Consider the following 111928-nt stretch of genomic DNA (forward strand, 5'->3'; position numbering starts at 1 on the left):
GCCGTCAACGAGTTCGACGGCGCGCCGGTGTACGAGGAGAACGACGTCCGCGACGCGCTCACGCTCAACCCGGCAGTGCCGCTGCTGCGTTGCGACGCCCGGTCCCGCTCCTCCTCGGCGCGGACGCTGGCGGCCCTCGTCCAGCACACCCTGGCGACCACCGCGTACTGACGGTCCGTCAGTCCGTCCGGTCGTCCTTCACCAGCACAACCAGCACAACAGGAGCTCATCTTGGCGAGAATCCTCGTCGTCGGCGCCGGCCAGGCCGGACTGCAGCTTGCGCTCGGCGCGCAGAGCGAGGGCCACGACGTCACCGTGATGACCGACCGCACCCCCGACGAGGTGCGCGGCGGCCGGGTGATGTCCACCCAGTGCATGTTCCGTACCTCGCTCGCCATCGAGCGTGAACTCGGCGTCAACCTCTGGGAGGCGGAGGCCCCGAAGGCCCAGGGTCTCGGCGTCTCGGTGAGCGGCCCCGAGTCCGCCCGCGTCATCGACTGGGTCGGCCGTCTCGACGACTACGCCCAGTCCGTGGACCAGCGCGTCAAGATGCCCGGCTGGCTGGAGCTCTTCGCCCAGCGCGGCGGCAAGGTCGTCATCAACGGCGTCACCGTCTCCGACCTGGACTACCTGGTCCGCGGCTACGACCTGACCGTGGTCGCCGCGGGCAAGGGCGAGCTGGTGTCGATGTTCGCCCGCAACCCCGAGCGCTCCCCGTACAGCGTGCCGCAGCGCGCGCTCGCCGTCTCCTACGTGCACGGCCTCGGCCCGCGCCCGGAGCACGACTTCCCTGCGGTCCGCTGCAACCTGGTGCCGGGCGTCGGCGAACTGTTCGTCATACCCGCGCTCACCCACTCCGGCCCGTGCGACATCCTCTTCTGGGAGGGCATCCCCGGCGGACCGCTCGACGTCTTCGAGCCGGGTCTGGAGCCCGAGGAGCACCTCAACCGCACCCTCGACCTGATGCGCACCTACACCCCGTGGGAGTACGAGCGCACCCGGGGCGGCGTCGAGCTGACCGACTCGCGCGCCACCCTCGCCGGCCGCTACGCGCCGACCGTTCGCCGGGCCGTCGGCGAACTGCCCGGCGGCGGCGTGGTCCTGGGTGTGGCGGACGTCGTCGTCGCCAACGACCCGATCACGGGCCAGGGCTCCAACACCGCGTCCAAGTGCGCCGCCTCGTACCTGGCGTCGATCCGTGCCAACGGTGACGGTCCGTTCGACCGCGCCTTCATGGAGCAGGCCTTCGAGACGTTCTGGGCGGATGCCGCGAGCGACGTCACCGCGTGGACCAACGCGATGCTGGCCCCGCCGCCGGAGCACGTGCTGAACTTGATCGGCGCGGCGGGCCAGATCCCGGCCGTCGCCGACCGCTTCGCCAACGGCTTCGACAACCCGTCGGACTTCCCGAACTGGTTCTTCACCCCGGACGCGGCCTCGGCGTACCTCGCCTCCTTCGGCGGCTGAGTCCGCTCGCTGCGCTGCGCTGTGCTGCCTTGCGGCAGGCCCGGCTCGCCCCTGCCACAGCTGGGGGAGGGCCGGGCCTGCAGCTGTGTGCGGGGCCGGTGGCGGCCGGTGGGCCACGGGTGGCGACCCGGTATCGCGTCGGCGAGGCTGGAGACACCGGGCTTCCGACGAGGTGAGGTCTCCGATGGCCGACGCAGGCGCACAGAGCACCCCACCTGCCCCGAAGCCCCGGCCCGGCCTGCTGACCTTCCTCGGCGCCGTGGGCACGGTCACCGGCAGCAAGTTCATGGTCGAGACCGACCACGCCCGGGTCCTGGTGGACTGCGGCCTCTTCCAGGGCCAGGCCGAACTGCGCCGCCGCAACTGGCGCCGGCTGCCGCTGGACCCGCGCGACGTCAGGTCCGTCGTCGTGACGCACGCCCATCTGGACCACACCGGCTATCTGCCCCGCCTCGTCCGCGAGGGCTTCCGGGGACCGATCTTCTGCACCCCCGACACCGCCCGCCTTGCGGAGATCGTGCTGCGCGACAGCGCCCACCTCCAGGAGGAGCAGGCCGAGCACGCCAACCAGAACGGCTGGTCCAAGCACCGCCCGGCCGAGCCCCTCTACACCGAGGAGGACGTCGAGGAGGTGCTCACCCTGTTCCGGCCGACCGAGCTCGGCGTCGACACCGAGATCGCACCGGGCACGGTGCTCGTCCGGCGAACGCGTCCTGATCCGTTGAATCATCCACGAAGAGCAGCAAGGGAGCCGGTCTTGACGAGCCATCAGAATCCCGAGGGTCGGACCGTGGCGGAGGTGATGACCCGCGACGTGGTGACCGCCTCCGCCCGGACGCCGTTCAAGGAGCTGGCCCGGATCATGGACGAGCGCCGGATCAGTGCGCTCCCGGTGCTCGACGGGTCCGGTCACGTGCTGGGCGTGGTCTCCGAGGCCGACCTGCTGCTCAAGCAGGCCGGCCGGCGCCGCACCCTGGGCATGCGCGCCGCCCTCCTCGACCCGGACCAGGCCGCCCGCCTCGCCGCCGATGTCGCCGAGGAGCTGATGTCCGCCCCGGCCATCACCACCGGCCCGGACGAATCCGTCGCCGCCGCGGGCCGCACCATGCTCCGCCGCCGCGTCAAACGCCTCCCGGTCGTGGACGAGGACGGCACCCTGCTCGGCATCGTCAGCCGTGCGGACGTGCTCTCGGTCTTCCTCCGCGACGACGTCGCCCTCGCCGAGGACATCGGCGCCGCCCTCGTCCGCGCCCTGGGCCCGGACATCGCCGCCGGTCTGACGCTCGACATCGATGGAGGCATGGTCACCGTCGGCGGCACACTGTCGGACTCGTCCCTGATTCCACAGGTCGCGCGCACGGTGAGCGGCGTCGACGGCGTCGTGGACGTCACCTTCACGCTGTCCCAGGCGACGGGTGGTTCCTGACGGTCGTCCGAGTGGTTGTTCACATCTGAACCTCGGAGTACGCTGACGTCGAGATTTGGTTCAGATTTGAACTACTGGCGACCGTCTCCTCAGGAGCAGCACGATGACCACCGCCGCCCCCACGCGGATGCCCGCCCTCTACCTCGGCCACGGCGCGCCGCCGCTCGCCGACGACGCGTTGTGGACCGGACAGCTCGCCGCATGGGCGGCGGATCTGCCGCGGCCCAAGGCGATCCTGATGATCTCCGCCCACTGGGAGGAGGCGCCGCTCGCCATCGGCGCGACCACGACGGTGCCGCTGGTGTACGACTTCTGGGGCTTCCCGCAGCACTACTACGAGGTCACCTACGCCGCGCCCGGCGCCCCCGAGCTGGCCGAGAGCGTGCGGAAGCTGTTGCGCGCCCCAGGGACGCCGGTGCAGGACATCCCGGACCGGGGCCTGGACCACGGCGCCTACGTGCCCCTGGTCGAGATGTACCCGGACGCCGACATCCCCGTGCTCCAGGTCTCCATGCCCACCCTCGACCCGCGGGCGCTGATGGAGATCGGCCGCAAGCTCGCACCGCTGCGTGACGAGGGCGTGCTGATCGTCGGCAGCGGCTTCTTCACCCACAACCTGCGGGCGCTGACCCAGGACGGGTCGGTGCACTCGATCATGGCCGAGTTCGACGACTGGGGACACCGCGCCCTCGACACGCAGGACATCGACGCGCTGCTCGACTTCGAGCGCAAGGCCCCCGCCGGGCGGCTCGCCCACCCGCGGACCGAGCACTTCGCGCCGCTCTTCGTCACTCTCGGCGCGTCCGAGTCCGAGCTGCGCAGCCGGCGCAGCGTGATCGACGGCTTCTGGATGGGCATGTCGAAGCGCTCCCTCCAGTTCGGCTGACAGCTACTTTTGTTCGCCGAGCGCGCACGCGGGTTCACCGCGCCCCCGCGGACGTGAAGACTCAGCGGCATGAGACTTCTGGTGATCGGTGGATCTGTCTTCGTCGGCCGGGCGTTCGCGGAGGACGCCGTGCGGCGCGGGTGGGAGGTGACGGTCTTCAACCGGGGCAGGACCCAGGACGACCCCCCGGGCGCCCGCTCCTTGCGCGGCGACCGCGAGAACGAGACGGACCTGGCAGCGCTGGCCGCCGCCGGGCCGTACGACGCGGTCGTGGACGTCTGCGGCTACGTCCCGCGCGAGGTCGCCAAGTCGGTGAAGGCGCTGGCCGGGCATGCGGACGCGTACGTGTTCGTCTCCACGATCAACGTCTATCCCGACTATCCCGCCGAGCCGACGGACGAGTCCTCGCCGCGTCACGGCGGCCTGGCCGACGCCGGGCCCGAGGGAGGCGAGGGCAACTACGGCTGGCTCAAGGACGGTTGTGAGAAGGCGGTCCGCGAGAACTTCCCCGGCCGCGTCGTCGTGCTCCAGCCAGGGCTGATCGTCGGCCCGCACGACCGTGCCCGGCGCACCACGGCCTGGCTGCGCCGCGCGGCCGACGGCGGCCCGATGGCGGTCCCCGGCGCTCCGGACCGGCCCGTGCGGGTGATCGACGTCCGCGACCTCGCCGCCTTCGGGCTCGACCTGCTGGCGGCGGCGCCGCGCGACGCGGTCGAGGACTACCTGGTCCCCGGCGCGCCCGACAACGGGACCTGGGGCGACTACCTCGACGCCTGCGTCGAGGCGACCGGCGGCAAGGCCGAACTGGTCTACGTCGACGACCAGCTCTTCGTCGACCACGGCGTCGAGCCGTGGACGGAGGCCCCGCTGTGGGTGCCACCGGTGCCGGAGGTGGCGGCCGTCTGGGACGCGTCGTGCGCGAAGGCGCTGGCCGCGGGCCTGCGCTGCCGTCCCGTCGTCGAGTCGGTGCGGGACACCGCGGCGTGGCTGCTCGCACCGGGCGGCGAGCTGGAGGCGTTCGAGGAGTACCGGACCTTCGGTGACCGCGCGGCCGGCCTCTCGACGGAGCACGAGCGGGCGGTGCTCGCCGCCCATGCGGCGGGTGCGGGGAGTGCGGCGCGTGCTGCGGAAGGGGACCGGGACGCCGGCTGAGCCGGGCTGACCGCTCGTCAGACGCGGGTGTACGCGTCGCTGCGGTTGAGCTGGTTCGCTATGGCCACGAAGGCCCGGCGCTCGGTGCGGCTCAGCGCGACCTGCTCGGCAGGATCGATGCCGACCGCGCTGCCGCCGACGGCCCAGGGACGGAAGGCGGCGAGCCAGACGGCGCGTACGCCCACGGCGGTCCAGAGCACGGCCAGGGTCAGCACGGTGTAGAGGGCGACAGCGTGGAGGGGTGACATCTGCTGATGCATGTGACCGTCCTTCACTGGTACAGCGCCCACGAACAAACGTGCGGGCCGCTCCGGCTTTGGCTCTAGTTAACACCGTGGTCAGGCCCCTGTGGCAATGGGGGCGAGAGCTTTGGTCCGCAGATGCGCGAAATGATCCCGCCGCACGGAGGGTCAGTCTGCCGCGCGGGCCTGCTCCTGTGCGGTGCCCCTGCCTGCGCCCGTGCCCCTGCTCGGCTCGGCCGCCCAGCTGGCCAGCAGCCGGAGCGACTCCGCCGACGCGGAGCCGGGCTCGGCCGCGTAGGTGATCAGCTGCTGGTCGGGGTCGGCGGGGAGCACCATCGCCTCGTAGGCGAGGCTGAGCCGTCCTACCACCGGGTGGTGCAGCTCCTTCTGGCACGGCCCCTTGCTCCGGACGTCGTGCGCCGCCCACCACTGCCGGAACTCAGGGCTCTTCACCGACAGTTCGCCGATGAGCGCCGCCAGCTTCGGGTCGTCCGGCGTGCGGCCCGCGGCCATCCGCAGGCACGACACCACGTCGCGGGCCTTGCCCTCCCAGTCGTCATAGAACTCGTGCGAGGCCGGATCCATGAAGATCATCCAGGCGAAGTTCCGCTGCTCCGGGGTCTTCGCGCCGAAGTCGCCGAGCAGCGCGCAGGCCATCCGGTTCCAGGCCAGGACGTCCGCGCGCGGGCCGATCACGTAGGCGGGGACGGCGTCCATCGAGTCCAGCAGGAACTGCAACTGCGGACGGACCCGCTGCGCCCGCGCCGGAACGGCCCGGGTGCGCTGCCGTGGCTTGACCAGGTGGTCGAGGTGCTCGCGCTCGGCGGCGTCCAGCCGCAGCGCGTCCGCGATCGCCTCCAGCACCGAGGCCGAGACGTTGTGGGCGTTCCCCTGCTCCAGCCGCGTGTAGTACGCGACGCTGACGCCCGCCAGCTGCGCCAGCTCCTCCCGCCGGAGGCCCGGGACCCGGCGGCGCGCGCCGAAGTACGGCAGGCCTACCTCCTCCGGCTGCAGCCGGGCACGGCGGGTCCGCAGGAACTCGCTGAGCTCGCTGCGCGGATCGAGGGGAGCAGGGTTGGACGTCATGACACCCAAGTATGAGGGTGACCCTGCCAGTGGTAGGAACCGCAGACGTATGTTCCAGAGGGCTCTGGCTGCCTGTTCCTATGCCTGGCAGCCTGGGAGTCATGACAACGAGCACCGTCCCCGCCTACGCCGCACCCGCCGCCAAGGCCCCGCTGGAGCGCACCACCGTGCCGCGCCGCGAGCTCGGCCCGCACGACATCCTGATCGACGTCGCCTTCGCCGGCATCTGCCACTCCGACATCCACCAGGTCAACGAGGACTGGGGCCCGGCCATCTTCCCGATGGTGCCCGGCCACGAGATCGCGGGCACCGTCGCCGCGGTCGGCTCCGCCGTCACCCGGCACCAGGTCGGCGACCGCGTCGGCGTCGGCTGCCTGGTGGACTCCTGCGGTGAGTGCGAGCAGTGCCGCGCCGGATTCGAGCAGTTCTGCTCCGGCCCCGGCGGAGCGACCGGCACGTACAACGACACCGGCCGCGACGGCCTGCCCACCTACGGCGGGTACGCCAAGCAGGTCGTGGTCACCGAGCGCTTCGCGCTGAAGATCCCCGAGGGCCTCCCGCTGGACGCCGCCGCGCCGCTGCTGTGCGCGGGCATCACCACCTACTCGCCGCTCACCCGCTGGGGCGCGGGCCCGGGCAAGAAGGTCGCCGTCGTCGGCCTGGGCGGCCTCGGGCACATGGGCGTCAAGATCGCCCACGCCAAGGGCGCCGAGGTGACCGTGCTGTCGCAGTCGCTGCGCAAGCGCGAGGAGGGCCTCAAGCTGGGGTCGGACCACTACTACGCCACCGGCGACCCGGAGACCTTCGAGAAGCTGGCCGGCAGCTTCGACCTGATCGTCAACACGGTCTCGGCGGAGCTCGACCTCAACGCCTACCTCGGCCTGCTCAAGCCGACGGGCGCCCTGGTCCAGGTCGGCGCGCCGGCGACACCGGTCCCGGTCGCGGTCTTCTCGCTGATCGGCGGCAACAAGACGCTGGCCGGTTCCATGATCGGCGGAATCCCGGAGACGCAGGAGATGTTGGACTTCTGCGCGGAGCACGGCATCGGAGCGGAGATCGAGGTGATCCGCGCGGACCAGGTCAACGAGGCCTACCAGCGGGTCCTCAACAGCGACGTCCGCTACCGCTTCGTGATCGACACCGCGACGATCTGATCCCAGGCACCGCGTCCCTCTGTCGCCCTCCCGAGCCACCGTCAGGAGCCCTGCCCCGATGACCCAGTTGTTCGAGCCCCTCGAACTGCGTGACGTCACCGTCCCCAACCGGGTCTGGATGGCGCCGATGTGCCAGTACTCGGCCCCGGCCGAGGGGCCGACTGCGAACAACGAGGACGTCGGCGTGCCGGGGGAGTGGCACTTCCAGCACCTCGCCTCGCGCGCGGCCGGCGGCGCCGGGCTGATCCTGACGGAGGCGACCTCCGTCGTGCCTGAGGGCCGGATCAGCCCGTGGGATCTGGGCATCTGGAACGACCGCCAGGCGGAGGCCTTCCGGCGGATCACCTCCTTCCTGCGCGAACTGGGCACGGTCCCCGGCATCCAGCTCGCGCACGCCGGCCGGAAGGCGTCCACGCACCGTCCGTGGGAGGGCGGAAGCGGCTCGCTGGCGGCAGACCATCCGCTGGCCTGGCGGTCGGTCGCGCCGTCGGCGGTGCCCTTCGGGTCGCTGACCGCTCCGGATGAGCTGACGGTCGATCAGATCGGGGTCGTCGTACGGCGGTTCGCGGAGGCGGCGGAGCGGGCGCTGGCGGCGGGCTTCCAGGTCGTCGAGGTCCACGGTGCGCACGGGTATCTCGTCCACGAGTTCCTCTCGCCGTTCTCCAACAAGCGGACCGATGCCTACGGCGGCCCCGTCGAGAACCGGATGCGGTTCGCGCTGGAGGTCGCCGAGGCGGTCCGCGCGGTCTGGCCGGAGCACCTGCCGGTGTTCTTCCGCGTCTCCGCCACGGACTGGCTGGACGAGGGCGGCTGGGCCGGTGACGACACGGTGCTGCTGGCCAAGGAGCTCCAGTCGCGTGGCATCGACCTGCTGGACGTCTCCACGGGCGGCAACGTCCCGGACGGCAGCCGGATCCCGGTCGAGCCGGGTTACCAGGTCCCCTTCGCGGCGCGGGTCCGCAACGAGACGGGCCTGGCCACGGCAGCGGTCGGCCTGATCACCGACCCGCACCAGGCCGAGCAGATCGTCGCCTCGGGCCAGGCGGACGCCGTCCTCCTCGGCCGCGAGCTGCTCCGTGACCCGTACTGGGCCCGCCACGCCGCCTCGGCCCTCGGCCACGAGCTCCCGAAGCTCAACCAGTACGCCCGCTCCTGACAATCGTGCGGAGGACCGCGTGTGGAGGGGCTGTGGCCCGTTGCGAGATCGACCCGCCACAGCCCCTGGCCCCGGTCCGCGCTCCTGGCGCGACGCGTAGTCGTGCAGCCAGTCGCTGCTTCACTGCGGCGGCTTCCGGCCCTGCTGGAAGCCGGTGCCATGCACGTGCCGCCGGTGGGGGTGCCTTGTAGCCTTGGACCGAGGGGGCCGAGGAGGTGCGCTATGGCCACGCCTGCTGCTGTTTCCGCGAAGGACATTTCCCGGACTTCCGGGGGTCGGGCGCGCACGGTCAACCAGGCGGAGATTCGAGCCTCGCTTGCGATGATGGACTCCTTGGGCGCCGAGGCGTGGTCGAGGCCGACCGTGTGCACCGGCTGGACCGTCCGGGACATGGTGGCCCACGAGGTCGGCCAGTTCGAGGAGTTGCCCAGGCCATGGCTCATGATCACGCGAATTCGGCGGGCCCGTCGTAGGCATCCCGAGTTGGGCGCGCTCGACGGCCACAACGAGAGTCAGATCGAAGATCGCGACGAGGCGTCGGGAGAGCGGCTGGTCGCGGAGTTCGCTCGCATCGCCCCCAGGGGAGCCCGGTCGTTGGGCCGTATGCCGGCCCCGGTACGGCGTCGGATCCGCACGAGCATGATCTTCCCGGAGGGGAAGACGCTGCCCGAGGACTCCATGGAGTACCTGAACAGCGTGCTCATCGCCCGCGACACCTGGATGCATCGCATCGACATCAGTGACGCCACCGGTACCGAGCCAGTCCTGGACGGGCACGACAGCGAGATCATGAACCAGGTACTGCTGGATCTGGCACTCGGCTGGACCGGCCCGTCCTGTCTGCTGGAGCTTTCGGGCCCGGCCGGTGGCCGGTACCAGCTCGGCAGCGGTCCACCGCTGGTCACGCTGCGGGCCGATGCCCTCGACTTCGCCCGCCACCTCGCGGGTCGGCCGTCGCAGGGTGAGCTGACGTTCGAGGGCGACGCGGACGCCGCGGAGGCCCTCGCCGCGGCCCGGGTCGTCTTCTGAGAAGAGGCTGTCGCAGCGCCGTGAGACCCGTGGGTCACGATCACCCGGTCAGTTGCCGGTTACTGGCCAACGTTCCCATCAACGGGGACACCGCAGCGATCGAGGGCACCGGCCGCTACAAGGAGCTGGGCACCTTCGCCAACCTCTGGACGGTGACCTTCGACAGGAACGGCAGGTGCACGGTCTTCCGCATGTGGAACAACCAGGTCTGACGGGGGTGGCGAGAGGGCCGGGGCTGAGGGCGTTGATGCGGATGCCGCGGTCGGCGAGTTCGGCGGCCCAGGTGCGGGCGAGGCTGCGGATCGCGGCCTTGGTGGCGGCGTAGACGCTCAGGCCCGGGACGGCGCGCAGGGCCGCGCTGGAGGAGAGTGGTCGTGCCGCGAGCCCGGTTGCCCGTGGCTGGTCCACGCTCCTAGCCCGCCAGCTGTTCCTCCGCCGGGCCCAGCCAGATCTGGGCTGCGGTGTGGATCGGGAGGTGCAGAGCCTCGCAGAGGCCGACGATGGTGCCGAAGCCGGGGCTCGGCATGCGGCCGGCCTCGATCTTGCGCAGTGTCTCCGGGGAGATGCCCGCGGTCCGGGCGATCAGCTCCGGATCGCGTCCGGCGCGGGCGTCGCGCAGCAGCGTGCCCAGGCGTCTGCCTGCCTCGACCTGTTCGGGTGTGAGGGGGATACGGACCATGGCGCCATCGTAGCCGGTATTCAAATACCGAGCTGTGTTAGGCTCCCGTCGACAGGGAAGGTATTTAAATACCGGCGTTGGTGACCGACGCCGGTGAGGGAGAGCTGTGATCGAACTGAAGACCGCCCAGGCTATCGACAAGATGGCGGTGACCGGCCGCTTCGTGGCCGAGACGCTGGCCGAGCTGTCGGAGCTGGCCCGCCCCGGGGTGAACCTGCTCGACCTGGAGCGTCGCGCCCGCCGCCGGGTCGAGGAGCGCGGTGCGGTCTCGTGCTACTGGGACTACGCCCCGTCGTTCGGCAGCGGGCCGTTCCGCAACGTCATCTGTCTGTCCGTCAACGATGCCGTGCTGCACGGCCGTCCGCGCGACCACGTGCTGCGCGACGGCGACGTGCTCAGCCTGGACTTCGCCGTCTCCATCGACGGTTGGGTCGCGGACTCCGCCGTCACGGTCCTCGTCGGCACGCCCCGCGCGGAGGACACCCGCCTCGTCGAGTCCACCCGGACGGCGCTGGACGCGGGGATCGCCGCGGCCGTCCCGGGTGCGCGCATCGGCGACATCTCCGCGGCGATCGGCGCGGTCGCGTCGGCGCACGGCTACCCGGTGAACGTCCAGTTCGGCGGCCACGGCCTCGGCCGCACCATGCACGAGGACCCGCACATTCCGAACAAGGGGCGCCCCGGGCGCGGCATGAAGCTCCGGCCGGGCATGACGCTCGCGATCGAACCCTGGTGGTCGGCCAGTTCCGACGAACTCCGCGTCGACGACGACGGTTGGACCCTCTGCCTCGCCGACGGCTCCAACGGCGCCCACTCCGAACACACCATCGCGATCACGGAGGACGGCCCCCGCGTCCTGACCCGGCTCGGCTGAGACGCAGGCCGGTTCTGGGCCGACGTTCACCAAGTGAGACGGTTCGTCCCGAACTGGGGAAAGAGTGCCATGCTGGGCGCGTGAGCCTGGCCCTCATTATCAGCTTCAGCGTGCCGCTGTCGGAGTGAGTCCCACCGGACCAGCCCGAACCAGCCGCACGCAGACCTCCCGCACCCTCCGGGAGGTCTTTTCTTTTGGCCCGCGCACCTACGGGCCCCGACAGGATCTGGAGCATCCCGTGCCGGTCGACACCCTGGACACCCTCGACACTCTCGACGCCCGCACCACCCCTGCCACCCCTGCCGCCCACCGGCCCCGACCTGCCGCCACGTCATCGCTGCTCGCCGCGACGGTCGTCCCCTCGCGGGGCGTGCTCGGGCGCCTGGCAGCGGTCCTGAGCGCGCATCATGTGCTCGCCCTCTCGTACGCGAACGCAGGCGAGGCGGTCCGCGCCCGCGTCGAGGTGCAGGTGCCGTGCGAGCATGCGGAGCGGGTGCGAGCCAAGCTCCTGCGGGTCGTGGACGTGACGGACGTGACGATCGTCGAGCGCGGGCGGCCGGACCAGCCCTGAGCCTCAGGGCCTGTCTCAGACGACGCAGAACTCGTTGCCCTCCGGGTCCTGGAGCAGAACGGCGTAGTGGTTCGCGTCCGGGTCGTCCGTGACGCGGACGACCCCCGCGCCGGCCGTGACCAGCCGCTCCACGGTCGCGGTGACGCGCTGCGCGCGCAGCTTCAGCGGGACGTCGCGTCCGCCGCCGACCTTCAGGTCGAGATGGATCCGGTTCTTGGTGGTCTTGGGTTCGGGGACCTGCTGGAACCACACCCGAGGGCCCTGCCCTGCCGGATCGACGATCGACTCCGGGGTGTCACCCGCACCGGGGGGCAGCTCGTCCTCGGGCACGCCTATGGCGACCCAGTACCCCCGCCAGCTGGCATGGCCGTCCGGCGGGGGCTCGGGGACGTACCCCAGCGCCTCGCTCCAGAACGTCACCAGGCGCTGTGGGTCGGCGCAGTCGATCGTCAGCTGCAGCGTCATCTCCATGACCGGAGCTTGGCAGACACCTCTGACAATCCCCGGCAATCCCGGGCCCGATCAGCTGCCGGTGCCGGCCGCGTCCCGGCAAGAGGGTCAAACCGGACCGGGCGCGTGCGTCGGCGAGGTGTCCGGCAGGTCGGGGGCAGGCGCAGAACTGTGAACGCGTGACAAAACTTGTGCTGCGCGACCTCTGGGCACGGGCTTTACCAGGAGGTAACTTACTCGGGCGTCAGGTCCATCTGTGATCCGTTTCACGCTTTTGGGGGACCCACCCATGTCCAGACACGCCGCTCGGCTCCTGGCCACCGCCGTTGCCGCCGTGATGACCGCCGCCGTCGCTCCGGCCGCCACCGCCGAAGCGGCTGTCGCGCCGACGGCGTCCGCGGCGTCCACCGCTGCCGCGCATGCCGCCCGTGCGGCCGTAGCTGACGACCCGTTCTACCGCTACGACGGCAGCGAGCCGCTCGGCGACTTCGCGCCGGGGACCGTGCTGAAGGAGCGGACGCTCCAGTACCACGTCTTCGGCATCCCCACGCCGCTGACGGTGATCCAGCTGCTCTACCGCACGGTCGACGCGCAGGGGCGTCCCGCGGCCAATGTGACCTCGGTGGTGCGGAGTCTGACGGGTGATCGGACCCGGGCGGTGTCGTACCAGTCGTTCTACGACTCGCTCGACCCGGCGGACAGCCCCTCCCGCGCCATCGCCGGTGACGTGACGCTGGGCGGCGTGATCCCGAACGCCGAGGCGGTCCTGCTGGTCCCGCTGCTGCTCCAGGGCTACAACCTGGTCATCCCGGACACGGAGGGCCAGACCGCCGACTTCGCGGCCGGTCCCGAGTACGGCGCGACCACGCTCGACTCGATCCGCGCCGCGACGCGGGCCGAGGGCACCGGACTGGACGCCGACACGAGGGTCGGGTTGATGGGCTACTCCGGCGGTGCGATCGCCACGGACTGGGCCGCTGCCATGGCGCCGAACTACGCGCCGGAGGTGAACCGGAAGCTGGTCGGCTTCGCCGAGGGCGGCCTGCTCGTCGACCCGGCGCACAACCTCAAGTACGTGAACGGGTCGCTGCTCTGGAGCGGCGTCATCCCGATGGCGCTGATCGGGGTCGCCCGGTCGTACGGGCTGGACCTCAAGCAGTACATGAACAGCTACGGCCAGCAGGTGTACGACCAGCTGCAGAACGCGTCGATCGTGGACGCGCTGGGCCACTTCCCGGGGCTGACGTGGCAGAAGATGGCCAAGCCGCAGTACAGCAACCCCGACTCGGTGCCGGCGTTCGTCAACGCGGTCAACCGGATCAACCTCGGCTCCACCGCCACCCCGACCGTCCCCGGCTACATCGGCCAGGGCGACGGCGGGGTCTTCGAGGGGACGTTCAGCAATCTGCCGGGCATCGGTACCGGTGACGGCGTGATGGTCGCGGGCGACGTGCGCGCACTCGCCCGGCAGTACTGCGCCACCGGTGACCACGCCATCCAGTTCCAGCAGTTCGACCTGCTGAGCCATGTCGGGACGGCCGTCGCCTGGGCACCCACCGCGATCGGCTGGCTGGCCGACCGGTTCGTGGGCCGGACGGCCCCGTCCGACTGCGGTGACATCCCGGCGGGCAACTCGCTCGCAGCGGAGGTGCCGACCTCCGGGTCGTGACGCCGACAGCGGGCCGAAACGACAGCACTGTGCCCACGGACCCGAGAGGTCCGTGGGCACAGTCCGTACCGCTTTACCGATTTACCGCTTTACCGGCTCGCTGCTTTACCGGCTCACGGGTTCACCGGCTCACTGCGAGGAGAAGACGCAGCCGTTGTCCGCGTTCGAGTAGAGCGGCTGCATCGCGAAGGTGCCGGTGGAGAAGTTGACCGTCTGGTCGTTGTCCCAGGCGCAGAGGTCGCCGATCTCCTCGCCGTTGGAGTCGACGTAGCCGCTCGACGGCTCCGGGTCCGTCGTGGCCTCGGCGTACTCGTGGCCACCGACGATGCTGAAGCCGTCCAGCTGGTTCTGCACCGAGCTGGCGCCGCAGCTCGAACCGGCGTCCAGGACGTACGGCATGTTGGTGTACGCGACGTTGCCGTCCCAGTCGTGCCAGGCGCAGAAGCCGGCGTTCGGGAAGCCGTCCGGCTGCGTGCCGCTCGGGCTCATCACGAAGATGTCCACGCCCGGGCCGGAGACGCCGAAGTGCGAGGCGGCGTTGTCGGCCTCGGCCGCGATCTGGGCCTGGGTCGGCGCGGCGGGCGCGGCCGAGCCGTCGTCGGTCCAGGTGCCGCCGAGGACCGAGCCGTTGAAGGTCGGCGCGTTCCCGCTGCCGTCGGTGTACTGGCTGGTGACGGTGGACCAGGTGTCACCGGAGGCGCCCAGGCCGTTGAAGAGGTTCTGCATGTAGGACTGGACACCGTTGGCGTCGCTGTCCCACTGGTTACCCCAGAAGTCGAGGTAGACCGTCGGCGAGGGGGTCTCGAGCGGGCCGCCGCCGTAGTTCAGGCCGCTGGTCGACGTGGTGGGCGGGTACACCGTGGCGTTGGTGTCCGTGGGGGACGCGTGGCCCGCGGTCTTGACGCCGTGGTGGTTCATCGGCATGACACCGGTCGGCTTGTTCAGTTGCACGTGGTACGTCTTGCCACCGAGGTGCACGGTGACGGTGCGTCCGTTCTGCGCCAGCTGCGCGATGTGCGCGGCCATGGCAGCGGCGGGGGCGGCGGCGCCGTTGTCCTGCTTGGGCGCGGCGTTGGCGGGGAGCGCCGAGAGGGACGCGGCGAGAACAACGGTCGCTCCGGCGGCGACGAGGCCGAAGGCGCGACGCGTCGCGGGACGGGTGGAGCGGGCGGTCGAGAACACGAGGGTTTCCTCCCTGTGACGACTGCTGCGATGGGGGACAGGGAGCATGCTGGGCTACCACTTCACGTGGTGACAACGACCTGAAGCCGGGCTGGGAGAACACTGTGAAGGTGCTGAGCATGCGGACCCACAGGAAGTGCATGTGGTCGTACAGGTGGGCGAGCAGAACGTGAACATTCGCAGTTTCACAGTTGTCTTGACGGATGTTCACGATCGGTTCCGGGCAGGGCGGAGTGGCAGACGTCAATGGCAAGGTGAACACGTTCGCGACAGCCGAACAGAGGTGGAGCAGCGCCCTCAGTCCCACTCCCAGCGGAAGCCCTCGATGCCGGGCTTGCCGTTGAGGCTCACCAGCTGGATCACGCCGTGCGCGTCGGGCTGGAGTTCCTGCACGTCGCGCAACCCGCTGTCGTCGTGGTAGCGGCGGCGGACGACCTGGTAGCAGCGGACCGGGAGCCGGTCCGGGGTGAAGTGGGCCCGCAGTACCAGTTCGCGGAGCGGCTGCCGGGATCCGTAGTCGTAGCGGGTCACCCCGGTGGAGCCGGGGCCGGCCTGGTACTCGTAGTCGAAGACGTGGACCTGACCGCTGCTCAGGCGGCGGTCGAAGAGCAGCTCGGCGGCGTGCAGGCCGGTCGCAGGGTCGGTGCGGACCCGCCCTAGGCGGCAGCCGTGCATGGCCCGGACGCTGGGCGGCTGCTCGCCGTCGATGTCGCGCAGACTGAGCGCGACGAAACGGTCCACGCCCTCGGTGCGGGCGATGACGATCCGTCGGATCCGCTCGGTGCTCCAGGAGCGGTCGGCGTGCATCCACCGGTCCCCGTGGACGCTCACGTGCTCGGAGCGGCTGTTGACGGAGACGTCGAGGTCGCTGAGCGTCATCGCCAGCAGCATGTCGTCGCCGAGCAGCTCCTCGATGTCGAGCTCGCGGTTCCTGGGTTCGCCCCAGCGTCCCCGTGGTCGGCGCGGTCCCAGCAGGGCGACGAGGCTGGAACGCGGCAGGCCGCAGAGGTCCTCGATGGCGCGCACGGCGCGCAGCGACTCGGCCCGCTCGGGTCGTCGCAGGCCGCGCTGCCAGTAGCTCAGTGTGGAGAGGCCGACGTGGATGCCGTCCGTGGCGAGTCTGCGCCGCAGGCTGTCCAGGCTCAGTCCGCTGTCGCTGATGGCCAGTTGCAGCGCGGTCTCGAAGGGGCCGGCACGCAGGGCCGCGTCCAGGGCGCGGGAGGCCCGCCGGGGTGGGGGGGTGGGGTTGGGTTGTCCGGTGCGCCGGGTGGTGCCTGTGCTGCCTGTTGCGCCCGTAGTGCCTGTGGTGCGTGTGCGTTGGCTGTAACCTGTGGGGTCGGTCACGCTTCGCCGTCCTTCACGTCCGGCCGCTCGCCGGGTGGATGGCCCATAGACTCCACGATTAGCCTGTACGCGTCAAGATCTCCTGTGGCCGGTCCGCGCGGCTCATACCGATATCTCAACTTGGGACAATCGGTACTATCCGAGGTCGAGGGACCTGCCGATGATCTCCTTCATGATCTCGGTCGTCCCGGCGTAGATGCGGGTGACACGGCTGTCCTGCCAGGCGCGGGCGATCGGGTACTCCAGCATGTAGCCGTAGCCGCCGTGGAGTTGGACGCACGCGTCGACGACGCGGCCCTGCAGTTCGGTGCACCACCACTTGGCCTTGGCCGCGTCGACGACGGTCAGTTCGCCGTCGTTCAGGGAGAGGACGCAGCGGTCGAGGTAGTGCTGGGCGACCTCGATCTCGGTGGCCAGCTCGGAAAGGCGGTGCTTGATCACCTGCTGTGCGCCGATCGGCTTGCCGAAGGCCTTGCGCTCGCGCACGTAGGCGACCGTCCACTCGAACGCGGCCGTCGCCTGGGCGAGGCCGGAGACCGCGACGGAGATGCGTTCCTGCGGAAGGTTGCGGGTCAGGCCGAAGAAGCCCTCACCCTCCTTGCCGATCAGGTTGGCGACCGGAACGCGTGCGCCGGTGAAGACCAGCTCGGCGGTGTCCTGGGCGTGCAGGCCCACCTTCTCCAGCTTGCGTCCGCGCTCGAAGCCGGGGGTGTCGCGCTCCACGACGATCAGGCTGAGGCCCCGGTGCGGGTGCTCACCGGTGCGGACCGCGACGACCACCAGGTCCGCGTTGATGCCGTTGGTGATGAAGGTCTTGGCGCCGTCGATCACGTAGTGGTCGCCGTCGCGGACGGCCTTGGTGCGGATGCCCGAGAGGTCCGATCCGGTGCCGGGTTCGGTCATCGCCACGGCGGTGACCAGCTCGCCGGAGGCGATGCCCGGCAGCCAACGTGCCTTCTGCTCCTCGGTGGTGAGGTCCAGGAAGTACGGCAGGCACACGTCGGCGTGCAGCGCCGGACCGAGGAGCGCGGGGGAGACGCCGACCCGTGCGGCCTCCTCCTGCAGGATCACGTTGTAGCGGAAGTCGGTGATGCCGGCCCCGCCGAACTCCTCGGGGACCGCGATGCCCAGCGCGCCGAGTTCGCCGAGGCCCTTGAAGAGACCCCGCGGCACGATGCCGTCCCGGTCCCAGTCCGGGTAGTGGGGCACCACGTCCCGTTCCACGAACGACCGGACGCTCTCCCGGTAGGCCTGGTGCTCGTCGTGGAAAAGGATGCGCTTCATGCCGGCTCCGCCTTGGGGACATCGGGACATCAGGAGATGGGTGTGCCTGCTTCCCGGCTGCCGCAGCGCAGGAAGGCGTGATCGTCCACGCACGCCCTGATCATGCCTCAAGCGTGGACCGCTCGAAACCGAACCGTGGTCCCGGTCAGGGCGCCGTGGTCAGGGTGCCGTGGTCAGCGCGCCGTGATCGGGCGCTCCCTTCTCCAGCGGGTGGCAAGGGAGAGGAAGGCGGAGTTCTCCGCCGCGAGACCGACGGTGACCCGGACGCCCTCTCCGTCGAAGCTGCGGACCGCGACCCCGTGGCGCATGCAGAACTCCGCGAACGCGGAACTCTCCTCGCGCAGCGGCAGCCAGAGGAAGTTGGCGTGCGAGGACGGCACCGTGTAGCCCAGGTCGTGCAGGGCCGACATCACCCGCTCGCGTTCCAGCAGCGTCAGCCCGATCCTGCGGGCCACCTCGGCGCGTTCGCCGAGCGCGGCCACGGCCGCCTCCTGGGCCAGGGCGCCGACGCTGAACGGGACCTGGGTCTTGCGGACCCCGGCGATCACCTCCGCCGATCCGACGCAGTAGCCGACGCGCAGGCCGGCCAGTGCGTACGCCTTGGAGAAGGTGCGCAGCACCACGACGTTGGGGCGCTCGCCGAGCAGCGTCAGCGCGTCCGGCACGGCGGTCGCGGCCGCGTACTCGCGGTAGGCCTCGTCCACGACGATCAGCACGTCGGACGGCACGCGGTCGGCGAAGGTGGTCAGCGCCCTGGCGTCCAGGGCGGTGCCGGTCGGGTTGTTGGGGTTGCAGAGGAAGACCAGCCGGGTCCGCCGGGTGACCGCGCGGGCCATGGCGTCGAGGTCCAGGCCCTGCCGGAGCAGCGGCACCCGTACCGGTGACCCTCCGGCCACCAGGGTGAGGATCGGGTACGCCTCGAAGGACTGCCAGCCGAAGACGACCTCGTCGCCGGGCCCGACGACGGTGTGCACGAGTTGACTGCACAGCTCCGACGAGCCCGCGCCCACGGCGATCCGGTCCACCGGGACACGGAGATGGGTGGCCAGGGCGGCGAGAAGCTCAAAGGCGCAGCGGTCCGGGTAGCGGGAGGTGGTCGCGGACGACGCGGCGATCCGTTCCACGACGGCCGGCAGCAGCCCGTACGGGCACTCGTTGTCGGCGAGAACGATGGCACCGGGAGACTTCCGCGTCGGTACCCGGGCGGGCACCCGCTTGAGGGTCGGTCGGACGAGCACCATGATCTGCTCGTTCTCCTCGCTTCCGGCTGTCGGGCCCGTGGGGGCCGGTGGGATGGGCTGGGTCTGGCCGGGCCCGGTCAGAGCGACCCCGGGGCAGGTGTGGGCACGGGCGGGTCTGGGCACGGCGCGGGCACGGGCGCGGGTCTGGGCATGGGTGCGCGTACGGGTCCGGGCACGCGCGCGAACCCGGCGCGGACGTGGGCTCCGGTCACGGCGTGACGAAGCGCAGCGCCTGCCTTCGGAGTGTCGTGAACTGTCTGAGCGGATCGCCGTCCGCGACCCAGGGCCAGGAGGAGACCACGGGGCCGATCCGCAGGAAGACGAGACCGGCGTCGCGCAGCCGGTTGGCCTGGATCAGCGCGTAGGCAAGGCCGTTGAGGTCCGCGAGGGCACCGGCGTGCCGGAGGAAGCCGGGCTCGGTCCAGGACAGCACGCTCCGGTCCAGCAGCCTCGCCTGCCGTGGTGCCTGCCACCAGCGGTCCGACAGCAGGCCGCCGAGACCGGTGCCGTCCAGCGCACGGGCGTAGCGGCCCAGCGTCGCGGCCAACTCCAGTCCGGCGCCGGGGGAGTCGGCGGGGATCTCGAAGCAGCGGCGGTCGACGAAGTCGTCCAGCCGCCAGAACGAGGCGTCGTCCAGGGCGGTGAGGTAGGACAGCATCTGCAGATCCGCCTCACGATTCCAGGGATCCCGGGCCAACGCCTCGCGCCAGACGGCTATGACCTCGGGAGCGGGCCTGCGGAGCAAGCGGCAGAGGCCGAGGCGGACGACCCAGGGGGTCGGATCCTCCGGCCGGAGGGCGGCGGCCTGCGCGCAGTCCTCCGACGCAGCGAAGGCCTGGTTGGTGAGCGAGGCGTCGTCGCGCAGGTCGACGTAGGCGATCCGGGCCCGGAAGAGCCAGGCGTCCGCGCTGCGCGGGTGCCGCATCACCCACGAGCGCGCCAAGGCGGGATCGGTGACCTCTTCGGCCAGGACCGCCATCCGGTGACCGATCCGGTCCCAGTCGCCGGCGACGCTGTCGAAGAGCTGGGCGACTGCGTCGACCTGGGAGTCGACCGCCCCCGGCATGGCGGGTGTACTGCCCAACTGCCGGCAGACGCGCCCCAGAGCCTCGTCGTCCAGTTCCGGGGTGAGCCGGGGAATCGCCCGCCGACCGCGTCCCAAAAAGTTCATGGGCTGACGTTACGAGCCGAACGGGTGCTTGTGCAGCCTTCTGCGGCAGTTATTCCGATCGGTAACCTCAAATTCTCCTCAGATCACGGATGTTCGGGCCGCCTGGGTGCCACTCGCGGCGGTGGCAGTGACTTTTTGATAACAGGAGCGCCTGCTGCCTGCGCGGACGTCTAACGTGTCCCGCATTCTCAGGACCGGGTGAAGCGAACGCGAGGAGACCCATGGTCTACGATCAACTCTCGGCTCCGGCCCGGACCGCGCGCCGATCCGGGCACCTGCGCCGCGAGGTCGGGCTGATCGGCCTGATGTGGGCCTCGGTCGGCTCGATCATCGGATCGGGCTGGCTCTACGGCGCACGGAACGCCGTCACCGCCGCCGGGCCTGCGGCACTGGTCAGTTGGGGTGTCGGCGCGGTGGCGATCGGTCTGCTCGCCCTCGTCCACGCGGAGCTCGGCGGGATGTTCCCGGTCTCCGGAGGGACCGCGCGCTATCCGCACTACGCCTTCGGCGGGCTGGTCGGCATGTCGTTCGGCTGGTTCTCCTGGATCCAGGCGGCGACCGTGGCTCCCATCGAGGTCGAAGCGGTGATCGGCTACGCCGGCCACTGGTCCTCGGCCGCCGGACTGCAGCATGCCGACGGGACGCTCACCGCCTCCGGACTCGCGGTCGCCACCGGCCTGATGGTGGTATTCGTGACCGTCAACTTCCTTGGCGTGAAGGTGTTGGCCCATACCAACAGCACGGCCACGTGGTGGAAGATATTCGTGCCACTGCTCACCGTGTTCGTTGTGGCACTCACGCATTTCGACACCGGCAACTTCACCTCGCACGGATTCGCACCGTACGGCGCCAAGGGCGTCCTCGCGGCGATCAGCACGAGCGGGATCATTTTCGCATTGCTCGGCTTCGAGCAGGCGATTCAGCTGGCGGGTGAGAGCAGCAATCCGAGGAGCCACATCCCCCGGGCCGTGCTCGGCTCCGTGACCATCGGCGCGGTCGTCTACATCCTGCTCCAGGTCGTCTACATAGGTGCGCTCCCGGCTGCGTCGCTGCAGCACGGCTGGGCCGCTCTCGCCTACCAGGGCATCTCCGGCCCGTGGGCGGGCCTCGCGGGGGTGCTCAGCCTCGGCTGGCTGGCCGCGTTCCTCTACGTCGACGCGGTGATCTCGCCCGCGGGCACCGCGCTGATCTACACCACCTCGACCTCCCGGGTCTCCTACGGGCTGGCCGCCAACGGCTACTTCCCGCAGGCGCTGGCCCGGACCGATCGGCGCGGCGTCCCGTGGATCGGGCTTCTGGTCTCCCTCGTGGTGGGGGTGGTCTGCTTCCTCCCGTTCCCGAGCTGGCAGCAGCTCGTCTCGTTCATCACCTCCGCCTCGGTGCTGATGTACGCGGGAGCGCCGCTCGCCTACGGCGCGCTGCGCCGCAGGCTTCCGCACCATCCCCGGCCCTACCGGCTCCCGGCGGGCGGCCTGATCTCGCCGCTCTCCTTCGTCATCGCCACGCTGATCATCTACTGGTCGGGCTGGAGCACGTTGTGGCGGCTGGGCTTCGCGGTGCTGGTCGGCTACGCACTGATGGGGGGTTATGCCGCCTATGCGTCCGCGACGCGGCTCCCGCAGGCACCGCGGATGCGGTGGCGCCCGGCCCAGTGGCTGCCCGTCTACCTCCTTGGTATCGGTGCCATCTCGTGGCAGGGCAGCTTCGGCGGCACCGGCCGCCTCCCGCTCGGCTGGGACATCGTCCTGATCAGCGTGTTCGCGCTGGTGGTGTACTACTGGGCGATTGCCGTGGCGCTCCGGACGGCGGAGATCCAGGAGGCGATCAAAGACGCCGAGCAGCACTGACGCCCTCCTGGTGCGGGCCGGGCTCACCCCAGGGTCGTTCGACGCGCTGGTCAGGCACGCGCGCGGTGCGCTCGTGCGGACCTGCCGACCGGAGTGCGTGCGAAGTCGGTTGCCGCACGTTACTGTTCAGTAGGGATCCCTCGGCAGAGCGCTGGAACGCGACGGAAGGCGGACGCCACGATGAACCGCGCGAACCACCCGGCGCCAGGACTGGCCGAGCTTGCCGCGCAGTTGAGTGATGGTCAGCTCACCTCGCGAGCCGCCGTCGAGCGGACACTGGACCGGATCGAAGCGACGCAGCCGACGCTCAACGCGTTCCGGCGCGTTCGGGCGGAGGCGGCGCTCGCCGAGGCCGAGGAGGCGGACCGGCGGCTCGCGGCGGGGGAGCGGCTGCCGCTGCTGGGCGTGCCGGTGGCGATCAAGGACGACACCGACCTCGTCGGCGAGCCCACGGCCTTCGGCTGCGCCGGGGATTTCCCGCCGGCACCGGCCGACGCCGAGGTGGTGCGTCGCCTGCGCGCGGCCGGAGCCGTCATCGTCGGCAAGACCAACACGCCCGAGATCGGCCAGTGGGCCTTCACCGAGGGCCGTGCCTTCGGCGCCACCCGCAACCCCTGGGACCCGGAGCGGACGCCCGGCGGCTCCTCCGGCGGCGGCGCCGCTGCGGTCGCGGCCGGGGTGGTACCCGCCGCGATCGGCTCCGACGGCGCGGGGTCGGTGCGGATCCCCGCCGCCTGGACGCACCTGGTCGGCATCAAGCCGCAGCGCGGCCGGATCTCCGCCTGGCCGGAGCAGGACCCCTTCCACGGCCTGACCGTCCACGGCCCGCTCGCCCGCACTGTCGCCGACGCGGCCCTGCTGCTGGACGTCGTCTCGGGCAACTCGTCTGGCAACTCCTCCGGCAATGACCCAGGCAATGAGCCTTGCAATGACCCGGGCAATGACCCGGGCGATCCGCATCGGCCATCTGCGGAATCGTTCCTGACCGCCGCCGGGCGCGACCCGGGCCGCCTGCGCATCGGGCTCTCCCTCGGCGCGGCCTGGGCGATCCATCCCTTGCGGCTCGATCCCGAGATCCGCGCCGCGACCGTCGAACTGGCCGAGACCCTGGCCCGGTTGGGCCACGACGTGGTCGAGGTCGAACCCCGCTACGGCCTGGTCGGCCCGGCCCAGCTGCCGCGCGCCCTCGCCGGGATCCGCGCCTGGGCCCGTCGAGCGCCCGACCATGCGCTGCTCGACCCGCGCACCCGGAGCAACATCCGGCTCGGCGCGCTGCTCGACGGACCGGTTCTGCGCGCCGCCCGCGCGGCCGAACGACCGCTCCAGCGGCGCATCGGTGCGGTCTTCGGGACGGTCGACGTGCTGCTCACGCCGACAACTGCCGCCCCGCCGCTGCGCATCGGGGCCACCGACGGCCTCGGTCCGGGCGCGCTGGACCGCGCGATGATCACCGTCTGCCCCTACGCCTGGCCGTGGAACGTCCTCGGCTGGCCGGGGGTGAACGTCCCGGCAGGCCTCACCTCGGACGGGCTGCCGATCGGCTGCCAACTGCTGGGCCCGGCCGCGAGCGAGGCCCGACTGATCTCGTTGGCCGCGCAGTTGGAGGCGGACCGCCGCTGGTACCTGCTCCGCCCGCCGGAGCGGGCGGCTGCGGCACAGGCGCCGACCTGACGTCGTCGGTCCCCGGTCGGCCCGGTCCCCGGGACGACGACCGGGCCGGGGCAGGGCTGACCACGGGACACGCGCGTCGGTAGGGCCGTAGGGTCCGTGTCATGACCGTCCATCGGATGCCGGCCGCCGAGATCCCGCTCACCCTCGAGCTGGTACGCCACCTGCTCGACGAGCAGCACCCGGACCTCGCGGGCCTGCCGCTCGAAGTGCTGGCCAACGGCTGGGACAACATGGTCTGCCGGTTGGGCGAGGAGTTCCTGGTCCGGTTGCCCCGGCGTGCCCAGTCCGCCGAACTCGTCGACCACGAGCAGCGCTGGCTGCCGGAGTTGGCGACCCGCTTGCCGTTGCCGGTGCCCGCGCCGGTGCGGATCGGGCGGCCGGCGGGGGAGTACCCGTGGTCCTGGAGCATCGTCCCTTTCCTCCCGGGCCGGATCGCCGCGGACACCACGCTCGATGACGCACCGTCAGCTTCAGCTGCGCTCGGTGGGTTCCTCGCCGCGTTGCACACTCCCGCCCCGCCGGATGCCCCGGTCAACGCGTTCCGGGGGATCCCGCTGGCGGGACGCGCCGACGGCGTGCTGCGCGGACTCACGAACGTCGCCGACACGGCCGACCGCGAAGCGGCGCTGACCGTTTGGGAAGCAGCCGTCACCGCACCGGCATGGGACGGTCCGCCGCTGTGGCTGCACGGCGACCTGCACCCGGCCAATGTGCTGGTGGACGAGGGGCGGATCACCGCGGTGATCGATTTCGGCGATCTGACCTCCGGCGACCCGGCCACCGACCTCTCCGTCGCCTGGATGCTCTTCCCGGACGAGGACCGCCGCACCGACCTGCGCGAGGCCTACGACCACGCGGGCGGGCCCGCCGACGACGCCACATGGGCGCGCGCCCGTGGGTGGGCACTGGCCCTCGCGCTGGTCTTCCTGACCCACTCGGCGGACAACCCGCTCATGGGCGGTATCGGCGAGCGGACCCTGCGCGCGGTTCTGGCCGATTCGACGGGCCTCTGACAACTGCACTGGTTCCGAGGAATCCGAGGCAATCCGAAGGAAGACGACGGAGAGGCGGCGGCATGACGACCGATCAGACGGTCTTCGACCTGGCGGCTGTGCTGGAGGAGATCACCGCAGCGACCGAGCACCTCGTGCGGACAGCGGCACGGCTCACCGACGCCGAGGTGCGCGGGCCGTCACTGCTGCCGGACTGGTCGCGCGGGCATGTGCTGAGCCACCTGGCCCGCAACGCCGACGGCGGTCGCCGTCTGCTGACCTGGGCCCGGACCGGCGTCGAGACGCCGGAGTACCCGAGCCTGACGGCCCGGGCGGAGGGAATCGGGGCGGGGGCGGGCCGGAGTGCTGCCGAGCTGCTGTCCGACCTGCGCGACAGCGCCGCCGCATTCGAGGCCGAGTACCGCGCGATGCCTCCTGAGGCATGGCAGCGCACCGTGCGCTGGACTGCCGGTCAGGAACACCCCGCCGCCCGCGCCGCCGACTCCCGGCTCTGCGAGGTTCTGGTCCACCACGCCGACCTGAACGCGGGGTACACACCGTCCGACTGGCCGCCGGACTTCGTCCGAGACATGCTCGACCGGGTGGCAACGTCCTTCGCGACCCGCACCGACGTGCCCGCCATGAAGCTGCACGCCACCGACACCGATACCACCTACGCGACCGGCACCGGACCGTCCGCGCCCACCGTCCTCGGGCCGCAACACGGGTTGCTGGCCTGGCTGATGGGCCGCTCCCCGGGCATGGGTCTCACCCTGCGCGGCGCTCCCTCCCTGCCGGAGGTGCCCTCGCTCTACTGATCCTCGCAAGGACCTTGACGGTTGTGGTGGCGGTCTGGTGATCATGGCTCGTGACTCGCGATCTGTCGACGCCGCCCGTCATCTCCTCCGGCTCACTCGCCGGTGCGCCCCAACCCGTGTTGCCTGCTGCACGGGGCTTGGTGCTGCGTCCCTGGACGTCCTCTGACGCACCGACATTTCTCTCGGCCTACCGGGACGAGGCGATCCGCCGCTGGCACACGCGGCGTCCGTCGTCCGAGACCCGCGTCCTGGAGTGGTTCGCCCGCTACCGCGAGGACTGGGCCCAGGAGCGGGGCGCCCACTGGGCGGTCACCCGCGACGGCGACGACGTCCTCGGCCGGATCGCCATGGGCAGCCTGAACTTCGACGACGGCACGGCGGGCGTCGGCTACTGGGTCCTCCCGGCAGCCCGGGGCGCGGGAGCGGCGACGAGCGCCCTGACCGCGCTGACGGAGTGGGCGATGGAGGAGATCGGCTTCCACCGCCTCCACCTGGACCACTCGACGCGCAACCACGCCTCCTGCCGGGTCGCCACCAAGTCCGGCTACCACCTCGAAGGCACCCAGCGCAGCGCGGCGCTCCACGACGACGGCCGCCACGACATGCACCTCCACGCCCGCGTCCGCGAGGCCTGAGACAGCGGCCCGGTTGACGGGCAGTCCCGCGCGGCGCGAGACCTCCTGGCGCCAGGCCAAGGTGGCGACATGCTCGGGATCGTCCCGCCACAGTCCGGGCAGCCGCATGGGGGACGACCGGAACAGAGCGAGCGGCGACCGAGCTGCCAACGGCGGGCGATCGCGCATCACGGCCGACATATGTCGCGACGACCGCGAGCGATCTTGCCAGGCGTGCATGTGCAGGACAGCGCGTTAACTCCGCTGCTGGGCAGCCCGATCGGAGGTCGCTACGGCCGTCGCCTACCTCGCCTCACCGCTGGCGGCCAGCATGTCGGGCACGGACCTGTTGATCGACGGTGGGTCTGTGAAGACCGTCTGACACAACGTCGAGGACCCAGCCCTGCCCGCAGCTGATGCGGGCGTGCCCACCGGCGCGGCACGGGGAAGTGAGGTGATTTCAGTTCGGCGACGGCATTGTGCAACTGTCCGTGCCGACCGGCCGCGTAGGATCGTGGGCATGGCACTGCGACCTGTTCAGGTGAACATCAAGGCTATTGACGACGCTGCGGTCGGCCGGTTCTGGGCCGAGGCGCTCGGCTGGGGTGTTTCCAGCGAGGGACCCGGCGTGACCAACGTCGAACCCGGTGGCGGCTACGTTTGGCCCGACCCGGTCGCCGTCTGCATCGACGTCGTGGCCGTCCCGGAGCCGAAGACGGCCACGAAGAACCGGGTACATCTCGATCTCGCCACCACCTCCCTGGCGCATCAGGCGGAGTGGGTCGAGCGCCTTCGGGCGCTCGGTGCGACGCCCGTCGACGTGGGGCAGGGTGACGTGCCGTGGGTGGTCCTCGCCGACCCGGAGGGTAACGAGTTCTGCGTGCTGGAGCCCCGGGAGATCTACCGGGACACCGGGCCGATCGCCGCGGTGCTGGTCGACTGCGTGGATCCGCGGGCCATGGCCCGGTTCTGGGGTGAGGCGACGGACTGGACCCTGCACGAGCTGGCCGACGACTTCGCGTCGTTGCGCTCGGCCAAGGGAGTCGGCCCGTACCTTGAGTTCCTGCGCTCGTCCGACGCGAAGACTGTGCCGGACCGCGTCCATATCGACCTGCTGCCGTACACCGGTGACGACAAGTCAGCGGAGGTCGCCCGGCTGAAGGCCCTCGGCGCCACCGACCTCGACCTGGGCCAGGGCGACGTCGCGTGGACCTGCCTGGCGGACCCGGAGGGCCACGAGTTCTGCGTCCTCGCCCCGCGGTGACGGGCCGGACGGTTTCCTCGACGCGACCTTCGCCGCACGGCCTGTGACGCCGGTAGACGCCAATCGGAAATTCCGGCATGCGCCGTCCGTCACGCCACCACGTCACCGGGCTCGTCGTCGTTGGGGTATCCGTTGTGTTGCTCGCAGGCCTGGTGTACGGGTTGGTCTTCCTGCTGAGTCAGGGCTTGCGGTCGGTTCCGTGGTGAGGGCGAGCGCGGCGAGGAGATCCTGGTGCAGCGTCATGTGAAGTGCAGGGTCCGAAAGCGATCAGGCTGCGCCGGATCCCGGTCGACGACCTGGACGGGCGGCCAGGCCCATTGCCACACGTTGATGCCCGGCACGCGCGAGAACCGGATCAGCCCGCGGGTGCCCTCGACGGCGACGTGTGGCCAGGCTTCGGCGATGCGTGCCCGCTCCGTGCCGTGGGAGCGCAGCACTTCGGCGAGGACCGTCACGCTGTCGTAGCCCTCGAAGGCGACGAAGGAGGGCGAGTCGTCAAGACGCTCGCGCAGGGCCGACTTGACGCGGGCGCCGAGGGGGCTGAGGCGCTCGGGGAGGTAGCGCAGGAAGGGGATCGCGGTGCCGTCCTCGCCGAGCATCGCCGCCCACTCGGGCAGTTCCGGTTGTCCGGCCGGAGCGCCGATCAGGATCTCGGCGAGGCGAGGGTCGCGGCGGACGGACCGGACGATCGACACGGCCGGTTCCGGGTGGCCGACCAGAAGGAGCAGAGCTGACGCGCCGCTGTCGACGAGTGCGTCGCACACGGCCTCGGGGGTGAGGGCGCCCGCGTCGAGTTCGCTGACCGTGCCGCCGCGTTCAGCGAGGCGGTCCCGCAGAATGCGGGTCCCGGAGGTCCAGTAGACGCTCGACTGGGTTGCCACGGCGACATGACGGTGACCCGCGCCGACGAGGAAGTCGGCGTAGATGTTCCAGCCTTGGGACTGCGCCGGGGCGAGGCGTGCGACCCAATCCGTCGGCTGGTCGGTGAGCGCGTCGAGAACCGCCGATGAGCAGAGGAACGGCAGGCCGAGGGAGTGGGCGCTGGCGGCAGCGGTGCGAGCGACGACGCTGTGGTACTCGCCCACCACGGCGGCCACGCCCAGACTGGCCAACTCCTCCACGGCCGTCGCGGCCTTCGCCGGGTCGGCCGCCGTGTCCCGGACCAGCAACTCCAGTGGCCTGCCGGCAATCCCACCAGTGTCGTTGATGTGACCAACGGCCAGTTCGAGTCCGGCGAGCAGGTGCCGGCCCGCTTCGCCCCAACCGGGGCGTGTCAGCGGAACGAGAGCGCCGATCGGGACGGTGTCGTGGTTCTGGGAGCCGATGGTGACCATGGTGGCCATTGCATCCGTGCGCGGGCGCGCAGGCAAGTGACTATCTGTCAGGTAGCTGGTCGACCCAGCGCAACTCGCCGGAGCCGAGCGCGACGACAGCCCGGGGCTGCATCGGCACGTCGTCGCCCCGGCGCGAGAGCAGCGCCAACTCGCCGACCTGCACGTCGTAGTCGCCCAGCCGGGCCGTGCACTCGGCGACGACCCCGCGTGGATCGGTGGTGCGTCCGAGGGAGAGATGCGGCGTGAAGGCGCGTGACCGGCCCCGGCAGCGCGGGAAGCGGTCCGCGAACGCGGCGTGGAGGGCGCGCCAAGGCGTGATGCCCGCTGCGGCTGGGTCGAGCCAGACGGTGCTGTAGGCGCGGTGGTGGAAGGTGCGGATGCCGGAGAGCCGGGCGGCGAACGCCGGGACCTCGGCGGCTGCCGCTGCGACCAGCGGTGCGGCCGAGTGGAAGTCGGACTCCGGGACGAAGCCGAAGAGCACGTTGACGTGCGGCGGCCAGCGCCGGATCTGCGGGTCGTGATCGCTGCGGACGGCCTGGATCGGTGGCCACAACTCGTCCGGAGGAAGCCATGCCACGGCGGTGCGGGCGGTGGGCGCGACGTCGAAAACACCGAGCGCCCCGAAATCACCCGAGCCGCCGGGCGTCACGGGCCGGTCCGCGCCAGGTGGTCCGCGAGTTCGTGTGGATGGCTGAGCGCGGCAAGATGGCCGCCGGGGATCGCCTCGACCTCCAGGCCGAGCCGCTCGCGGGCGAGACGGCGCTGGAATTCCAGGGGGAAGAACCGGTCGTCGCGCCCTTGGAGAAGGCGGGTGGTGATGTCGGGCCACTCCGTCAGCGGCCAGGGCTGTTCGAACAGGGTGGACGGCGGTGCCGCGCCGCCCTGCGCGAGGGCCTCCGCGGTCACCTCCGGCGGGACGTCGTGGAAGAAATCGACCCACACGTCGACGTCCAGGGACGGCTGGCGTCCGCTGGCGACGGCGTACTCCGCGCGGGCCTTGGGCTGGCCCGTGTCGTCCCACCACTGGCCTGCGGCCTCGCCGGGCACCGGGACCATGGCGTTGAGCAGCACCAGCTCGGCGACGGGCACGGGCAAGCGCTCGCAGGCCACCGGCGCGTGGAACCCCGCGAGGGACTGGGCGACCACGACCAACGGCCCTGACCGGTCGAAGTTCTGGAGCACCGCGTCGGCGATTGCCTCGGCGAACTCGTCGTACCCCGCGGCGTCATCGGTGGGCAGGTCCAGCGTGATCACCCGATGGCCCCTCGCCTGCAGCTCGGCTGCGAGCCGATGCCACATCCAGGCGCGGCCGTCGGCGCCCGGGACGAGCGTGTAGGTGGTGGTCATCGCCTGTTCCTTCCGTCCGCTGAGGTCTTCGACCGTATCCGCCACCACTGACAGAACTCGTGAATGACGGATGGTCAGCGCGGACCGAGCCGATCTGCCCAGTCGGCGGGGACGCGGCCCGCCGGGCCGGGGACGGGCTGGTCGGCCGGGTGGCTCGTGGGCGGGGCGAGCTCCGGGCCGGAGTCGTAGAACTCCGAGGCGACGTAGTTCCAGAACCAGCTCTCGCCCGGTTCGAAGCTGCGGATGATCGGGTGACCGGTGCCCTGGGCGTGCGCGGTGGCGTGCTTGGCGGGGGAGTCGTCGCAGCAGCCGATGTGACCGCAGGCGGCACAGCGCCGCAGGTGCAGCCACCAGCCGCCGGCCGCATCGCACTCGACGCAGCCGGTGCCGCTCGGCGGCACGGAGGGGTCGACGGAGGTGAGCGGGTGGTTCGGGTCGCTGCGGTTCTCGGGAGTCATGGTGCGGCTGCTCCTGCGGGCGCGGAAGGACGCTTGACGCGTTCAGCGGGCGTAGACGGCGACGAAGTCGCGGGTGGCCTGGGTGTAGTAGCGGTCGGCTGCCTCGCCGAAGTCGAGGATGTTGGTGGGCTTGGGGCTGGCCGGGTCGACGCTCGAGTCGTAGCTCATGAAGGACGGCCAGGCGCCGTTCATGTCCAGCGGCATCGCCCGGACCGCGCCCGCGTGCTGCATGAGCTCGGCCAGTGTGCGGGCGGAGAGCGCCTGGCCGACGACCATGATGATGTCGCCCTTGGCGGTCTCGCCGACGCCCGACCGCTCGACGTACTTCTTGCCCTGGTACGCCCAGCCGTAGGCGTACGGCACGTCGATGTCGCCCGCCAGCTTGCCGCCGTCGACCATCAGCGTCAGGCACTGCCGAACGCCGAGCACGTCCGGAGTCATCTTCACGTCGCGGCCCCAGACGCCGATCCTGATCGAGCCGTCCTTGTAGAAGACCTCGGACGCCGCGCCGTCGCGTAGCGTCGAGTCGGTCCTGCCGTCGAGGTAGAAGCCGCCCTTCGAGGTGCCGTCGGTGATCCGGAAACCACCGTTCCAGGTGGCCATCAGGCCGGTCCGCTGGCCGACCGGGATCGTCGGCGGGACGGCGAAGCTCCCGCCGGGCTCCCGGAAGCCCGGGTGCAGCTGGAAGCGCGCGTGCCCGGCGCTGATCCACGCCACCGCGGCCTCGTAGGAGGAGTGCTCCGCGTCCGGGCGGACGTAGGTTCCCTGGACCAGGGGCAGGCCGTGGTAGGTGACCAGCGCGCGCCAGACGCCCTCGCCGGGCAGGCGCGGGGTGATGCTCGTCGGCATGGGGGCCAGCATCGGCACGGCCGAGTTGAGCGAGGTGGTCCCGTTCGTCGCCCGCATCTGGGCCAGCTGCGCGGGCGTCAGCGAGCCGCCGACGCGGGGCGGGTTCAGCTCGTACTGCCAGTCCTCCAACTGGTTGATCACCAGGCCGAGGTGGTGGTCGCGTCCCCACTCCGCCAGCCGCGCCTCGGTGCCGTCACGGCCCGGGTAGGTGAGCGCCTGGCCGATCGACCAGCCCAGCCAGCCCGCGCAGACCAGTCCGGTGGCCAGGACGCTGCGGGTGACGATCCGCCGTCGGCGGCGCTGAGGGGGAGTCAGGTCGCTCGCCCGCTTCCACGGCAGCAGTCGGCGGCGACGGCGGCGCTGCGCAGGACGGTCGGCGACGGCGGTGGCGCCGTTGTGGTCGGTCATGTGCGATTCCCTCGTCGCTGCGCGCGGAGGCGCAGCCCTGTGCGGATCAACGGATGAGCGGATCAACGGGTGAGCGGGTGAGCGGAATGATGTGGACGCGTCCATGCATGCCATGACTGACGTCGCGTCACGCGACATCTGACGGTGAATCACCCGCACGAACGCTCGCGCCTGCGGGCAGTCAGTCCACGCCTACAGCCCCGGCGGGGTCGACGGAGTCGTGGTGGGCTTGGCCTGCAGTACGGGCGTGGAGTTCCCGAAGACGGGATGGTCGGTGCTCTGCTGGATCTGTGAGGCCTGCCGCCGGATCCCCGGCAGCGCCGCGTACAGCGCGGAGCCCGGACAGTAGGTGCAGTCGGCGTCGGTGTGCCCGGAGATCACGGCAAAGGTGGCCCGGCTGCCGGCGGGGAAGCGGCTGAGCGAGTCGGAGCAGGTCAGCACGGTCGAGGAGACGGCGTCCACCCCGTGCAGGCTCAGCTTCCAGGCGCACAGCGCGCTGAGGGACTGGAGCATCGGCGTGGGCACGTCCGCGCCCTCGGTGAAGGTGCCGATCGCGGCGATGCCCGCTGTGTTGACGTTGAACCCGGAACACTGGGCGCCGATCACCGGCCGGTCGACGCCGCCGTGACGGCCCTCGTAGATGTTGCCGAAGCGGTCGACCAGGAAGTTGTAGCCGATGTCGTCCCATCCTCGGCGGCCGGTCTGGTCGTCCTTCATGCTCCAGATGATGCTGGGGACGTCGGCCAGGTCGTACTCGTTGCCGCTGTCGGTGTGGTGGATGAAGATTGCCTTCACCGCGTCCGCGTAGTGGGGCGCGGGCAGGGGCTTGTTGCGGCCGATGGTGTCCCAGTCGGCGCGCCGGATGATCGGGGGCTGCGCCGCCGTCCATCGCAGGTTCACGGGGTCGGCGAACACCCGGGCAGGGGAGGACGGCGGCGCGGACGCGGCGGAGCCGCGCACCAGCACCGTTGTGACTCCTCCGACCAGGGCGACCTGTGCCACCCGACGCATCAACAGACGCCGCTCGACGTGCATGGGTACGACGATATGCACGGATCTGCGGGGTGTGGGCTCGGGGACCGGCGCTCGGGTGACAAGTTCCGCCGGGTGGGTGTGCCGTGTTAGGCCAGGTGGGAGGCGTGATGTGACGCACCGTGAGCCGCGATGTGACGCGTCGTGAGGTGGCCCCGATGGTGCCGTGAGGTGGCGCTGACGGTGGTGCCGCGTGCGCGTGCGGTGTGCGGGCTACTCGTCGACCGCGACCCCGCCCCATTCGCTCGGCGCGACGTCCCGCACGGTCTGGGTGAACTCCCAGGGGTGACCGGCCAGGTCCTCCAGCGTGCACTGGCGCTCGCCGTACGGGTACTCGGTCGGCTCCTCGACCACCCGCGCGCCGTGGGCGCGGGCCTGCTCGAACCGGGCGTCCACGTCCTCGACGCGCACCTTGATCACGTGGGTGTGCCCGCCCGACGAGGGCGACGGCGGTCGACGCTCGCCGTGCGCGTCGGCGACGATCACGGCCCCGTCCGTGCCGATGCGCATCTGCGAGCGGTGATCCTCGCCGATCCGCACCCGCTCGGAGAACCCGAAGGCCGCCGTCAGCCAGGCGACGGCAGCACGCACGTCCGGGTAGACCAGCACGGGGATCACCGTGCTGCCGGGGATGGAGCGGTTGCTGAGCACGGCACCAACGTACGACCGCCCGGGCGCGGCAGCCAGTCTGTCGTGCCCGGGAAGGGACGAGTGGAGATGGGCCCGGGGTGCCGAAACGCCCACGCTGTCGGCACCCCGGGTGAGGAGCCGCGAGGCCACCTGTCCATGCCCTCGCGGCGCGGGGATCCGGCCGCTCAAAGCAGAACCCCGCAGTTGCCCCTTACCCCTGCTGAGCTGGGCAAACCCTGTTGCTGTCTGTGGTGGGACGTGTCCGAACCGTAGCGGGCGGGGCACGCGCCGTGCAGTCAAAGGGACGGCGGGGCGGTGTGCCCGCGCGGTACGTTCGGGCGCGTGCCCGATGATCTCTTCGCCGACCCCGCGATGGCTGCCCTCTACGACCCGATGGAGGGCGACCGCGACGATCTCGACTTCTACGCACGGATCGCGGACGAGCTCGGCGCGCGCAGCGTGCTGGACATCGGGTGCGGGACCGGTGTGCTCGCGCTGATGCTGGCCGACCGGGGCCTCGCCGTCACCGGTGTCGATCCCGCCGGGGCCTCCCTGGAGATCGCCAGGGCGAAGCCGGGCGCCGACCGCGTCCGGTGGATCTGCGGGGACGCGACCGCACTGCCGCCCGAGCTGCGTGTCGATCTGGCGGTGATGACCGGGAACGTCGCCCAGGCCATCGTCGAGCCTGCCGCCTGGAACGGCACTCTCGCCCGCGTCCACGCGGCGCTGCGGCCCGGCGGGCATCTGATCTTCGAGACCCGGGACCCCGCGGGGCGCGCGTGGGAGTCATGGAACCGCGAGAGCTCCTACCGGGTCGCGCGGTTCCCCGGCCTCGGGGCGGTCACCAGCTGGGTCGACCTGCTCGATGTCGACGGCCCGCTGGTGACCTTCCGCTGGACCTATGTGCGGGAGGCCGACGGCGGGCCGGAGCTGACGTCGCTCTCCACGCTCCGCTTCCGCCGGCGGGACGAGATCGAGGCGGACCTTGCCGCGAACGGATACGAGGTCCGGGAGGTGCGGGACGCCCCGGACCGTCCTGGCAAGGAGTTCGTCTTCGTGGCTCGGAGGCCTTCGGCCTGACCGGACGACGTCACGGGACGACGTCAGACGAGCCGCTCCAGGTAGCCGTTGTTGACCAGCCACTGCACGTTCAGCTGTGCCGGTGCGCCCGGGAACAGGGAGGCGTCGAGCTGGTACTGCCAGCCCAAGCCCGGCTGGTTGAACCAGGGCGCGATCGGCCCGGCGTCCACCTCGAAGGGCTTGAGGACCTTGTAGTCGTGGTAGTTGCACCCGGCGGCGGGCTGCCCGTCCAGGCTCTGCGGCGGCAGCGCGCGCGAGGAGTACGCCGAGCCTTCCGGGGCGAGGAAGGAGCCGTACTCGCTGCCGAAACGGTCGATGTCCAGACCGGGAAGGAGACGTTCGTGGATCTCCATCGGCCTGCCGTCGGGTGCGATCAGGTAACCGTTGTCCGGCGGGTAGCGCCAGCCGCCCGCGCCGTTGTAGGCCGTCGGGTCGTAGTACTGCGCGAGGAAGGCCACGGGGGACTCGCCGCCCGTGCGGTGGTAACCCGTCAGCTCGCGGCCGACCGAGCCCGCGGTCGGGAGTTGCTCCGGACCGAGGCGCGCGTCGCCGTTGTCGAACGCGGCGGAGCAGGCGTCACTGGGCAACACGTCGGCGTGCGCGGCCTGCGCCCCCGTACCCACCCCGGTGAGCGCCGTGGCAGCGACGACCAGGGCGAGGCCTGCGCCGATCCTGGAAAGGTTCTGAGCAACCGTCATGGGGTGATCGAAACACCCCAGCCACGGGCTGGCGGCCCGTAACGTGATCAAACCACTCGAAAGAGCGGAACGGGGGTCGAACGCGGTCCCACCAGTAACGATGTCGTCCGGGCGCGCCGCCGTGCGTGGCGCGCCGGGCGCGCCCGCACTGCCCCCGCGCTCTTCGTGCGGAGTCGCTCAGCCCATCCAGTCGAACGTATCCGGGTCCGGGCCGATGCGCCCGCCGTGGTCGAGGGACGCGATCGCCGCCAGGTCCTCGGCGTCGAGGGTGAAGTCGAAGACGTCGAAGTTCTGCCGGATCCGCTCCGGTGTCACCGACTTCGGGATCACCACGTTCCCCAGCTGCAGGTGCCAGCGGAGCACCACCTGGGCCGCCGTCTTGCCGTGCTTGGCGCCGATCGCGACCAGCGTCTGGTCCTCCAGCAGGCCACGGCCCTGGCCCAGCGGGCTCCACGCCTCCGTTGCGATGCCGTGCTTCGCGTGCAGGGCGCGCAGCTCGGTCTGCGGGAAGTACGGGTGCAGCTCGACCTGGTCGACCGCGGGCACCAGGCCGGTCTCGGCGAAGAGCCGCTCCAGGTGCTTCGCACCGAAGTTGGACACGCCCACCGCGCGCGCCCGGCCCTCGGCGTGGATCTTCTCCAGCGCGCGCCACGCGTCGACGTACCGGTCGCGCGAGGGGACCGGCCAGTGGATCAGGTAGAGGTCGATGTAGTCCAGCCCGAGACGCTCCAGGCCGGCGTCGAACGCCCGCAGCGCGGCGTCGCCCGCGTGGTCGGTGTTCCAGAGCTTGGTGGTGACGAAGAGTTCGTCACGTGGCAGGCCGCTGTCGCGCAGCGCCAGGCCGACGCCCTTCTCGTTGCCGTAGATCGCGGCGGTGTCGATGCTGCGGTACCCGGCGGCCAGTGCCTCGCCGACGACGGTGCGGGCCTCCGCGTCCGGCACCTGCCAGACGCCGAAGCCGAGCTGGGGCATCGTCAGCCCGTTGTTCAAGGTGATCGTCTGCATGACCACCAGTCTGCCAGGGCCCGGCCGAGGTGCCTCGCCGAGCGTTCCACCGGGGTTTGCCCGGCATCCCCCGTTCGGCCCTCTTGCGTTGTCGTGGATCTGTCGAGAATCTGCACGCACGTCCCCGAGCCGAGTGCGCCGACGCACCGGAGACCGGAGCCTGACCTGATGTCATCCTCGTTGAACCGTCGCCGCTTCCTCCAACTCGCGGGTGGCACGGCCGCCGCGTCCGTGCTGTCCACCAGCGTCGCGCGCGCCGCGTCGATCCCGGCCAACCGGGCGACGGGCAGCCTGCGCGACGTGGAGCACATCGTGGTCCTGATGCAGGAGAACCGGTCCTTCGACCACTACTTCGGCACCCTGCGCGGCGTCCGCGGCTTCGGCGACCCGCACCCGGTCACCCTGCCGAGCGGCAAGCCGGTCTGGTACCAGAACGACGGCGGGGCGAGCGGTGGCAAGGACGTGCTTCCCTTCCACCCGGACGCGCCCAACCTCGGCCTGCAGTTCCTCGAGGACCTGCCGCACGACTGGAACAGCACGCACGGCGCGCTCAACAACGGCCGCTACGACCGCTGGGTGCCCACCAAGAGCGCCACCAGCATGGCGCACCTGACGCGGGACGACATTCCGTTCCACTACGCCCTGGCCGAGACGTTCACCGTCTGCGACGCCTACCACTGCTCGCTGCTCGGCCCGACCGACCCGAACCGCTACTACATGTGGACCGGCTACGTCGGCAACGACGGCAAGGGCGGCGGCCCGGTCGTCTCCAACGCGGAGGCCGGCTACGCCTGGACCACCTACCCCGAGCGGCTGGAGGCGGCCGGGGTCTCCTGGAAGATCTACCAGGACGTCGGCACCGGCCTGGACGCCGACGGCTCGTGGGGCTGGACGAGTGACGCCTACATCGGCAACTACGGCGACAACTCGCTGCTCTACTTCGACCAGTACCGCACGGCCAACCCCGGCGACCCGCTCTACGACAAGGCGCGCACCGGCACGAACGCGAGCGCGGGCGACGGCTTCTTCGACGTCCTCCGCTCGGACGTCAAGGCGGGCAAGCTGCCCCAGGTCTCCTGGATCGTCGCGCCCGAGGCGTTCACCGAGCACCCGAACTGGCCGGTCAACTACGGCGCCTGGTACATCTCCCAGGTCCTGGACGCGCTGACCGCCGACCCGGAGGTGTGGAGCCGCACCGCACTGCTGATCACCTACGACGAGAACGACGGCTTCTTCGACCACCTGGTCCCGCCCTTCGCCCCGGCCGACGCCGCGCAGGGCGCGTCGACCGCCGACACCGGCCTGGAGCTCTACAGTGCGGGCGGTGGCGCGGTGACCGGTCCGTACGGGCTGGGCCCGCGGGTGCCGATGCTCGTGGTCTCGCCCTGGAGCACCGGCGGCTACGTCTGTTCGCAGACGTTCGACCACACCTCGATCATCCAGTTCATCGAGCAGCGGTTCGGCGTCCAGGAGCCCAACATCTCGCCCTGGCGCCGTGCCGTGTGCGGCGACCTGACCTCGGCGTTCGACTTCCGGCGCCACGACGACGCGGCCCCGTCCCTGCCGTCGACCGCCGGATACCTGCCGCCCGACAAGAACCGCCACCCCGACTACGTGCCCACGCTGCCGGCCAACCCGGCACTGCCCAAGCAGGAGCGCGGCACCCGCCCGTCCCGTCCGCTGCCCTACGACCTGGCGGTCGACGGTTCGGTGGACGCCTCCGGCGCGCTGACCGTCGACTTCGCCAGCCACGGCGGCGCGGGCGCCAACTTCTTCGCGACCTCCACGTCCCGTACGGACGGGCCGTGGACGTTCACGGTCGGCGCCGGACGCAGCCTCAGCCACGTCTGGGACGCGTCCACCGCTTCCGCCTCCGGTCCCTACGAGCTGACCGTCCACGGCCCGTCCGGGTTCCTGCGGCAGTTCCGGGGCGAGCCGGGGCAGGTCGGCGTCGAGGTGACCGCCCGGCACAAGGGCGCCGGCGGGGAGGTGCGGCTGACCCTGACCAACCGCGGCACGGCGAGCGCGCACGTGGTCCTGGTCGACGCCTACGGCGTCCACGGCCCGGTCACCCTCACCCTCCGCGCGGGCGCCGAGGCGGTGCACCAGGTGGACACCCGCCGCACCCACGGCTGGTACGACGTCTCGGTGCTGACCGACGGTCGGCCCTCCGACCTGCGTCGCCTGGCCGGTCGTGTGGAGACGGGGCAGGTCAGCTCCAGCGACCCGGCGATCGGCCGCGCCTGACCAGTGCGGAGCTGATCGTTCCCGGCCGACAGTGCGTCAGCCGGGAACGTGCTCCGACCGGCCGTGGGTGCGGAAGGTGCGGCGGTAGGTGTCCGGGGGGACGCCCACCGACCGGTGGAAGTGGCGGCGCAGAGTCGTCGAGGTGCCCATGCCGGTGGTCTCCGCGATCAGGTCGATGCCCTGGTCGGTGGTCTCCAGCAGCTCCTGGGCGCGCCGGATCCGCTGGTTGAGCAGCCACTGGAGTGGCGTGGTGCCCGTCACCTGCCGGAAGTGGCGGCCGAGGTGACGTGAGCTCATGCGCGCCTGCCGGGCCAGGTCCTCGACGGTCAGCGGCTGGTCGAGCCGCTCGATCGCCCAGGGGAGGAGGTCCGCGAGCGGATGGTTGCCCGGTGGGGGCATCGGGCTGGTGACGAACTGGGCCTGCCCGCCGTCCCGGTGCGGCGGTACGACCAGCCGCCGCGCGACCGCGTTGGCCGTCGACGAGCCGTGGTCGAGGCGGACCAGGTGCAGGCAGAGGTCCATCGCGGCGGCCTTGCCCGCCGAGGTGAGCACGCTGCCGTTGTCCACGTACAGCACGTCGGGGTCCACCTCGACCAGCGGGTGGCGCTCGGCCAGGATCTGTGTGTGCGCCCAGTGCGTGGTCGCGCGCAGACCGTCCAGCAGACCGGCCCTGGCCAGGACGAACGCGCCGGTGCAGAGGGAGGCGATCCGCGCCCCCGCGTCGTGGGCCGCGCGCACCGCGTCGACCAGGTCGCCCGGCGGGTCCTCGTCGACGTCCGCCCAGCCGGGGACGATCACGGTGTCGGCATGCTGTAGGCGGTCGAGCCCGTGGTCGGGCTCCAGCCGGAACCGTCCGACCTGCACAGGCCCCGGGCCGCAGACGAGCAGCCGGTACCAGGGACGCGTCACGCTCACCGGCGGAGAGCCGAACACCTCCAGGGCGAGGGAGAGTTCGAAGTGCAGCATGCCGTCGGTGACGGCGAGGGCGACGGTCTTCACGTCCCGATCCATGTCCGGAAGTGTATGGGTGATGTCGTTCCGGACACTAGTGCCGTGGCTTCGCGTCCATCAGGATGATCTCGAAGCAGGAACGCGGCACGGAACAGAGAAACGGGAGTCAAGTCATGGGATCGACCCAAAAGGTGACGGTGTTCGGGGCGTATGGACACACCGGGCGTTTCGTGGTGGCGGAGTTGCTGAAGCGGGGGCTGGCGCCGGTCCTGTCCGGCCGGGACGCCGACAAGCTGGCGGCGCTGGCGGATTCCCTGCCCGAGGGGGCGGGGGAGCTCGACGTCCGCCCGGCGTCGGTCGACGATCCCGCCGCGCTCGACCGCGCGCTGGACGGTGCGGCCGCAGTGATCAACTGCGCGGGACCGTTCGCGACGACGTCGGCCCCGGTCATCGAGGCGGCGCTGCGCGCGGGGATCCCCTACCTGGACGTCGCGGCCGAGATCGAGGCCAATGTCGACACCTTCGCGGACTTCGCCGACCGCGCCCGCGCCGCCGGCACGGTCGTCGTCCCCGCGATGGCCTTCTACGGCGGTCTCGGCGACCTGCTCGCCACCGCCGCGATGGGCGACTGGACGTCGGCGGACGAGGCCCACGTCGCCTACGGCCTGAGCAGCTGGCAGCCGACCCCGGGCACGCTCGCCGCCGGCGTGGTCTCCCGCGAGCGGCGCGGCGACCGCCGCGTCCGCTACGCCAACGGGCGGCTGGAGTACGTGGAGGCCACCGAACTCCCCACCCTGGAGTGGGAGTTCCCCGAGCCGCTGGGCCGCCGGACCGTGCTGGCGGAGTTCACCATGGCGGACGTGGTCACCCTCCCGAGCCACCTCTCCATCCCCGAGGTCCGCACCTACATGTCGACGGCGGCGGCCGGCGACCTGGCCGCGGCCACGCCGGTCGACGAGCACGGACGCACGGCGGAGACCTTTGTGGTCGACGTCGTGGTCCGCTCGGGGGACGAGGAGCGCCGCGCGGTCGCGCGGGGCGAGGACATCTACGCGGTCACCGCGCCGCTGGTGGTCGAAGCGACCCAGCGCATCCTCGCGGGCGGGACCCGGACGGTCGGGGTCGCGTCGGCGGGCGAGCTGTTCGACGCGACCGACTTCCTCAAGGCCCTGTCGCCGCACGTCTCCGTCGAGACGCCGTAACCCCGCGACTCACACCGCGCCGCCGAAGAAGACCTGTACCTCCCGGATGAGCCCGTCCCGTACCGTGATCGCCTCGACGTTGCGGTGCCGGCCGCCTGTCGTGAGCTCGTAGTCGTAGTGGACGAAGACGAGCTCCGGGTCGACGGGGACGACGTGCAGCATCCGCTGCTCGGTGAAGCGGTCGGCGGTCGGGAAGCAGCGCTCGAAGAAGGCCGCCTTGTCGATGTGGTCGTCCTGCGGGCTGGTGAAGGTGAAGTCGTCGGCGTAGAGCGGGAGGGCCGCCGTGCGGTCCTGCGCCCGATAGGCACGGAACGCCGCCTCGACCACGCTCGTCGGGTTGATGTCCATGGTGACCTCGACTTCCTCCGTCCTCGGGCCGGCGACCTGCTGTCGTCAGAGTAGGACAGGAAAATCAGTTGCCCGGTTCGCAGCGCCGGGCGCACGATCGCCGTGTGATCACCTCCCTCCGTAGCAGCCGACACCCCATCAGCCCGCTTGCAGAGGACCGTGATCATGACCTACACCCTTCGCGCATACACGCCTTCTGACGAGACCTCCTGGCTCCGCTGCCGGGTGCTCGCCTTCCTCGACACCGCCTACTACGACTCGGTCGTCCCCGCCAAGCCCGCCATCGCTGCGCCCGGCTTGGAGCTGGTCGCCGTGGACGAGCGCGGGGCCGTTGTCGGGATCATGGACACCGAGGTCGAGGGCGACCTGGCGACGACAGAGACCGTCGCGATCCACCCCGACCACCGACGCCGCGGCCTGGCAGGCGAGTTGCTCGCCTCCACCCGCGCCTGGGCCCGCGACGCGGGTGCGACCACCCTGGACGCCTGGACCAGGGACGACGCCGACACACTCGCCTGGTACCGGGCGGTGGGGTTCGCGGAGAGCGACCACTACCTCCACGTCTACGCCTTCCACTACGCCGACCCGTCCGAGCCGGGCCGCGCGGTCGTCGAGGCGGGAGCGGGGTTGAAGCCCATTCAGGTCTTCGCCCACGCGCCCTTGGCCGAGGAGGCGCGTCTCCGGGCGGAGTTCGGCCGGGTGCATGTGTGCCGCCGCTTCGCCATGGCGATTTGACCACGGTGAATTAGCCGGGAAGCGGAAGGGCCCCGAACTCCATCAGGAGTCGGGACCCTTCTCGTCGCGATCAGTCGCGCGGGCGGGCGTGCAGGTGCGGATCGAAGACAACGACGCGGTTCACAGCATCCGGCCGGTCGGGCCAGACGGTGTTCTCGGTCTCTGCCTCCGCCTGCCGGTAACGGGCAACCAGGTCGCGGTGCTTCTCGCTGATGTACTCGCTCGCCACTGCGGGCTCCTCTCGTCCGAATGAAAACTAGAGGAGTTGCTGGGCTCGGCCGGGCTTGTTTATACCGGTGTCGTCCGTGCTCGGACTATGAGCGTGCGTCAGATCCATGCAGCCGATGAAAGTACAGCAGGCCGCCAACGTTCCTTGGGCAGAGGGCCGCTATCGCTGATGGCTGTCCACCCAGGGGGAGGGCCTGCCCGGCTTCCGATTTCGGATGCGCCCGTGCGCTCTTGACGCTCCGCCATGTCCGCGAAAGCGTGCAAGGACGCAGAAGCGATGAGGGATGGAGCACCGCATGACGCTACGGTTCATCGGAATCGATCCGAGCACGGGTGGCGGTGGATCGCCGACCGTGTGGGCGGACGAGGAGCGGCAGGAGGTCGTGATCCAAGGGTGGAAGCCCGAGCCCGGGACGCTGGCGGAGATCGACGCCACCGAGTGGGTACCCGGGCACGCCACCGGCGTGCCGAACGGTGAGTCCGTGGTGCGCCTGCCCGCGCGGATGGAGCCGATCGTGCAGCAAGCCTTCGCGACGCTCACCGACTCGGCCGGCCCGGTGTGGGACGAACGAGAGGGCGTCCCGAACTTCGCCGAGCTGCTGCGCGGCGCCGAGCACTCCGCGGTGCACTTGGAGCTGCGTGACGTCTACGGAGTCGGGGACGAGGCGGAGGAGTTCGAGGAGTTCCGCCGCACCGGTCACGCCATCGTGGACCCCGGGCACTCGTGGTGGCCCGAGTGGCTGGGCCTGGTCCGCGAGACGATCGGCCGTGGCGTGGTGATGCGCCGGGCCCGCGTCGTCTCGGAGCCGGTGACGGACTACATCCGGTGGGAGCACGCCGTCAGCCCGCTGAACGTCGCCTCGGGCGAGCTGGTTCGCTGGCTCCCGCGCTCGAAGGCGTCCGGACTGCTGCTGCCCGCAAACGACCTGTGGCTGATCGACGGCCGCTGCCTGCTGGTCCACTACTGGACCGGCGAGGGCGACTGGGCAGGCCACGCCTACACCGACCACCCCGCCACCGTCGCCCAGTACGCCGCCGCGTTCGAAGCGGTGTGGGACCGCGCGATCCCACACGACCAGTACGCCGTCTGAACCCCGTGTCCGCCCGCACCAGGTAGCCGCCATGCCCGCCTCCCCGTCGTCCAGCGCCCAAGCCGCACGCCAAGCCGTCGCCGCCCGCCTGCGCGAACTGCTGCACGACGCCGGACTCAAGGGCCAGGAGCTGGCCACCCGTTGCGGGTGGCACCCCTCCAAGACCTCTCGCATCCTCAACGCCGTTACCCCGCCGTCCGAGGCCGACATCCGCGCCTGGTGCTCCGCCTGCGACGCAGATGACCAGACTGCTGACCTGATCGCCACCGCCCGCGCGGTCGACGGCATGTACCGGGAGTGGCGGCGCGTCCACCGCGACGGCATGCGCAGGGCGCAGCGCGACTGGAACACCTGGCACGAAGACGCCGGCCTGTGCCGCATCTACGTGTCCAACGTCGTCCCGGGTGTGCTGCAGACCGCCGCCTACGCCACCGCGCTCCTTGCTTCCATCACGCGATTCCAGGGCACCCCGGACGACGTCACCGAAGCCGTCGCCGCCCGCGTCGCCCGCTCCCGCCTGCTGCACGAGGGCGGGCACCGGTTCGCGTTTCTGCTGGAGGAAACGGTGCTGCGGCACCGGCTCGGCACGGCGCAGGTGATGGCTGGACAGCTGCGCCACCTGCTCGCCGTCATGCCGCTCGCCTCTGTTTCGCTGGGCATCATCCCGTTCGGCGCTGATCGCACGATGTGGCCGCTGGAGGGGTTCTACCTGTTCGATGACCAGCACGTGGGCGTGGAGACGCTGACGGCGGAGATCAACGTCACCCAGCCCCGCGAGATCGCGGACTACGTGCACGCTTTCGCCGAGCTGAGCCGCAGCGCCGTCTACGGCGACGCCGCGCGCGCCCTGATCACCGCCGCCCTCACCGGCCTCGGCGAGTAGTTCCGTGCAATTGCGTAGAAGAGACTCGCGACCCGCGTGCGCCCGCTCCTACCGTCGAACCATCACCTGGTGACGCACCGTCAACCGGCGGCATCGCATGGGTGACTGGCCGACGACCTGAGCCCCCGTCGCGGGGTACGGGCGGCTGCCACGCCGGCACCGCCGGCCGATCCCGCCGACTCCCGCACGGATAACCCGTCGGCGCGGGCACACTGAAACCCGTAGGAGGGCGAACACAATGACGAAGCACGCGTGGTGGCTCCTGGCCGCCGAGGGTGGCAACCCCCAGGACGACAGCGACTCCGGCAACAAGCACGGTGGAGGCGGCTCCGACGAGGGTGGCAACACCTCCGACGGCTCCGGTCCGGCGGACGGCAAGTAGTCGATGACCGACACCCGCGAAGAGGAGGCCAGCCCCTGCGCCTTGGGGCTGGCCGCCGCGCTGATGAAGAAGGGCGCGCTCACCACCGACTGGCTCCCCGCTTTCCACGCCGCACCCCGCGAGCTGTTCATCCCGGCCACCATCTGGCCGGGCACAGCGGGCGGCAACAAGCAGCACAACGCCGTCAACCGCGACACCGACCGCCAGGCCTGGCTACGAGCGGTGTACTCCGACATCCCGCTCACCACCCAGTGGGACGACGGACAGCACGACGGCCAGCACGCAGGCGACGCCAAAGGCACCATGCCGACATCGTCCAACTCGATGCCGACGATGGTGTTCTCGATGCTCCGCGACCTGGACCCGTACGAGGGCATGCGGGTGCTGGAGATAGGAACCGGAACCGGCTGGAACGCCGCGCTCCTTGCCGCACGGCTCGGCGACGACCAGGTGGTCAGCGTCGAAGTGGACCAGGCCGTAGCCGACACCGCGCGGGCGAACCTCGCGGCAGTTGGGCGCGGCGCGCTCGTGGTGGTCGGCGACGGCTGCGCCGGACACCCCAGCGGAGCACCGTATGACCGGATCACCGCCACGTGCTCCGTGCGCAGCATCCCCGCGGCCTGGATCGCCCAGACGAAACCGGGCGGGACCATCGTCGCGCCGTGGGGACCGCAGTACGGCGGTGAAGCGATCGTGCGGCTGATCGTCGAGGAAGACGGCAGCGCCTCCGGCTGGTTCACCCGCTCCAGCGCGTTCATGTCCCTACGCGCGCAGCGAGTCCACCGAACCCCCACCAGCATCTACCTGGGCGGCAAGGAGTGGCCGGCCGACGGCACCCGCACCACCACCGCCCTGTCCCCGGACGACGTCGGCGGATGGCTCGCCATGTTCGCCATCGGGCTCCAGGTCCCCGGCGTCTACCCCCGCCCCGAGCACTATCGCGATGGCTCCTACACCCTGTGGCTGCACGACACAGCAGTCACCTCATGGGCAACCGCCGACTGGGAGAAAGACCGCACCGCATTCGAGGTCGTGCAGTCCGGGCCCCGGCGGCTGTGGGACGAGGTCGAGGCAGCATGGCGGTGGTGGGACGCCCGAGGCCGGCCGGGATTCGACCGGTTCGGGCTCACCGTCACCCGCGAGGGGCAGCAGCTCGTCTGGCTCGACCACCCCCGGCAGCCGGTACCCATTCCCGCCTGAGCCCCGGCAGGCCTGGCAACCCACCCCCCAGGTCGCTGCGCTCAGGCGGGCTTGATCACGCCGGTGTCGTCCGTGCTCAGACTATGAGCGTGCGTCAGCCATCGGCTCGTGGCGGAGCGGGCGCCAGGTGGTGCGGGTGTGGGTGATGCGGAAGCCGGCGCGTTCGAGGTTGATCTGGCTGGCTGAGCCGTAGGCGACCGTTACGACGGCGAGGTCGGTGAGCTTCGCGGCGTCGGCGAGGCGGCGGGTGATCAGTGCGCTCTGGCATCCCTGGCGGCGGTAGCGGGGGAGCGTCGCCGCGCCGCTGAGCAGGGCTCCGGTGGGGGCAGGTAGAGGCTTGCGGCGGCGGCCGGTTGGTCGTCGACGCGGGCGAGGTAGCGGCGGACGGTTGCCGGGTCGTGTTCGGCGCGCAGCATGGTGTGGCGTTCGGGGCTTGCGTCGGCGAGTTCGTACCCGCCGATGAGTGTGGCGACGTAGTCGGTGTCGTCGGTCGGGTCGAGTTCCTCCACGGTGACCGAACCCTGGGCGGGCACCGCGGATTGAGAGCAGGCGTCCAGATGCCGGTGCATGGTCGCGGTGACGGCGCCCGCGTACAGGCCGCGACGGGCCAGGGCAGCACCGAGGCGGTCACTCGCGTCTCCGGCCCACACCTCCAGGGTCGGCACGATCCCGGCATCGGTGAAGAAGGCGGATATCGCGTCGAGGTGCGGCAGGTCGTCCTCGTTGACGCCGCGGGCCTTGTTGTAGAAGGGCAGTTCGCGAAGCGCCGGGACGCGTAGGGCCACCGTCCGTCCCCAGCGGCCGGTTTCGGCGTCGAGCGACTGTCGGGCGGCTGGTGTGGCCGAGTCCCGGCAAGTCTTCGAGGTGATCAGGTCCTCCGCGCGTCGCGCGGTGTCGGCCGGCATCCGCCCATGATGCCGCACTTGGAGAGGCGGTCTCCTGCCTACGGCTCACCGCTCGCGCGAGGTGAGGTCGCGGGCGACGCGGGCGAGGTTCACGCCGTAGCCGATGCCGAACGCATGCGGAGTGAAAAGGGCGCCGTTTTCCGGGTCCCAGTACTCCGCGCGGAGGCGGGCGAGGGTGGGCGGGCGGAAGTCGTAGGGCAGACCGGCGATGCGGCCGTGCCAGGTGCGGTCCTCGGGGGCCTGGCCCAGTTCCTTGGCGACGGCCGCGCCGACCAGCGCGGAGGCGCCCGCGAGGACGATCAGATTGAGCGCGTTGCCGCGCCGACCCACGGTGTTTCCAGCGTTCCTGGCTCCCATGTCGCGACAGTAAGTCGCCGCCTGGCGGCTGGGCAAGAGCAACGCGCAGCGGCCCGCCGCGTCTCGGGACGCGAGGGGCCGCTGCGGTCGGTGGGGGGGTGGGGGTCAGCTGTGGTCGGGCTCGGCGGTGAGCGCCGTCTCTGCAGCCGGCGCGGTCGCGGGGGCGATCGCGTCGCCGGCGACGGCGGGCGGGGCCGGCTGGTTGCGCATCAGCGCGAAGTAGAGGGCCGAGGAGACCGCCAGGCCCAGCAGCCAGGAGATGTCCGCGCCGCCGAGATGGGCGACCATCGGGCCGGTGTAGTAGGTGGTGCTGACGAACGGCACCTCGACCAGGACGCCGACGACGTACGCGACCATGGTGCGCCAGTTGAACCGGCCGTAGCACCCCGCCGGGTCGAACAGCGCGGGGATGTCGTACTGCTCACGGCGGATCACGTAGAAGTCGACGAGGTTGATCGCCGTCCACGGGACCAGGAAGTACGTGAGCAGCAGGATGAAGTTCTCGAAGGTGTTGAGGAAGTGCGCCTGTCCGACCAGCGCCAGCACCGTCCCGACCGTGGCCGCGAGCAGAATGAACGCCGCGCGCAGGCCCGGGCCCACCTGGAAGCGCAGCAGCGCCGAGAGCGTCGTGGTGGTGGACATGAACGCGCCGTACAGGTTGAGCACGTTGACGGCGAGCACGCCCAGCACCACGACCAGGTAGAAGAGGCCGGAGATCGAGCCGGGTGCCAGGCCGACGACGAAGGCCACCGAGTTGTCGCCGAACGCCTTGGGCGCGACGGCCGCCGCCACACAGCCGAAGGACATCATCCAGATGCTGGCGCCGACAGACCCGGCGTACGTCCACCAGAACGGCGGCGCGACGCGGGTGGCGGAGGGCAGATAGCGGGAGTAGTCGGCGACGTACGGGGCGTAGGTGATCTGCCAGGTCGCGGCGATGGAGATCACCAGCAGGAAGGTGCCCCAGTTGAGCGAGCCCGCGTGCCACATCCCGGCCGGGTGGTTCGTCCCGGTGAGCAGCCGGTAGCTCAGGTAGACGAAGCCGATGCCGCTGAGCAGGCTGATCCAGCGCTCCACCTGGTGGATCAGCCGGTAACCGTAGAGGGCGAGCACGACGCAGACCGCCGCGACGGCGACCACCGCGGCGCTCTGGGGCATGCCGGTCCAGGCTGCGAGCGCCGAGCCGCCGAGGACCGCGCTGCTGGCGAAGAAGCCGAGGTACATCAGGATCACCAGCAGCAGCGGGATCACCGCACCCAGGAACCCGAACTGCGCCCGGCTCTGGATCATCTGCGGCACGCCGAGCTTCGGGCCCTGGGCCGAGTGCAGCGCCATGAACACGCCGCCGAACAGGTTGCCCACGATCAGCGCGAGGATCGCCCAGGGCAGGGGGAGGCCCAGTACGACCCCGAGGGCACCGGTGACGATCGTGGTGATCTGTGTGTTCGCCGCGAACCAGACGGTGAAGAGGGAGCGTGATCTCCCGTGCCGTTCGGATTCCGGGACGAACTCCAGTGCGCGCCGTTCCATGTGGCCACCTCGGAAGCTCGAGACGTGTGGGGGTGTGCCACATCTTGCTGTATGGACTCAGGCAGCTGTCAAGAGGTTGAATAATTTCATTCTGAATCGCCTGAGGTGCCCAGGGACCGCGATCTTGCCTATCGTGCTCGGCTATGACCCAGGACTGGCGCAAGGACCGGATCGGCAGCGCGCTCGACGGCACGAACCCCTCGGTGATGCGAAGGCTGGACGCGGGGTTCGCGACGATCGGGGACGTGCAGTTCCTTCCGGGGTACTCGGTGCTGCTGGTGGATGACCCGTCCGTGCAGCGACTCTCCGAACTGCCGCGGTCCAGGCGGGTGGCGTTCCTCTCCGACATGGAGCGGATCGGCGAGGCCGTCGAGCGCGTCTGCGGTCGTCTGGATCCCGCGTTCCGGCGGGTGAACCTGGAGATCCTCGGCAATACCGCCCCGATGCTGCACGCCCACATCTGGCCCCGCTACGAGTGGGAGCCGCCCGAGTTGGTCGGCCGCCCGGTCTGGCTCCACCCACGCGAGAAGTGGAGCAACCCGGGCCACGCGCTCGGCCCGGAGCACCGCCCGCTGCGCGAGGCCATCGGTGCGGAGCTGGACCGGCTCGCCGAGTAGCCGACCTCGGCCGCTATGCCGAGGCGAGCGAGATCGCCGCCACGGTCGCCCATCTGGAAAGCACCGACGGGCGGTACATTACCGGCACGACCATCGCCGTCGACGGTGGATTCACCGCCTGAGCAGGAAGATTGACTGACTGTCAGTTATTTGGCAGAGAGCCGAAGATGTCTGCACCGCGGCGTTCGGCCTCGAGCTGGTCGAGGACGGCGCCGGTGAGGTCGGTGTGGGCGCCGGTCCACTGCTCGGCGGTGGCGCGGGAGGCGAAGAAGCGGAGGTAGCCGCAGCAGACGGCGGCGGCCGGGCCGTTGTCGGTGTCGGCGGCCGATGTGCGGAGGATTTGTCGTAGTGCCTCGACGGACGGGGCGCCGTCGACCCGGCCGTCCGCGCTTCGGTAGAGACGGCAGGACACGGTGGCTGCCGTGCCCGGAGCTGCGAACGGGTCGCGTCCGTCGACGAGCAGGGTCGGCGAGCCGTGCATACCCCTGCGCTCGGCCTCGGCCGTGGGGGGGGGGGGGGGCGGGGGGGGCCCCCCCCCCCCCCCCCCCCCCCCCCCCCCCCCCCCCCCCCCCCGCCCCCGCGGGGGGGGCGCGCCCCCCCCCCCCCCCCCCCCCCCCCCACGCCCGGATGCCCGGACAGCGCGGCCGTCAGCCGTGCCCGCAGCACCGGGCCGTTCCGGCAGTCCGGGACCGTCAGCATCTCCACGCGCATCAGTGGCACCTCCAGGTCACGACGCCCACGTTAGTCCCTCCCTCTGACACGTTCCGTGGCGCGCCTGTGTGACGGACCGTCACTCCAGCAGTCCGCGGCGGATCGCCTCGGCGACGGCGGCGGCGCGGTCGGAGACGCCGAGTTTGGCGTAGAGGTGCTGGACATGGCTCTTGACCGTGCTGGGAGAGAGGAAGAGCGCTGCCGCCGCCTCCGGCACGCTGCGGCCCTGGGCGAAGAGTTCGAGCACCTCGTGTTCGCGGGCGGAGAGGACGGGGGCGTCGACCTCGCGGCGGGCGTGGATCTCGGCGGCGAGGCCGTCGGTCAGGTGGGCCGGGACGACGGAGCGTCCGGCGGCGGCCTGGGCGACGGCGTCGACGATCTCGTCGCGGGAGGAGTCCTTGAGCAGGTAGCCGGCCGCTCCCTCCTGGAGGGCCTTGAAGACCAGGCCGCTGTCCTCGAAGGCGCTGAGAAGCACCACGCGCGTCGGCAACTCGTCGCGGACGACCGCGTGCACCACGGCGATGCCGTCGAGGTCGGGCATCTTGTAGTCGATCAGGGCGACGTCCGGGAGGTGCTCACGGATCGCGGCCAGCGCGGTGCGGCCGGTCTCCGCCTCGGCGACGACCTCGACGCGACCGCTCAGGGCCAGCGAGCGGCGGACACCCTCCCGGTAGAGGGGGTGGTCGTCGGCCACCACGACCCGGATCAGTCGGTCCTGCTGGGTTGTCCGGCTCATCGCGCTCTCCGCATCGGGCTCACCGTGCGTTCGTGACGGGCCCGTTGGGCGGGGGGATCACGCCGTCCGTCCCGGTGCCGCCATCGTATGTCGGGGCGGCGTGCGCCGCCTGCGAGGTCGGGGGGAGGGGGAGGGGGAGGGTGACCGTGGCGGTGGTGCCGCGAGGGCGGTTGGGGCCGAGGACCAGGGTGCCGCCCGCCTCCTCGACGCGGATCCGCTGCGCGGACAGGCCGATATGGCCACGGGTGACAGGCGCACGCCGACCGTCGTCTCCATCCCCATCCCCGTCGACCGGTAGGCCGATGCCGTCGTCCCGGACGGCGAGGACTGCGACGCCGTCGGCCAGCGACAGCTCGACCTCCACATGCCCGGCGCCCGCGTGCTTGACCACGTTGGTCAGCAGTTCGCGCCCGCAGCGGTAGAGCACCCGGTCGGCGCGGTGGCCCGCCGACACCGCGTCGCTACGGAAGGCGAGGGTAAAGCCGCCGCGCTGGGCGGCGCGCTCGGCCAGGTCGCGCAGCGCGGGCGAGACGCCTGCCTGCTCCAGCGAGGCGGGGTGCAGCTCGGTGACGGAGGAGCGCAGCTGGCGGGCTGCCTCGCGCAGCGCCTCGTCGGCACGGTCGAGTGCGCGCTCGGTGGTGGCCTCGGCTTCGACGGGTGAGGCGGGGGAAGCAGGGGAGACGGGAACGGCTTCGCGGTCCCTGCGGGTGAGGTGATGGGCCTCGTCGAGGTCCAGCCTGGCCGCCAGCACGTTCTGCAGTGGGCCGTCGTGCAGGGCCTCGGCGAGGTCGCGGCGCTCCTCGTCCACGGCGGCGACCGTACGGGCCAGCAACTGCCCACGTTGGCGGGCCAGCTCCGCGATCATCCGCACACGGGACTGCTGGATCCGCGACAGCACCACTCCCGCCACGCTGAGCGTGGCCAGCACCAGCCCGTTGGCCAGCGTGTAGTGCAGGTCGGGGGAGGCGTGCAGGTGGCCGATGCCGGATGCGGCGATGTAGGTGACTGTCGCCGCGAGGCCCGCCACGGCCGTGACCACCGGACTGAGCTGGAACGAGGCCAGCAGCGGCACGAAGATGAAGGCGTCCGGGCTCAGCGGGGTGGACCAGTTGGGGTCGGTGAACGCACCGGCCACGCCCAGGATCACGGCCAGGAACGGCAGGTCGACCAGCGCCACCGCCCAGACCAGTTGCTGCGGCCCGTCCTCGCGCCGGGAGGCCACGACCATCCCCGCGCTCCACACCCCGTAGAGAAGGGTCAGCACGAGCGTCAGCCGGACCTGCTCGTGCGGGCGGATCAGGAGGAGGCTCGCCAGCACGACCAGGAAGACGCACGCCCGCAGCGCCGCCTGGACCCGGACCGCGCGGTGCTGGTGGGCCCGCAGGATCTCGCCGACCGCGTGCTTGTCGGCGGCGTCGGGCAACCCGAGCTCGGGGGATCCCGAGAAGGCCGGGAGCCGGCGCAGGGACGCGAGGAGGCCGCTCGGCCGGCGAGTGCGGGTCGAGCCGGCTTCTGCCTGGGCGCTGGGGTTGGGTGCCATCGTCGCTCCCGGAGTCCCGTGGAAGTCCCGTGGATGTCCGTCGAGCCCTCCGCCGTTCTCAGTCTCCCACCAGCCCCGTCCGGGTGGTGCGCGGATCATCCACCCGACCCCCCGATCGGTTGACCCTGCCGTCCCCCCTTGCCGACGACAGTGGAAAGCGCAGGTCAGCAGACCCGCCGGGCCGGATGATCCACCTGGTCCGTACGAGTGGGACACGCTTTGGGGAAAACAATGAAGTCGACGATTCTTCTCACCGGTGCAGCTGTCCTGGCCGCGGGAACCCTGACTCTCGCCGCGCCCGTCGCGTTCGCGGACTCCGCGAGCCCGACGAGCACCGCGAGCTCCACCGGGACCGCGAGCTCCACGGCGGACCCGACGGGTACCCCGTTCACCCCGGCGGACTCGACCGGGACCGCGACCACCCCGGACAGCCCGACCACGCCGGCCAACTCGACGAGCGCGGCGATCTCCTCCGGCGGTGCGGTCAGCGTCACCTCCGCGACGGACGCGGGCGCGCCGATCGACGGCGGCGGCAACGTCAACATCAGCGGTACCTGTCCGGACGACGCTGTGACGCTGACCGGCATATCCTCGCCGTTCTTCGCGGGGGGATCGGCGACGATCGGTTCGTCCAACCCGCAGGCCTTCACCGCCACTGCGACGGTCCTGCCCGACATTCCGGCGGGGTCCGACCCGGTGACCGTGTCCTGCGTCAACGGCTCCGGCGCGAACGAGACGGTGCCGGGGAGCCTCACGGTCAGCACGCCGGTCACTCCCGTCACGCCGGTCACTCCCGTCACTCCGGTGACCCCAGTGAAGCCCGTGACCCCAGTGACGCCGGTGACCCCGCCGGTGAAGCCGGTCACCCCCGTCACCCCGGTCGCCCCCGTGAAGCCCGTGACCCCGGTCGCCCCGGTCAAGCCGGTGGCCCCTGCCCATCCGGTTGTTCCGGCAGCGCCGGTGACCCCGGCCGCCCACCCGTCCCTGCTGCCCCTGGCCCCCGTCGCCCCGCCCGCGCAGCCGGTCGCCCCGGTGGCTCCGGCGCAACCGGCCGCACCGGTCGCGCACAAGGCCGCCCCGCTCGCGCACACCTCGACCGCGAAGCCGAGCAGCGACACCGCCGCGCACTCGGGCGGCTCGGACGAGAACACCGTGCTGCTGGCCGTCGGCGCGGGCCTGGTCGCTGGTGTCGGCGTGATCGGTGCCGGAATGGTCAAGAAGCGGATGAGTGCCAAGAAGTGACGAGCAGTCAGTAGAGAGCTGAGCAGCGGCCCGCAGAGGGCCGCTGCCCCTTCTCGGATCCGCCGATCATCCTCCATCCCTCCCTGCCACAGGAGTTACCCGCCATGCCCGCCTTCCTGCGCCCCGGTGACCGCACCACCGGAACCTATGCCCCCCGAACCGCCCGCCCCTTCGCCTCGCCCGCCGCGCACGTCTGCTGCACCCACTTCCGCGTCCGGACGGACCTGTGCGACGACGCCGTCGTGCTGCGCCTCTCCGGCGAGTTGGACCGGGCCGCAGTCCCCTGTCTGCTGCACGCCGTGGAGCGGGCGTTGGTGCGCGGTCGCCACCGGATAGTGCTGGACATGGACGCCCTGCGCTTCTGCGACGCGGGCGGAGTGGGCGGGCTGCTCAGTGCCCGGCGGGCGGCCGAGTCGGTCGCGGTGCGGATCTACCTGGCCCGTCCCTCGCGGCTGCTGCGCCGCCTGTTGGCGCTGTGCCGGGTCAGCGGATGTTTCCCGACCGTTTCATGACAGTTCGTCGATGGACGGGTTTGCGCGGAGACTGGACAGTACGCCCGTTGTGCCCCAGGCTACGTGACCATGGCCGGACAGCTGCTCGACGTGCGCGGACGCCAGGAGCTTCACGATGAGGTCCTGGCCGCCGCCGAGGACATCGCCGCTCTGCTCCGCTCGGGCGTCGACGGGACGGTCCGGATACCCGAAGCGGAGTGGACCGTGGCCGAGGCCGCCGCGCACCTGGTGCTCGCCAACGCGCTGATGGCCGAGATCGCGGCCGGAGTGGACCTGCCGCCGCACGGGAACGGAACGCCCGAGAGCCTCGCCGGCGCCAACGCCGCGTCCCTGGTCGCCTTTCCGGAGCGCGACCTGGCGGTTCTCGCCGACGGCGTGCTGGACCAGGCGCGCGCCTACGTCGACGCGGCGGGCGAACGGCCCGGCACGGAACCCGTGGTGACGCCGATGGGCCCGATGCGCCTGGACACGCTCGGCTCCTACCTGTTGACGCACATGCTCGGCCACGGCTGGGACATCGCCCGCGCCCTGCGCCGCCCGCACATGGTCGACCGCCGCCGGGTGGAGCTCTGCCTGCCGTTCCTCTTCACCGCGATGCCGCGGGTGGTGGTCCCGGACGTGGTGGGTGAGTTGACGGCCACGTTCACGCTCGGTCTGCGCGGCTCGCGCGACCGCTGGTCGGCCCGGTTCACCTCCGGTTCGCTGGAGGTGGCGCCGAAGTCCGGTGGCCCGGCCGGGCCGAGTGACTGCACGATCATCAGCGAGCCGGTGACGTTCTTCCTGATCGCGCTGGGCCGTTGCTCGCCGTGGGGTGCGATCGCGCGCGGCCGGGTCCTCGCCTGGGGACGCCGCCCTCGGCTCGCGGCGGCCTTCGCGACGTACTTCCGTGCGCCCTGAGGCTGTTCCGAAAGCGGGAAATGCAGAACGTCCGGGTCGGCCCCTGCGGGCCGACCCGGACGTCAGTGTCAGCTGATCCGAACCCTCAGGCTCAGCGCAGGTCGAACCGGTCCAGCTCCATGACCTTGCTCCACGCCGCGACGAAGTCCTTGACGAACTTCTGCTTCGCGTCGTCGCTCGCGTAGACCTCGGCGAGGGCGCGCAGCTCGGAGTTGGAGGCGAAGACGAGGTCGGCACGGGTGCCGGTCCACTTGGCCTTGCCGGTGGCGGCGTCGCGGCCCTCGAAGGTGGACGCGTCGTCGGCGGCGGCCGTCCACGCGGTGCCCATGTCGAGCAGGTTGACGAAGAAGTCGTTCGTCAGCACGCCCGGGGTCGTGGTGAGGACGCCGTTCGAGGACTGGCCCTGGTTGGCGCCCAGCACGCGGAGGCCGCCGACGAGGACGGTCATCTCCGGCGCGCTCAGCGTCAGCAGGTTGGCCTTGTCGAGCAGCAGGTACTCGGCCGGGAGGCGGTTGCCCTTGCCAGTCCAGTTGCGGAAGCCGTCGGCCGCCGGCTCGAGCGCGGCGAAGGACTCGACGTCCGTCTGCTCCTGCGTGGCGTCCGTGCGGCCGGCGTGGAAGGGAACGGTGACGGTGTAGCCGGCGTCCTTGGCCGCCTTCTCGACACCCGCCGCGCCCGCGATCACGACCAGGTCGGCCAGCGAGACCTTCTTGCCGCCGGACTGGGCGGAGTTGAAGGACTCCTGGATGCCCTCCAGCTTGCGCAGCACGGTGGCGAGGCGGTCGGGGTCGTTGACCTCCCAACCGGCCTGCGGCTGCAGGCGGATGCGGCCGCCGTTGGCGCCGCCGCGCTTGTCGCTGCCGCGGAAGGACGAGGCAGCGGCCCACGCGGTTGAGACCAGCTCGGAGACGTTGAGGCCGGAGGCCAGCACCTTCTCCTTGAGCGCGGCCACGTCGGCGTCGTCGACCAGCGCGTGGTCCACGGCCGGGACCGGGTCCTGCCAGATCAGCACCTCGGAGGGGACCTCCGGGCCGAGGTAGCGGGCGAGCGGGCCCATGTCGCGGTGGGTCAGCTTGAACCAGGCGCGGGCGAAGGCGTCCGCGAACTGGTCGGGGTGCTCCAGGAAGCGGCGCGAGATCTGCTCGTAGGCCGGGTCGAAGCGCAGCGACAGGTCCGTCGTCAGCATCGTCGGCGCGTGCTTCTTGGACGCGTCGTGGGCGTCCGGCACGCTGCCCGCACCGGCGCCGTCCTTCGGCCGGTACTGGTTGGCGCCCGCTGGGCTCTGGAACAGCTCCCACTCGTAGCCGAAGAGGATCTCGAAGAACGAGTTGTCCCAGGTGGTCGGCGTGTTGGTCCAGATGCCCTCCAAGCCGGAGGTGATCGCGTCGCCGCCCTTGCCGGTGCCGAAGCTGGACTTCCAGCCCAGGCCGACCTCGTCCAGCGGGGCCGCCTCCGGGTCCGCGCCGACGTGGTCGGCCGGGCCGGCGCCGTGGGTCTTGCCGAAGGTGTGGCCGCCGGCAATCAGCGCGACAGTCTCCTCGTCGTTCATCGCCATCCGGCGGAACGTCTCACGGATGTCGCGGGCCGCGGCGATCGGGTCCGGGTTGCCGTTGGGGCCCTCGGGGTTGACGTAGATGAGGCCCATCTGGACCGCCCCGAGGGGGTTCTCCAGCTCGCGGTCGCCGGTGTAGCGCTGGTCGTCGAGCCAGGTGGTCTCGGGACCCCAGTAGACGTCCTCGTCCGGCTCCCAGACGTCCGCGCGACCGCCGGCGAAGCCGAAGGTGTCGAAGCCCATCTGCTCCAGGGCCACGTTGCCGGCCAGGATCATGAGGTCGGCCCAGGACAGGTTCTTGCCGTACTTCTTCTTGACCGGCCAGAGCAGGCGGCGCGCCTTGTCCAGGTTGCCGTTGTCGGGCCAGCTGTTGAGCGGGGCGAAGCGCTGCTGACCGGCGCCACCGCCGCCGCGGCCGTCGCTGATGCGGTAGGTGCCCGCGCTGTGCCAGGCCATGCGGATCATGAACGGGCCGTAGTTGCCGAAGTCGGCGGGCCACCAGTCCTGCGAGGTGGTGAGCACCTCGGCGATGTCCTGCTTCACGGCCGGGAGGTCGAGCGACTTGAAGGCCGCCGCGTAGTCGAAGTCCTCGCCCAGCGGATTGGCCACGGCCGGGTTCTTGGCGAGGATCTTCAGGTTGAGCCGGTCCGGCCACCACTGGCGGTTTCCGCCACCCTGCGTGGGGTGCGTGGCACGTCCGTGCACGACCGGGCAACCACCCGAGCCCTCCGCTCCGACCATTGCGTCAGGGGTCTCAGACATGGGAATCCTTCCGGGCTTGACGAGTAACTCCGAAGTCTGGCTGAGAGGAAGAGGCGAGGGCGTTCAGGCCGGTGCGTGTCGCGTGCAGGAATTCGTGTCGCTCGTGTGGTTCGTCCTGCACGGCGGACAAGCAGGCCCGACCCGCGGTCTGCGCGGTGCGCGGTCTGCGCGCCGCCCACGCGGCCTGCGCGTTGCGGTCGTCGACGACGGGAATGTGAATCCCCGTCGTTGGGTAGGCAGTCACGTGCGATAACTCCAGGCCGTCCTTGCGTCCATCCGGTGCCGCCTCGAACCCTATCTTAGACCTTGTCTAAGTCAATGCCGACACCAATCTCGAACAACATCCGAGTGGCTGCTACCCTCGACGCATGAGCGACCTGCTGGAACGGCTCCGTACCCGCGGCTGGCGGCTGACCGCGCAGCGGCGGGTCGTCGCCCAGGTCCTGGACGGCGACCACGTTCATTTCACCGCCGACGAGATCCACGCGCGCGCCGTGGAGCTGCTGCCGGAGATCAGCCGGGCGACGGTCTACAACACGCTCGGCGAGCTGGTCAGCCTCGGCGAAGTCCTCGAAGTCAGCACGGACGGCCGCGCCAAGCGCTACGACCCGAACGCCCACCACGCGCACCAGCACCTGATCTGCCAGTCCTGCGGCACCATCCGCGATGTCCACCCAACGGGTGACCCGCTCATCGCCCTGCCGTCGACGGAGCGCTTCGGCTTCGCCGTCTCCGGCGTCGAGGTCACCTACCGCGGGCTCTGCCCGGACTGCGCGGCCAAGGCCTGAGGGTCATAGCCTGAGGGTCAAGGCCTGAGCTGGTTCGCCCGCCGAAGGCCGAGATCGACAGCACCGCACCGGGGGAGTGCCATGGACGACGGCTCGCACGACGGCTCGCACAACGACTGGTACGTGGACGACCGCTGCACCAACTGCGACGTGGCGCGGCAGTTGGCGCCCGGGCTGATCGAGCAGGTCGGCGGGCGCTCGGAGGTGGTGCGGCAGCCGCGTGACGCGGACGAGCTCGCCCGGATGCACGCCGCCGCCTTCGCCTGCCACACGCGGTCGATCCGGCAACCGGAGCAGCCGCTCGACACCGCCGCGGACCCGTACCCGATGGCGCTCGATGAGAACGTCCTGTTCTGCGGCCACAACTCGCCGCACACTGCCGCCGCCAACTCCTACCTGCTGCGCCGGCCTGACGGCACGCAGATGATGGTCGACACGCCGCGCTGGTCCGCCGCGCTCGCCGACCGGTACGAGGCGTCGGGCCAGGTCACCGACGTCCTGCTGACGCACCGGGACCACGCGGCCCACGGTCGCCGGTATGCGGACCGGTTCGGTGCGCGGCTGTGGATCCACGAGGGCGACCTGGCCGCCGCCCGCGACGCCGACCAGGTGCTGCGCGGCATCGAGCCGACCGAGATCGCGCAGGGCGTGATCGCCTACCCGCTCCCGGGACACACCGAGGGCAGCGTCCTGTTCGTCGCCGACGAGCGGTACTGCTTCAGCGGCGACAGCCTCTACTGGTCGCGCACCAAGGGCGCGCTCGCGGTCGCGGAGCACGTGACCTGGTACTCCATCCGGGAGTTGGCGGCCTCGCTGACCCGCACCGCACCCCAGCTGCGCTTCGCCTGGGTGCTGCCGGGGCACGGCGACCGCAAGCACCTCGCGCCCGAGGAGATGGCCGAGCAACTGCGCGCGCTGACCGCGCGCACGCGTCAACTGCGGCCGACGCCGGTCGACTTCGCCTCGCATCAGTGGTGAGCGGAGGACTCACACATCCGGAGTGAGCCCTCCCGCTGTTCCGTTGCTCCGAGCACGTCCTATGCTCGGCGGTCATGATCTCTTCGCCGACGGACGAGCCGCGGGACCTCGGGCGGGACCTCGGGCGGGACTTCCGGAGGTTGTGGACCGCCTACGCGGTGAGCGCGGCGGGGAGTGCCGTCGGGGCCGGGGCGTTGCCGCTGGTCGCGGTGCTGGCGCTGCACGTGTCGACGTTCCAGGTCTCGCTGCTGGCCGCGTTGTCGGCGCTGGCCGGGGCGGCGATCGCGCTGCCGCTGGGGAGCCGGATCGAGTACCGGACCAAACGGCCCGTCATGATGGCGGCGGACCTGGTCCGCTGTGTCGCGCTGGCGAGCGTGCCGGTGGCGGCCGGGCTCGGAGTCCTGACGTACGCACAGCTCTGCGTGGTCGGCGTGGTCCAGGCGGCTGCGGCGATCGCGTTCGGGGTGGCGGGGACCGCGCATCTGAAGGGGCTGGTGTCGTCCGCCGGTCGGCTCCGCGCCGCGGCGCACTTCGCGACCACGGACTGGATCAGCCAGACGGCCGGCCCGCCGCTGGGCGGCCTGCTGATCGGGGCGTGCGGGGCGACGGTCACCATGGCGGTGGACGCGTTCTCCTTCCTGCTGTCGGCCGTTGGCGTCCGCGCCATCCGACGCCCCGAGCCCGCGCCGCCGACGCGGCCGTCGCAAGCCGAGGGGAAAGCAGCACAGCGTGCTGAGCTGGCCGCCGGATGGCACGCCATCCTCCGGCATCCGGGCCTGCGTCCGCTCTTCTGGAACTCGCTGCTGTTCAGCGGGGCGGTGATGATGAGCAGTCCGCTGCTGGCCGTGCTGATGCTGCGGGACCTGCACTACGCGCCGTGGCAGTACGGGCTGGCGCTGGGCCTGCCGTGCCTGGGCGGGGTGCTGGGGTCGCGGTTCACGACCCGGCTGAGCCGGCGGCTCGGTCCGCACCGGATGCTGCTGCTCTTCGGAGTGGTGCGCGCCCCTTGGCTGTTGTTGCTCGCCTGGGTGCCGGCCGGACCGTTCGGGCTGGCCTTCCTGGTCGTGGTGGACACGGCGCTGCTCTTCGCGGCCGGGGTCTTCAACCCGACGTTCGTCGCCTACCGGATGTCGGCGACGCGGGACGACATGCTGGCGCGCGTCATGACGGCATGGTCCGTCAGCACCAAGGCCGCGCAGCCACTCGCGATCGTCCTCGGCGGCGCGGTCGCCGCGTTCGCCGACATCCGGACGGCTGTCGCCGTGGCGGGCGTGCTCTGCCTGGCCAGCGGTCTGCTGCTGCCCTGGCGACAGGACCAACTCGCCGTGGCAGCAGGAGAGGAGGCGGAGGGGACGCCGCTCAGAGCTGCTCGAAGTGGAACGAGCGGGTGAAGCAGTCGCGCGGCTGGCCGAGGGCGAAGAGCACGCAGTCGGCCACGGAATCGGCCGACAGCGGGCTGTTCGACGAGCGGTCCGAGCGGTCCGACCGGTTCGGGCGGGCGGCGTTCGCGTCGAGTGGGTCGCTGTCGTCGAAGTCCGGCGGATAGAGCGAGATCACCCGGATCCCCTCCGGGCGCAGGCGGGCGGAGAGGACGTCGGCGAGGCCCGCCTGGGCGGCCTTGGCGGCGTAGAAGGCCGGGTGTGCGTCGGACCGGTGGTTGCGGGGTTCGGCCGCCGAGGAGACCAGGTTGACCACGTCCGCACCGGCCGCCGACTTCCGTAGCAGCGGCAGGAAGTGTTTGGTCGTCAGCACCGTGCCCGTGGCCCCGGACGCGACGGTGTCCGCGATCGCCGCGTCGTCGGCGTCCCAGAGGTCGGGGCCGTGCAGGTAGCGCGCGGCGTTGTTGACCAGGACGTCGACGTGGTCGGTCTGGGTGCTTACCCGCTCGGCGAAGGCCGGGATCGTCTCCGGCCGGGACAGATCGCAGGCGGAGGCGTGGATCTCCGTGCCGCTGTCGGCGCGGACCTCGTCCGCGACGCGCTCGGCGGACTCCAGACTGCGCGCCGAGATGAACAGCCTGGCTCCCAACCTGCCCATCCGCAGCGCCAGTCCGCGTCCGAAGCCGCGTCCGGCACCGGTGATCACCACGGTCCGCCCGGTGAGCCCCACGTCCATCCCCCCGCCTTTCGACTGCGACCAGCGGAGCCTACGCCGACCGGACCGGCTCCGCCGTCTCGACTCCGGCCGCGGCGGGAGCGTTCGAGCGGGCGATGAGGCGGGTGGAGGCAGCGTCCGCCGCGCGGCGCGCCCGGATCCCGACCGCGCTCAGCACCGCGCTGATCGCGAGTGCCACGACGGCGGTGGCGAGCGCGGTCTGCAGCCCGGCGCGGAAGTGCGGTGAGGAGGCCTGACCGACCAGCAGTCCCATCACCGCGACACCGATCAGACCGCCCACCTGCCGCGAGGCGTTGAGCACGCCCGAGGCGATGCCCGCGTGGGCGGGGTCGACCGAGGTCAGCATGGCGTTGGTCATCGCCGGGACCACGAGGCCGGTCCCGAACCCGGCGACCAGGAACTGCGCGAGCATCGCAGGGTAGGAGTGTCCGCCGACCGCGGGGAGCGTGAGCAGGTAGCCCGCGGCGGCGAGCACACTGCCGACGACCAGGACGGTGCGCGTGCCGTAACGCTTCGTCAGCGGGCCGGAGGAGAGGTTGGCGGCCATGATCGCCGCCGTCATCGGCAGGAACGCCAGCCCGGCACGGATCGGCGAGAAGCCCCACACCTGCTGGAAGAAGAGGCTGAGCACAAAGATCAGGCCGTAGAAGGAGAAGTTGATCAGCACCCCGATCAACGACGTGGTCCCGAAGACCCGGTGACGGAACAGCTGCAGCGGGAGCATCGGGTCCGCGCTGCGCCGCTCGACGCCGAGGAAGCCGACGAGCGCGAGCACGAAGACCGCCAGGCAGGTCAGCACGAGCGGGGAGCTCCACCCCTGGGCGTTCGCCTCGACCACGGCACCGGTCAGCGCGCCCAGACCGACGGCGGCGAGGACCTGACCGGGCAGGTCGAGCCCGCGCGCGGACCGCGTCGCCGCGGCGTCACGCGGTGCGGCAGCGCGCGCGTACCGGGCAGTGATCACCACGCCGATCGCGGCGACCGGGAGGTTGACGTAGAAGATCGAGCGCCAACCGGCGGTGGCCACCAGCACTCCGCCGACGACCGGACCGAGCGCCAGGGCGAGACCACCGGCCGCCGCCCACAGGCTGACGGCGCGGGTACGCCGGGCCGGGTCGGGGAAGTTGGTGTTCACGATCGAGAGGGACGAGGGCACGATCATGGCCGCGCCGACGCCCTGCACAATGCGCGCGGTGATCAGAGCGACCAGGTCCGGAGCCGCGCCGCAGGCGAGCGAGGCGAGCGCGAAGACCACGAACCCCCAGACGAAGATCCGCTTGGGGTCGAACCGGTCGCCCATGGCACCCGCCGTGAGCAGGAAGCCCGCGAAGGTGAGGGTGTACCCGTTGACCACCCATTCGAGACCGGACAGGCTGCCGCCGAAGTCGGCGGAGAGCGCCTTGATGGCGACGTTGACGACGCTGACGTCGAGGATGATCACGACGGCGCCCAGGCAGGCCGCGAAGAGCGTCAGGCCCGGACGGGTGCGGACGGCGTGGGGCGTGCGGACGGCGGGGTGGTGCGGCATTGCTCTTCCTTCCGTGCCGCGCGTGGCGGCGTGGGGAGGCAAAGGACAGGGACCGGACGGCGGTCGTGTGGTGAGCTGCCCCCGAGGTAGAGTGTTCGTCGTAGTGCGAACACCCATAGTGTTAGCAGAGCGTCGAACACTTTGCAATCCACTCCTGCCGCGTCGGACGAAGAAGAGAGAAGGGGCAACTGCCATGGCACAGACGGAGGATCGCGTCGCCGGTGCGCGTCACCGGGCTGCGCCCGTTCATGCGGACCTGGTCGAAGTGAGCCTGGAGACTGCGCTCCTCGCGCTCGCCGACCCGATCCGGCGCACCCTCGTGCGCACCCTGGCGGGCGTGCCTGACTGGGAACGCGCCTGCGGCAGCTTCGATGTGCCGGTCACCAAGGCCACGCTGAGCCGGCACTTCCAGGTCCTGCGCGAGTCGGGTCTGCTGGAGCAGCGCGACGCAGGCGCGAAGCGGTTCAACCGGCTGCGCCGCGAGGAGTTCGATGCACGGTTCCCCGGGCTGCTGGCGCTGGTCATGGCGGAGTAGTCGGCGTGGGTTCCGGGTGCTTGACGGGGCCACTGGGCGCATTGTTGGATGAGTGACCAATACTGGCGCCCGTCCATAGGCCCGCCTGGCCCGCCTGATGTCCGCCTGAGATTCTCTGCGCCGAGGAGCATCGCGATCATGACCGCCCCCACGGTTTTCCGTTCCCCCGCCAGCGCTCCCGGCCAGCGCGGCCTGCTCCTCGGTCGCGCCTTCCCGGACCGGATCAGGCGCACCGCCGATTTCTACGACGAGCTGTTCCGGGCCACCGGCGCCGGGGCGCAGGACGTCGCCAGCGCGGCGGCAGCCGCCTTCGGGCACATTGCCGCGCTCGCGCCGGAGTTGGCCGAGGAGATCGACGGCATCGCCCGAGGGGCGGAACTGCCGCTGCACCGCGTCGCCGCACTCAACGCCCGCACCGAGATCCTCGGCCGCTTCGGGCGCCAGCACCCGGAGTGCTCGACCGTCGTCCACGTCCCCGCCGACGGGCGCCCGCCGGTCACCCTGCAGACCTGGGACTGGCACGACGGCATGCGCGACGGCTGGTTCGTCTGGCACATCGAGCACCCGGACGGGCGGGTCGTGAAGACCGTCACCGAGTACGGCATCGTCGGCAAGATCGGCGTCAACGCGGCCGGACCGGCTCCACGACAGGCGTTGGGCCTGCACTTCAACATCCTCGGCCACGCCTCGGACGCCGCCGCGTCCCTTTCGGACCGCGCCTGGCTGCCGGTCCACGTCCTGGCCCGGCACGTGCTCGACCGCTGCACGGACGTCGACACCGCCGTGGAGCTGGCCACCACGACGCCCGTCGCCGCGTCGAGTTCGCTCACGCTGGCCGGTTTCGCCGTCGGCCGTGCCCGCGCGACCACCGTCGAACTCAGCCCGGCCGGACCGGCGTTGCTGCAGCCCGAGGCGGACGGCTACCTGCTGCGCACCAACCACTTCGTCGATGCGCGGCTCTCGACGGGCGAGGCGATGGCCACCGAGGACCCCGACACCCTCAACCGCCTGGCCGCCCTCCGCACCGGCACCGCGGGCCGCCCGAAGCCGGACCGGTCCGAGCTACTGGACGCGCTGACCTTCCACCTGGACGAGGGCGCCGCCCTCTGCTGCCACGCCGCGCCGGACGCGCCGCTCGGCCAGCGGTGGGAGTCGCTGGCGACGGTCTCGCTCGACCTCCCGGACGGCCGACTCGCCGTCCACGCGGGCGGTCCGTGCACGGCAGGTGAGAGCGCGTGGACGGTGGTCTGACATCAGCTGACGTCAGGTCAGGATGGGTCACGACGGGCCCGGCGCGCGGCAGTACGCCGCCGGAGTCGTGCCCGTTTCGCGGCGGCATGCGCCGCAGTCGGCGATCGCCTTCAACACCAGCGGCGGCGACAGCATGGAGGCCGCCGCCCGCTGGCTGTCCCGACGAGGCGCGTCGGGCTACGACTGGCCCACCGCTTCAGGTTCGCGTCGTGCCGGTTCCGACTGTTGCGGCGTCGTGGCCGCTGCCCGGGGCGAGGTGCGGATCACGAGCGCGGCGACCACGATGGCACCCACCACGAGGCCCGCGCCGACCCGGAAGGCGAGCTGGTAGCCGTCAGTGAGGGCGGAGTCCGGCGAGGTGCCGTGGCCCAGCAGCGTCTCGGTGCGCGAGGCGGCCAGGGTGCTCAGGACCGCGAGGCCGAGGGAACTGCCGACCTGCTGCATAGTGTTGAACATGCCCGATGCCAGGCCCGAGTCCCCGGCCGTCGCGCCCGACATGGCGAGTCCGGCGAGCGCCGGCATGGCCAGGCCGAAGCCGATGCCGAGCGGCACCGTCGCCGGGAAGACGTCGGTGAGGTACGCGCCGTGGACGGAGACCTGGCCCAGGATCGCGAGCCCGCCCGCGATCAGCGCCAGCGCGACGAGCAGCACCGAGCGCCCGCCCCACCGGCCGATCAGGCGCGGCGCGACCAGCAGCGACATGCCCCCGATCAGCAGCGACACGGGAAGTACGCCGAGGCCGGTCCGCACCTCGTCGAACCCGAGCACCTTCTGCATGTAGAGCACGGCCAGGAACGAGAAGCTGAACATGCCCGCGACCATCAGGGTGTGCGAGCCGAGCGCACCCATGACGTTGCGGTACCGGAACATGCGCGGCGGCAGCAGCGGATCGGCGGCCTTCGCCTGCCGGAGGGCGAACGTCGCCAGCAGGACGGCGGTCACCAGGCCCAAGCCGCCGGTGCGGAGGGAGAGGAAGCCGTGGCCCGCCGTGCCGACGATGGTGTACACGGCCAGCATCAGTGCGGCGGTGATCAGCACCGCGCCGACCGCGTCGGTGCTCCTGCTGCCGTCCCGGATCGTGCCGCCGTCGGCCTGCAACCTGCGGGCGGCGAGCACCACGGCCACCGCGCCGATCGGCACGTTGACGAAGAAGATCCAGTGCCAGCTGACCGCCTGCGTCAGCACGCCGCCCAGCAGCAGGCCCAGCGTGCCTCCGGCGGACTGCACGAAGCTGTAGACGCCGATCGCCTTCGCCTGTTCCCTCGGCTCGGGGAACAGCGTCACCACCATCGCGAGCGTGACCGACGACGTCACCGCGCCGCCCGCGCCCTGGAGGAAGCGTGCGGCCAGCAGCACGGTCTGGTCCTGTGCCAGCCCGCACGCCAGGGACGCGACCGTGAAGACGACCAGGCCCACGACGAAGACCCGCTTGCGGCCGAGCAGATCGCCCAGCCGTCCGGCGAGGAGGAGCAGGCCGCCGAACGGGATCAGGTACGCGTTGACGACCCAGGCCAGGCTGGACGGGGAGAAACCGAGGCTCTGCTGGATGGTCGGCAGCGCGACGTTCACGATGGTGCCGTCGAGGATCACCATCAGCTGGCCGACGCAGAGGATCGCCAGGGCGAGCGAACGGGACGCGTTGCGGGTGGGCGGCGACGAGTACGGGGCCGGGAGCGGCTGGGCAGGCATGAACGGGCCTCTCATGGGTAACCTTTTGTTACTGAGACCATCTTGTGTAACCATCGCCCGAGGCGGAAGGAGGCACTTTTATGTCACGCAGTCACATTTCTGTGACCGACCCGGTCACGGAGGAGAACCCGGCCTGCCCGGTTGCGGAGGTGCTGGACCGGGTCGCCGGCAAGTGGGCCATCGGGATCCTGGTCGCCGCGGCGAAGGGACCGGTGCGCTTCACCGAGTTGGAGCGCAGTATCGAGGGCATCAGCCGCCGGATGCTCACCCTCAACCTGCGCAAGCTCGAACGCGAGGGCCTGCTGGAGCGCACGGTCTATCCGACGGTCCCGCCCAAGGTCGAGTACGCCTGCACGCCGATGGCGATGGAACTGCACGAGACGCTGATGACGCTGGTCGACTGGGCCAAGCGGCACAGCACCGACATCGTCCGCGCCCACGAGGCCTACGACGCCGCGCAGGCGGCCGAGGTGGCCTGACGACGCGGGTTTCTCAGCCCGCAGCCCTCGGTGCGAGCAGCGCGCTGAGGGCTGCGGTGCCGTCGAGCAGGGCCTTGGAGCGGGCGTTGACCGTCGCGTCCCTGGCGCCGAGGGCGGTGGCGAGGTCCGACGTCCGACGGCCGCGCCGGAGCTCCGGCATCAGCGCCCGCAGCGGCTCGATCCGGTAACCGGCCAGGCGGAGTTGGTGGACGATGCGGGCGTCCCGCACCTGGGCCGGGGTGTAGTGGCGGGTGGCGCGGGCCGGATCGCGGTGGGGGTCGCGGTCGGGCACGACGAGGCCCTCCGCGTCCCAGTGGCGCAGGGTCGACGGGCGCACGCCCAGCGCCGCGGCGAGTTCGGAGACGCTCATCGCGTCGAACGCGCGGACGTCCGCGATCGGCTCGTCGGAGATCGCCGCGACGGCCTCCTGTGCCTGGCGCAGGTCGCGTCGCTCCACGTCCAGTCGGGCGTGCGCGGCGTCGAGCAGGACGAGCACCTCCGGCGAAGCGGGGTAGGCGTGAGCGGCCCGGACGATGCGCCGGGCCTCGGTCGGGCCCGTGCCTGCGGCCAGGGTGCGGTAGGCGAGAGCAGAGCGGACGTGGACCTCCGCGTAGACGCGGAAGCCCGCCGCGGTGCGGGTCGTGGGCGGGAGCACGCCGTCGCGTTCGAGGTTGCGGATCTGCTGGACCGAGCAGCCGGCGCGGCGTGCGACGTCGACGGTGCGCAGGGGCGACGATTTGAGACCTGTCACCCGAACTCCCTTGCTCTCCACCACGTGGCCGGCAGAAGTCTCCACGAGGACATGAATGCCACGCTGGAGTACATGACCATGGAAGAGATCCTAAGTTTTATCGACGGCCTCGGCGACGTCCTCACCGTCAGGCCCGTGCCCGGCGACGGTTCCCCTGAGATCAGCTGGGGGGACGCGTTCTGCTACCTCGCCCCCGACGGCGTCAACCCGACGGAGCCGCAGCCCTTCGCGACGATCGTGACCAAGGACTACCCGGGCGACGCGTCCTCCCGGCTGGACCGGCCGGACGCGTTCCGCGTCAACGTCGCCTCCGGGCGGGACGCGTTCGTCCGGTGGACCGGGCACGCACCGCGCGAAGCGGGCCTCGACGGCGAGGGTGACGCCGGTGCCGACGACACGGTGTTCGCCCACCCCGTCTACGGCACGCTCGGCTGGCTGGCCGTGGTGAACCCTGGCCCGCGCACCGACGGAGCCATCCGCGAGCTGCTCAGCGAGGCCCACCGCCTGGCCCGCGCACGGCACGAGCGGCGCGCGGAGACCGGCTGACGGGACGGCCGACCGACCGAGCGGCCGACCGAGCGGCCGGAGCGTTCACCCGCCGAACCCGTCGGCGTCCGTGGTGTACGGGTGGACCGGGCGGTCGGCGTCGAACGGGGTGAACCAGGCGTCGATGGAGGACGGAGCGAAATCGGGCGAGGTGGCGGCCGGGCCCTCGTCCAGCGCGTCCGTGGCGGGCGGGGCGTAGAGCCACTCGTGGTCGAGGGTCTCGTACACGCTCGCCTGGAACGCGAGCAGGGACTTGCGGACGCCCGGGTCCAGCAGGCCGTGCAGGTCGAGGGTGGCCTCGGTGGCCTCCAACAGCAGGCGCAGCAGCAGTTCCTCGGCGACGCAGCTCGGTCGCCCGAAGTCGGGTCGGCAGAGCCGGTCGGTGAGCGTGACGGCGGTGACCAGCAGCTTGCGGGCGAAGCGCGGCGTGTACAGATGGGCGAACTGTGGTGGCAGTCCTTCGAGTTGCAGCAGACCGTCCTCGCACTCGGCCGCATTGGGGCCGTCGCCGAGGGTCTCGATGTCGGCGAAGAGTTCGTCGATGAGGATGTCGATGCTGTAGACGAGCGCCCCTGCGGCGAGCGCGGCGTCCTCGGCCGCGGCGCGGTCGCGCTTGTGCGCTGCGTCGGCGGCTTTGGCCGCGTTGGCCGCTTTGGCCGCGTTGGCTGGATCGGCTGCGTCGGTTGCGTCGGGTTCGTCGAGGCCGGGGTGGGGAAGCCCGAAGGACTCCGGGCCCACGCCCGCGAGCCGCGGTGCGAGCGCGCGGAAGGCGCGCTGCAGTCTGCGGCGGTCCTCGCCGATCGGCGGCTCGGAGCCGGTCGGGGCACTGCCCGGTGCGGCCTCGATCGTCGGGCGGACGGCGACGGAGCGGGAGGTCGCGGGCCCGTCCACCGGTGTGTCCGGGGTGTCGGCGGCCTGCAGGCTCTCCTCGGCGGAGTCGAGGTGCAGCTCGACCTCGCACCGGTCCACGGTCCACTCCGACAGCAGCTCGCTGTGCTGGAGGATCTCGCCGATGACCGCCTCCACCGCCGCCTCGGCGTCCTCCAGGGTCGGCGCGTCGACGAAGACCTTCAGCAGCGCGCCGTCGGGATGGACGCCGATGAAGTGGTCAGTGATCTCGACGACCTGACCGTCCTCGTCCTCGATGCTCTCGATCGCGTCCAGCCCCTCGCGCAGCAGGTGGACGACGCCGGCCCGCTGCAGCGGGTCGAGCCCGGGGGACTCCTCGGGGCGTCGGGTGTCGACAGTGACCGCGTAGCTCATACCTCCAGCCTGCCCCACCCCACCGACACCGCACACACGGCAACGCCGGGCAGGATCAGCAAGCGTGCGGAGTGGGATCGCGGCAGGTCAGGCCGGGGCGTGCGCGGGCCTGCCGATCCGCAGCTGATCCGGTCCCCGGACGGCGCTTGTCCGCCGCTCGTCCGCCCACAGGCGAACGCCTGGCCGGGCGCTGCTGCCCGCCGGTAGCGTGCACGCATGGCGGAGATCGAGATCGACGGCGCTCGGCTGGCCTACGATGACACGGGCGCGCCCCCGGGGTCGGGCCCGGACGCGCCGACGGTGGTGCTCGCGCACGGCGGGACCTCGGACCGGCGGATGTGGGACCGTCAAGTGCCGGTTCTGGCCGCGCGGTTCCGCGTCGTCCGCTACGACTGGCTCGGCTACGGGACGTCCGGCGACGTCGCCGGCGACCACGCGCGGCACGAGCAACTGCTGGCGCTGCTGGACGCGCTCGGCGTCGGGCGGGTGGTGCTGGTCGGCAACTCGGACGGCGGCAAGCTCTCGCTGGACGCGGCACTGTGCGCGCCGGAGCGAGTGGCGGGGCTGGTGCTGGTCGGGTCGGGGCTCTCCGGCCATGTGTGGCCGCCGGAGTTCCTGCGCCTGTACGAGGAGCGCATCCACGACCTCGTCGGCGCCGAGCGGCTGCGGGAGTACGCCTCCGGCACGGCGCGGGTGATCGACCCGGCCGACCTCTCCCGCTACGTCGAGGCCACGGTCGAGCTCCTCGTCGCCGGACCGGCGCGGACCAGGCACGACCTTGCCCCGGAGGTGTGGTCGCTCGCCGTCCGGATGTTCCGCCGCGTCATCGAGCGCGAGTGGGCTCAAGCCGCGGCCTTGGCCTCAGCCCCGGCCTCGGCGCAGGCCTCAGCTCCGGCCTCCTCGGCGCAGGGCGGCCCGCGCAGTGCAGGCACGGCCCGCGATCTCGACCCGGGCGCGGAGTCACGGCTGGCGGAGGTCTCCGTCCCGACCCTCGTCGTCCACGGCACCGAGGACGTGCCGGCGATCATCGCCGTCTCCGAGCAGCTCGCCCTCGGGATCCCCGGCGCGCGCCACGTCGTCATGCCCGCGACCGGCCACGTGCCGCCGCTGGAACGCCCGGAGGAGTTCAACCAGGTCCTGGCCGAGTTCCTCGACTCCCGCTTCGGGAAGTCCGTCAAATCGCGCTGAATACCCGCCGCTTGGCTGCCACCCCGCCCCGGGTTGACGCGCGTCCACAGGGGCATTCCCGCAGCCGGAAAGCATTGCCGGGATGTCCGCACGGAATTGCTGTGCCCTGACAGGCGGTCAACTGCCGCAATACGGACGTTTCATGATCGATCATCCCCCTACCTGCACATCTGTGGCGGAGTCAGATCCCCCGTTTGTGCAGAGCCGGAGGCTTTCGCACGCCTGAAAGATTTCCTTGGTGTGGCTGAAACAAAAATGGTGAAGACTCACTCCGGTCACGCGGGTATCCGATCGGGCACCCTGCGTGTAATGATCCTGCCAAGATGAACGGCAAGGGGTGAGGCCTGTCGAACCGTAGACCCGCCACACCCTGGTGCCACAAAAGGGAAGGTTGGGCCGCGTATGCGCAAGATACGTCAGTTGACACTCACCACAGCGATGGTGGCTCTGACGATGGCTGTCGCGGCGGGTTGCTCGGGAGGCGGAGGCTCCGGATCCGGGGCCATCGGCAACGGTGGGGCCGGCAGCAAGAAGCCCGTCAAGGCCGGTGGGACGGTGACCATCGCCGAGGTCGGCGCGACGCCGAACTTCGTCTTCCCACTCGAGCCTGTGACCAACACCGACGGCTGGAATGTCAACCTCACCCAGCCGCTGTGGCCCGCTCTCGTCTACGCCGGCGACGGCAGCCAGTCCGTGGTCAATCCGGACGAGAGTCTGTTCAGCAACATCACCTGGGCCAACGGCGACAAGCAGCTCACGATCGACCTCAAGCACTGGAACTGGTCCGACGGGCAGCCGATCACCAGCCGCGACTTCACTTTCGTCTACAACCTGATCAAGGCGAACGCCTCCAACTGGAGCAACTACGTCCAGGGCCTCTTCCCGGACGACGTGGCCGGCGTCTCGACGCCGGACGCCAACACGGTCGTGATCAACCTGACCCGGTCGTACAACCCCACGTTCTACGAGGACGACGTGCTCAGCAACATCCCGTTGCTGCCGCAGCACGCCTGGGACAAGTCCTCCGACGCGGGGCCGGTCGGCAACCTGGACGAGACCAGCGCCGGGGCCAAGGCCGTCTACGCGTACCTGCAGAAGGAAGGCGGCGACATGGCCACCTTCGCCACCAACCCGCTGTGGCAGGTGGTCGACGGGCCGTGGAAGCTGTCGGAGTTCCGCACGGACGGCTACTACAGCTACGTCCCCAACAAGCAGTACTCCGGGCCGGACAAGCCCGTCCTGGCCAAGGTCGTGGACACCCCGTTCACCACCGACACAGCCGAGCTCAACGCGCTGCGCGCCGGTGACACCCTCGACATCGGACAGCTGCCGCTGAACGACGTCAAGCAGGCCTCCGCGCTGGAGCAGAACGGGTACTCGGTCGCCAACATCCCGGTCCCCGGCGTCGCGATGATCCAGCCGAACTTCTACAACGCCCAGGTGGGGCCGGAGATCCAACAGCTCTACGTCCGGCAGGCGCTGGAGTACCTGATCAACCGGCAGCAGATCGTCTCCAAGGTCTACTCCGGGTACGCCGACCCCGGCAACGGCCCAGTGCCGCTGACCGCGACCGGCCCGTGGGCCTCGCCGCTGGAGAAGTCCGGCGGGCCGTACCCGTACTCGCCGTCCAAGGCCACCGCCCTGCTCCAGGCGCACGGATGGAAGGTCGTGCCCAACGGCACCACCACCTGCCAGAGCCCCGGCACCGGCGCGAACCAGTGCGGCGCGGGCATCACGGCGGGGGAGGGGCTGACCTTCCAACTCGCCTACTCCTCCGGCCAGGCGTCCATGGACGAGCAGAACGCCGCCATCAAGTCCTCCGAGGCGCAGGCCGGCATCACCATCAACCTGCACTCCGAGCCCTTCAACTCGCTGATCGCCACCGTGGGTGCGTGCAGTGCGTCGTCCCACCCGGCCGCCACCTGCGGCTGGCAGCTGGCGGACTTCGGCTACGACCCGTACCCGCTCTACCCGGCCGGCGACGGCTTCTTCAACAGCACCGGCAGCAACAACCAGGGCGGCTACGCCGACCCGAAGATGGACCAGCTGATCAACGCGACCGAGTACGGCTCGGGGACCTCCGCCTTCTTCGCCTACGAGGACTACGCGGCCCAGCAGTTGCCCTGGCTGTGGCTGCCGAACCAGAACGGCCTGCTGGTCTACCGGAGCAACCTCCAGGGCGTCACGCCGCTGAACCCGTTCTCCGGCGGACTCAACCCGGAAATGTGGGGCTTCACCTCGTGAGTGCCTCATGACCGCCTACCTCGTCCGCCGGATCGGGCAGGCGATCACCGTGGTGATCGGGGTGATGGTGCTCACCTTCATCCTGGTCCACCTGGAGCCCGGCAGCGCGGCCCGCGCCACCCTCGGGACGCGGGCCACCGCCAGCCGGATCGCCATCTTCGACAACGTCAACGGCCTCAACCAGCCGTTGGTCGAGCAGTTCTGGACGTACGTCAAGCAGGTGTGCCAGGGCAACTTCGGCACGTCCTACTCCCTGCAGCAGCCGGTGTCGACGCTGATCGCGCAGCGGCTGCCCAAGGACGCCGTACTGCTTGGCCTCTCCACGGTGCTGGCCCTGGCCATCGCCGTGCCGCTCGGGATCTACCAGGCGGTGCGGCGCAACGGAGTCGGCGACAACATCGCCACCGTGGCGGCCTTCGTCCTCTACTCGATGCCCGACTTCTTCTTCGCGCTGCTGCTGATCGCGGTGTTCTCGGTGCAGTTGCACCTGCTGCCGCCGCTGGCTCCCCGCGCCACCACGGTGGCCGGGATCCTGGCCGACCCACGGGCGTTGGTCCTGCCCGTGGTGACGCTGACGCTGGTCAGCGTCTCCGGCTACAGCCGCTACATGCGGTCCTCGGCGATCGACGCCCTGGCCCAGGAGTACCTCCGGGTGGTCCGGGCCAAGGGCCTGCCGGAGCGGCTGGTGCTGATGCGGCACGTGCTGCGCAACTCGATCCTGCCGATCGTCACGATCGTCGGGCTCTCCGCGCCCAGCATCGTCGCGGGCGCGGTGATTGCCGAGGAGGTCTTCAACTACCCGGGCATGGGGCTGCTCTTCTTCCAGGCAGCCACCAGCCACGACTACCCGATCCTGCTGGGCTCGACGCTGGTCGTCGGCATCGCCACGGTCGTCGGGAACCTGGCCGCCGACACCGCCTACAGCCTCCTCGACCCCCGGATTCGCTATGTCAGTACATGAGCCGGTGCATGAACCCGCAGTCGATGCGGAGCGGGACCGCGAGGCGGCGACTGCTCCCGGCCCCGCCGGGCCAGGCGGGCCGGGCGCCGTGCCGGAGGCGGGCGAGCTCGCCGAGCGGCGCGGGTCCGGGCGGTTGGTCGTCTCGGCGCTCGCGCACAACAAGATGGCGATCGCCGGGCTCTGCCTGGTGGCGCTGATGGTCCTGTTCTGCTTCGTCGGCCCGCTGCTCTACCCCACCAATCAGGTGACCGTGCGTCTCGACCTGTCCGAGTTGCCGCCCAGCGGGGCGCATCCGCTCGGCACCGACGCCTCCGGCTACGACGTGCTGGGCCGGTTGATGGAGGGCGGGCGGTCCTCGCTGGAGCTGGGGTTCGCCGTCGCCGTTGCCACGACCGTCATCGGCACGCTCTACGGGGCGTTCGCGGGATTCATCGGCGGGGTGGTCGACGCGCTGATGATGCGCGTCATCGACACCTTCCTGGCCATCCCCGGCCTGGTGCTGCTGCTGATCCTGGTCAGCATGTTCACCCCGAACCTGCTGATGATCATCGTGCTGCTGTCGCTGCTCTCCTGGCTCGGCGTGGCGCGGTTGGTCAGAGGCGAGGTACTGAGCCTGCGCACCCGCGAGTTCGTCCAGGCGGCCCGGATGATGGGCGGAAGCCGACGCCGCATCGTCCTGCGCCACCTGGTGCCGAACGCCATCGGCGTGGTCCTGGTCAGCGGGACCTTCACCATCGCGGACGCGATCCTGGCGATGTCCACACTGAGCTTCCTCGGGCTCGGCATCCCGCCGCCCCACGCGGACTGGGGCACCATGCTCTCCGACGGTCTCAACTACCTCTTCGACGGCTACTGGTGGCTGGTCTACCCGCCGGCGGTGATCCTGATCGTCACGGTCGTGGCGTTCAACCTGATCGGCGACGCCATCCACGACTCACTGGACGCGCGACTCCAGCGGCCGTAGTGGTCTAACGGAGCGACGGGCGGGCCGAGGCGTACGCGCCTCGGCCCGCCCGTGCGTTTCCGGGCGCTTCCGTGCGTTCTGTCAGTCCCTCCGTGTTGACTGGGCCGAAGACGAAGGGAACCCCCCGTGGACATCCTGCTGATCGCCGGCCTGTGGCTCGACGGAACCGCCTGGAAGGACGTGACGCCCGAACTCGAACGCCTCGGCCACCGCCCCGTCCCGCTGACCCTGCCGGGACAGGGCGACGGTAACGCGTCCGCCACGCTGGACGACCAACTCGCCGCGGTCCTCGCCGCCGTGGACGCCGCACCGGGCCCGGTGACGGTGGTCGGCCACTCCGCCGCGAGCACCCTGGCCTGGCTGGCCGCCGACGCCCGCCCGGAACGGGTCGTCAGGGCCGTCCTGATCGGCGGCTTCCCGGGCGCGGACGGCCGCGCGTACGCCGACTTCTTCCCGATCGCGGACGGGGCGATGCCGTTCCCCGGCTGGGAGCCCTTCGCGGGCCCCGACAGCGTCGACCTGGACGAGTCTATGCTCCGTCAGCTCGAAGCCGCCGCGATACCCGTCCCCGAGGGTGTCGCACGGGGCGTCGTCCGGCTGACGGACGAGCGCCGGTTCGACATCCCGGTGACGGTGGTCTGCCCTGAGTTCTCCCCGACGGAGGCCCAGGGCTGGATCGGCGCCGGACAGATCCCGGAACTCGCCCGCGCCAAACTCGTCGAGTTCGTCGACATCGCCTCCGGCCACTGGCCGATGGTCACGAAGCCGACCGAACTCGCCCGGCTCCTTGAGGCGGCTACAGCGGACCGCCGGTTGTGAAAACGCGTGGCGGTGCCGGTCGGTGACGGCCCAGGATGCGTCCCATGGTCACCATCCGCACCGCCACCACGGACGACGTCACGACCCTTGCGGCACTCAACGCCATCGTCCACGACCTGCACGCCCGCGCGCGCCCTGACGTCTTCGTCACCGCTCCGGCCACTGACGAGCTCGAAGCCCTCCTGGCCGGTCAGTTGGCCGAGCTGGGGGTGACCTTCCTGCTCGCCGAGGCGTCCGACGGCCGCGCCGTCGGCTATGCCATGGCCCGGGTCGTCGAGCGACCGGCCAGCGCCTTGGTCGTGCGGGAGACGGTCGTCTCGCTCCAGCAGATCGCGGTGGATCCGGCCGCTGCACGCAGCGGGGTGGGCTCCGCGCTGCTGGAGCACGTCCGCGTGCTGGGGCGCGCTGCGGGCTGCCGCCGCCTGGTCACCCAGGTCTGGGACCTCAACGAGGGCGCCTTCGCCTTCTACCGGGCCGCGGGACTCAAACCGGTCACCCGGACGCTGGAACAGGGCCTCTGACCCCGTGCCTGGTTCTGTGACCCAACTGTGCGGCAACAAAAGAATCTTGACGTTCCGTCAGTAACGCTCCGAACGAGGACTCCTGTCCGGCTGTCCCGTGCCACCGTCAGGTGCGTGTACGTCCCAGCAGGTCAGGCTTGATGCTGTCCCGATATTCCGTCATTCCGCCGCACTCCCTGGTGGGACGGGAAGTGGGCCGAGCACGCTCGGCCCGAGCAGTTCCCAGGGGCCCATGGGAACTGCGTCCGAGTTGTTCGACCAGGAGGGGAAAGATCGCGATGAGGTCACGCAGCTTGAAGGCGTTCGCCGTCATGGCGGCGGTCGCGGCCATCGGTACGGCAGGGGTGAGCACGGCGGACGCCGCGTCCCAGGCCGCGCCGCGCGCCGTGACGCAGGCCGCCCCGTTCGCCGCGCAGGTCCGCGAGGCGGGGCTGAACACCACGCAGGCCGCCGCCCTGCAGAGCAAGGTCGACCAGATCCTGCACCAGTACAGCGGTGCCAAGCAGGTCGCGGCGAACGAGTTGGCGCTGCCGCACGGCGCGTCCGTGCTGCTCCCGCTGCCCGGCCAGAAGTACGCGCGGGTGCTCCCCGGCGCGGTCAACCTCGGCTTCGCGCCCGCAACCGGCGCCACCAGTGGCGTGCGACCCGCCAACACCGGGAGCGGCACGCCCAACACGGGGGTCTGGTTCTTCACGCTGAACGGAGTGCGGCAGCCGGGGCCCGGCTGCGGCTACGAATACTTCTGCATGTGGCAGGGGCAGACCGGCGCGGGCGAGCAGTTCAACGTGAGCACCTGCAACGAGGACCAGGAGCTGCCGGGCTCCGGCTGGAACTCCGACGGCTCCTGGATCAACAACCAGACCGCCGGCACCGATGCCTTCCTGCTCAATTCGAGCAAGAGCGTGATCTACACGACGCCGCCGCCGGTGTTCTGGAACTCCGACTACAACTGGGCGCCCGTCTGGTACGCGGACGCCTGCAACCACTGATCCGGTCGATCGCCGAGCACCGCTGACGCACAGGGCCGAGCTGCCCCACCCGCTCGGCCTTGTGCCGTGTGCGCCAGGAGAACGGGGGCAAGCTGGGTGGGTGTGGTGACGCGTGTGCCGGGGAAAGGCAGGAGGGACATGACAACCGGCGCCGCGCGCGGTCACGAGCTGTGGCGTGGCGTCCTGACGTTCTGGGGGTAGGTCGGATGGACCGCAGGCACTGGCTCTCGTTCGCGGCGGCAGCGGCGCTCGTTCTTGGTACGACCGGCGCGGCCACGGCCGCGAGCGGATCCGGCGGCGGCACGCAGAGCCTCGCCCCGGCCGCACACCACGCCGTCCACCACGCGGCCGTGGCCGCCACCGCCGCGGACCCGTGCGGCTACACCGCGGCGGTGCCCGCGGACCGTTTCAAGGGCATCCCGGTCTTCGACGCGACAAAGGCCGCCCAGCCGTACTCGGCGCAGCTGCGCACCAGCCAGGGCGTGATCACCTTTCAGGCACTGACCAGTCAGGCCCCCTGCACCACCTACTCGTTCCGCTTCCTGGCCGAGCGAGACTACTACGACCGCACCCACTGCCATCGGCTCACCACCAAGGGCATCTACGTGCTCCAGTGCGGCGACCCGACCGGGACCGGCTCGGGCGGGCCGGGCTACTCCTTCAACGACGAGAACCTGACCGGCGCGACCTACCCGGCCGGCACGGTGGCGATGGCCAACGCTGGGCCGAACACCAACGGCAGCCAGTTCTTCTTCGTCTGGAAGGACACCAAGCTCTCGCCCGCCTACACCCCGTTCGGCAAGGTCACCGGCGGCATGGACGTGCTGCTCAAGATCGCCGCCGCGGGAGAGGACGACCAGAACGGTCCGGGCGACGGCTTCCCGACCCTCCCGGTCGACATCCACGGCGTCCGGATCCTGCACGGCTGAGCGCTGCCCGGCGTTCGGTCCGAGCACTGAGACGGCCTGGTCTCCGCACCGAAAGGGCGGGGATCAGGCCGTAGCATCGGGCCTCATGCACATGGGAGTGATCGGCCACGAAGACCTGTCCGACGTCACGGAGATGCTGGTCCGCGGCGAGCTGTGGCGCATCGTCACGGGTTGCCCGAGCCACGACCTCGTCGGCGTGACGCCGCTGCGCCCGGGCCCGGAGACCTGGTTCGCCCAGTCCGTGGTGGACCACGGCGGCGGGCTGGAGATCCTCGGCACGACCGCGCACGCGCTGCGCGAGGAGGCCCGTGCCGTGCACCATCTCGGCTCCGGGATGGCGCTGGTGCCGACGCTGCTCGGCATGGTGGAGGAACTGGTCGCCGTCTGGGACGGCCGACCCGGCACGGAGGTCGCCGACGCGGTCGCGGAGGCGGAGCGCCTCGGCCTCTACGTCCACCGCGTCTGGCCGGAGGGTTCCGCGCGACGGTAAAACGCGGACGCACAACCGCCCGCCGTGGCACGGTGGTTCCCGTACTGATCATGAAGCCGGCATGCGGGAGCGGAAGATGACGAAGGTTTGGCTGGTCACCGGGGCGAGCAGCGGGTTCGGCCGGGCGATCACCGAGGCGGTCGTGGCGGGCGGTGACCTCGTGGTCGCCGCCGCGCGTCGCACCGAACTGCTCGACGACCTGGTCGCCGCGCATCCGGGCCAGGTCGAGGCGCTTCGACTCGACGTCACCGACACGGCGGGTGCCCAGGCCGCCGTCGACAGCCTGGTCGCGAAGCACGGGCGGATCGACGTCCTGGTCAACAACGCCGGACGCGGTCTCGTGGGCGCGGTCGAGGAGACCACGGACGCCGAACTGCGCGAGCTGATGGACCTGCACTTCTTCGGCCCGGTCGCGCTCACCCGCGCCGCGCTGCCGCACATGCGCCGCCAGGGCTCGGGCGCGATCGTGCAGATGACCAGCATGGGCGGACGCTTCGCCTTCGCCGGGGTGGGCGCGTACTGCGGCACCAAGTTCGCCCTGGAGGGGTTGTCCGAGTCGCTGGCCGCAGAGGTCGCGCCGCACGGGATCCGGGTGCTGATCGTCGAGCCGGGAGCGTTCCGCACCGGCTTCGCCGGGTCCGGCGCGCTCTACCAGTCCGAGGCCATGGACGCGTACCAGGACACCGTCGGCCCGGTCCGCGCCGGGCTGCCGGGCGGCGCGGGCCAGGAGGCGGGCGACCCGGCCAAGGCCGCGGCGGCGATCCTGACCGCCCTGGGCGCCCCCGAGCCGCCGCTGCGCCTGCTGCTCGGCAACGACGCGGCCGACGCGATCAGCGGCAGTCTGGACCGTGACCGCGCCGAGTTCCGCGCCTGGGAGAAGCTGACCCGCTCCACGGACTTCGACAGCTGAGCCGACCGCCGTCCCACAGGAACCGCGAAGACTTCTTTGCAAAGAACTGTTTGCAAAGAAGTCTTCGCGGTCTACCGTATGCGGTATGGCTGAGACAGCAGCGGGCGGCTCCAAGCCCCCGAAAGGTGAACTGACGTCAGTTGTCCTTGATGCCAAGGGACTTCGGGCACTGGCGCATCCGGTGCGGGTGCAGGTGGTCGGGCTGCTGCGCAAGCACGGCCCGTCCACGCCCACCCGCCTCGCGGAGCGGCTGGGCGTCAACTCCGGGACAGCCAGCTACCACCTGCGCCAACTCGGCGCGGCGGGGTTCGTCGAGGAGGTCCCGGAGCTCGGCAACGCGCGCGAGCGCTGGTGGCGCGCGGTCCACCAGTCCACGGAGTTCAACGACCCGGCCCTCGCCGACCGCGAGCCCGAGGCGACGCAGGCGTACCTCCAGTCCGTCGCCGCGGCACACACTCTCCGCACCCAGCAGACGCTGAACGACGTGCCGACCATGCCCCGCGAGTGGCGCAACACCATCGATCTGAGCAGTTGGCCCCTGCGCCTGACGCCGGACGAAGCCGCCGCTCTGGGCCGGGAGTTGGAGGCGGTCCTCGGTCGCTACCGAAAGGACGCGCCGGAGGCGGCGGCGGACGCCCCCGAGGGCGCCAGGCGGGTCACCGCGATCTTCCACGTTCTGCCCGAACTGGACGCCGACGGAGGTGCGGAGTGAACACCGAGATATCCGGCCGTTCCCGCAGACGGTCGTTACGACCACTCGTCGGCGTGCTGACGGCCATCGCCGTCTCGCAGACCGGCACCCGCGTCTCGGCCGTGGCGCTGCCCTGGTTCGTCCTGGTCACGACCGGCAGCGCGACACAGACGGGGCTGGTGGCCTTCTGCGAGCTGACGCCCTATGTGGTGGTCAAGGCGCTCACCGGGCCGCTGGTGGACCGCACCGGCCCGCGCGCCGTCTCGTGGACCACGGACCTCGTCAGCGCGATCGCCGCCGGTGCGATCCCCCTGCTGCACAGCCTGCACCTGCTCTCCTTCGCGCTGCTGCTGGCGCTGGTCGCAGTGGTCGGCGCCGCGCGTGGGCCGGGAGACCTGGCCAAGGAGGTCATGGTCCCGGAGGCGGCCGACCTCGCCGAGATCCCGCTGGAGCGGGCCACCGGGCTGACCGGGACGACCGAACGGCTCGCCTCCACCATCGGCCCGGCGGCGGGCGGCGCGCTGGTGGCGCTGCTCGGGCCGCTGACGGGCATCGTCGTCAACGCGTGCTCCTTCGCCCTCGGCTCGGTCATCATCGGCCTGGCACTGCCGCGCGGCGTCGGACAGTCAGTTGATGCCAGGTCAGATGACGCCGGGGAGGCCGGAGAAGTGGAGTCCGGCTACTGGCAGCGCTTCGCCGAGGGCTTCACCTTCCTGCGTGGCCAGCCGCTGCTGCTCTCCGTCATCGTGATGGTGGCGTGCACCAACCTGCTGGACCAGGGGCTCTCGTCCGTCCTGATCCCCTTCTGGGCCCGGCAGTCCGGCGGCGGGCCGACCGCGATCGGCCTGATGAGCAGCGCGGGCGGCGCGGCGGCCGTCGCGGGCAGCCTGGTCGCCGCGGCGCTGGCGCACCGGCTGCCGCGACGGCTGGTCTTCTTCGCCGGATTCCTGGTGGCCGGGGCCCCACGCTTCCTGATCCTGGCCTCCGGCGCGCCGTTGGGCGCGGTGCTGGCGGTCTTCGCGGTCGCGGGGCTCGGCGCGGGCTTCATCAACCCGGTCATCGGAGCCGTCCTCCTCGAACGCGTCCCGCGCCGGATGCTGGGCCGCGTCAGCGCCCTCGGCGATTCCCTGGCCTGGGCCGGGATCCCGCTCGGCGGCCTCCTCGCCGGAGCCGCCGTGGTAGCCGCCGGCCTCGTCCCGGTGCTGCTCGTCGGCGGCAGTGCCTACTTCCTCACCACCAACCTCGCCGGGCTACGCCCGGAGTGGCGCGAGATGAAGCGACCGGACGCGAGGCCTCGTCCCCGCGCCGGCTCACTTCGTCCTTCTCGGCCTTCCTGACCGCTCGCGTCGCGCGGCCTGTTCGTCCCGACATCGGCTACGACGAGCGCGTCCCCGCCAAGGCGGCCCAGGCTCCCGGCGCGAAGCCGTCGCCTTCGCCCGCGCGGCGCACCTCGACCGCGCCGGGGCCGGCGAAGTGGGCGGGGACGAGCAACTCCCGTTCGTCGGCGGCCCGTGCCAGGACGCGGCGGCGGCTCGCCGCCGACTGCACCGGATCCAGGCAGAGGCAGCTGCTGCACCCGGGTGCGACGATCTGCACCGGATTGTGCACGAGGTCGCCGACGAAGACCGCCCGCTCCCCGGCGGAGGCCAGCCGCAGCACGGCGGAGCCGGGCGTGTGGCCGGGAGCGGCCTCCAGGGTGAGTCGCCCGTCGATCCGGTGGCTGCCCTCCCACAGGTCGACCTGCCCAGCCCGGTGCACCGGCGCGAGGCTGTCCTCGTACATGAGCCGGTCGTCCGGGCGGCGACCGCCCGCGTATCCGTTCGCCGGCCCGAAGTAGGCGTCGTCTGCGGCCGGTACGAGATAGCGGGCGTTGGGGAACGTGGGCACCCAGCCGTGCTCCGTCGCCGTGGTGTTCCACCCGACGTGGTCACCGTGGACGTGGGTGTTGACCACCACGTCCACCTCCTCCGGGCGGATGCCGGCCTGGGCCAGCAGCCCTGGGAAGTCGCCCTGCCAGTTGTCGAACATCGGGGAACCGGGCCGCTCCCTGCCGTTGCCGATCCCGGTGTCCACGACCACGGTCATCCCTTCGCTGCGCAGCACCCAGGTCTGAATCGCGACCATCGCCCGCCCTGTCTCCGGCTCGACGTGCTCGGGCGCCAGCCAGTGCGCCTGAGCCGCCCACAACTCCTGTGTCGCCCCCGGCACCAGATCGGCGGTGGGAACGAAGGCGCCCGTCCACTCGACGAGCCGCAGCACTTCGACGTCTCCGACCTGGAAGACCTGCACATTGTCCGCTGTCATGCCGTCAACCCTAGGGAGACCACACGAGCTTCTCGATACGTCAGCTGCTCCTTCGCATACGCATGCGTCTCACCACTGAGGTCTTCTGAGGCTACCCTGGTCATCATGGACGTGGTGAGCGACGCCATCGCGGCGGTACGTGTCGGGAATCCGGAGACGACCAGGGTCAGCGTCACCGGCACCTGGTGCACCAGGATCGAGGGGTACCAGGGCGCGGGCTTCCATGTCGTCCTCAGGGGCAGCTGCTGGCTGCTCCCCGACAGTGGGGACGCCCCGGTGTCCCTCGGGCCGGGCGACGCGGTACTGCTCCCGCACGGCACCGGGCACATCCTCGCCGACTCTCCCACCGACGAGCGGACGGTGCGTCAAGCTGTGCCGCTGGAACGTTGGTTCGCCTCGGGCGAGCCCTTCCCTGGGACCGTCCCAGACCCCGGGGACACGGTGCAGTTGCTGTGCGGCAAGTACCGGCTGGACCGCAGTCGCAAGCATCCGCTGCTGGCCGAACTGCCCGCAGTCGTCCATCTGCCCAGCCGGGTCGGCGGAAACCAGGAACTTCGCGCCGCCATCGACCTGCTGGGCCGGGAGCTGGAGCTGCGCGGGCCCGGGTCCTGCATCGCCGTGCAGAGCCTGCTCGACCTGCTGCTCGTCTACATGATCCGCTCCTGGATGAGCGACGGCGCGGTCGGCGCGTGGCCGGGCGTCCTGAGCGACCCGGTGGCCGCCGCCGCGTTGCGCGCCCTGCACACGGATCCGGCGGCGACCTGGACCAACGACTCGCTGGCCGTGGCGTCGGGCGTCTCCCGCGCGACCCTGGCCCGCCGCTTCACCACCCTGGTCGGCCGACCGCCCATGGCCTACCTCGGCTGGTGGCGACTGACCCTCGCTGCCCGCATGCTGCGCGACACGCAGGACCCCCTCGCCACCATCGCCCGCCGGGTCGGCTACGGCAGTCCCTACGCCTTCTCCCACGCTTTCAGACGCGAGTTCGGCACCACGCCGGGCCGCCACCGTGAGACGGCAGACGGCGTCGGTGATCCGGCGGTGTAGCCGTCGCGTCTGACGGCCGGTCGGGAGCCGCATCCGGACGCCTGGTGCGCCGCCCGGCGTCAGCCGGAGACGCTGCCGTACGACCCGGTGATCGCCCTCCGGGGCGGCTACCCCGACGGCGGCTGAGGTCCGCCCGTGGGAGGCGTGGCGTTGACAACCGTAGTCGGATGACTACGGAATGCTGCTTGCGCGGTCACAGTTGTGCAGGTTAAGCATGGTGTGTGCTACGCCGCCGCGCGCCTTCCACGCACCGTGACCGCGGTGCGTCGTCGGAGCGGGAGCACGAGCCCCGGAAGAAACGCGGACCGCGCGGACCGCGCGCCGCACTGTTCGGGCGGAGCCTGGCCGGGCGGATGTTCCTCATCGAGCTGCTGATCGTGCTGCTGCTCGTCGTCGCGGGCGTGGTGGCCATGGTGCTCCAGGCGCGCTCCAGTACGACGAGCGACGCCCGCAGGATCACCCGCGGCGTGGCCCAGTCCTTCGCGACCGCTCCGGGTGTGGTCCAGGCGCTGGAGTCGCCCCACCCGACGGCGGTGCTGCAGCCGCAGGCGGAGCGGGTGCAGCAGGCGGCCGGGGTGGACTCGGTGGTGGTCTTCAACACCTCGTTCGTCCAGCTCACCTCGCCCTACCCCGACTATGTCGGCCGTCCCTACCAGCCCACGCCGTTCGTGCTCCATGACGTGCTGCCCAAGCTGCTCGCCGGGCAGACGGTCACCTTCGAGGACAACCAGCCGGGCTTCGACTCGATCGCGACCGCCGTGCCGGTGTTCGACGCCGCCCATCGACCGCTCGGCGCGGTCGCCGTCAACATCACGGTCGGACGGGTCAACGCCCTCGCGGACACCCAACTGCCGGTCCTGCTCGGCGGAGCGGCCATCGCTGTGCTGCTGGCTGCCGCGGGCACGGCGTTCGCCTCCCGGCGGCTGCAGCGGCAGACGCGTGGCCTCGGTCCCACCGAGCTGGCCCGGATGTACGAGCACCATGAAGCTGTCCTGCACGCCGTGCGCGAGGGCGTGCTGATCATCGGCGGCGACGGACGGCTGACGCTCGCCAACGACGAGGCCCGCCGCCTCCTCGACCTGCCGCCGGACGCCGAGCAGCAGCCTGTGGCGGCGCTGGGTCTGGACCCGGCGACGACGACGCTGCTCACCTCCCCGGACGAGGTGACGGACGGCATTCACCGTGCCGCCGACCGGCTGCTCGCGGTGAACAAGCGCCCGACCGCCCCGTACGGCGGCCTCCCCGGCAGTGTGGTCACGCTCCGGGACACCACCGAGCTGCACGACCTCACCAGCCGGATCGAGGCTGCCGGACGCCGCCGCCGACTCCTCTACGAGGCGGGCATGCGGATCGGCCGGACTCTGGACATGACCCGGACCTGCGAGGAACTCGCGGACGTCGCGCTGGGCGGCTTCGCGGACGCCGTCTCCGTCGACCTCGTCGACGCCGTCACCCGCGGCGAGGAGCCACCCCGGACCGCCGGACTGCTGCGCCGCACCGTCCTGCGCGGCGGCGACCAGGAGCCCGACACTCCGGTCGGCACCACCGTCACCCTCACCCCGGACAGCCCGCAGGCCCTCGCCCTGGCCGGTGAGTGTGCCGTCCCGGACGCCGACCACGGGACGCTCATCGTCCCGCTGCGGATGCGCGGGGGAGTGCTCGGCTTGGTCGAGTTCCGCCGGGCCCCCGGGAGCCCGGCGTTCGACGCGGACGACCTGCCGCTCGCCGAGGACCTGGCCGCCCGCGCCGCTGTCTCCGTCGACAACGCCCGCCGCTACACCCGCGAACACGGGACCGCCGTCGCCCTGCAACGCAGCCTGCTCCCGCGCAGCGTGCCCGAGCGCACCGGGCTGGAGCTGGCCCACCGCTACCTTCCGGCGAGCGCCGGTGTCGGCGGGGACTGGTTCGACGTCATCCCGCTGCCCGGCTTCCGTACGGCGCTGGTGGTCGGCGACGTGGTCGGGCACGGCATCAACGCCGCCGTCGCGATGGGGCGTCTGCGCACCGCGACCCGCACCTTCGCCGCCCTGGACCTGCCGCCCGACGAGGTGCTGGGCCGGCTGGACGAGCTGGTCACGCAGCTGGACGAGGAGGCCGGGCAGTCCGAGCAGTCCCCCGCGGACGGGGTCCCCGCCGACGTCACCGTGACCGGATCGACCTGCTTGTACGCGGTCTACGACCCGGTGTCGGGCGTCTGCACTCTCTCCAGCGCGGGGCATCTCGGCCCCGCCGTGGTGCGTCCCGACGGCACCGTGGTCTTCCCGGAGGTCGCGGTCGCCCCACCGCTCGGCGTCGGCGGCCACCCGTTCGGGACCAGCGAGATCGGGCTCGACGCGGGCTCGCGGCTGCTGCTCTTCAGCGACGGCCTGGTGGAGGCTCGGGGCGAGGACATCGACGAGGGTCTGCGCCGTCTCCGCGTCGCACTGGAGAACCACGGCCGCGCGCTCAGCCCCGAGGAGATCTGCGCCGTCGCGGTCCGCGCGGCACCCGCGCCGCAGCCGACCGACGACGTGGTCCTGCTCGTCGCCGGAACAGCGCTGCTGCCGCCCGAGCAGGTGGCGGAGTGGGAGGTCCCCGGCGACCCGGCTGCCGTGGCGCCGGTGCGCAACGCGTGCGTCAAGCAGCTGGTGGAGTGGGGACTCGAGGAGATCTCCTTCAGCGCCGAACTGATCCTCAGCGAGCTGATCACCAACGCCATCCGGTACGGCGTGGCGCCGGTCCGCGTCCGGCTGCTCCGCGACACGGGACTGGTCTGCGAGGTCTCCGACGGCAGCAGCACCGCCCCGCACCTGCGCTGGGCGGCGACGACGGACGAGGGCGGTCGCGGCATCTTCCTCGTCGCCCAGCTCGCCCACCGCTGGGGCACCCGCTACACCGCGAGCGGCAAGGTGATCTGGTCCGAGCAGCCGCTCACCGGAGGACTCCAGGGGGAGGGTGTGTTCGCTGACTTCGACGACATTTAGGCCCGGCAGGGGAAGTGGTGCTCACACACCGGCGCGGGCGCGTCCACGCGGGCGGAACGGTGACGGCGCGTTAGGGTGGCTGCGTCCCGACCACCCCGGGTTCGCGGAGGCCAGGCACGAAAACCATCTCGCGGGAGCGTGTCCTGCGGACTTTGACCTTCTGGCTGCGTCCGGCGTTCGCTTTGCGCGTCGTCAGCCGATTCCAGCGCTTGGTGGGCTTCGACCGCTCCATGGCGCTCGCGTCGAGTGCCCTGACCGCCGGGATCCCGCTGGCTCTGCTGGTGGCGTCCGTGGTGGTGCAGCTCGGCCAGGAGGACCTGGCCACCCGGCTGATCAACCGCTACGGCCTGACCGGTGGTGGGGCGGAGGCGGTCAGGTCTCTTTTCTCCTTCGCGGAAGGACCCGGGGTCAGTCTCGGAGTCGGTGGGACGGTGTTCCTGATCATCTCGTCCCTGAGTCTCGCGCGAGCGGCCCAACGGTTGTTCGAGCAGACCTGGGAACTGCCGCCGCTGAGCGTGCGCAACACTCTGAACGGGCTGCGTTGGCTCGCGGGCCTCGTCGCGTACGCGGCAGTCGGAGGATGGCTGTACGCCACGCTTGGGGAAGCGCGGTTCGGTCTCCTGGCAGCCGCGTGTGAGGTGCCGCTGACCGCCGTGTTTCTCGTGTGGGGAGGCTGGACCCTCTGCGCCCGACGACAGGCCTGGCGGGACCTGGTGCCGTTCGGCGTTGTCGGAGCGGTCGCGAGCAGTGCTTACTCCGTCGTGGCGGCGGTGTATCTGCCACATCTCTTCAGTTCCTATGCCACCCGCTTCGGGCCGGTGGGTGCCGTCTTCGCAATGATCGCGGCGTTGTTCGGCGTCATGGTCGTGCTCGTGGCCTCGTCGGCGCTGGGCCGGGAGGTCCATGACGAACTCGGCCGGATCGCCCGCGGCAACCGCCCGCCGGACGACGAGGTGCGGCAGGAGTGGGCGGCTGTGGTGGCGCAGGCGCAGGAGCGCTGGGTGACGGCACGCGAGGAACTGGCCCGCCGCAGGAGCCGGCGTAACGGGCGCGGTCGTTGACCGGGGTGGTTGGTGGGGCTGGAGAAGCAGCCGAACGAGGCCGTCCGGGTCCGCGACTGGAAGCGCGGACCCGGACGCGGTCGTTCCGTCAGTGCGCCCCGCGCGTCAGCTGTGCTTCCAGACGTCGGAGAAGCTGCCACCGGAGATCGCGCCGGGCTGGGCGCGGACCGTGCTGCCACTGCTGTTGACCATGACGATCTCGGTCGGAGAGGTGCTGCCGAGCGACTTTCCGCCGGCCGTCGCGCCGGTGAAGTTGACGGTGCCGAAGTTCGCCAGGCTGGCTATCGAGCCGTTGACCTCCGGGGCCTCGGCGATGACCTCGGCCGAGCTGTCCTGGTAGCCGGAACTTCCGGCATGCGTGGTGGACTTGGACCAGCCCTTGGTGCTGTCGGTCAGCGTCATGGTGAAGGTGCCGTTGCCGTTGTCGGTCACCGACGCGGACATCGAGTCGCCGCCCGCGACGGTGACGCCCGAGTACGCGCTCTCCGAGGCGGGCAGCACCTCCCACCACGCGCCGTACGTGGCGTGGCCGCCGATGCAGTCCGCCTCGGTGCCGGTCTGCTCCAGCGCCGAGTTGCTGTAGCCGTCGAGGCCGACCCAGAAGGACGAGTAGGTCGTGGCCGAGCCGCAGCTGACGGAGGGCTGGACCCAGGAGGTGGAGACGGACTTGTACGCGCCCGACGAGCCGGTGGCGGCGTAGCCGGACCAGTTGGTGGACTCCACGCTCGCGTTGGTGACGGCGCCCGTCCGCTGGTGCAGACCGTGCAGGGAGTGGCTCTCGTGCGACGCCTGGGCCTGGGTGATCTGGGCGGGCGACGCCGTGGGGGTGGCCGCGATGGCCGGGGTGGCCAGCGCGGCGGCGCTGACGCCGACGGCGATGGCCAGCAAGGGTGCGGTTCGCCGAACGGTCCTCATGGATTCTCCTATGGGGGTGAGGAGTTGGGGTCGGCCGCCGCGAAGTGGGGGTGATCTCCGGCGGTTGACACAGCCTCACCTTGTGTACATGCACCGGACAAGAGGGCTCCGCCCGTTCAGTTTCAAGGGAATTGCCGAAGAGATCGGCAAGGAGACCGGCGAGCAGCCTGCCGAGGAGGACTGCCGCAGGGCGGGATGAGCCCAGGGCGGGCAGCCGCCAGGGAACTCACAGGTTGTTAGATGCAATCGTGGGTAATGATCAGCCAGACACGGGGGCGGGGTCGGCAGAAGGAGGGCGTGACTATGACGCAGGTGCCTGCGCAGAGCGTTCCCTTCGACCAGGCGCTGCGTCACGCCATCGCGGAACGCGGCCTCACGCTCGAACGCATCGCGGACCGGCTGGACGCGCGCGGGATGCGGCTGTCCGTCGCGACGCTGAGCCTCTGGCAGACGGGTCGCTGCCGTCCTGAACGGCCCAAGTCACTCCAGGCGCTGAGCGTGATCGAGGAGGTGCTCCAGGTCCAGCCCGGCGCCCTGTTCGCCCTGCTCGGGCCCCCGCGTCCGCGCGGCCGGTGGGCCGTCAAGGGCGCGCAGCAGAGCGCAGAGCAGGGCGCGGGTCAGGTGGCCGTTCCCAGGGCGGCGGGGGGCGGCGGTGTCGGTGTCGTGGGTGATGTTCCGCTGACCGACGCGTGGTCGCCCGGCGAGCAGGGCCGGGGGCTGTGGGAGCGGTTGGACACCCGCTGGGATCTCAGTCTGACCCGGCTGAGCTGCCACAGCCGCCTGACCGTCGACGCGGACCGCTGCGTTAGCTCGTTGTGGAGCAGACGCGTGGTCCGCGCCGAGGCCGACGGCGTGGACCGCTGGATCACCGTGCTCCAGGCGCACGAGATCGGCCGCGGTCCTGAACTGGAAGTCCCGGCACCGCTGCGGCTGGGCGCCGTCGAACACCTGCCGGACCAAGGCCTGTTGGCGGCGGAACTGCTCTTCGACCGTGCGCTCGCCAGAGGCGAGACAGCGATAGTCGAGTACACCGTCCACCGGGCGTCCGCCGGGCGGCCGGTCCATCACTTCGACGCCCGCCTCAACCGGGCCTCGCGCGAACACCTGCTGGAGGTCCGCTTCGACCGCGCGGCCCGGCCCGGCGCCTGCCGCATGTTCCGCAGTGGGGCGTTGGACGCCGTCCCACGCGAGCGGTCGCTCCGGCTGAACAGCGCCGGGACCGTCCACGCGGTGGCCCTCGGCGCGGGACCCGGCCGGTTCGGGATCCGCTGGGACTGGGACGGGAACTGACGGGACGTCATACGACAGCAGCGACTGCGGTGACTGCGGCGACTGCGACGAAGATCAGGTTGACGGAACCGCGCCTTGCTCGAACGCGCCTGCGTGGTCGGCCACCCACTCGGCAAAGGATCGCGCCGGCACCCCGAGGACGTCGGAGACGGCTGAGGTGATGAACGCGGGCCTGCCAGTCGTTGCGCCCCATGCGGTGAGCAGCATGTCGACGACCGCGCGCGGGGCCTTGCCCTCTGTCTCGCTGCGGAACTCGTCCGGTGACAGCTCCTCGAACCTGACCGGGCGTCCCAGGATCTTGCCGATGATGTCCACCTGCGCCGCCTGGCTCAGTGACTCGGGCCCCGTGAGGACGTAGTCAGCGCCGGCATGTCCGTCCTGGTAGAGCGTCCGCGCCGCGACGGCTGCGACGTCACGGTCGTCGACGGGTGCGGTCTCGGCCGCACCGTAGGGCCATCGGACGACCTCGCCGGCGCGGATGGCGGGTGCCCACCAGGCCAACGAGTTCGATGCGAACATCCCCGGTCGGATGATCGTCGACTCGAGTCCGGTGGCCGCGATCAGTCGCTCGATCTCGGCGTGGAGCACCGCCATGGGATTCGGCTGCTGGAAGAAGGGGTGCGGCGTCCGGTGCGGCGAGGAGAGGAAGACGACGCGCCGCGTGTGGGCCGCCAGGCGCTCGACAACTGCCGCAGCCGTCGTCGGAGGCGCGGTCCAGAGCAGGAAGACGGCGCTGGTGCCCTGCAATGCCTGGTCAAGAGACGCGGGCACGGTGAGGTCGCCGGTGACGACTTCGACGTCGGCCGGCAGCGTCGCCGCGCCTTCGGCACGACGCGTGAGGGCGCGCACCGGCACGCCCGCGCTGACGAGTTGGTCGATGACGCCGCGCCCGATCCGGCCGGTGGCGCCGGTGACGAGCACCGGTGGCATGTGGGTGGTGTCTGTCCGATTCACTCCCGCAGCAAAGCGTTACTCGGTTAAAAAAGCAACCTGGTTACACAATGTTATGCTGTCCGGGTGATCGAGTCGACGGGGCTGCGCGCCCGCAAGAAGGCGCGGACTCGTGACGCCATCGCCGATGCGGCGATCTCACTGTTCCTTGCACACGGATTCGACCAGGTCTCGGTCAGCGACATCGCTGCGGTGGCTGAGGTCTCCAAGCCGACGCTCTTCCGGTACTTCCCGACCAAGGAGGACCTGGTACTGCACCGATTCGCAGACCACAACGGTGAGGCCGCACGCGTCGTGCGCGACCGCGAGCCCGGCGTCTCGCCCGTGGCGGCCCTGCACCGGCACTTTCGGGCCGGCCTCGATCTCTACGATCCCGTCACCGGCCTCAGCGACCATCCCGCGGTGGTGGAGTTCCATCGCCTGGTGTTCACCACGCCGAGCCTGGCGGGACGGCTCACGCAGTACATGCTCGAGGACGAGCAGGCGCTGGCAGAAGCCCTCGATCCAGGCCCGGACATCCAGGCGCGACTGACGGCGGCCCAGGTACTCGCGGTCCAACGGGTGCTCGCCCGTGCCAACTGGCAGAAGATCGCCGACGGGGGAACCGCGCGCGACGTTCACCCCGAGGCTGTCATCGACGCCGACCAGGCGTTCGCCCACCTGCGAACGTGAGCGGTCGTAAGTCCCCCTGTGCGGTGGGGAGATCGGGCAGCAGGTCTGACCTGACGCCTCCTGACCGGCGCCTCGGCCATGGCTAGCGTCCCCGTGTGAGTATTTGGACTTCCTTGGATCCGGCGTCCACCACCGTGGACCCCGGCGGCACCGCCACGGTGCGACTGCGGGTGCGCAACACCGGCGATGTCGTCGACGAGTACCGCTTCGTGCCGGTCGGCGACGTCGCCGCGTACGCGACCGTCGAGCCCGCCACGCTCAGGCTCTATCCGGGGACCACGGGAAGCGTGGAGATCCGCTTCGCCCCGCCCCGCAGTCCGGATGCGACGGCCGGTCCGAACCCGTACGGCATCCAGGTCGTCCCGACCGAGCACCCGGAGGCGACCACCGTCCCCGAGGGCAACCTCAGCATCACGCCGTTCGCCGAACTGCGGGCCGAGTTGGTGCCGCCGACGGTCCGGGGGCGGTTTCGGGGCCGGCCGGTGCTCGCGCTCGACAACCTGGGCAACACCAGGCTCACCGCGTCCGTGTCCGGCCTCGACGAGGGCGACCAGCTCGCGTTCGAGTTCCACCCGGCAACGGTGCAGATCGAGCCCGGCCGGGCGGCCTTCGTCAAGGCGGCCGTTCGGCCCCGGCGCATCACCTGGCTCGGCCGGAAGCAGAACCGGTCCTACCGGATCGCCGCGCGCGAGGGCGCCCGGACGAAGAGCCCTGGGACAGGAAATCCGGGCAGATCTTGGTGCCGTATCAGGAAGATTCGCCCAGTCGGCTGCTGACGGGCGGTGACCGCGTCCGGTTCGATCCAGCGGGCCGCGGTGGGAGAGAGCAGCTGTAGGGCCGCCGTCGCCCGCGTCCGGCGGTGCCGGGGCGGGCGGCGACGGCCCGGGTCGATCCGTCACACGTTCACACGCTCACAACGCCCATGCGCGAGCGGGTGATCACTCGTCGGCGGTGAACACCGGGTAGTAGCCGTCGGCCTGGCCGGCGGAGGTGGGGTGGTAGGACTCGTAGACCGGCAGCGTGGTGCTGTGGATCCACTGGTCGTCGGTGCAGATCTCGTGCCCGCTGAAGGCGTTCCGCACGTCGCCGAAGGTGAAGTTCGGGTACTTGGCGACCTCGTTGGCGATCACGCCGTCGAGGTCGTCGGCGGCGCCGTTGATGGCGCTGCGGCTGGTGTCGCTGATGCCGAAGAGGCAGTCGCCGGGGACCGCGTAGAGGTGGGGGTAACCGAGCACGACCACGTGGGCGTTGGGCGCGTCGGCGCTGATCGCGGAGTAGAGCGTGTCCAGCCGCGAGGCGAGCTGGGTGTTGACGGTGTTCTCCGCGGTGCTGACGGCCGAGAGGCACGAGCTGGTGCCGTCCAGCACGCAGGTCTCCATCGTCGAGGTGAAGCCCGCGTCGTCGCCGCCGACGGTGAGGCTGACCTCGGTGGTGCTGCTGTTCAGCCCGGAGAGCTGGTTGTTGAGCACATCCTGGCTGGTCGCCCCGGAGCAGGCCGCGAAGTCGAAGCTGGACGGGGAGTTGGCCTGCTGCCACAGCTCGGGGTAGGACAGCGTGCTCTGGTAGCAGGAGCCGCTGGAGGAGATGTAGCTGCCGCTGCCCACGCCCGAGGCGTAGGAGTCGCCGAGTGCGACGTAGCCGCCGCTGGTGGCCTGGGCGGTCGGCGCGCCGGCCAGCGCGCAGGCCACGAGGGTGCCGACGGCGAGGGTGCTCGCCAGGAGTCGTCTGGACGCGTGGATGTGCATGGTGCCTCCACTTGTGGTGGTGGTGCACGACATTGGGGGGTGGGGCCTGGGTGACGCGCGTCGCGGACTTGTGTACCAGCCGGTAACCCGCCGTGAATAGTGTCCATGCCAACCTTCTGACAGCCATTCTGAAGAGTCCTGAAAAACCTTGCAGAGCGTCAAGATCCCTTTGTTTCAAGGGACATTCGAGGGGCAAGGGTGTCGAGGCAAACACCGACCGGCCGTCAGATCACCACTGACGGCCGGTCGAGGGGAAAGAAGGAGAGGTCGGGCGAGTTTCAGGAGAGCTCGCGCTTGAGGATCTTTCCAGTGGCGGTCATCGGCAGTGACTCGACGATCTCCACGATGCGGGGGTACTTGTGACCGGCCATCTGCTCCCGGCCCCAGGCGACCAGTCCCTCCGGCAAGGCCTCGGCCCCCGGCTTGAGGATCACGAACGCCTTGACCTCCTCGCCATGGCTCGCATGCGGCACACCGATAACCGCGGCCAGGCTGATCGCGGGGTGCGTCATCAGCACCTCCTCGATCTCGCGGGGGTACACGTTGAAGCCGCCGCGGATGATCATGTCCTTGGAGCGGTCGACGACGTAGTAGAAGCCGTCCGCGTCCCGGCGCGCCAGGTCGCCGGTGCGGAACCAACCGTCCCTGATCACCTCGGCGGTGGCCTCGGGCCGGTTGTAGTAGCCCTTCATGATGTTGTGGCCCTTGACGGCGATCTCGCCGATCTCACCGACCTCGGTCACCTCGGACCAGTCGTCGTTGATCAGCTTCACCGCGACGCCCCAGATCGGCACGCCGATCGAGCCGGGACGCGGCTCCTGGTTCGGGTCGCTGAAGGTGGCCACCGGGCTGGTCTCGGAGAGGCCGTAGCCCTCCAGCACCTGGACGTGCAGCCGCTCCCGGACCTGGTGGATGATCTCGACGGGCAGGCTGGAACCGCCGGAGGCGCCGACCCGGAGGTTGCGCGCGATCCGGTCGACGTCGACGTCGTCGGTGAGCGCGCCGAGCAGGCCCCACCACATGGTCGGGACACCGGCGAAGAAGGTGATCTCCTCGGTGTTCATCAACTGCACCACCTGCTGCGCGTTGAACCGCGGCACCAGGTGGAGCGTGGCCGCCATGGCGAACCCGGCGTGCATCTGCACGGTCGCGCCGTAGGTGTGGAACAGCGGCAGGCAGAGCACGTGGCTGTCGGTGGCCGGCCTGGTGTCGAACATCCGGTTGCAGGCGAACACGTTCATCATCGTGTTGGCATGGGACAGTTCGGCGCCCTTGGCCTGGCCGGTGGTGCCCGAGGTGTAGAGGATTACCGCGGTGTCGGTCGCCTCGGTGACGACCGGGTCGAAGACCGGACTCCGGCCCGCGAGCGCCGACGCGAACGTCTCCGCGCCCATGGTCACCGCGCCCTCCACTGGGCTCGGCGCGGCGGCTTCGGCGGCGTCGGCGGTGATCAGGAAGAAGTGCTCGACCTCCTTGACCTCGTTGAACGCCGCCCAACCGGCCGCGCCCATCGGCAGTTCCGGCGTGCCCTCGAAGCAGAAGTACGCCTTCACGTCGGCGTCCCGCAGGTGGTAGGCGATCTCGCGCGGCTTGAGCAGCACGTTGAGCGGGACCACGACCGCGCCCGCCTTGAGGACGCCGTAGTAGACGACCGGGAACTGCGGCAGGTTCGGACAGCTCAGCGCCACCTTGTCGCCGGGCCGGATCCCGCGTTCCACCAGCAGGTTGGCGACCTGGTTCGCGGCGGCGTCGACCTGGGCGTAGGTGAGGCGCGTCGGGCCCAGGACCAGCGCGTCACGGTTCGGGTAGGTGCGGGCGGAGTCCTCGAGCAGGATCGACAGGTTCAGCATGGTGCCTTCCGGGAGGTCGGGAGCCGGGCCGTCGGGTGTGAACGCATGTCAGATGAGATCACAGGTCAGGCGCGGAAGCTGCTGCTCGGTCGATCCCGCTCGGGGCGGGTGCCGGGGTCGGATCGACGTCGGGTCAGATCGGCGTCGCGTCGGATTGGCGTCGGGTCAGGCCACCGGGACGCCGGTGCCCGCGATCGCCTCGGGGCGGAGCAGCGCGGCGAGCTGCTCGGCCGGGAGCAGGCCGCGCTCCAGGACGAGCTCGGCCACGCCACGGCCGCTGGCAAGCGCCTCCTTGGCGATCTCGGTGGCGGCGACGTAGCCGATGTGCGGGTTGAGGGCGGTGACCAGGCCGATGGAGTTCTCGACGGTCGCGCGCAGCGCCTCGGTGTTGGCGGTGATCCCGGTGACGCAGCGGTCGGCCAAGGTGAGGCAGGCGGCGCGCAGGTGGGTGACGGACTCCGACAGCGAGTGCAGGATGATCGGCTCGAAGGCGTTGAGCTGGAGCTGACCGCCCTCGGCGGCCATGGTGATGGTGACGTCGTTCCCGATCACCTCGAAGGCGACCTGGTTGACCACCTCGGGGATGACCGGGTTGACCTTGCCCGGCATGATGCTCGAACCGGCCTGCACCGGCGGCAGGTTGATCTCGCCGAGGCCCGCGCGCGGGCCGGAGGACAGCAGACGCAGGTCGTTGCAGCTCTTGGAGAGCTTGACGGCGATGCGCTTGAGTACGCCGGACATCTGGACGAACGCGCCGCAGTCCTGGGTGGCCTCGACCAGGTTGGCGGCGGTGACCAGGGGCAGCCCGGTCACGTCGGCGAGATGGCGGCGGGCGGCCTCGGCGTATCCGGCCGGGGCGTTGAGGCCGGTGCCGATCGCGGTCGCGCCGAGGTTGATCTCGTGGATCAGCTGGACGGCCTCGGCCAGTCGACTGCGGTCCTCGTCGAGCATGACCGCGAAGGTCGAGAACTCCTGACCGAGCGTCATCGGCACGGCGTCCTGGAGCTGGGTGCGACCCATCTTCAGCACGTCGCGGAACTCGACGGCCTTGCCGGCGAAGGCGTCCTGGAGGTGGGCCATCGCCTCCAGCAGGCCGCGCACCGCGAAGACGGTCGCGATCCGGACGGCGGTGGGGTAGACGTCGTTGGTGGACTGGCTGAGGTTGACGTCCTCGTTGGGGTGCAGGTGCTGGTACTCGCCCTTGGCGTGACCCAGCAGCTCCAGCGCGCGGTTGGCCACGACCTCGTTGGCGTTCATGTTGGTCGAGGTGCCTGCGCCGCCCTGGATGACGTCCACGACGAACTGGTCGTGCAGCGCGCCGGTGCGGATCTCGCGGCAGGCGGCGACGATCGCGGCAGCCTTGGCGGGCGCCAGCAGCCCGAGCTCCTCGTTGGCGAGCGCGGCTGCCTCCTTGACCGCGGCCAGGGCGTCGATCAGGTGGGGGTAGGCCGAAATGGGCGTGCCGGTGATCGGGAAGTTCTCCGTGGCGCGCAGGGTGTGGACGCCCCAGTAGGCGTCGGCGCAGATGTCACGGTCTCCGAGGAGGTCGTGCTCGCTGCGGGTTGCGGCGGTCATGGCGGTCACTGCGGTCATGGCGGGTGCGGGTCTTCTTCCTCGGAGTGGACGGTGACGAGGGCTCAGGTGCGGGAGAGCGCTGAGGGTCAGGCGGTCAGCGCGGGTACCGGTTGGACGCGCCCGACCGGGTGCCCGCCGCCCAGCAGCGTCTCGCCCGCGAACGCGGTGAGCAGCTCGGGGTCGACGCCCGCGCGGGCGAGCGCAGCGGCGGCGACCGGGATGCGCGCCCGGTTCGCGCCGTCGGAGATCTTCACGGCGATCGCCCGGCCGTCCGGCAGCGCGCCCACCTGGACGCCCTCGAAGCCGTCCTTGGCGAGCAGTCCCGGTACGGCGTGCATCAGCGCGGAGACGTCCCGGCCGGAGCCGGAGGCCATCTCGGCGTGCTCGCGCATCGCGTCCGCGACGCGTGCCTCGGGCGTGCCGGGCGCGGCGGTGGTGATGCGGGCGGCGGCGCGGGCGAGGCCGTGCAGCGAGACCGCGAACAGCGGCGCGCCGCAGCCGTCCACCGTGACCGTCGCGACGCGCTGCCCCGTCAGGTCCTCGACTGCTGCCGCGACGGCCTGTTGGAGCGGATGCGCGGGATCGAGGTAGTCGTCGAGGGACCAGCCGTTGAGTGTGCAGGTGTAGAGCATGGCCGCGTGCTTGCCGGAGCAGTTCTGCGCCAGCCGGGACGGCAGGCGTCCGGCACTGACCCAGGCGTCCCGGACGGTCGGACCGTAGGGCAGGTCCTCGGCGTTGCGCAGGTGGCTCTCGGTGAGACCGGCCAGCTCCAGGATCCGCCGGGCGCCGTCGAGATGGCGCTCCTCGCCGGAGTGGCTGGCCGCCGCCAGCGAGAGCAGTTCACCGTCGAGTGGCAGCCCGGCCCGCACCATGGCGACCGCCTGGATGGGCTTGAGCGCCGAGCGCGGATAGAACGCGGCCTCGATGTCGCCGAGTTCGAACGCGACCTGGCCGTCCGCGTCCAGCACGACGACCGAGCCGTAGTGGACGCCCTCGACCACCCCGCCGCGCACCAGGTGTGCGACGGGGGAGTGACGGGGTTCGCGTATCGCGGGGGAGTCAGCGAGGTTCACGCGTCGGATCCGCCTTCGGTGGGAGTGGGATGGGGATGTGGGTGGGTGTGGTGCGCCCGGGGTGCACGATGCTGCTGAGGGTCGCGTCGATGCAGTCGAGGTGGTGGGCCATGGCGGCGACGGCGTCGTCCTGGTTGCCGTCGACCAGCGCCTCGACGATCACGCGGTGCTCCCGGTTGGACTGCTCGCGGCGTCCGGGGCCCAGTTCGTTGAGGAACGACGACTGGCGTGCCAGGGCGTCACGAATCTCCTCGATCACCCGGCGGAAGGCCGGGTTCTGGGCGGCTGCGGCCACGGTCAGATGGAAGAGGCTGTCCATCGCGACCCATGCGGTGGTGTCCGTCTCCCGCTCCATCCGCTCCAGCAGATGGGCCAGCCGGTCCAGGTCCTCGGGGGTGCGGCGCAGCGCCGCGTAGCCCGCTACGGGGATCTCGACGTGCCGGCGCACCTCCTCCAGATCGCCGGCCGCGTAGTCGCCGAAAGTGGGCTCCTCGACCGCGTGGGCGATGACGAAGGTGCCCTTGCCGGTCCGGGAGGCGGTCAGGCCCATCGCCTGCAGGGCGCGGAGCGCCTCCCGCAGCACCGGCCGGCTGACCTCGAGCATGCGGCACAGCTCCGCCTCGGAGGGGAGCTTGTCGCCTATGGCGTAGTCGCCGCGCTCGATGGCCTGGCGAAGATGGCCGAACACCGCTTCCATCGCGCTGACGCGACGCGGCATTGCGCCACCTGTCTGGCTGTCTGACAGGTTCACCCGAGTGATCCTGGAGGTTGCGGATGGGGCTGTCAAGCGTGGATTTGCCACCCTGCGCGGGGGCGGCGGCCCACGGTGCCGAGCCGAGGCAGGGAGCGGTGCTGTCCGCCGCAGTTGATGAACCTTCAGGTGGCGAAGGCGGGTTGGAGCCCGTCGCGCGGGCATGTGGCCCTGCTCACAGAGGGCTCGCGGCGGTTGCCCTCGCCGTGTCGCACTGCCTAGCGTGCCGCCTGTCCGCGCATAGCGGACCCCGATGTTCCGGAACGCCGAATCCTGCCGCCGGAGGCTCGGGCAGCGCGAACATTCGGCCCGGCAGGGGCGGGGGAACCAGGTAAGTCGCTGCGCTCCAGAAGGTCCGCAGCTTGGGGTGAAGCCGTGCTCAGCACGGCCGGGCTAGCCCACGGTCCGAATCCGACAGCTCACCTCGCAGGCGTCGTAGAGGACCCTGCCATGCTCCTGTCCGGAAACGGCCGTCACCGCCGTCCCCGCACCAACCAGGCCCGTCGCCTGGCCACCGTCGCCGGTGTCGCCGGCGCCGGCATCGCCCTCCCGCTCGTCGGGACGTCCAGCGCATTCGCCGCCTCGACCTCCACCTGGGACGCCGTCGCCCAGTGCGAGAGCACGGGCAACTGGTCGATCAACACCGGCAACGGCTACTTCGGTGGCCTCCAGTTCTCGCAGTCCACCTGGGACGCCTACGGGGGTCAGCAGTACGCGTCCTCCGCCGACCAGGCCAGCAAGGACCAGCAGATCGCCGTCGCCGAGAAGGTCCTCGCGGACCAGGGCCCCGGCGCCTGGCCCGTCTGCGGCCCGCAGGCCGGTCTGACCCAGGGCGGCCCCGCCCCGGTGATCAGCACCTCCGGTTCGTCGAGCTCCGGGAGCTCCTCGAACAGCTCGACCGCTTCCAGCGACAGCGGCCAGGCCCAGGCGGGCTCGGAGGACTCCGACGGCGGCAGCTCCGCCGCGCCGAGCACGGCTGCTGCCGGCACGAGCCCTGCCAGCACGCCCGCTTCCGGTGCGACTGCCGGTGCCACCGAGTACACCGTCGTCTCGGGTGACTGGCTGTCGACGATCGCCGAGTCGCACCACGTCTCCGGCGGCTGGCAGGAGCTGTACCAGCTCAACAAGGCCACGCTCACCCAGGGCCCGAACCTGATCTTCCCGGGCGAGCACCTGCAGCTCACCGGCGCGGGTTCGTCGTCGAGCACGACCACGAGCACCAGCACGAGCACGACCGGCAGCGACGCGTCCGCCGGCAGCAGCGCCCAGAGCAGCTCCGCCGCGCAGCCCGCGAGCAACGCGAACCTGAGCGGTGACCCGCAGGCCATCGCCGCGCAGATCGTCCCGGCCGACCAGCTCGCCTCGTTCGACGAGATCATCTCCCACGAGAGCGGCTGGAACGTCACCGCCACCAACCCGTCCTCCGGCGCGTACGGCCTGCCGCAGTCCCTGCCGGGCGACAAGATGGCCTCCGCCGGCGCCGACTGGCAGACCGACGCGGCCACCCAGCTGCGCTGGGCGCTGCAGTACATGGACTCCACCTACGGCAGCCCGAACCAGGCCTGGGCGTTCTGGCAGGCCAACAACTGGTACTGACGGTCCGTGGCGCGGGGGCGGGGTCAGAGCGTGAGGCTCGTCCCCTCCTCCGCGGCCAGGACCTCCCCGTCGTAGGTGGCACCCGCCTCCGCGACGGACCGGCTCCGCTGGGCGCCGGGCCAGAAGTGCGTGAGCAGCAGCCGCTTGGCCTGTGCGTCGGCGGCCCACTGGCCGGCCTCGGCGGCGCTGAGCAGGTACGGGTCCCGGTCCGCGCCCTGCAGGGTCGCCCCGGCCACGAACAGCTGGGCCCCGGCCGCCAGTTCGCCCAGCCCTGCGGCGGGACCTGCATCGCCGCTGTAGGCCACGGCCACTCCTGACACGGTCAGCCGCACCCCCGCGTGCGGCACATGATGCGGCAGCAGCATCCCGTCCAGCCGGAACGGCCCGACCTGGTGACTCCCCGGCAGCGGATGCGGCGCGAACACCTCCCGCAGGTCCTCGCTCGGCTCCATCGCCTGCACGCGCTCCAGTACCCCGTCCGGGCAGTACAGCGGCGTGCGCCCGGCTCGTCCACCTCCGGCCCGCTCAGCCCCGAACGTCAGCGCCCGACCGAGCCCGCTCAGGTCCGCGCAGTGATCGGGATGCCCGTGCGTGATCACCACGGCGTCGACCTCGTCCGCCGTGCAGTGCGCCAACAGGCGCGGCAGCGTGCCGTATCCGAGATCCAGCACGACGCGGAACCCGTCCGCCTCCACCAGGAGCCCACTCGCCGCACGCTCGGCCTCTGGCCACGCGCCGCACGTTCCGAGTACCGTGAGAGTCGGCATATGCCCATTCTGGCAGGGACGTTGTAGCCGCGCAGGCGCTCACGACACCGGGGCACAACTCGCCGGGGACCGGTCCCCTCTGACCGTGGCTAGCTTCTTCCACAAGCCAGTCACACCTTGGAGGGGCCGTGAACTACTACCTGGACGTGCTCAAGAACTACGCAGGATTCTCGGGCCGGGCACGGCGCGCGGAGTACTGGATGTTCACGCTGTTCAACGTCGTCGCCGGCGCACTTCTGATCATCATCGGCGCCGCGATCCACTTCCCGCTGCTCTACGCCGTCTACAGCCTGGCGGTCCTGCTGCCCACGCTCGCGGTGGCCTTCCGCCGCCTGCACGACACCGACCGGTCGGCGGGCTGGATCCTGATCGCCCTCATCCCGTTCATCGGCGTGATCGTCCTGCTGGTGTTCCTGTGCCAGGAAGGCACGCCCGGACCGAACCAGTACGGCGCGAGCGTCTGACACATCATCTGACACAGAGGGCGGCACACATCGGGGGAGGATGCTGCGATGGCAGGCGACGGGGGAGAAGCGGTCAGGCGCGACGGCCCTGGCGGCGGAGCGGTGGTACTCGCGTGGCCGATGGGGGCGCGGGACCGTGCGGTCGTGCCGCTACGCCCGCTCGACGCGAACGACATCGTCAAGGGCGTCTTCGCCACCGTCCGGCGGTACTTCTGGCCGCTGTACCTCCCGCTGCTGATCGTCGCCCTCGGCAGCACAGTGGTACTCGGCGGCAGCGCGTGGGCCGCGTGGGGACTGATCACCTCCCCGCACCTGCACGGCGGGCGGATGACCACAACGCGCGGGATCGAACTGGCCCTTGCCGCAGCCGTGGTCATCGTTCCCGCTCTGTTGTGCGCGGTCCTCGCGTCCGCGGTCACCACGGCCGTCTGTCTCACCGTCCTCGGCCATCACGCGGTGCTCGGCCGACGCCTGACGGCCCGCCAGGCCTGGGCCGAGGCGCGCCCCCAGTTGCGGCGGACACTCGGCACCCAGCTGCTGACCTCGCTGGTCGTGGTCGGCGTCCTCCTGCTGTCCGTCCTTCCGGCCGTCGTTCTCGGCCTCGCTCTCCACAGCGCTGCTGCCGCAGGGTTGGCCCTGCTGCTGCTCTTCCCCGGCCTTGCCGCAATGCTGTACGTCGGGGGCAGGCTGCTCTATGCCACACCGGTCTCAGTACTGGAGGGCATGACCCCCACGACTGCGCTGCGCCGCTCCTGGCAGCTCAACCGCGGCGTCTGGTGGCGCACCTTCGGCATCTCGCTCCTGCCCGGCATGGTCGGCCGGGCGGCGACCCAACTGATCATCGGCGTCGGTTCAACCGTCGCGGCTCGGTACCTCCCACCGGAGCTTCTCTACGGTCCGTCGGGCAGCAAGGTCCACCTGTCGGCAGACAGTCTCATCCTTCCCGTCTCCATCGTCGTGCTCGCGTTCGTTGTCGCTGCGGTCGTGACGGCGCCGCTGACACCGCTGACTCTGGGCCTGCTCTACCTCGACCGGTGCTTTCGGAAGGAGAGCCTCGAAGGCACACTGCGCGCAGCGATTTGGGGCGAGGTGCGCTACGGCTCCTCTGTCCTGTTCCCGGTCCCGCCGGGGTTTCCGCCGCGGCCCCCGGGCCGCAGAACGACGAAGCCTGCGGACGAATACCCGCGCCACGGTGAACAGAAGCCCAACAAGGGGCGCGCGATGATCGCGGCCGGGTGGACGTTGCGGGTCGCCGGAACGGGCGCCGGGGCGGCCGGAGACGGCGTGTTGAGGCAGGGGGTCGGTGCCGGCGCGGGCATCTTGACCTGGGTCGATCTGCTGGCCAGGGGAGCAGGGTTGGTCGGCATGACGATCGGCATGTGGGTGTTCCTCTACGGCCGCCTGCTGATCAAGAGGGGCAAGCGTCACACGGTGAAGATCATCGGCTCCTTCACCGAGCTCCTCTACACGCGGTACGTGCTCTACCTGCGGCCGTTCGCGCAGGACGAGGCGATGTTCAAGATGCCGACGACGCTGGTCGGTGGGGGTGATCCGGGGACAGCCATTTTCCTCCTCTCCGGGCTGACGCAGGAGGAGTACCTGGTGCGCCGGTTCGGAGGCATCGGAAAGGTCATCGCGATCGGCAGTCCGGACGAGGACCTCCCGCTTCCGGGCGCGGCGCGCGGCTACCTGCCGCTGGACGACTGGCAGGACACCGTGGGTGGGCTGATCCGAGGCGCCCACGTGGTCGCCCTCGCCGCCGGCAGGGGCGAGGGAACGGTATGGGAGTTCGCCGAGGCTGCTCAGGTGATGGACCTGAAACGGCTGGTGCTCCTGGTCTACTGCGACGAGGAGGAGTACGGCGACTTCTGCGAGTCGGTAAAAGCCGAGTACGCGCGCCGTTTCGCTGCCGCACAGGAGGCGTCGGGACAGGAGCTCCCGACGCGGCGCCCGCTGCCTGAGCTGCCTGCCTTCCGGCCCAAGTCCGGCTACCAGGAGCTTTCGCGGTGGAAGGTGGTGTGCTTCGGCGGCAGGAAACGGGTGAAGGCGTTCGAGGACTGGGACTTCCCCCTCAAAGGCATTGTCGTCTTTGGCGAGAACGGGGTGGGGGAGTTCAGGCGATTCGATCCGGCAGCCATCGCCCTCACGTCAGTCAAGAGGGGGTGGTCGCTCTCACGCCTGGTCAAGCGTCAACTCAAGCCTGTCCTCGCGGAACTCGCCGAACTGCCCCGTAATCAGAGCGTCACGGACAAAGTCAGGAGTGCTTGAGCGATGCAAGAGACCGATCCTGCACCCGAAGCCGCACCCGCACCCGCACCCGAAGCTGCACCCGCGCCCGAAACTGCACCCGCGCCCGAAGCCGCACCCGCGCCCGAAACTGCACCCGCACCCGCAGCCGATATCCCCGAGGCCCGCACCGCTGAGGCCCGCACTCCCGACGCCGGGTCGCGGCCTGTGCCGAGGAGCAGGGTCGGTCGCGGGTTGTTCGAACCCTACGCCCTGGCAGTCGAGATGGCGGACCGGGTCTCGGAGCGGCGCGGCGCCGCCAACAAGTTCTTCCTCTCCGTCCAGACGACCTTGCTGGCGGCCGTGGGCCTTGCCGACACGACACTCGACCACGTCGCGTGGTACTCGGCACTGACCGCAGCCCTCACCGGATGTGCGATCTCCGTGGTGTGGTGGCTGCAACTGCGCAGCTACCGGATGCTCAACGCAGCCAAGTTCAGGGTGATCAACAGGCTGGAGGAGCGACTGCCCGCCCGGATCTTCACGGACGAGTGGGAGATCCTGAAGCACGTGGGAGACCCCGGTTCACGGCGGCTCGGCTACGTCGAACTCGGCACGACCGAGCGGCTGATCCCGTGGCTGCTCGCCGGATTGCACGTCCTGTTGCTCCTGGGCAGACTGCTGGGATGAGCCAGTACCTCACCGAAGACGCCGCCCTCATCCGGAACCTGCTCCCGCCGGCCGCACAGCCGCCGGGGGACGACGACGCACTCTTCCTCGGCTACGCGGTGCTGATGAGGGCCAAGGGCACGCAGACCACGTCGGAAGACGTCCACGACACGTGGTCGGCGTGGATGCTCGGGCGCGAGCCCGACCATCCGGCGATCGTGCCCTTCGAGCAACTCCCCGCCCGTACCCAGGCCATGGACCTCCCGTACATGCAGGCGATCCACACGGCCGCTCAGCAGCGCACGGCCGCCGGCGGTTCGTGACTCGTCCGGGTCGAAGTCAGCCTTGACGCAGGGCCGCATCGATGTCGGTCGCTGCTACGCGGGCCGCTTGCGCACGTGCCGGTGTCCCTCGTGCGGGAATTTCGGCGGCATCGGCGGGAGCACCGAATCCAGGACGTAGCCGCACTTCTGCGCCACGCGGCACGAGCCCTCGTTGCCGACGGTGTGCAGCAACTCGATCTCGTCGGCGGGCATGAGGTTCTGCCCGCCGAACAGCCATTCCGTCGCGCGCTGGACGCAGCGCGAGGCGATGCCGTTGCCGCGGGCTTCGGCCACCGTCCAATAGCCCACTCCGGTCGCTAGCATCTTCGGCGGGTTGGCCGCCTTGATGACGAAGTAGCCGACGAACCTGCCGTCCTCCTCGATGGCCCAGCTCAGATGGGTGCCGTTCGCCCAGCCCCGGTCCTGGTCGGCGAGCCAGGCGCGCGCCCCGTCCTCGTCGCCGACGGGGCGCATCAACCAGCGCCGCATCGCCTCGTCGCGGTGGGCGGCGACAATCGCCGGGACGTCCGAGTCCTGCCAGGGACGGAGCGTCAGAGCCGGCGCACTCGGGGTGGGTTCCACCATCAAGGTCATTGGCGACGTCATGCGGACCATCCAACAGCATGGCCGCGCGCCGACGTGACGAATTCGGATGACGGACGGTCGGCCCGGGCGACCGCCGCCACCTCGACCGGGTGGTCGGGCAACTTCCGCGTCGTGCGGTGCGGTGGTGATTGTCGTCGATGGTCTTGACATGTATTCGTTGCTGCCGCTTTGCTGGCTTTCGCGTTCACATGGTCCAGACCACTCCCCACTTTGGTCCAGACAACATGTGCGCACGCCCCTGGCGAACGACGGCGCCCGCTCGGTCGCGCCGCCGGTCCCCCCATGCCGAAAAGGGAGCAGTGCATGCCCAAACGCTTCTTCGTCCTGTCCGCGTCGGCCCTGCTGAGTGTCGGCGCGTTCGCGGCGCTCACGGCCACCGGCCTGACCCCCACCGCGCACGCCGCCGGCGTGTCGTGGCCGTCGCAGGTCTTCGCCCCCTACGTGGACACCGGCCTGAGCAACACCACACTGACCACGGTGGCCTCCGACTACGGCACCAAGTACTTCACGCTGGCCTTCGTCGACGGCTCGGGCTGCCAGTGGTCGATGCCCAACGAGTCGGGCTGGCAGTCCCAGATCTCCTCGCTCCAGGCGCAGGGCGGCGACGTCAGCATCTCCTTCGGCGGCTACACGACGGACACCAACGGCACCGACCTCGGCAACACCTGTTCGTCGGCGAGCGCGATGGCCGCGCAGGTCGAGTCGGTGGTGACCACGCTGGGCGCGAGCCACCTCGACTTCGACATCGAGTCCAACGAGGTCACCAACTCCTCCGACATCACCCGCACCGCGCAGGCACTCGCGCAGGTCCGCTCCTGGGCCTCCGCCAACGGCCAGAGCCTGTCGCTCTCGTACACCATCCCGGCGGCGCCGACCGGGCTCACCCAGTCCGGCGTCAACGTCCTCACCACGGCCGTGGCCAACGGCTTCACGCCGGACGTCGTCAACATCATGACGATGGACTACGGCACCTCCGGCACGGAGATGGGCACGGCCGCCAACCAGGCCCTCGACGCCACGGCCGGCCAGGTGGCCTCGGCCTTCGGCATCTCCACCTCAGCCGCCTACGCGCGGCTCGGCAACACGCCGATGATCGGTCAGAACGACAGCGCGGGGGAGGTGTTCTCACTCGCCGACGCGGGCACCGTCGAGTCCTACGCCGCCCAGCAGGGCATCGCGGAGCTCTCGTTCTGGGCCGAAGGCCGTGACAACGGCGGCTGCCCGGGACAGACGACCGCGAGCTCGACGTGCAGCGGCGTCAGCCAGAACAGCGGGGCCTTCACCCAGGCGTTCCAGGCCTTCACGGGCGGCAGCAGCTCGACGGCCACCCCGACGCCCACCCCCACTCCCACGCCGACCTCCACCGGCGGGGGCGGTGGTTCCTGCGCGGCGACGTGGAGCGCGTCGAGCGCGTACACCTCCGGCCAGGAGGTCTCGTACAACGGTCACAACTGGACCGCCAACCAGTGGAACGACGACGAGGTTCCCGGCGGCCCCTCCGGCGCGTGGAACGACGACGGGGCCTGCTGAGTCCCTGACCCGCCGACACCCCTGCACTGCCCCGGCCGAGGTGAGGCCGGGGCAGTGTTCGCCGGGCGCGCACGCCGCCGCGCCGATCAGGCCGGGCCCTGTGGGCGGTGTCAGCCCTGGCGCAGGGCGGGCATCGGGACAGGGATGCCGTAGGTGCTGGAGCCGACGCCCACGCCGGCCTGGCACGTGTTGGGCGGGGTCGTGGACGTTCCTCGGGAGGAGGGTGTCTCGGCGGCCCAGAACATGTAGCCCAGCATGCCCGGCGTGGTCCCGGCACCGCCTGGCGCCGCAGCCTGGAGCCAGCTCCCGGTGCTGCTCTCCAACGACGCGGAGAAGTCGTTGCACTCGGGCAGCACCTGGGGCTGGCCGGCCAGATAGACGCTGCCGGTGAACTTGGCCGGGGCGAGCGGCGCGATCGGCGGGCTGTAGTTGGGCTTGCCGTCGATGTGCTCCTGCCAATTGGCCTCCGCGGCGGTGGCGGAGGGCTGCTTGTTGGGGACCATGGCGTTGGCGTAGTCCAGCACCGGGTTGCTCGTGCTGAGCCAGTTGGCCGTGGCGTACTGGGTGAGTCCGATCAGGTAGCGGTCGCCCGCGGCCAGGTCGATGGTGAGCCGGGCGGTCGGGTCCGCGCCGGTGGCGTCGTAGGGATGGACGGACCGGTAGGCGCTGATGAAGGACTGAAGGCCCGTCAGGTTCGGGCCGGTGGAGTTCTCGTAGTCGATCTCGATGCCGACGCCGAGCTGGGTGGCCAGCGCTGCGGCCTTCTGCCCGAGCAGGGTGGGGTTCTGGCTGAGGGCGGTGTCCCAGTCGGCCGTGTAGGTGGCGCCGCCGAGGGAGAGCATCACGCGGACGCCGTGGCTGGTGAAGTAGTCGACGACGGCCTGGTTCATGCCGACGGGCGCGCCGTTCACGTCGCCGCTGTCGTTGGTGTCGTCGAGCAGTTTGAGCGGGTCGACGAAGGAGAGCACGACCAGGTTGACCGACGGGGTGCCGTCGCCACGGTCGATCAGCCAGTGGTTGTCGGTGTCGAAGCCGGTCATGTCGCGCACCGTGCCCCAGGTGCACTCATCGTTCCCGCAGTCCCAGGCGCCGTAGACCTGGATCGGCGAGGTGGCCGCCGCCGGTGCAACGGATTCCGCCGTTGCGGCGGTTGCGGCCGTTGCGGCGGTTGTGCCGGTGGCCGCCGCGGTGACCAGCAGTATGGTGGCTGCCAATGTCGTGAAGCCGCGTCTGTGCATGTGCATCCTCGCCTCCAGGCGGGCCGGGACCACGGTGGTGTGCGGTGGACCAAAGGGTGGAGTGGAGTCTGCCGCTCCGTCAATGGTCTGTACCAGAAAGGGCGGTGTGCAGGTGCGCCCGCGTTCGCGCCTGCGTCCGCCCCCGTGGCGTGCGGCGAAGCGGAAGGTAGCTGCTCCGTTTTCACAGGTAATGCCCCCTCCCCATGAGCACCACTTTCATGTCAGAGTGCTTGTCGAAGATCGCCGCAGCGACGGACACAGCGACGAACGGGAGTGAACATGCCCGAACCGGTCATCATCGGCAGCGAGCGCAGCGAAGTCGGCCTGCCGTCGGGGATGGAGGTGCTGCGGCGGGGCGGTTCAGCGCTGGACGCCGTCGAGGCGGCGATGCGGCGCTGCGAGGACAACCTGGCCGACCACTACGTCGGGACCGGCGGTCTGCCCAACGCCCGTGGCGAGGTCGAGCTGGACGCCTCGGTGATGCTCGGCTCCAGCCGTCGGTTCGGCGCCGTGGGCGCGGTGCACGGCTATCCGAACCCGATCTCCATCGCCCGCGCGGTGCTGGAGCGGCTGCCGCAGCACTGCCTGCTCGTCGGCGAGGGGGCGGAACTCTTCGCCGACGAGAACGGCTTCACCCGAGCGGAGCTGCTGACCGACGAGGCGCGCGCGCTCTGGCGCGAACAGCTGGACGCGGTCGCCCGCAAGGAGTCGGCCGAGTCGGTCGGGTCGGTCGGGTCGGTCGAGTCCGTCGAGTCCGTCGAGGGCGAGAACACCGCCGCGCTGCCGGGGGACCACCGCTATCGCGCCGCGGCCCTCGACCTGGTCCGCAAGTTCGCCCCGCACGAGGGGCCCTGGGGGACCATCAACATCATCGCCCTGGACGCCTCCGGTGAGCTGTGCGTGGGCGTGTCCACCTCCGGCTACCCGTTCAAGTATCCCGGCCGGGTCGGGGATTCGTCGGTCCCCGGCGCGGGCAACTGGTGCGACCTGCGGGCCGGCGGCGCCGCCTGCACCGGGCGCGGCGAGCTCAGCATGCGCGGCGGGACCGCCCGCACCATCGTCGACCACCTCGCTGCGGGCCACGACCCGGCGGAGGCCTGCCGCCTCGGCCTGGCCGATGCCGCGACCCTGCCGGACGACTTCCGCGCGGAGCTGCGCGCCCTCGCGCTGACCCCCGACGGGCGACACGGCGGCGCGGCAGGCCAGGAAGGCAGCGTCTACGCGCTGATGACGCCGGACTCGACCGAGCCCGAGTTCCGTCCCCGCGTGGTGCTCTGACGGTTCCGGTCCATCAGACGCGGTTCATCAGACGGTTCATCACATACACGACGTGGTTGGAGGGTTCGCTGATGTTCACCACCCGTCCCACCCTGCAGGGCACCTTCGGCATGGTGTCGTCCACGCACTGGCTCGCGTCGCAGTGCGCGATGGCGGTGCTGGAGGACGGCGGCAACGCCTTCGACGCGGCGGTCGCGGCCGGCTTCGTGCTGCATGTCGTCGAGCCGCACCTGAACGGACCGGCGGGTGAGGTGCCGATCATCCTGGCTCCGGCCGGGGGCAGTGCGACCGTGCTGTGCGGCCAGGGGCCGGCTCCGGCCGGGGCGACCGTCGCGCACTACACCTCACTCGGCCTGGACCTGGTCCCCGGCACCGGACCGCTCGCGGCGGCGGTGCCGGGCGCCTTCGACGCGTGGATGCTGCTCCTGCGCGACCACGGCACCCGCACGGTGCGGGACGTGCTGCGCTACGCGGTCCACTACGCCGAGTCCGGTCATCCGGCGGTGGAGCGGATCGGGGCCACCGTGGAAAGCGTCCGTGAGCGCTTCGAGCAGGAGTGGACCAGCTCCGCCGAGCTCTATCTGCCGGGCGGCCGGGCCCCGCAGGCGGGCGAGCTGCTGCGCAACCCCGCCCTCGCCGCGACCTGGCGGCGCGTCATCGCCGAGGCGGAGGCGGTGGGAACGGACCGCGAGACGCAGATCGAGGCGGCCCGCCGGACGTGGCGCGAGGGCTTCGTTGCCGAGGCGCTGGTCGAGGCGTCGGACCGGCCCACGATGGACACCTCCGGCGAACGCCACGCCGGCCTGCTCAGCGGTGACGACCTGGCGGGATACCGGGCCGGGTACGAGGCTCCGGTCACCCTGGACTGGAACGGCTGGACGCTGTGCAAGGCGGGGCCGTGGAGCCAGGGGCCCGCGCTGCTCCAGCAACTCGCCCTGCTGCCCGATGACTTCGGCACGGGTGAGACGGCGTACGGCTCCGCGGGCTACGTGCACACCCTGGTCGAGGGCACCAAGCTGGCCATGGCCGACCGCGAGGCCTGGTACGGCGACGCGGCCGACGTGCCGCTCGACGCCCTGCTCTCGCCCGCGTACAGCGCCGAACGCCGCAATCTGGTGGGCGACCGGGCGAGCCTGGACCTGCGCCCCGGCTCCCCGAACGGACAGTCGCCGCGCCTGCCCGCGCACGTCCACCACCTGGTCGAGCAACTGGCCAAGTCCGGTGCGGGGGACGGTTTCGACGCGCTGGGCACGCTGCCGTCGGGCGCGGGGGAGCCGACCGTCGCACGGGACGGGCTGACCCGGGTCGACACCTGCCACCTCGACGTCGTCGACCACTGGGGGAACCTGGTCTCCGCCACGCCCAGCGGCGGCTGGCTCCAGTCCAACCCCGTGGTCCCGGAGCTGGGCTTCCCGCTCGGCACCCGACTGCAGATGGCGTGGCTCGAACCGGGCCTGCCCAACTCGCTCACTCCAGGCCGCCGTCCGCGTACGACGCTCACACCGTCACTGGCGCTCCGCGACGGCGAGCCGGTCATGGCCTTCGGCACACCCGGAGGCGACCAACAGGACCAGTGGAGCCTGCACTTCTTCCTGGCCGCTGCGCTGCGCCCGCCGGTCCGTGGCCAGTTGGACCTCCAGGGCGCCATCGACGCCCCCAACTGGCACACCGACGCCTTCCCGAGCTCGTTCTTCCCGCGTGGGATCCGACCGGGCAGCCTGGTGATCGAGGATCGGATCGACGGCGAGGTGGCCGCGGAGCTGCGTGCCCGGGGTCACCAGGTGACCCTGGCCGACCCGTGGTCGGAGGGCCGCGTCTGCGCCGTGGCCCGCGACCCGCGCACGGGGGTGCTGTCGGCCGCGGCCAACCCGCGTGGCATGCAGGGCTACGCGGTCGGCCGCTGAGGCGTCCGCTGCCCGCAGGTCGAAGTGACGCCGCGTCATCACCCCGCCATAACCCCGCGATCACCGCGTCAGCGCTCCGCCGCTTCTGGCGACCACCTCGTCGACGGTCTCGGCGGCGCGCAACACGGTGAACCGCACTTCGCCGTCGCGGGTGAGCTCGAAGCCGTGGACCGGCGGCAACGGCAGGCTGTTGTAGTGGAACGGCGAGGAGAAGGCGTACGCGCCGGTGTCCGGCACGACGGCCAGGTCGCCCGCCGACAGGCGCGGCAGCAGTCGCTCCTGCGCCAGCAGGTCCCCCGCGAAGCAGCAGGGTCCGCCGACGTCCTGGACCTGCTGCTCGGCGCGACTGGGCCTGCCGTCGCGGTCGTAGGCGAGGACCCGGAGCGGCCACAGCTCCGGGGCGAAGGCGGTGCGGGCCGCCACCTGGGCGCCGGCGTGGGTGAGCGCGATGCGTCGTCCGCCGGAGGTCTTGGTGTACTCCACGCGCGTGGCCACGAAGCCGTTCCGTGCCATCAGCGCGCGCCCGTACTCGGTGACGATCCGGAAGGATCCGTCGAACAGCTCCGGCACCTCCCCCCGGAGCACGGCGACGTGGTCGGCGAAGGTCGGGGAGTCGGTGTCACCGCTGAAGTCGACGTGCAGTCCGCCGCCGATGTCGATGCCGACGACCTGGTCGGGCCGTTCCTGGTTGACCTCCTGCGCGAAGTCGACGGCCGTGGCCACCCCCGCCGCGTTGAGCTCCAGTGGCACCCCCTGCGATCCCACGTGGACGTGGACCCAGCGCAGCCAGGGCCGGTCCCGGTAGGCGTCCAGCAGGCGCTCGCGGTTGCCCGGATCGGTCAGCGCGATCCCGAACTTGGTGGTGCGGCCCGCCGTGGACATCGCCTCGATGCTGCCGAGGCCGACCTGCGGGTTGAGCCGGATGCCGATACGTGACGCGGGCGGGGCGGTGCCGATCAGCCGGTCGACCCGTTCGAGTTCCTCGAAGTTGTCGATGTTGACGGCGATGCCGTCGGCGAGAGCGGTGGACAGCTCGCCGAGCGTCTTGACGGGGGAGTCGAGGACCAAGCGCTCCGGGGGGAACCCGGCGGCGCGGGCCTGCGCGAGTTCCCCGGCACTGCTCACCTCGCAGCCCAGACCGTGACTGCGCAGCAGGGCAAGCACCGGCACCAGGGGGTTGGCCTTGGCGGCGAACGCGTGCAGGACGTCGAGTTCGGGTGGCCAGGCCGCGCGCAGCGCGTGGGCACTCTCGCCGATCCCGGCCACATCCACGAAGGCGGCGACCGGGCTGTCCGACTCGTCGAGGAGTCCTCGGACCACGGCGGCACGGACGGCCGCGTCCCGCCGGGCTCGCCGTGCGGCGGCCGTTGCGGCTGCGGTGGCCGTGCTGGGAGTCGGAAGCATCGCTACCTCGCTCGCGGGGGTGCCGGGCGGTCGGACGGGGCTCAGCCTGCTCCGTCGAGCCGGAGTCGGCGGGAGCATCGAAAACCTCGGTGCTCAGTCACCACTTCGTTCCCAGCTCACGGCGGGACAGGCTGCAGCAGTCAACATAACGGCTCACCCCGGCGACGCTGCCCAGTGGCCTGCACGACACATCACGAGCAGTGACGGGGCGTCAGTCTTCGTGCGCGCATCATCCGACCCGGGGCCTGCCCGACGGTTCCCAGCCCGCCCGTCCCAGAGAACGTAAGGTGCTGGTCATGACCGACACCGGTGCCGCGACGCCCGTTCCGTCCGAGGACGAGGCGGCAGCGCTCGCCGAC

The 111928-nt window shown here is 71.1% G+C and carries 109 protein-coding genes, 2 pseudogenes and 1 riboswitch (2 of these 112 only partly in view); of the genes and pseudogenes, 65 read left to right on the plus strand and 46 right to left on the minus strand.

Annotated features, from left to right (window positions below):
• From ABH928_RS05245 to ABH928_RS05265, 5 genes are all read left to right on the plus strand, one after another.
• On the plus strand, window positions 1-171 hold the end of the coding sequence (locus ABH928_RS05245; protein WP_370062985.1) for an ATP/GTP-binding protein. It extends 393 nt beyond the left edge of the window; only the last 171 of its 564 coding nucleotides appear in the window; its start codon lies off the left edge, out of view; the stop codon is at window positions 169-171.
• 60 nt (window positions 172-231) lie between these two features.
• Entirely contained in the window at window positions 232-1467 is a 1236-nt protein-coding gene (locus tag ABH928_RS05250; protein WP_370062498.1) for a styrene monooxygenase/indole monooxygenase family protein, read from the plus strand.
• A gap of 184 nt (window positions 1468-1651) precedes the next feature.
• Complete coding sequence (locus tag ABH928_RS05255; protein WP_370062500.1) at window positions 1652-2893, plus strand: CBS domain-containing protein; 1242 nt, start codon at window positions 1652-1654, stop codon at window positions 2891-2893.
• A gap of 103 nt (window positions 2894-2996) precedes the next feature.
• Window positions 2997-3779, plus strand: coding sequence for a dioxygenase (locus ABH928_RS05260; RefSeq protein WP_370062502.1), 783 nt, complete (start codon window positions 2997-2999; stop codon window positions 3777-3779).
• Window positions 3780-3848: 69 nt separating this feature from the next.
• The gene (locus tag ABH928_RS05265) at window positions 3849-4931 is read left to right on the plus strand and encodes an NAD-dependent epimerase/dehydratase family protein (protein ID WP_370062504.1); all 1083 of its coding nucleotides are present in this window, start codon (window positions 3849-3851) and stop codon (window positions 4929-4931) included.
• 17 nt (window positions 4932-4948) lie between these two features.
• Here ABH928_RS05265 and ABH928_RS05270 read toward each other — a convergent pair whose 3' ends face one another.
• Entirely contained in the window at window positions 4949-5191 is a 243-nt protein-coding gene (locus ABH928_RS05270) for a hypothetical protein (protein ID WP_370062506.1), read from the minus strand.
• A 150-nt stretch (window positions 5192-5341) separates the two neighbouring features.
• Window positions 5342-6259, minus strand: coding sequence for a helix-turn-helix transcriptional regulator (locus tag ABH928_RS05275; RefSeq protein WP_370062508.1), 918 nt, complete (start codon window positions 6257-6259; stop codon window positions 5342-5344).
• Between the two features lie 101 nt (window positions 6260-6360).
• Here ABH928_RS05275 and ABH928_RS05280 point away from each other — a divergent pair, with 101 nt between their 5' ends.
• The 4 genes from ABH928_RS05280 to ABH928_RS05295 all read left to right on the plus strand — a co-directional run bounded on the left by ABH928_RS05280 (window position 6361) and on the right by ABH928_RS05295 (window position 9810).
• Window positions 6361-7413, plus strand: coding sequence for an NAD(P)-dependent alcohol dehydrogenase (locus ABH928_RS05280; protein ID WP_370062510.1), 1053 nt, complete (start codon window positions 6361-6363; stop codon window positions 7411-7413).
• A gap of 58 nt (window positions 7414-7471) precedes the next feature.
• Window positions 7472-8569 carry an NADH:flavin oxidoreductase/NADH oxidase gene (locus ABH928_RS05285; protein ID WP_370062512.1) on the plus strand — a complete coding sequence of 366 codons (1098 nt, stop codon included), beginning with the start codon at window positions 7472-7474 and terminating at the stop codon, window positions 8567-8569.
• A 222-nt stretch (window positions 8570-8791) separates the two neighbouring features.
• Complete coding sequence (locus tag ABH928_RS05290) at window positions 8792-9598, plus strand: maleylpyruvate isomerase family mycothiol-dependent enzyme (RefSeq protein ID WP_370062514.1); 807 nt, start codon at window positions 8792-8794, stop codon at window positions 9596-9598.
• A gap of 29 nt (window positions 9599-9627) precedes the next feature.
• Window positions 9628-9810 (plus strand): hypothetical protein, encoded by a 183-nt coding sequence (locus ABH928_RS05295; RefSeq protein ID WP_370063006.1) that lies wholly within the window; start codon window positions 9628-9630, stop codon window positions 9808-9810.
• A 1-nt stretch (window position 9811) separates the two neighbouring features.
• Here ABH928_RS05295 and ABH928_RS05300 read toward each other — a convergent pair.
• Both ABH928_RS05300 and ABH928_RS05305 read right to left on the minus strand, forming a co-directional pair.
• Window positions 9812-9970, minus strand: a pseudogene (locus tag ABH928_RS05300) (SDR family oxidoreductase); the annotation flags it as partial.
• A 40-nt stretch (window positions 9971-10010) separates the two neighbouring features.
• The gene (locus ABH928_RS05305; protein WP_370062516.1) at window positions 10011-10277 is read right to left on the minus strand and encodes a helix-turn-helix domain-containing protein; all 267 of its coding nucleotides are present in this window, start codon (window positions 10275-10277) and stop codon (window positions 10011-10013) included.
• A gap of 106 nt (window positions 10278-10383) precedes the next feature.
• Between ABH928_RS05305 and map the strand changes: the two genes are divergently transcribed.
• Together map and ABH928_RS05315 are read left to right on the plus strand one after the other, a co-directional pair.
• Entirely contained in the window at window positions 10384-11151 is a 768-nt protein-coding gene (map, locus tag ABH928_RS05310; protein WP_370062518.1) for a type I methionyl aminopeptidase, read from the plus strand.
• A gap of 238 nt (window positions 11152-11389) precedes the next feature.
• The gene (locus ABH928_RS05315; protein WP_370062520.1) at window positions 11390-11722 is read left to right on the plus strand and encodes a hypothetical protein; all 333 of its coding nucleotides are present in this window, start codon (window positions 11390-11392) and stop codon (window positions 11720-11722) included.
• A 15-nt stretch (window positions 11723-11737) separates the two neighbouring features.
• Here ABH928_RS05315 and ABH928_RS05320 read toward each other — a convergent pair whose 3' ends face one another.
• Entirely contained in the window at window positions 11738-12193 is a 456-nt protein-coding gene (locus ABH928_RS05320; RefSeq protein ID WP_370062522.1) for a VOC family protein, read from the minus strand.
• Window positions 12194-12461: 268 nt separating this feature from the next.
• Between ABH928_RS05320 and ABH928_RS05325 the strand changes: the two genes are divergently transcribed.
• Window positions 12462-13841, plus strand: coding sequence for a lipase family protein (locus tag ABH928_RS05325; RefSeq protein ID WP_370062525.1), 1380 nt, complete (start codon window positions 12462-12464; stop codon window positions 13839-13841).
• A gap of 129 nt (window positions 13842-13970) precedes the next feature.
• Here the strand turns inward: ABH928_RS05325 and ABH928_RS05330 are convergent, their stop codons facing one another.
• The 5 genes from ABH928_RS05330 to ABH928_RS05350 form a co-directional block, all read right to left on the minus strand.
• Window positions 13971-15023, minus strand: coding sequence for a hypothetical protein (locus ABH928_RS05330; protein WP_370062527.1), 1053 nt, complete (start codon window positions 15021-15023; stop codon window positions 13971-13973).
• Window positions 15024-15320: 297 nt separating this feature from the next.
• A complete protein-coding gene (locus ABH928_RS05335; protein ID WP_370062529.1) occupies window positions 15321-16367 on the minus strand; it encodes a hypothetical protein in 1047 nt (348 codons plus the stop codon).
• Between the two features lie 135 nt (window positions 16368-16502).
• Window positions 16503-17651, minus strand: coding sequence for an acyl-CoA dehydrogenase family protein (locus tag ABH928_RS05340; RefSeq protein WP_370062531.1), 1149 nt, complete (start codon window positions 17649-17651; stop codon window positions 16503-16505).
• A 173-nt stretch (window positions 17652-17824) separates the two neighbouring features.
• The gene (locus tag ABH928_RS05345) at window positions 17825-18892 is read right to left on the minus strand and encodes a histidinol-phosphate transaminase (protein WP_370062533.1); all 1068 of its coding nucleotides are present in this window, start codon (window positions 18890-18892) and stop codon (window positions 17825-17827) included.
• 208 nt (window positions 18893-19100) lie between these two features.
• Complete coding sequence (locus ABH928_RS05350; protein ID WP_370062535.1) at window positions 19101-20063, minus strand: hypothetical protein; 963 nt, start codon at window positions 20061-20063, stop codon at window positions 19101-19103.
• A gap of 221 nt (window positions 20064-20284) precedes the next feature.
• Between ABH928_RS05350 and ABH928_RS05355 the strand changes: the two genes are divergently transcribed.
• From ABH928_RS05355 to ABH928_RS05380, 6 genes are all read left to right on the plus strand, one after another.
• Window positions 20285-21910, plus strand: a complete 1626-nt coding sequence (locus tag ABH928_RS05355) for an APC family permease (RefSeq protein WP_370062537.1) — start codon at window positions 20285-20287, stop codon at window positions 21908-21910.
• Between the two features lie 180 nt (window positions 21911-22090).
• A complete protein-coding gene (locus ABH928_RS05360; RefSeq protein WP_370062539.1) occupies window positions 22091-23581 on the plus strand; it encodes an amidase in 1491 nt (496 codons plus the stop codon).
• 101 nt (window positions 23582-23682) lie between these two features.
• On the plus strand, window positions 23683-24594 hold the full coding sequence (locus tag ABH928_RS05365) for an aminoglycoside phosphotransferase family protein (protein ID WP_370062541.1): 912 nt from the start codon (window positions 23683-23685) through the stop codon (window positions 24592-24594).
• Window positions 24595-24656: 62 nt separating this feature from the next.
• Window positions 24657-25391: a maleylpyruvate isomerase family mycothiol-dependent enzyme gene (locus tag ABH928_RS05370; protein ID WP_370062543.1), complete on the plus strand. Its 735-nt coding sequence runs from the start codon at window positions 24657-24659 to the stop codon at window positions 25389-25391.
• A gap of 50 nt (window positions 25392-25441) precedes the next feature.
• On the plus strand, window positions 25442-26026 hold the full coding sequence (locus tag ABH928_RS05375) for a GNAT family N-acetyltransferase (protein WP_370062545.1): 585 nt from the start codon (window positions 25442-25444) through the stop codon (window positions 26024-26026).
• A 499-nt stretch (window positions 26027-26525) separates the two neighbouring features.
• On the plus strand, window positions 26526-27269 hold the full coding sequence (locus ABH928_RS05380) for a VOC family protein (protein ID WP_370062547.1): 744 nt from the start codon (window positions 26526-26528) through the stop codon (window positions 27267-27269).
• Between the two features lie 239 nt (window positions 27270-27508).
• Here ABH928_RS05380 and ABH928_RS05385 read toward each other — a convergent pair whose 3' ends face one another.
• The 7 genes from ABH928_RS05385 to ABH928_RS05415 form a co-directional block, all read right to left on the minus strand.
• Window positions 27509-28603 carry an ABC transporter substrate-binding protein gene (locus tag ABH928_RS05385; RefSeq protein ID WP_370062549.1) on the minus strand — a complete coding sequence of 365 codons (1095 nt, stop codon included), beginning with the start codon at window positions 28601-28603 and terminating at the stop codon, window positions 27509-27511.
• 40 nt (window positions 28604-28643) lie between these two features.
• A complete protein-coding gene (locus tag ABH928_RS05390; RefSeq protein ID WP_370062551.1) occupies window positions 28644-29252 on the minus strand; it encodes a 2'-5' RNA ligase family protein in 609 nt (202 codons plus the stop codon).
• Window positions 29249-29950: an alpha/beta fold hydrolase gene (locus ABH928_RS05395; protein WP_370062553.1), complete on the minus strand. Its 702-nt coding sequence runs from the start codon at window positions 29948-29950 to the stop codon at window positions 29249-29251. The genes ABH928_RS05390 and ABH928_RS05395 overlap by 4 nt, the downstream gene beginning before the upstream one ends.
• A 74-nt stretch (window positions 29951-30024) precedes the next feature.
• Entirely contained in the window at window positions 30025-30408 is a 384-nt protein-coding gene (locus ABH928_RS05400) for a UBP-type zinc finger domain-containing protein (RefSeq protein WP_370062555.1), read from the minus strand.
• 42 nt (window positions 30409-30450) lie between these two features.
• On the minus strand, window positions 30451-31665 hold the full coding sequence (locus ABH928_RS05405; protein WP_370062557.1) for a phosphodiester glycosidase family protein: 1215 nt from the start codon (window positions 31663-31665) through the stop codon (window positions 30451-30453).
• Window positions 31666-31857: 192 nt separating this feature from the next.
• Window positions 31858-32700 (minus strand): N-acetylmuramoyl-L-alanine amidase, encoded by an 843-nt coding sequence (locus ABH928_RS05410; protein ID WP_370062559.1) that lies wholly within the window; start codon window positions 32698-32700, stop codon window positions 31858-31860.
• Between the two features lie 210 nt (window positions 32701-32910).
• Window positions 32911-33348 carry a VOC family protein gene (locus ABH928_RS05415; RefSeq protein WP_370062562.1) on the minus strand — a complete coding sequence of 146 codons (438 nt, stop codon included), beginning with the start codon at window positions 33346-33348 and terminating at the stop codon, window positions 32911-32913.
• Window positions 33349-33669: 321 nt separating this feature from the next.
• On the opposite strand from ABH928_RS05415, the gene ABH928_RS05420 reads away from it, so the two are divergent.
• Complete coding sequence (locus ABH928_RS05420) at window positions 33670-34407, plus strand: class I SAM-dependent methyltransferase (protein WP_370062564.1); 738 nt, start codon at window positions 33670-33672, stop codon at window positions 34405-34407.
• Between the two features lie 23 nt (window positions 34408-34430).
• Here ABH928_RS05420 and ABH928_RS05425 read toward each other — a convergent pair whose 3' ends face one another.
• Both ABH928_RS05425 and ABH928_RS05430 read right to left on the minus strand, forming a co-directional pair.
• Complete coding sequence (locus ABH928_RS05425) at window positions 34431-35105, minus strand: TNT domain-containing protein (RefSeq protein ID WP_370062566.1); 675 nt, start codon at window positions 35103-35105, stop codon at window positions 34431-34433.
• A gap of 177 nt (window positions 35106-35282) precedes the next feature.
• Window positions 35283-36110 (minus strand): aldo/keto reductase, encoded by an 828-nt coding sequence (locus ABH928_RS05430; RefSeq protein ID WP_370062568.1) that lies wholly within the window; start codon window positions 36108-36110, stop codon window positions 35283-35285.
• Between the two features lie 168 nt (window positions 36111-36278).
• Between ABH928_RS05430 and ABH928_RS05435 the strand changes: the two genes are divergently transcribed.
• Window positions 36279-38357, plus strand: a complete 2079-nt coding sequence (locus ABH928_RS05435; protein WP_370062570.1) for a phosphocholine-specific phospholipase C — start codon at window positions 36279-36281, stop codon at window positions 38355-38357.
• 36 nt (window positions 38358-38393) lie between these two features.
• Here ABH928_RS05435 and ABH928_RS05440 read toward each other — a convergent pair whose 3' ends face one another.
• Window positions 38394-39356 carry a helix-turn-helix domain-containing protein gene (locus ABH928_RS05440; protein WP_370062987.1) on the minus strand — a complete coding sequence of 321 codons (963 nt, stop codon included), beginning with the start codon at window positions 39354-39356 and terminating at the stop codon, window positions 38394-38396.
• 125 nt (window positions 39357-39481) lie between these two features.
• Here ABH928_RS05440 and ABH928_RS05445 point away from each other — a divergent pair, with 125 nt between their 5' ends.
• The gene (locus ABH928_RS05445; RefSeq protein ID WP_370062572.1) at window positions 39482-40510 is read left to right on the plus strand and encodes a trans-acting enoyl reductase family protein; all 1029 of its coding nucleotides are present in this window, start codon (window positions 39482-39484) and stop codon (window positions 40508-40510) included.
• Window positions 40511-40519: 9 nt separating this feature from the next.
• Here ABH928_RS05445 and ABH928_RS05450 read toward each other — a convergent pair whose 3' ends face one another.
• Window positions 40520-40858 carry a nuclear transport factor 2 family protein gene (locus ABH928_RS05450; RefSeq protein WP_370062574.1) on the minus strand — a complete coding sequence of 113 codons (339 nt, stop codon included), beginning with the start codon at window positions 40856-40858 and terminating at the stop codon, window positions 40520-40522.
• 165 nt (window positions 40859-41023) lie between these two features.
• Here ABH928_RS05450 and ABH928_RS05455 point away from each other — a divergent pair, with 165 nt between their 5' ends.
• Entirely contained in the window at window positions 41024-41593 is a 570-nt protein-coding gene (locus tag ABH928_RS05455; protein ID WP_370062576.1) for a GNAT family N-acetyltransferase, read from the plus strand.
• A 70-nt stretch (window positions 41594-41663) separates the two neighbouring features.
• On the opposite strand, the gene ABH928_RS05460 is transcribed toward ABH928_RS05455, so the two are convergent.
• Window positions 41664-41822, minus strand: a complete 159-nt coding sequence (locus tag ABH928_RS05460; RefSeq protein ID WP_370062578.1) for a hypothetical protein — start codon at window positions 41820-41822, stop codon at window positions 41664-41666.
• 295 nt (window positions 41823-42117) lie between these two features.
• Between ABH928_RS05460 and ABH928_RS05465 the strand changes: the two genes are divergently transcribed.
• The 4 genes from ABH928_RS05465 to ABH928_RS05480 all read left to right on the plus strand — a co-directional run bounded on the left by ABH928_RS05465 (window position 42118) and on the right by ABH928_RS05480 (window position 45377).
• Entirely contained in the window at window positions 42118-42912 is a 795-nt protein-coding gene (locus ABH928_RS05465; protein WP_370062580.1) for a DUF6879 family protein, read from the plus strand.
• A gap of 31 nt (window positions 42913-42943) precedes the next feature.
• Window positions 42944-43795 (plus strand): helix-turn-helix domain-containing protein, encoded by an 852-nt coding sequence (locus ABH928_RS05470; RefSeq protein ID WP_370062582.1) that lies wholly within the window; start codon window positions 42944-42946, stop codon window positions 43793-43795.
• Between the two features lie 238 nt (window positions 43796-44033).
• Window positions 44034-44177 (plus strand): hypothetical protein, encoded by a 144-nt coding sequence (locus ABH928_RS05475; protein WP_370062584.1) that lies wholly within the window; start codon window positions 44034-44036, stop codon window positions 44175-44177.
• Between the two features lie 3 nt (window positions 44178-44180).
• Window positions 44181-45377: a methyltransferase domain-containing protein gene (locus tag ABH928_RS05480; RefSeq protein WP_370062586.1), complete on the plus strand. Its 1197-nt coding sequence runs from the start codon at window positions 44181-44183 to the stop codon at window positions 45375-45377.
• 251 nt (window positions 45378-45628) lie between these two features.
• Here ABH928_RS05480 and ABH928_RS05485 read toward each other — a convergent pair whose 3' ends face one another.
• From ABH928_RS05485 to ABH928_RS05495, 3 genes are all read right to left on the minus strand, one after another.
• Window positions 45629-46282 (minus strand): hypothetical protein, encoded by a 654-nt coding sequence (locus ABH928_RS05485; protein WP_370062588.1) that lies wholly within the window; start codon window positions 46280-46282, stop codon window positions 45629-45631.
• Window positions 46283-46327: 45 nt separating this feature from the next.
• Window positions 46328-46639: a DUF5808 domain-containing protein gene (locus ABH928_RS05490; RefSeq protein WP_370062590.1), complete on the minus strand. Its 312-nt coding sequence runs from the start codon at window positions 46637-46639 to the stop codon at window positions 46328-46330.
• 105 nt (window positions 46640-46744) lie between these two features.
• Complete coding sequence (locus ABH928_RS05495) at window positions 46745-48169, minus strand: cytosine permease (RefSeq protein WP_370062592.1); 1425 nt, start codon at window positions 48167-48169, stop codon at window positions 46745-46747.
• A gap of 143 nt (window positions 48170-48312) precedes the next feature.
• On the opposite strand from ABH928_RS05495, the gene ABH928_RS05500 reads away from it, so the two are divergent.
• Both ABH928_RS05500 and ABH928_RS05505 read left to right on the plus strand, forming a co-directional pair.
• The gene (locus ABH928_RS05500) at window positions 48313-48786 is read left to right on the plus strand and encodes a diadenosine tetraphosphate hydrolase (RefSeq protein ID WP_370062594.1); all 474 of its coding nucleotides are present in this window, start codon (window positions 48313-48315) and stop codon (window positions 48784-48786) included.
• Window positions 48699-48908: an SDR family oxidoreductase gene (locus ABH928_RS05505; RefSeq protein WP_370062596.1), complete on the plus strand. Its 210-nt coding sequence runs from the start codon at window positions 48699-48701 to the stop codon at window positions 48906-48908. The genes ABH928_RS05500 and ABH928_RS05505 overlap by 88 nt, the downstream gene beginning before the upstream one ends.
• A gap of 20 nt (window positions 48909-48928) precedes the next feature.
• Here the strand turns inward: ABH928_RS05505 and merB are convergent, their stop codons facing one another.
• The 3 genes from merB to ABH928_RS05520 form a co-directional block, all read right to left on the minus strand.
• Complete coding sequence (gene merB / locus ABH928_RS05510; protein WP_370062598.1) at window positions 48929-49267, minus strand: organomercurial lyase; 339 nt, start codon at window positions 49265-49267, stop codon at window positions 48929-48931.
• A 309-nt stretch (window positions 49268-49576) separates the two neighbouring features.
• Window positions 49577-50233: a response regulator gene (locus ABH928_RS05515; protein WP_370062600.1), complete on the minus strand. Its 657-nt coding sequence runs from the start codon at window positions 50231-50233 to the stop codon at window positions 49577-49579.
• A gap of 19 nt (window positions 50234-50252) precedes the next feature.
• A complete protein-coding gene (locus ABH928_RS05520; protein WP_370062602.1) occupies window positions 50253-51773 on the minus strand; it encodes a sensor histidine kinase in 1521 nt (506 codons plus the stop codon).
• A gap of 231 nt (window positions 51774-52004) precedes the next feature.
• Here ABH928_RS05520 and ABH928_RS05525 point away from each other — a divergent pair, with 231 nt between their 5' ends.
• The 3 genes from ABH928_RS05525 to ABH928_RS05535 all read left to right on the plus strand — a co-directional run bounded on the left by ABH928_RS05525 (window position 52005) and on the right by ABH928_RS05535 (window position 54424).
• On the plus strand, window positions 52005-53015 hold the full coding sequence (locus ABH928_RS05525) for a hypothetical protein (RefSeq protein ID WP_370062604.1): 1011 nt from the start codon (window positions 52005-52007) through the stop codon (window positions 53013-53015).
• 104 nt (window positions 53016-53119) lie between these two features.
• Window positions 53120-53527, plus strand: coding sequence for an STAS domain-containing protein (locus tag ABH928_RS05530; protein WP_370062606.1), 408 nt, complete (start codon window positions 53120-53122; stop codon window positions 53525-53527).
• A gap of 69 nt (window positions 53528-53596) precedes the next feature.
• A complete protein-coding gene (locus tag ABH928_RS05535) occupies window positions 53597-54424 on the plus strand; it encodes a sterol-binding protein (protein WP_370062608.1) in 828 nt (275 codons plus the stop codon).
• A gap of 91 nt (window positions 54425-54515) precedes the next feature.
• On the opposite strand, the gene katG is transcribed toward ABH928_RS05535, so the two are convergent.
• Window positions 54516-56738, minus strand: a complete 2223-nt coding sequence (katG, locus tag ABH928_RS05540) for a catalase/peroxidase HPI (RefSeq protein WP_370062610.1) — start codon at window positions 56736-56738, stop codon at window positions 54516-54518.
• 368 nt (window positions 56739-57106) lie between these two features.
• Here katG and ABH928_RS05545 point away from each other — a divergent pair, with 368 nt between their 5' ends.
• The 3 genes from ABH928_RS05545 to ABH928_RS05555 all read left to right on the plus strand — a co-directional run bounded on the left by ABH928_RS05545 (window position 57107) and on the right by ABH928_RS05555 (window position 59895).
• Window positions 57107-57526, plus strand: a complete 420-nt coding sequence (locus ABH928_RS05545) for a Fur family transcriptional regulator (protein WP_370062612.1) — start codon at window positions 57107-57109, stop codon at window positions 57524-57526.
• Between the two features lie 81 nt (window positions 57527-57607).
• Window positions 57608-58504, plus strand: coding sequence for an MBL fold metallo-hydrolase (locus ABH928_RS05550; RefSeq protein WP_370062614.1), 897 nt, complete (start codon window positions 57608-57610; stop codon window positions 58502-58504).
• A gap of 74 nt (window positions 58505-58578) precedes the next feature.
• Window positions 58579-59895: an MFS transporter gene (locus ABH928_RS05555; RefSeq protein ID WP_370062616.1), complete on the plus strand. Its 1317-nt coding sequence runs from the start codon at window positions 58579-58581 to the stop codon at window positions 59893-59895.
• Here ABH928_RS05555 and ABH928_RS05560 read toward each other — a convergent pair.
• Both ABH928_RS05560 and ABH928_RS05565 read right to left on the minus strand, forming a co-directional pair.
• Entirely contained in the window at window positions 59864-60619 is a 756-nt protein-coding gene (locus tag ABH928_RS05560; protein WP_370062618.1) for an SDR family oxidoreductase, read from the minus strand. The two genes, ABH928_RS05555 and ABH928_RS05560, sit on opposite strands and share 32 nt — an antisense overlap.
• Before the next feature lie 31 nt (window positions 60620-60650).
• Entirely contained in the window at window positions 60651-62147 is a 1497-nt protein-coding gene (locus ABH928_RS05565) for an MFS transporter (protein ID WP_370062620.1), read from the minus strand.
• Window positions 62148-62340: 193 nt separating this feature from the next.
• On the opposite strand from ABH928_RS05565, the gene ABH928_RS05570 reads away from it, so the two are divergent.
• Together ABH928_RS05570 and ABH928_RS05575 are read left to right on the plus strand one after the other, a co-directional pair.
• Window positions 62341-62682, plus strand: a complete 342-nt coding sequence (locus tag ABH928_RS05570) for an ArsR/SmtB family transcription factor (RefSeq protein ID WP_370062622.1) — start codon at window positions 62341-62343, stop codon at window positions 62680-62682.
• Between the two features lie 138 nt (window positions 62683-62820).
• Window positions 62821-63933, plus strand: coding sequence for a C45 family autoproteolytic acyltransferase/hydolase (locus ABH928_RS05575; RefSeq protein ID WP_370062624.1), 1113 nt, complete (start codon window positions 62821-62823; stop codon window positions 63931-63933).
• Between the two features lie 177 nt (window positions 63934-64110).
• Here the strand turns inward: ABH928_RS05575 and ABH928_RS05580 are convergent, their stop codons facing one another.
• Complete coding sequence (locus ABH928_RS05580; protein ID WP_370062626.1) at window positions 64111-65622, minus strand: MFS transporter; 1512 nt, start codon at window positions 65620-65622, stop codon at window positions 64111-64113.
• Window positions 65623-65702: 80 nt separating this feature from the next.
• Between ABH928_RS05580 and ABH928_RS05585 the strand changes: the two genes are divergently transcribed.
• Window positions 65703-66101 carry a winged helix-turn-helix transcriptional regulator gene (locus tag ABH928_RS05585; protein ID WP_370062628.1) on the plus strand — a complete coding sequence of 133 codons (399 nt, stop codon included), beginning with the start codon at window positions 65703-65705 and terminating at the stop codon, window positions 66099-66101.
• A gap of 13 nt (window positions 66102-66114) precedes the next feature.
• Here ABH928_RS05585 and ABH928_RS05590 read toward each other — a convergent pair whose 3' ends face one another.
• The gene (locus tag ABH928_RS05590; RefSeq protein WP_370062630.1) at window positions 66115-66852 is read right to left on the minus strand and encodes a MerR family transcriptional regulator; all 738 of its coding nucleotides are present in this window, start codon (window positions 66850-66852) and stop codon (window positions 66115-66117) included.
• 78 nt (window positions 66853-66930) lie between these two features.
• Between ABH928_RS05590 and ABH928_RS05595 the strand changes: the two genes are divergently transcribed.
• Complete coding sequence (locus ABH928_RS05595) at window positions 66931-67398, plus strand: DUF6194 family protein (RefSeq protein ID WP_370062632.1); 468 nt, start codon at window positions 66931-66933, stop codon at window positions 67396-67398.
• Between the two features lie 45 nt (window positions 67399-67443).
• Here ABH928_RS05595 and ABH928_RS05600 read toward each other — a convergent pair whose 3' ends face one another.
• Complete coding sequence (locus tag ABH928_RS05600; RefSeq protein ID WP_370062634.1) at window positions 67444-68661, minus strand: hypothetical protein; 1218 nt, start codon at window positions 68659-68661, stop codon at window positions 67444-67446.
• Window positions 68662-68877: 216 nt separating this feature from the next.
• Between ABH928_RS05600 and ABH928_RS05605 the strand changes: the two genes are divergently transcribed.
• The 12 genes from ABH928_RS05605 to ABH928_RS05660 all read left to right on the plus strand — a co-directional run bounded on the left by ABH928_RS05605 (window position 68878) and on the right by ABH928_RS05660 (window position 80704).
• On the plus strand, window positions 68878-69849 hold the full coding sequence (locus tag ABH928_RS05605; protein WP_370062636.1) for an alpha/beta fold hydrolase: 972 nt from the start codon (window positions 68878-68880) through the stop codon (window positions 69847-69849).
• Between the two features lie 402 nt (window positions 69850-70251).
• A complete protein-coding gene (locus tag ABH928_RS05610; protein WP_370062638.1) occupies window positions 70252-72093 on the plus strand; it encodes an ABC transporter substrate-binding protein in 1842 nt (613 codons plus the stop codon).
• Between the two features lie 7 nt (window positions 72094-72100).
• Window positions 72101-73054, plus strand: coding sequence for an ABC transporter permease (locus tag ABH928_RS05615; protein ID WP_370062640.1), 954 nt, complete (start codon window positions 72101-72103; stop codon window positions 73052-73054).
• Between the two features lie 4 nt (window positions 73055-73058).
• Window positions 73059-74018, plus strand: a complete 960-nt coding sequence (locus ABH928_RS05620) for an ABC transporter permease (protein ID WP_370062642.1) — start codon at window positions 73059-73061, stop codon at window positions 74016-74018.
• Window positions 74019-74144: 126 nt separating this feature from the next.
• A complete protein-coding gene (locus ABH928_RS05625) occupies window positions 74145-74837 on the plus strand; it encodes an alpha/beta fold hydrolase (RefSeq protein WP_370062644.1) in 693 nt (230 codons plus the stop codon).
• Between the two features lie 44 nt (window positions 74838-74881).
• Window positions 74882-75358: an N-acetyltransferase family protein gene (locus ABH928_RS05630; RefSeq protein ID WP_370062646.1), complete on the plus strand. Its 477-nt coding sequence runs from the start codon at window positions 74882-74884 to the stop codon at window positions 75356-75358.
• Between the two features lie 278 nt (window positions 75359-75636).
• Entirely contained in the window at window positions 75637-76347 is a 711-nt protein-coding gene (locus tag ABH928_RS05635) for a hypothetical protein (RefSeq protein WP_370062648.1), read from the plus strand.
• A gap of 206 nt (window positions 76348-76553) precedes the next feature.
• Window positions 76554-77276: a peptidylprolyl isomerase gene (locus ABH928_RS05640; RefSeq protein WP_370062650.1), complete on the plus strand. Its 723-nt coding sequence runs from the start codon at window positions 76554-76556 to the stop codon at window positions 77274-77276.
• Between the two features lie 85 nt (window positions 77277-77361).
• Window positions 77362-77766, plus strand: coding sequence for a hypothetical protein (locus ABH928_RS05645; RefSeq protein WP_370062652.1), 405 nt, complete (start codon window positions 77362-77364; stop codon window positions 77764-77766).
• Between the two features lie 76 nt (window positions 77767-77842).
• Entirely contained in the window at window positions 77843-78676 is an 834-nt protein-coding gene (locus ABH928_RS05650) for an oxidoreductase (protein WP_370062654.1), read from the plus strand.
• 85 nt (window positions 78677-78761) lie between these two features.
• On the plus strand, window positions 78762-79388 hold the full coding sequence (locus ABH928_RS05655) for an ArsR/SmtB family transcription factor (RefSeq protein ID WP_370062656.1): 627 nt from the start codon (window positions 78762-78764) through the stop codon (window positions 79386-79388).
• A 53-nt stretch (window positions 79389-79441) separates the two neighbouring features.
• The gene (locus ABH928_RS05660) at window positions 79442-80704 is read left to right on the plus strand and encodes an MFS transporter (protein WP_370062658.1); all 1263 of its coding nucleotides are present in this window, start codon (window positions 79442-79444) and stop codon (window positions 80702-80704) included.
• Window positions 80705-80741: 37 nt separating this feature from the next.
• On the opposite strand, the gene ABH928_RS05665 is transcribed toward ABH928_RS05660, so the two are convergent.
• Complete coding sequence (locus ABH928_RS05665; RefSeq protein WP_370062660.1) at window positions 80742-81671, minus strand: MBL fold metallo-hydrolase; 930 nt, start codon at window positions 81669-81671, stop codon at window positions 80742-80744.
• Between the two features lie 105 nt (window positions 81672-81776).
• On the opposite strand from ABH928_RS05665, the gene ABH928_RS05670 reads away from it, so the two are divergent.
• The 3 genes from ABH928_RS05670 (at window position 81777) to ABH928_RS05680 (ending at window position 86742) form a co-directional block, all read left to right on the plus strand.
• Window positions 81777-82718, plus strand: a complete 942-nt coding sequence (locus ABH928_RS05670; protein ID WP_370062662.1) for an AraC family transcriptional regulator — start codon at window positions 81777-81779, stop codon at window positions 82716-82718.
• 353 nt (window positions 82719-83071) lie between these two features.
• On the plus strand, window positions 83072-85681 hold the full coding sequence (locus ABH928_RS05675) for a SpoIIE family protein phosphatase (protein ID WP_370062664.1): 2610 nt from the start codon (window positions 83072-83074) through the stop codon (window positions 85679-85681).
• Window positions 85682-85833: 152 nt separating this feature from the next.
• A complete protein-coding gene (locus ABH928_RS05680) occupies window positions 85834-86742 on the plus strand; it encodes a hypothetical protein (protein ID WP_370062666.1) in 909 nt (302 codons plus the stop codon).
• Between the two features lie 105 nt (window positions 86743-86847).
• Here ABH928_RS05680 and ABH928_RS05685 read toward each other — a convergent pair whose 3' ends face one another.
• On the minus strand, window positions 86848-87657 hold the full coding sequence (locus ABH928_RS05685; protein WP_370062668.1) for a G1 family glutamic endopeptidase: 810 nt from the start codon (window positions 87655-87657) through the stop codon (window positions 86848-86850).
• Between the two features lie 303 nt (window positions 87658-87960).
• Here ABH928_RS05685 and ABH928_RS05690 point away from each other — a divergent pair, with 303 nt between their 5' ends.
• The gene (locus ABH928_RS05690) at window positions 87961-88947 is read left to right on the plus strand and encodes a helix-turn-helix domain-containing protein (RefSeq protein WP_370062670.1); all 987 of its coding nucleotides are present in this window, start codon (window positions 87961-87963) and stop codon (window positions 88945-88947) included.
• 54 nt (window positions 88948-89001) lie between these two features.
• Here ABH928_RS05690 and ABH928_RS05695 read toward each other — a convergent pair whose 3' ends face one another.
• Window positions 89002-89901 carry an NAD(P)H-binding protein gene (locus ABH928_RS05695; protein ID WP_370062672.1) on the minus strand — a complete coding sequence of 300 codons (900 nt, stop codon included), beginning with the start codon at window positions 89899-89901 and terminating at the stop codon, window positions 89002-89004.
• Window positions 89902-89964: 63 nt separating this feature from the next.
• Here ABH928_RS05695 and ABH928_RS05700 point away from each other — a divergent pair, with 63 nt between their 5' ends.
• Together ABH928_RS05700 and ABH928_RS05705 are read left to right on the plus strand one after the other, a co-directional pair.
• Entirely contained in the window at window positions 89965-90570 is a 606-nt protein-coding gene (locus ABH928_RS05700; protein ID WP_370062674.1) for a TetR/AcrR family transcriptional regulator, read from the plus strand.
• Window positions 90571-90665: 95 nt separating this feature from the next.
• Window positions 90666-91274 (plus strand): annotated as a pseudogene (locus tag ABH928_RS05705) (hypothetical protein); the annotation flags it as partial.
• A gap of 234 nt (window positions 91275-91508) precedes the next feature.
• On the opposite strand, the gene ABH928_RS05710 reads toward ABH928_RS05705, so the two are convergent.
• From ABH928_RS05710 to ABH928_RS05730, 5 genes are all read right to left on the minus strand, one after another.
• The gene (locus ABH928_RS05710) at window positions 91509-92315 is read right to left on the minus strand and encodes an SGNH/GDSL hydrolase family protein (RefSeq protein WP_370062676.1); all 807 of its coding nucleotides are present in this window, start codon (window positions 92313-92315) and stop codon (window positions 91509-91511) included.
• 278 nt (window positions 92316-92593) lie between these two features.
• A complete protein-coding gene (locus ABH928_RS05715) occupies window positions 92594-94165 on the minus strand; it encodes a long-chain fatty acid--CoA ligase (protein WP_370062678.1) in 1572 nt (523 codons plus the stop codon).
• A gap of 165 nt (window positions 94166-94330) precedes the next feature.
• The gene (aspA, locus tag ABH928_RS05720; RefSeq protein ID WP_370062989.1) at window positions 94331-95740 is read right to left on the minus strand and encodes an aspartate ammonia-lyase; all 1410 of its coding nucleotides are present in this window, start codon (window positions 95738-95740) and stop codon (window positions 94331-94333) included.
• Window positions 95741-95826: 86 nt separating this feature from the next.
• Window positions 95827-96813: an asparaginase gene (locus ABH928_RS05725; protein ID WP_370062680.1), complete on the minus strand. Its 987-nt coding sequence runs from the start codon at window positions 96811-96813 to the stop codon at window positions 95827-95829.
• On the minus strand, window positions 96800-97510 hold the full coding sequence (locus ABH928_RS05730) for a FadR/GntR family transcriptional regulator (RefSeq protein ID WP_370062991.1): 711 nt from the start codon (window positions 97508-97510) through the stop codon (window positions 96800-96802). The genes ABH928_RS05725 and ABH928_RS05730 overlap by 14 nt, the downstream gene beginning before the upstream one ends.
• A 308-nt stretch (window positions 97511-97818) precedes the next feature.
• Window positions 97819-98012: riboswitch (cyclic di-AMP (ydaO/yuaA leader) on the plus strand.
• 2 nt (window positions 98013-98014) lie between these two features.
• Between ABH928_RS05730 and ABH928_RS05735 the strand changes: the two genes are divergently transcribed.
• The gene (locus ABH928_RS05735) at window positions 98015-99160 is read left to right on the plus strand and encodes a transglycosylase family protein (RefSeq protein WP_370062682.1); all 1146 of its coding nucleotides are present in this window, start codon (window positions 98015-98017) and stop codon (window positions 99158-99160) included.
• 23 nt (window positions 99161-99183) lie between these two features.
• Here ABH928_RS05735 and ABH928_RS05740 read toward each other — a convergent pair whose 3' ends face one another.
• Window positions 99184-99927: an MBL fold metallo-hydrolase gene (locus ABH928_RS05740; protein WP_370062684.1), complete on the minus strand. Its 744-nt coding sequence runs from the start codon at window positions 99925-99927 to the stop codon at window positions 99184-99186.
• Window positions 99928-100055: 128 nt separating this feature from the next.
• Here ABH928_RS05740 and ABH928_RS05745 point away from each other — a divergent pair, with 128 nt between their 5' ends.
• From ABH928_RS05745 to ABH928_RS05760, 4 genes are all read left to right on the plus strand, one after another.
• Entirely contained in the window at window positions 100056-100391 is a 336-nt protein-coding gene (locus tag ABH928_RS05745; protein ID WP_370062686.1) for a DUF805 domain-containing protein, read from the plus strand.
• 48 nt (window positions 100392-100439) lie between these two features.
• Window positions 100440-102659 (plus strand): hypothetical protein, encoded by a 2220-nt coding sequence (locus ABH928_RS05750; RefSeq protein ID WP_370062688.1) that lies wholly within the window; start codon window positions 100440-100442, stop codon window positions 102657-102659.
• A 213-nt stretch (window positions 102660-102872) separates the two neighbouring features.
• On the plus strand, window positions 102873-103307 hold the full coding sequence (locus ABH928_RS05755) for a hypothetical protein (RefSeq protein ID WP_370062690.1): 435 nt from the start codon (window positions 102873-102875) through the stop codon (window positions 103305-103307).
• Window positions 103304-103609, plus strand: a complete 306-nt coding sequence (locus tag ABH928_RS05760; protein WP_370062692.1) for a hypothetical protein — start codon at window positions 103304-103306, stop codon at window positions 103607-103609. The genes ABH928_RS05755 and ABH928_RS05760 overlap by 4 nt, the downstream gene beginning before the upstream one ends.
• A 54-nt stretch (window positions 103610-103663) precedes the next feature.
• Here ABH928_RS05760 and ABH928_RS05765 read toward each other — a convergent pair whose 3' ends face one another.
• Window positions 103664-104194 (minus strand): GNAT family N-acetyltransferase, encoded by a 531-nt coding sequence (locus ABH928_RS05765; RefSeq protein ID WP_370062694.1) that lies wholly within the window; start codon window positions 104192-104194, stop codon window positions 103664-103666.
• 324 nt (window positions 104195-104518) lie between these two features.
• Between ABH928_RS05765 and ABH928_RS05770 the strand changes: the two genes are divergently transcribed.
• Window positions 104519-105745 carry a chitinase gene (locus tag ABH928_RS05770; protein WP_370062696.1) on the plus strand — a complete coding sequence of 409 codons (1227 nt, stop codon included), beginning with the start codon at window positions 104519-104521 and terminating at the stop codon, window positions 105743-105745.
• Between the two features lie 110 nt (window positions 105746-105855).
• Here the strand turns inward: ABH928_RS05770 and ABH928_RS05775 are convergent, their stop codons facing one another.
• Window positions 105856-106989 carry a hypothetical protein gene (locus ABH928_RS05775; RefSeq protein WP_370062698.1) on the minus strand — a complete coding sequence of 378 codons (1134 nt, stop codon included), beginning with the start codon at window positions 106987-106989 and terminating at the stop codon, window positions 105856-105858.
• A gap of 273 nt (window positions 106990-107262) precedes the next feature.
• Between ABH928_RS05775 and ABH928_RS05780 the strand changes: the two genes are divergently transcribed.
• Both ABH928_RS05780 and ABH928_RS05785 read left to right on the plus strand, forming a co-directional pair.
• Window positions 107263-108261, plus strand: coding sequence for a N(4)-(beta-N-acetylglucosaminyl)-L-asparaginase (locus tag ABH928_RS05780; protein ID WP_370062700.1), 999 nt, complete (start codon window positions 107263-107265; stop codon window positions 108259-108261).
• Between the two features lie 71 nt (window positions 108262-108332).
• Window positions 108333-110165 (plus strand): gamma-glutamyltransferase family protein, encoded by a 1833-nt coding sequence (locus ABH928_RS05785; protein WP_370062702.1) that lies wholly within the window; start codon window positions 108333-108335, stop codon window positions 110163-110165.
• 60 nt (window positions 110166-110225) lie between these two features.
• On the opposite strand, the gene ABH928_RS05790 is transcribed toward ABH928_RS05785, so the two are convergent.
• Window positions 110226-111569: a diaminopimelate decarboxylase gene (locus ABH928_RS05790; RefSeq protein WP_370062704.1), complete on the minus strand. Its 1344-nt coding sequence runs from the start codon at window positions 111567-111569 to the stop codon at window positions 110226-110228.
• A 296-nt stretch (window positions 111570-111865) separates the two neighbouring features.
• Here ABH928_RS05790 and ABH928_RS05795 point away from each other — a divergent pair, with 296 nt between their 5' ends.
• Window positions 111866-111928, plus strand: the 5' end (the start) of a protein-coding gene (locus ABH928_RS05795; RefSeq protein ID WP_370062706.1) for a M20/M25/M40 family metallo-hydrolase. Its footprint extends 1284 nt past the window's final position; only the first 63 of its 1347 coding nucleotides appear in the window; it begins with the start codon at window positions 111866-111868; the stop codon falls past the right edge of the window.

The sequence above is a fragment of the Streptacidiphilus sp. MAP5-3 genome, assembly GCF_041262505.1.
In the GTDB taxonomy this organism is placed as follows: Bacteria; Actinomycetota; Actinomycetes; order Streptomycetales; family Streptomycetaceae; genus Streptacidiphilus.

Coding starts and splice junctions, on each gene's coding strand:
- ABH928_RS05255 (WP_370062500.1), top strand. CDS start 1,652: ATGGCCGACGCAGGCGCACAGAGCACCCCACCTGCCCCGAAGCCCCGG.
- ABH928_RS05260 (WP_370062502.1), top strand. CDS start 2,997: ATGACCACCGCCGCCCCCACGCGGATGCCCGCCCTCTACCTCGGCCAC.
- ABH928_RS05265 (WP_370062504.1), top strand. CDS start 3,849: ATGAGACTTCTGGTGATCGGTGGATCTGTCTTCGTCGGCCGGGCGTTC.
- ABH928_RS05270 (WP_370062506.1), bottom strand. CDS start 5,191: ATGCATCAGCAGATGTCACCCCTCCACGCTGTCGCCCTCTACACCGTG.
- ABH928_RS05275 (WP_370062508.1), bottom strand. CDS start 6,259: ATGACGTCCAACCCTGCTCCCCTCGATCCGCGCAGCGAGCTCAGCGAG.
- ABH928_RS05280 (WP_370062510.1), top strand. CDS start 6,361: ATGACAACGAGCACCGTCCCCGCCTACGCCGCACCCGCCGCCAAGGCC.
- ABH928_RS05285 (WP_370062512.1), top strand. CDS start 7,472: ATGACCCAGTTGTTCGAGCCCCTCGAACTGCGTGACGTCACCGTCCCC.
- ABH928_RS05290 (WP_370062514.1), top strand. CDS start 8,792: ATGGCCACGCCTGCTGCTGTTTCCGCGAAGGACATTTCCCGGACTTCC.
- ABH928_RS05305 (WP_370062516.1), bottom strand. CDS start 10,277: ATGGTCCGTATCCCCCTCACACCCGAACAGGTCGAGGCAGGCAGACGC.
- ABH928_RS05320 (WP_370062522.1), bottom strand. CDS start 12,193: ATGGAGATGACGCTGCAGCTGACGATCGACTGCGCCGACCCACAGCGC.
- ABH928_RS05325 (WP_370062525.1), top strand. CDS start 12,462: ATGTCCAGACACGCCGCTCGGCTCCTGGCCACCGCCGTTGCCGCCGTG.
- ABH928_RS05340 (WP_370062531.1), bottom strand. CDS start 17,651: ATGAAGCGCATCCTTTTCCACGACGAGCACCAGGCCTACCGGGAGAGC.
- ABH928_RS05345 (WP_370062533.1), bottom strand. CDS start 18,892: ATGGTGCTCGTCCGACCGACCCTCAAGCGGGTGCCCGCCCGGGTACCG.
- ABH928_RS05350 (WP_370062535.1), bottom strand. CDS start 20,063: ATGAACTTTTTGGGACGCGGTCGGCGGGCGATTCCCCGGCTCACCCCG.
- ABH928_RS05355 (WP_370062537.1), top strand. CDS start 20,285: ATGGTCTACGATCAACTCTCGGCTCCGGCCCGGACCGCGCGCCGATCC.
- ABH928_RS05360 (WP_370062539.1), top strand. CDS start 22,091: ATGAACCGCGCGAACCACCCGGCGCCAGGACTGGCCGAGCTTGCCGCG.
- ABH928_RS05365 (WP_370062541.1), top strand. CDS start 23,683: ATGACCGTCCATCGGATGCCGGCCGCCGAGATCCCGCTCACCCTCGAG.
- ABH928_RS05370 (WP_370062543.1), top strand. CDS start 24,657: ATGACGACCGATCAGACGGTCTTCGACCTGGCGGCTGTGCTGGAGGAG.
- ABH928_RS05380 (WP_370062547.1), top strand. CDS start 26,526: ATGGCACTGCGACCTGTTCAGGTGAACATCAAGGCTATTGACGACGCT.
- ABH928_RS05385 (WP_370062549.1), bottom strand. CDS start 28,603: ATGGTCACCATCGGCTCCCAGAACCACGACACCGTCCCGATCGGCGCT.
- ABH928_RS05395 (WP_370062553.1), bottom strand. CDS start 29,950: ATGACCACCACCTACACGCTCGTCCCGGGCGCCGACGGCCGCGCCTGG.
- ABH928_RS05400 (WP_370062555.1), bottom strand. CDS start 30,408: ATGACTCCCGAGAACCGCAGCGACCCGAACCACCCGCTCACCTCCGTC.
- ABH928_RS05405 (WP_370062557.1), bottom strand. CDS start 31,665: ATGACCGACCACAACGGCGCCACCGCCGTCGCCGACCGTCCTGCGCAG.
- ABH928_RS05410 (WP_370062559.1), bottom strand. CDS start 32,700: ATGCACGTCGAGCGGCGTCTGTTGATGCGTCGGGTGGCACAGGTCGCC.
- ABH928_RS05425 (WP_370062566.1), bottom strand. CDS start 35,105: ATGACGGTTGCTCAGAACCTTTCCAGGATCGGCGCAGGCCTCGCCCTG.
- ABH928_RS05430 (WP_370062568.1), bottom strand. CDS start 36,110: ATGCAGACGATCACCTTGAACAACGGGCTGACGATGCCCCAGCTCGGC.
- ABH928_RS05435 (WP_370062570.1), top strand. CDS start 36,279: ATGTCATCCTCGTTGAACCGTCGCCGCTTCCTCCAACTCGCGGGTGGC.
- ABH928_RS05445 (WP_370062572.1), top strand. CDS start 39,482: ATGGGATCGACCCAAAAGGTGACGGTGTTCGGGGCGTATGGACACACC.
- ABH928_RS05450 (WP_370062574.1), bottom strand. CDS start 40,858: ATGGACATCAACCCGACGAGCGTGGTCGAGGCGGCGTTCCGTGCCTAT.
- ABH928_RS05455 (WP_370062576.1), top strand. CDS start 41,024: ATGACCTACACCCTTCGCGCATACACGCCTTCTGACGAGACCTCCTGG.
- ABH928_RS05465 (WP_370062580.1), top strand. CDS start 42,118: ATGACGCTACGGTTCATCGGAATCGATCCGAGCACGGGTGGCGGTGGA.
- ABH928_RS05470 (WP_370062582.1), top strand. CDS start 42,944: ATGCCCGCCTCCCCGTCGTCCAGCGCCCAAGCCGCACGCCAAGCCGTC.
- ABH928_RS05475 (WP_370062584.1), top strand. CDS start 44,034: ATGACGAAGCACGCGTGGTGGCTCCTGGCCGCCGAGGGTGGCAACCCC.
- ABH928_RS05480 (WP_370062586.1), top strand. CDS start 44,181: ATGACCGACACCCGCGAAGAGGAGGCCAGCCCCTGCGCCTTGGGGCTG.
- ABH928_RS05485 (WP_370062588.1), bottom strand. CDS start 46,282: ATGCCGGCCGACACCGCGCGACGCGCGGAGGACCTGATCACCTCGAAG.
- ABH928_RS05490 (WP_370062590.1), bottom strand. CDS start 46,639: ATGGGAGCCAGGAACGCTGGAAACACCGTGGGTCGGCGCGGCAACGCG.
- ABH928_RS05495 (WP_370062592.1), bottom strand. CDS start 48,169: ATGGAACGGCGCGCACTGGAGTTCGTCCCGGAATCCGAACGGCACGGG.
- ABH928_RS05500 (WP_370062594.1), top strand. CDS start 48,313: ATGACCCAGGACTGGCGCAAGGACCGGATCGGCAGCGCGCTCGACGGC.
- merB (WP_370062598.1), bottom strand. CDS start 49,267: ATGCACGGCTCGCCGACCCTGCTCGTCGACGGACGCGACCCGTTCGCA.
- ABH928_RS05515 (WP_370062600.1), bottom strand. CDS start 50,233: ATGAGCCGGACAACCCAGCAGGACCGACTGATCCGGGTCGTGGTGGCC.
- ABH928_RS05520 (WP_370062602.1), bottom strand. CDS start 51,773: ATGGCACCCAACCCCAGCGCCCAGGCAGAAGCCGGCTCGACCCGCACT.
- ABH928_RS05525 (WP_370062604.1), top strand. CDS start 52,005: ATGAAGTCGACGATTCTTCTCACCGGTGCAGCTGTCCTGGCCGCGGGA.
- ABH928_RS05530 (WP_370062606.1), top strand. CDS start 53,120: ATGCCCGCCTTCCTGCGCCCCGGTGACCGCACCACCGGAACCTATGCC.
- ABH928_RS05535 (WP_370062608.1), top strand. CDS start 53,597: ATGGCCGGACAGCTGCTCGACGTGCGCGGACGCCAGGAGCTTCACGAT.
- katG (WP_370062610.1), bottom strand. CDS start 56,738: ATGTCTGAGACCCCTGACGCAATGGTCGGAGCGGAGGGCTCGGGTGGT.
- ABH928_RS05545 (WP_370062612.1), top strand. CDS start 57,107: ATGAGCGACCTGCTGGAACGGCTCCGTACCCGCGGCTGGCGGCTGACC.
- ABH928_RS05550 (WP_370062614.1), top strand. CDS start 57,608: ATGGACGACGGCTCGCACGACGGCTCGCACAACGACTGGTACGTGGAC.
- ABH928_RS05555 (WP_370062616.1), top strand. CDS start 58,579: ATGATCTCTTCGCCGACGGACGAGCCGCGGGACCTCGGGCGGGACCTC.
- ABH928_RS05560 (WP_370062618.1), bottom strand. CDS start 60,619: ATGGACGTGGGGCTCACCGGGCGGACCGTGGTGATCACCGGTGCCGGA.
- ABH928_RS05565 (WP_370062620.1), bottom strand. CDS start 62,147: ATGCCGCACCACCCCGCCGTCCGCACGCCCCACGCCGTCCGCACCCGT.
- ABH928_RS05570 (WP_370062622.1), top strand. CDS start 62,341: ATGGCACAGACGGAGGATCGCGTCGCCGGTGCGCGTCACCGGGCTGCG.
- ABH928_RS05575 (WP_370062624.1), top strand. CDS start 62,821: ATGACCGCCCCCACGGTTTTCCGTTCCCCCGCCAGCGCTCCCGGCCAG.
- ABH928_RS05580 (WP_370062626.1), bottom strand. CDS start 65,622: ATGCCTGCCCAGCCGCTCCCGGCCCCGTACTCGTCGCCGCCCACCCGC.
- ABH928_RS05585 (WP_370062628.1), top strand. CDS start 65,703: ATGTCACGCAGTCACATTTCTGTGACCGACCCGGTCACGGAGGAGAAC.
- ABH928_RS05595 (WP_370062632.1), top strand. CDS start 66,931: ATGGAAGAGATCCTAAGTTTTATCGACGGCCTCGGCGACGTCCTCACC.
- ABH928_RS05600 (WP_370062634.1), bottom strand. CDS start 68,661: ATGAGCTACGCGGTCACTGTCGACACCCGACGCCCCGAGGAGTCCCCC.
- ABH928_RS05605 (WP_370062636.1), top strand. CDS start 68,878: ATGGCGGAGATCGAGATCGACGGCGCTCGGCTGGCCTACGATGACACG.
- ABH928_RS05610 (WP_370062638.1), top strand. CDS start 70,252: ATGCGCAAGATACGTCAGTTGACACTCACCACAGCGATGGTGGCTCTG.
- ABH928_RS05615 (WP_370062640.1), top strand. CDS start 72,101: ATGACCGCCTACCTCGTCCGCCGGATCGGGCAGGCGATCACCGTGGTG.
- ABH928_RS05630 (WP_370062646.1), top strand. CDS start 74,882: ATGGTCACCATCCGCACCGCCACCACGGACGACGTCACGACCCTTGCG.
- ABH928_RS05635 (WP_370062648.1), top strand. CDS start 75,637: ATGAGGTCACGCAGCTTGAAGGCGTTCGCCGTCATGGCGGCGGTCGCG.
- ABH928_RS05640 (WP_370062650.1), top strand. CDS start 76,554: ATGGACCGCAGGCACTGGCTCTCGTTCGCGGCGGCAGCGGCGCTCGTT.
- ABH928_RS05645 (WP_370062652.1), top strand. CDS start 77,362: ATGCACATGGGAGTGATCGGCCACGAAGACCTGTCCGACGTCACGGAG.
- ABH928_RS05650 (WP_370062654.1), top strand. CDS start 77,843: ATGACGAAGGTTTGGCTGGTCACCGGGGCGAGCAGCGGGTTCGGCCGG.
- ABH928_RS05655 (WP_370062656.1), top strand. CDS start 78,762: ATGGCTGAGACAGCAGCGGGCGGCTCCAAGCCCCCGAAAGGTGAACTG.
- ABH928_RS05665 (WP_370062660.1), bottom strand. CDS start 81,671: ATGACAGCGGACAATGTGCAGGTCTTCCAGGTCGGAGACGTCGAAGTG.
- ABH928_RS05670 (WP_370062662.1), top strand. CDS start 81,777: ATGGACGTGGTGAGCGACGCCATCGCGGCGGTACGTGTCGGGAATCCG.
- ABH928_RS05675 (WP_370062664.1), top strand. CDS start 83,072: ATGTTCCTCATCGAGCTGCTGATCGTGCTGCTGCTCGTCGTCGCGGGC.
- ABH928_RS05685 (WP_370062668.1), bottom strand. CDS start 87,657: ATGAGGACCGTTCGGCGAACCGCACCCTTGCTGGCCATCGCCGTCGGC.
- ABH928_RS05690 (WP_370062670.1), top strand. CDS start 87,961: ATGACGCAGGTGCCTGCGCAGAGCGTTCCCTTCGACCAGGCGCTGCGT.
- ABH928_RS05710 (WP_370062676.1), bottom strand. CDS start 92,315: ATGCACATCCACGCGTCCAGACGACTCCTGGCGAGCACCCTCGCCGTC.
- ABH928_RS05715 (WP_370062678.1), bottom strand. CDS start 94,165: ATGCTGAACCTGTCGATCCTGCTCGAGGACTCCGCCCGCACCTACCCG.
- aspA (WP_370062989.1), bottom strand. CDS start 95,740: ATGACCGCCGCAACCCGCAGCGAGCACGACCTCCTCGGAGACCGTGAC.
- ABH928_RS05730 (WP_370062991.1), bottom strand. CDS start 97,510: ATGGAAGCGGTGTTCGGCCATCTTCGCCAGGCCATCGAGCGCGGCGAC.
- ABH928_RS05735 (WP_370062682.1), top strand. CDS start 98,015: ATGCTCCTGTCCGGAAACGGCCGTCACCGCCGTCCCCGCACCAACCAG.
- ABH928_RS05740 (WP_370062684.1), bottom strand. CDS start 99,927: ATGCCGACTCTCACGGTACTCGGAACGTGCGGCGCGTGGCCAGAGGCC.
- ABH928_RS05750 (WP_370062688.1), top strand. CDS start 100,440: ATGGCAGGCGACGGGGGAGAAGCGGTCAGGCGCGACGGCCCTGGCGGC.
- ABH928_RS05760 (WP_370062692.1), top strand. CDS start 103,304: ATGAGCCAGTACCTCACCGAAGACGCCGCCCTCATCCGGAACCTGCTC.
- ABH928_RS05765 (WP_370062694.1), bottom strand. CDS start 104,194: ATGGTGGAACCCACCCCGAGTGCGCCGGCTCTGACGCTCCGTCCCTGG.
- ABH928_RS05770 (WP_370062696.1), top strand. CDS start 104,519: ATGCCCAAACGCTTCTTCGTCCTGTCCGCGTCGGCCCTGCTGAGTGTC.
- ABH928_RS05775 (WP_370062698.1), bottom strand. CDS start 106,989: ATGCACATGCACAGACGCGGCTTCACGACATTGGCAGCCACCATACTG.
- ABH928_RS05780 (WP_370062700.1), top strand. CDS start 107,263: ATGCCCGAACCGGTCATCATCGGCAGCGAGCGCAGCGAAGTCGGCCTG.
- ABH928_RS05785 (WP_370062702.1), top strand. CDS start 108,333: ATGTTCACCACCCGTCCCACCCTGCAGGGCACCTTCGGCATGGTGTCG.
- ABH928_RS05790 (WP_370062704.1), bottom strand. CDS start 111,569: ATGCTTCCGACTCCCAGCACGGCCACCGCAGCCGCAACGGCCGCCGCA.